Raw genomic sequence first — 92981 nt, 5'->3', positions numbered from 1 at the left:
CCATGGAGAGTAGCGGAGCGCCGCCCGAGTCATCGTCAGGCACTTATCCCAAAAACCCCGAGTGCGACAGCGCTCGGGGTTTTTTCATGGGGCATGGGTCGGCCCGCTCTTTATTTCGTGGGGCCGCTTCGCGGACCGGCCCCTCGCCGGCTCGGGGCGTTCGAGCGCCCTCGCGGCGATGCCGCGAAGGGCCGGGCGCTCTCACCCCCATGCGAGAGTAGCGGAGCGCCGCCCGAGTCATCGTCAGGCACTTATTCAGAAACCCAGCTTTGACAGAGGCTGGGTTTCGTCGTTTGGGGGCCTCCCATGGAGAGTAGCGGAGCGCCGCCCGAGTCATCGTCAGGCACTTATCCCAAAAACCCCGGGTTCGAAAGAGCTCGGGTTTTTTTCATGGGCATGGGCGGCCCGAACATCGACAGGCACTTATTCAGACACCCCAGCTTCCAACGAAGCGGGGAGAGCCGCTTACCGCCAACCGGACGGATACTTTTGTAATATAAGATTGCGTGTATTTTCTCGAAATTTTACCTTGAAGACATACCCATTCTTTAAAAGGCCATGAGGAATTGCATGTGATGCACGCAGGAAGGTCTATCTTGGTCGTTGACGACGATCCGCAAACCCGGAAACTGCTGCAGACTTACCTGAACAACGTCGGCTTCCGGGTGCAGGCTGTCGCCAACGGCAAGGATTTTCGTCGGGCACTGGAAAAGGCGGGGGCGGACTTGGCCATCCTGGATGTCACACTTCCCGATGAAAACGGGTTCAAGCTCTGCCAATGGATGCACGAGCACCCGGACTTCTTCCAGATACCCATCATCATGCTGACGGCTCGTGTTGATGAAGGCAACCGCGTCCTTGGACTGGAACTCGGCGCTGACGACTACCTGTGCAAGCCATTCAGCCTTCGCGAATTGCTGGCTCGAATCAATGCACTTTTACGACGTACAAGTATTAGCCCGAAGTCGGCAACTGTCGGCGGTCAGGTGCTGGCCTTCTCCGAATGGCACCTGGACACCGTGAGTCGCCGTCTGACTCACCTGAACGGTGACGAGGTGATACTCACTGGCACCGACTTTGCCTTGTTAAAACTTTTCCTTGATCACCCGCAACAGATTCTTGGTCGCGACACCATCGGCAATGCCATCCGTGGCCGCGATATGCTGCCGCATGAGCGCGGCATCGACACGGCCGTGTATCGACTACGTCAGCGTCTACGCGATACCGCCAAGCCTCCTCGGCTGATCCTCACCGTGCGGGGCGGAGGTTACCTGCTGGCGGCGGAGGTCACGTTACGCAACCGGACTTGAGCCGCCTTCAATCAGGTTCTCTGTAGCGCTCCCTGATGCGCTGGATGTCCTCCAGGCTGGCCAGAAACACCTCGATGACCTCGGGATCGAAATGCCAGCCGGATTGCTCCTGCACGAAGGCGACGGCCCGGTCAATGCTCCAGGCCGGTTTGTAGGGACGCGCGGAGGTCAGTGCATCGAAAACATCGGCCACGGCCGCGATCCTCGCTGACTGCGGGATGTCGGTGCCAGCCCGTCCGTAGGGGTAGCCGCTGCCGTCCCATTTCTCATGGTGGTTCAGTGCGATTTCCCTGGCCAGGTTGAGCAAGGGAAAATCGTCGCCGCCAAGCAGTTCGGCGCCGATCTCGACATGTCGTTTCATGATCTGCCATTCTTCGTCATCGAGTTTTCCCGGCTTGAGCAGGATGGCGTCGGGGATACCGATCTTGCCGATGTCGTGCATCGGACTGGCATGCAGCATCAGTTCGACGTCGGCCGGCGTCCAACCCAGTCGTTGCGCGAGCAGCGCAGCGATGTGGCTCATACGCATGACGTGCTGGCCGGTCTCGTTGTCTCGGTATTCGGCGGCACGCCCCAAACGCTGGACGATCTGCAGACGGGTGGCAACGACTTCTTCTGTGCGTAATCGAATCATTTCCTCAAGCACGACGTTCTGTTCGTGGGTAATACGGTGCGCGCGCCGGGCGTCGAGCAGGTTGCGCACGCGCATCAGCAGTTCGGTGCGATCGAACGGTTTGCTCAGGTAATCGCGAGCTCCCATGGTGAGTGCCTTGAGCAAAAAACCATGGCCATGTTCGACGGTCAGGACGAGGATCGGAGGCAGCAGCGGATCGTTGAGCGCGCGCAGTTGCTCCATTACCTGATAGCCGTCGAGGTGCGGCATCTTGAGGTCCAGCAGGATCAGGTCCGGGCGCAGCCGCTCATAGGCGGACAGCACCTTCCGTGGATCCTCTATGCAGGTGCGCCGACCATAGCCCTGGCTCCCCAGCAGTTTGTCCAGCAGCTTGAGGTTGGCCGGTTCGTCGTCAACGATCAGGATGTGCGAATCGCCCTGTGTGTTCATGAACGCTCCCCCTTGAGACGGTGGCGATCGATGCTTTCCAGGAAACGGCCGACATCGATCGGTTTGGTCAGATAGTCGGCGAATCCGGCCGCGATACCGCGTTCGATGTCCTTGGGCATGGCATTGGCCGACACCGCGATGACCGGGACATGCCGCAGCTTGAGATCGGCCTTGAGCACCTGCAATACCTCATAGCCGTCCATCCTGGGCATGTTGATGTCGAGCAGGATCAGGCAAGGCTCGCGAGACTGTGCCAGCTCGATACCCAACTCAGGCGTATGCGCCGTTACCAGGAGAATATTGCGCAGCTTGCCAAGCATCTGGGTGACCAGTTTCAGGTTGACGGGATTGTCGTCGATATACAGCACGTGTTCCTGCCCATAGGCTTCGCGTTTGATTTTCCGCGGCAGTTCCGGGAGCTGGAGAGTGGCCATTGCCGGGTCTGCTCGCGGCAGATCGATCCAGAACCGGCTCCCCTGGCCGAGCGTGCTGTCGACACCGATCGCGCCATCCATGGCCTCGACCAGGCGGCGGGAGATCACCAGGCCGATGCCGGTGCCTTCTATCTTGCTGTGTTCGGCATCGAGACGGTTGAAGGGTTGGAATAGCCGGGCTAGATCCTCGGGGGCGATTCCATTGCCCGTATCCGCGACAGCGATGCGGAAATGTCCGCCGCCCGCCTCCACTGTCAGCCGGACTTCGCCTTGCGGCCGGTTGTACTTGATGGCGTTGGAGAGCAGATTGAGCAAGACCTGCTTGAGCCGCACTCTATCGGCCCATACCGCTGCCGTGGAGGCGGCAGGCATGTGCAGCGAGATCTTCCGCTCGGACACCAGCGGTCGCAGCAGTTGCTCGCATTCGTCGAACACTGGAGCCAGCAGAACGGTCTCGATGGACAGGGTCATGTGGCCGGATTCGATCTTGGCCAGGTCGAGCACCTCATTGATGAGTCCCAGCAGATGGCCCGCCGCCTTGAGGATCTCCTGTGCGCTGTCCTGCTGGTCCCTGTCCAGCGACTCGTCGAATTCGAGGAGCTGGGCAAAACCGAAGATGGCATTCAGCGGCGTGCGCAGCTCATGGCTCATGCTCGAGAGGAACTCGGTTTTCGCCTGGTTGGCGCGCTCGGCTTCGAGTTTCGAGGCCTGCACGGCCTGCTCGTTCTCTTTCTGGCGCGAAATATCGAGCACCGTCGTCAAGCGCAGTTCTCGCTCGCCGACCATCTGATTGCGCCCCCGCACGATGGCCGGAAACGTCGTGCCGTCGTGACGCAACATGACGGACTCATACGGTTCGGCCCACTTCGACTCGATCAGTTGCAATGCCATTGGCACGACACGGTCAGCGGTGAAGGACATCACCGGCTGGCCGATGGCGTCCTCGCGTCGGCAGCGGAACAATTCGAACCAGCGCTCGCTGGCATCGACGATGATGCCCCGGTCGCACACCACGATGCCTTCCTCGACATTGTCGATGAAGAACTTGTAGCGCTGCGTGCTTTCCTGCAGCTTCTCCTGGGTCCGCTTGAACAAGGTGATGTCGGTGCGGATGGAGACGTAGCCGGCCGGGTTTCCAGCCTCATCCGTCATCGGCATGATAGTGGCGCTGACCCAGTAGATGTCGCCGGTCTTCTTGCGGTTGCAGACTTCGCCGTGCCATGTTCCGCCGCCAGTGATGGTACGCCACAGGTCGGCGTAGAACTCGCGGGAATGTCTGCCGGATTTGATGAGGCCGTGGGTCGCGCCAAGCAGCTCTTCGCGGCGGTATCCGCTCAGCGTGCAAAACTTGTCGTTGACATAGGTAATCCGGCCGGTAACGTCGGTCATGCTGATGATGGCGTGCCGGTCGGCCGCTTCGTGCAGCGCATCCCGTTGCCAGTGTTGCATGTCCCGTACCCTTTCCGAGGCCTCATTGCCTGACATCTTTTTTGCCCTTTTCTCTTTCAATCAATGAGCGAGTGCAGATGACGTATCCCTTGTCCTAGCGCGATCTCAATGTCAGTAAAATATGGTATATGTGCTATACATTCTGAAACAAAATTTCTCTTCGACATAGGAAGAGTACCGATGAACCCCCATCGAATTCTTCCGGAGGACCGCTTCTCGACCCTGCGCCTCGGCGATGCGCGGGTCCACACGGTACGGCACCGGCCTGTCATCAATCCCGCCCACGGCACCGTATTCGCCAGCGTCCCGCGAGCCGACCCGGAACATCTGGAGCGCGCTGTCACCGCGGCCCGGGATGCCTTCCTCGGTTGGCGCGCACTGTCCTGGGCGGAACGCCAGACCCGTATCGAGGCCCTGGCCGATCGCATGGCACGGGCGCGCGATGAGCTTGCCGACCTGATGACGCTGGAGCAGGGCAAACCGCGTCATTCGGCGGCGATCGGCGAGGTCGATTACGCCGTTGGCTGGCTCAGGGGCATCGCCGGGCAACGTCTGAGTGGCAGGATTCTCGAAGACGCACCGCATCATCATGTCGAGCAGTCCTACGCCCCGCTTGGCGTGGTCGGCTTGATCGTGCCCTGGAACTTCCCGCTGTGCCTGGCCGTCTGGAAACTGGCACCCGCCCTGATGACCGGCAACAGCGTCATTCTCAAACCGTCTCCGTACACGCCGCTGACCGCCCTCCGGCTGGCGGAACTGGCCGAGGACATCCTGCCGCCCGGTGTGCTCAGCGTGCTGACCGGAGACGATGCGCTGGGCCAGTGGATGGTGGATCATCCCGGCATCGCCAAGATCAGCTTCACCGGCTCGGCCGCCACCGGCCGCAAGGTCATGGCTGGCGCAGCCGCCCATCTCAAGCGGGTGACGCTGGAACTGGGTGGCAATGACCCGGCCATCGTACTGCCCGATGCCGATCTCGATGCCTGTGTTCCCCAGTTGTTCTGGGGCGCCTTCGGCAATTCCGGGCAGTGGTGTGTCGGTATCAAGCGGCTCTACGTGCATGACGACATTTATCCGCAACTGCTCGATGCCCTGGTTACCTATGCGCGCAGCGTGCCCATGGGCGATGGCATGGAGCCCGCCAACCTGCTCGGGCCGCTGCAAAACGCCAGGCAGTACGCGAAGGTGCTGGATATCCTCGACGATTGCCCCCGGCGGGGCCTGCGCTTCGCCCACGGCGGCAAGAGGCTCCTCGACCAGGCGGGCTATTTCGTGCCCGTCACGCTGGTCGACAACCCGCCGGACGCTAGCCGCGTCGTCGTGGAGGAAGCCTTTGGTCCCGTCCTTCCCGTGTTGCGCTACCGGGATTTCGATGACGTGGTGCGCCGCGCCAATGACACCGAGTACGGCCTCGGCGCATCCATCTGGGGCCGCGATACGGCATTCGCCCAAACGCTGGCCGACCGGCTCGAGGCCGGCACGGTGTGGATCAACGAGGTCTATGTCCACGGCGTGGATTTCCCCTTCGGCGGGCACAAGCTGTCGGGCCTGGGTGTCGAGCATGGTGCCGAGGGACTGGCGGCTTACGTCAACCTCAAGATCCGCATGACGGCGCGTTGAGGGCAACGGCGCCAATCAAATCCTGGATTTTCCGTGCGGCTTGCGCATATCGTCGCACCATCACCGGAGCATGGTTGTCGTTGGTCGATGCACTGTGGTCAGGGTTATCGCTGTTCATGGTTGCACTTCTTGCTGAGGCCACTGCGCACGGCGGCTTGCCGGCCCTTGGGCAACGGGTCGTGCGATGGGCTGTGTGATGCATCGCGCGCCGGAGCCGACGCGGCTGGCGTCCACATGGCGGCGCGAGGCCCAGCCGGCGTACCGACCGGCTCGCCGCGCATTGCGACCCATGGCGGGGCGAAGGCTCGGGCGCTATGCCCCAGCGAGGCGACTTCGTGACCCAGCTCGCGGGTGGAGGCTTGATAGGTCTGCATGGCGGAGGCGTTGGCCTGGATACCACGGTCGATCTCGGCCACGGCCTGGCTGATCTGCTGCACGCCGTCGTTCTGCTCCCGCGCCGCCGCGCTGATCTCGGCGATCAGATCGTTCAGCCGCTGGCTGGCCTCGCGGATGCGCTGCATGGCATCGTCCGCCTGACCGGCCTGGGCCTCGCTCTCACCGATGGCCTGGCGTGAGCGCTTGATCATCGTCTGCACACGATGGGCGGCGTCGGCGGATTGCTGGGCCAGCTTGCGCACTTCGCCCGCCACCACGGCGAAGCCGCGTCCGTGCTCGCCGGCCCGGGCCGCTTCCACCGAGGCGTTGAGCGCCAGAATGTTGGTCTGGAAGGCGATGCCATCGATGGTGCCGACCATGCTAGACATGTCCCTGGCTTGCTCGGCCAGGGCATGCATGGCGGCGCTCAGTTGCCGCATTACCTCACTGGCCCGGGTGACCTCGTCGCTGTTGCCCTGGGCCGCCAGGCTCGCCTGGGCGGCATGATCGGCGGTCTGCGCCACGGTGGAGGCGATCTGCTCGGTGGTGGCGGCGGTTTGCTGGGCCGCCGAGGCCTGGCGTTCGATGCGCTCGCCCATCTCCTGGTTGCTGCGCACCAGGCCGTTTACCGTGGGGGTGACGGCGCCGACGCGCTCCTCGAGTTCGTGGATCAGGAACTTCAGCGAGCGGCCCATGAAGCCCAGGGCGGCCATGGCCCGGCCCAGTTCGTCGCGCCCCTCCCTGGGCAGTCGCGCCTCGAGATTGCCCGCGGCCACCTGCAGGGCATAGTCCCGGGCCTCGGTCAGGCGCCGGACCAGACGCCGCTTCAAGCGCCACGCCAGCACAACCACCAGCAGGCCGCCCAGTATGCCCGCCAGTGGAATCCCCCAGCTTAGCGCCGACTCCACTCCGGCCTGGCGCAGCGCCCAACTGGCCCAGCCGCCGACCACCACCGGCACCGCCAGCCCCAGCACGGCGATGGCGCCCAGCGGGAAACCCAGGCTGTGGCGGTTGCGCCGCAGCAGCCGGCGCCACAGGGCGCGCCGCACCACCTGGCCGCCACGCACGGCATAGCGACCGCCACCTTCGCGGATGTCGGCGTAGACCTGCTCGGCGAAGCGCACTTCCTCCTCGCTCGGCTTGACGCGGATCGAGGCGTAGCCGATGACGCGATCTCCCTCGCGCAACGGCGTGACGTTGGCGCGCACCCAGTAGTGATCGCCGTTCTTGCGCCGGTTCTTGAGCACCCCGCTCCAGGGTCTGCCGCGCTTCAGCGTGGCCCACAGGTCGGCGAACACCGACTCGGGAATGTCGGGGTGACGCACCAGGTTGTGCGGTTCGCCATACAACTCTTCATAGTCGAAACCGCTGATCTCGATGAAGCGGTGGTTGGCGTAGGTGATGTAACTTTCGGTATCGGTCTTGGAGATGAGTACGTCGTCATCCGACAGTGGGTGGTTGACGTTGGTGACTGGCCCTGTGTCTCTCATTGCATGTTTCTCTCAAGTGACATTCGGTCACGGTCAAAAGGAATCCCACTCTGCGGCCTCGTCGGTCGTATCGCGGGTAGACGAGCGCGAGGCCGCGGATGGTACGGGTGCGGTATGGCGCGATGGCGTGTCGTCCCGCGCGACTTCACGCCCTTGTCGTTCTTGGGTTGCCAGGGTGTAGCCGGCCACCAGGTCGGTGAGCAGGTTGGCCTGCTCCTCCAGGCGGCCGGCGGCCCCGGTGGACTCCGCCACCAGCGCCACGTTCTGCTGGGTCATGCGGTCGAGGTCGGCCACGGCGATATTGACCTGGTTGATGCCGTCGCTCTGCTCGTGGGCCGCCAGGCTGATCTCGCCCAGTACTTCGGTGACGCGAGCGATGCTGGCGACGATCTCGTCCATGGTCTTGCCGGCGGCGCGGGCCAGTTGGGTGCCGGCATCGACCCGCGTGCCGGAATCCTCGATCAGCACCTTGATCTCGCGGGCGGCCTCGGCGCTGCGCCCGGCGAGGTTGCGCACCTCGCTGGCGACCACGGCGAAGCCGCGACCCTGCACGCCGGCCCGGGCCGCCTCGACGGAGGCGTTGAGTGCCAGCAGGTTGGTCTGGAAGGCGATGCCGTCCACCACTTCGACGATCTCGCCGATCTTCTTCGAGGAGGCGGCGATCTCGTCCATGGTCGCCACCACCTGCCCGACCACCTCGCCGCCGCGATTGGCGACCTGGGAGGCGGTCTTGGAGAGCTGATCCGCCTCCTGGGCGGAATCCGCCGTCTGCGCCACGGTGCTGGTGATCTGCTCCATGGCCGAGGAGGTCTGTTGCAGGCTGGCGGCGGTGGTGTCGGTACGCGCGGCGAGGTGCCCGCTGCCATCGGCGATCTCGCTGGAGGTGACGCGTATCTGGCCACTGCTGTCGCGCACCTTGCTCAGCACCTCCTCCATCTTGGCCACGCAGCGGTTGAAGGCCGAGGCGATGCGCGAGACTTCATCGCGGCCACGCTCCGGCAGCCGCCGGGTCAAGTCGCCGTTGCCGGCGGCGATGCCCTCGGCGATACCATCGATGGCGCCGCGCATGGCCAGCAGCGGGGCGAAGATGCGCTTGAGCAGCACGCCGATGACCAGGGCGGTGATCGCCCCCACCAGGGCCAGGGTGATCAGCGCGCTGATCAGGATGCCGCGCAGCTCGGCGGTGGCCTCGGTGTGGTCCAGCGCCACCACCAGCGTCCAGCCGGTGCCGGCGCCCACCTCGGCGGCCTCCAGAAGGCGGGTGCGGCCGTCGATCTCCAGCGCCTGGGGAGTGTCGGTGGCCAGCAATGCGGTGATGTAGGCGGCGTCCAGCTCCGGGGCCAGTTCGGTGGTGGGCTCCAGGCTCAGGCGCTGATCGGGGTGCGCCACCAGGGTGCCGTCGGCCATGGCCAGCAGGAAGGCGAAGCTCGCCGGCGTGGGCGCGATCTCGCCCACGCTCTCGGCCAGTTCGTCGATGACGATGTCGCCGCCCACCACCGCGACCAGCGTGTCGCCGTCGAACACGGGGGTGGCAATGGTGACCATCAGCGCGCCGGTGCTGGCGCTGGCGTAGGGTCGGGTGACGATGGTGCCGCGCTCCTCCACCGCGTGCAGGTACCAGGGCCGCTCGCGGGGGTCGTAGCCGTCCGGGCGGGTCCAGCCCGGCGTGGTGATGACGAAGCCGCCATCGGCCGGCTCGGCGATGTAGGTGGCATGGAAGCCGCCGGATTCCATCCACTGGCGCAGGAAGGGCAGCGGCTCTTCGGCATCGCGCAGCGCCTCGGCGGCGGCCTCGGTCATCTGCATGCGCGCCTCCACCCACTGGCCGATGGTGCGGGCATTGCTCTGCGAGGTGAAGGCGAGCTGCTGCTCGATCCCCTCGTCGCTGAACGACTTGACGGTGAAATAGCTGGCAAGGCTGTTGATCACCAGGGCGAGCGCCACCACCAGCAGGGTGGCACCCAGGATGCGGGTACGGAGTGAAGAAGCCATGAATGGAAGTTTCCCTGCGTTGTTCGTTTTTGATGTTGATGCTATGCCGCCATGGTCCGCGTATTGGCAGAATGCAACCGAAACTTTAATCCACTGAATAAATTAATAACTACTTATGTATGGGAGAAGGCCAGGAAGGTCTCCTCATGGGCCTCCTCGGCACCGATGACAGTGCGCAACATGCCGTACATGCTTCCGATGAACTCATCGCTAACAGCACTCTCGTGCCACTGCCGCTCCTGTAAATCTGTGGGCGTTATTATCGGGGAAAAGGGCAAGGCACGGGGCGTCGTGTGACACTGCGTGACAATTCGTGTTCCTCGGTGAAATATCGTGCATAGGTGAGCAACCGCTCGCCGTGTCGCCTGCTCGCAAAGGTCAACACAGGCTGCCGTCCGTTAAATTCCTCTCCGCGCTTCCAGAAGCGAATAGGCAGCGCCTCCCCTACGAGGTCAGGTCCTTGACTCCATGGCGTCTTCCAGCTTCTCAAGCGGGAGCGGATCAAGCGGCAGATCTATTCGGCGCGGAATAGGTGCCTGCTTAGTAATAGATGGGCACCTACTGTCACGGGGTTTCGACGTCAGAGAAAGATGGGTTCACCGACCGGATACGAGGGTGGTGCCTCGGGATGGCTTGGGGGTGATCCCCTGCACGCCCGGCAAGGGGAAGTGCTAACCAATGGCAAGGGCGTCGTCTTCCGCAGGGGGAAATGTGAAGAAAGCCCGGCTACATGGCTGGGCTGAAGAAGGGCGGGAGCGGTGCTTACACCACGCCTTGCTCGATCATGGCATCGGCTACCTTGCGGAAGCCGGCGATATTGGCACCGAGCACCAGGTTCGCAGGCTCGCCAAACTCCTCGGCGGTGTCGGCACACTGCTTGTGAATATCGGCCATGACGGCCTTCAGCTTGGTGTCGACCTCTTCCAATGTCCACTGCTGCATGCTGCTGTTCTGGGCCATCTCGAGCTGGCTGGTGGCGACACCGCCGGCATTGGCGGCCTTGCCGGGGCCATAGGCGATCCTGGCTTCCAGGAAGCGGTCCACGGCGTCGGCGGTAGAGGACATGTTGGAGCCTTCGCTGATGCAGTGGATTCCGTTCTCCAGCAATGCCCGGGCATCGGCTTCCGTTACCTCGTTCTGAGTCGCGCTGGGGAAGGCGATATCACCGCGAATGCGCCATACCGCATGGCCGTCCGCCGGATAATCCTGGGCATCGATATAGGTGGCGTCCGGATGGTGTTCGACATACTGGCGCAGTGAGGCCCGCTTGACCTCCTTGAGCAGCTTTAGTGTCCCGAGGTCGATGCCTTCCGGATGGTGGATGGTGCCGCGAGAATCGGAGCAGGTGACCGGCCGACCACCGAGTTGGTAGAGCTTCTCGATGGTGTAGATGGCCACGTTGCCGGCGCCCGACACCAGGCAGGTCTTGCCTTGGATGCTGTCGTCGCGGGCCTCGAGCATGTTCTGGGCGAAGTAGACCGAGCCATAGCCGGTGGCTTCCTTGCGGCCGAGAGAGCCACCCCAGTTAAGGCCCTTGCCGGTGAGTACCCCTTCGTAGCGTCCGGTGAGGCGTTTGTATTGACCATACAGGTAGCCGATCTCGCGGGCCCCTGCGCCGATGTCGCCGGCCGGAACGTCGGTGGTGGGGCCGATGTGGCGATAGAGCTCGGTCATGAAGGACTGGCAGAAGCGCATGATCTCGCCGTCGGACTTGCCCTTTGGGTCGAAGTTCGAGCCGCCCTTGCCGCCGCCAATGGGCAGGCCGGTCAAGGCGTTCTTGAATATCTGTTCGAAGCCGAGGAACTTGACGATGCTGGCATTGACGCTGGGATGGAAGCGCAGGCCGCCCTTGTAGGGACCCAGTGCCGAGTTGAACTGGATGCGATAGCCCTTGTTGACCTGTACCCGGCCGGCGTCATCGGTCCAGCTGACCCGAAACATGATTTGGCGCTCGGGTTCGACGATGCGCTCGATGATGCTGTGCTGATGATAGCGGGGCACCGTATCGAGTAATGGACGCAAACACTCGAGCACTTCCTCGGCAGCCTGATAGAACTCGCTCTGGGCCGGACTGCTCTTTCTGAGCCCCTCTAGGGTGTCGTGCACGTAGGTCATGATGGATTTCCTGAAAGAAAGCGTGTGGGCGCCACTATAATCAAATGCACCATTATGCAGCAAATGCATGGCCCATGTTTGGATTAGACATTGATATGAGGCGAAATTGCTTCAAAAGTGGCGAAAGTTGTGCACCAAATAAACGCATTTGTTTTATTTAATAAACGATAAAAAAACGATGTGTCATGAAAACACAGCCTGGCACGAGGCTGATATCATGAAAGTCTCTGCATCCTTGGAGCGATGGCACTTGACCCTGACGAGACCGGCCCTGTTGTTTCCTGCCATTTCATTGCTGTTGCTGGCATACACCAATCGCTTGGCCCTGGCCCAAACCGGGGCCGAGATAAAGCCAGGGGAGGCGCCATGACATCCACGAAAGCGGCGAAGGGCATCTCACAGCCCATGGACCGGCTGCTTTTCTACTGTCGTCCTGGCTTCGAAGCTGACCTGGCGGCGGAAATCGTCTCGCATGCAGAAGCACTGGACTGGCGAGGGGAAGCCGAGTTCACCCGTTTGGGTGGCCATGTCGGTCTTCGGGTGGACGATGATCGGCCTGTCAATCAATTGCATCGAGCCCTGCCGCTTGAGCGACTGGTCTTCGCCCGACAGAACCTGGTCGCGTTGCCGCCTTTGACGCTTTCCCGGGAGAACAGGTTGGCGGCGGTGGTCGAGCAGGTGGTGAGCAGTGGCTGGAGCTTTGACTCGATCTGGCATGAAACGCCGGACACCAACGATGGAAAAGCGCTGTCGGGGCTGATCAAGGCGCTGACGCGCCCGCTCGAGTCAAGCCTGAAGAAGAAGGGCGCGCTGCGCCGAAAGGCGGCGGGCAGGCGGTTGCATCTGCTCTGGAGCGACGGTGATCGCGTCCAGATGGGGATGAGCTTTCCCGGTAACCGCAGTGAGCTCCCCGGCGGTATTCGTCGATTGCGCTTTCCTCACGGTGCGCCGAGTCGCTCTACCCTCAAGCTGGAGGAGGCCTGGCATGAATTCGTTCCTCGGGAGGAATGGGATGACAGGTTGGCCGAGGGCATGCAGGCTGCCGACCTGGGGGCGGCGCCGGGCGGTTGGACCTGGCAGCTGGTCCAGCGTGGGATGCACGTATTCGCCATCGATAACGGCCCGATGGACAAGGGGCTGATGGCGACAGGGATGGTGGAGCATCTGCGCGAGGATGGCTTCGCCTGGAAACCACCGTGCCGGTTGGACTGGCTTGTGTGCGATATCGTCGACCAGCCGTCACGGGTCGCGTCGATGGTGCAGCGCTGGCTGGAGAGGCGTTGGTGTCGTGAAGCGGTATTCAACCTGAAGTTGCCCATGAAGCGACGCTGGGAAGAGGTGGAGCGTTGCCTCTCGGGATTGGAGAATGCCCTGGGCGGTGCCGGCGTGCGGGCCAGGATCCGCTGCCGACATCTCTACCATGACCGTGAGGAGGTCACGGTGCATGTCCGGCTGCTGGACTGATGTTGCCCAGTCGGGTCAGCCATGCCAACCGGCCTAATAGGAAGGCTCATAGACACGAATGCTTTCGTCCTCGGTCAGCAGTGGCCAGATACGCTGCATGACGCGAGTACGTTCCTCGCTGTTGTACCATTCCTTCCAGGCTCGTAGATCCCGCCACTTGGTGATCATCAACCGTCGGTCGCTATGGCCCAGCTCCATCAGCGTCTCGCCGGCCACGAATCCCCTGGCGCCCAGTGACCAGCGAATGGCCTCGCGGGCCGCCTCCTCGTATTCCTCCTCTAGCCCGGGCATGATACGACGTTCGATAATGATCTTGATCATCTAGCTGCTCCCCTACACCGAGGTCGATCGATGGTAAACACTGCCAACTCTCTACCCGACTACCAGGCTGAACTGGACACCACCGGGCTCTACTGTCCGGAGCCCATCATGCTCATGCACAACAAGGTCAGGGACATGCGAGCCGGGGACGTTCTCAAGGTGGTGGCCACCGATCCGGCCACCACCCGTGACGTGCCGAAGTTTTGCAGCTTTCTGGGTCATGAGCTGCTTTCCCAGCAGGAGTCGGATGGTCATTATCTCTACTTTATCCGCTTAGGCTGATGTACCGCCAGTCCCGGGGAGCCGGGCGGGCCTGACCGGATCGACGGTCAAGCCCGACACCATCAGTGGGACGTCGGGGAACCGCCGGGAATGACCATGAGCGCCAAGGCCTCCAGGGTGGCCGGGTCCTGTTCGCGGATGCGATTGGCGATGCTTCGCTGGAAGAAGTAGACCATGCGGTGCCGGCTGTGGCCGGGGTACAGGCAGGGATCCCCGGGAAGAACCGGTGTGGAGTCGATGAGGGTCTCGTCGACCAGTAAGGCTTCAATGGTGCCATCGCTGTAGAGGCGCCAGCCAAATACCTGCTTGAGCTGCCAGGGGCTCTGGTCATCGTCTATGCAAAGGGCGTGGGTGCCGAGTGTATCCGGGAGTTGCTGGATCAGTGTGATCTCGCGAGTCTCCTCGTAATCAAAATAGGCGGCGGCATGTTCCAGCTCGGATTCCTTGTGTGGTGGCGCCATGTCCATCAGCTCTTCCGTTTCCGGATCTCGGTAGCCGATGAAGCAACCATGTTCGGAATCGTCCAGCAGATGGCATGGGGTAAGCGCCTCCATCCAGGGAACCAGGCCGACGACTTCGCCATTCTCGCGAAGGCCCCAGGCCAGAATCGGCATGCCGTAGAGGGACTCGGGATCGGAAGCGAGGCTGTAGACCATTTCCAGGCCATCCAGCTCCGGTGAAAGGCGCACCAGGCGTCGCTTGGCCTGTTGCTTCTGGCGCATCGTTTCCAGGTCGATGACCCGGGCAGGGCGGGGTGACATACCCATGTTCTCCCTCCAGATTTCGCATGGGCCGAGCTGCATGGTCACGGCTGCGGCAAGGCTGACGGGATCGACACCTACCTTCTCGTTCCACCAATAGCACAGACATGCCACACAAGTTAAGCCTGAAGCGCGATTTCATGGGCAGCGTTGGGTCAACGCTTGCCAATGTCGCAGGTGCTCGTCGTGAGCGTCACGAAAAGAGGGCAGTGGCGCATCGGGGTTATCCAACGATAGCCAGCGGTTGCGATACTCCGCGAAGGCTTGGGGAGGACCGACATGGCTTTCCAGCAACTCTTCGATGGCAATCAGCCAGCGGCTGGCCATCCCGTCGAGACTGTCCAGCCACTCGATGGCGGGCCCTATGGCAAAGGCCGCCTGCAGTTCGGTGCCTGATGCCTCCAGTCTGTGGCAGATTTCCGGATCTGAGAGACTGGCTTCGAGTAGCGTATTGGCCTCGCCAAGGCGCTGCTCGGCCAGCAGGAGGGCTCGTAATATCTCCGCGGTCAGCGGCCGGCGACGCAGGTTGTCGAGATGTCCCTCGAGCGTTGACGAATCATGCCGCCACTCCTGACTGAACTGGTTGAGGGTGGCATCGCGCAGCCACTCGATGGCTTCGAGCTGGTTGCCAATGGGATCGGCTTCCGTGGGATCGAGGGGGGCGCTGGCCCGGGAAAAGCTGCCGGTCCACTCGTCGGAATCGAACAGACTGTTCCAGCTTACCAGGGGCAACTGCTCCGTCTTGGTCCTGGTGAGCCATTCGAGGCGTTCGCGGCTGGCGTCGGAGAGCGCGTCCGGTACCTCGCTGTGCCAGCAGGCATGCAGGCGTTTCCAGAGCTCCAGCTCATAGATCCAGCGCTGGCTGGGCTGTGCGACCCGGCCAAGCTGACTGTTGCGTTCGGCGACCAGGGAGGTGATCCGGCATTCGCGCAGCGCATAGATATTGAGCATGCCGTCACGGGTCTCGGGGATATCATGCAGGCGTTCACGTCGCTCGGGAAAGGCGCCGATATTGATGGGATCGGAGGGCTGTGGTTCTGACGTCCCCAGTGCTTCGGCAAGATCGTTCTGGTAGCGGATCAGCAGAGTGTCCCCTCCACCACGACCATCACAGCCAGCCAGCAGCGCCGCCAGCATGAGCGCACGGGCGGCTTCAACTGCTGGAAACCTCGTTCTCTCCATGCGCCACTCCGTTCGCCATGCGCCTCAATCGCTCGCCCAGCAGCAATGCCGCTACGGTGAGCCCGGCTATCAGGCCGATCCAGTAGCCATGCACTCCGAGGGGTTCGGTCCAGCCGAACAGGCCTTGCATGCCAAGCCAGTGTCCACCACCCAGGCCTACCAGCCAGTAGGCGACCAGGGTGATCATCATGATCACCCGGGTATCCTTGTAGCCGCGTAGAGCCCCGGCCAGGTTGACCTGCAGTGAGTCGGAAACCTGATAGATCATCGCCAGTATGACCAGCGAAAGCGCCAGGCGTTGCACCGATACGTCGTGGGTATAAAGAGCGATGACTGGCTCGGCAGTAAACCACAGCAGCAGGCTGTTGATACCGGCTATCAACAGGCAGATGGCGATGCCGTTCCAGGCCACCAGGCGCGCGAAGGCGGGGCGGCCCTGTCCCAGGGTATTTCCGACGCGGACCGTCAGCGCCATGCTGAGCGAAAGCGGCAGCATGAACAGGAGTGAGGTGTAGTTCAGTGCCACCTGATGGGCGGCTACCGTCACCTCACCCAGGCTGGCGATGAATAGCGAGATCAGCGTAAACAGAGTGACTTCGACGAATATCGCCACGCCGATGGGTACGCCGACGTAGAGCAACTCGGCGATCATCTTCCAGCGGGGAGGAGAGGGAGAATGCCACAGCTCGACGTCTCCGTAGGCCCGTGAACGGCGGGTGTAGGCAATCATCGCCAGGCTCATCACCCACATGGAGATCGCGGTGGCGATGCCGCACCCGAAGGCGCCTAGCGCAGGGAGCATCTGCACCCAGGCGGGCAGCCAATCCCCGAACAGGTTGGTGAGCCCTTCGCCGCCATAGATCAGCAGATAATTGCTGGGTATGTTCACGGCCAGCCCCACCAGGCTGATCCACAGGGAAGGGCGCGTATGATTCATGCCATCCGAGAAGGCGCGCAGAGCCTGAAACAAGGCCACGCCGGGCATGCCGAAGGCCACGGCGGAAAGGTAGGCGGCCGACCGCCTTGCCACTTCGTCGGGCACCTCCATCAGGCGGAAGATCGGCATTACCGAGTACCGCAGCAGCAGGGCGGCCACCAGGCCGAGGGCGAGGGCGACCCACAGTGCCTGGTGTACGTTGGGACGGATACGACCAGTGGTACCGCCGCCCAGCAGCTGGGCAACGATGGGGGTCAGCCCCATCAGGGTGCCGGTCATGAACAGCATCAGGGGCAGCCAAAGGCTGGCGCCCACGGAGACCGCGGCCAGGTCGGTGGCGCTGAGACGGCCTGTCATCATGACATCGGCGACGCTCATGCCGGCCTGGGCCAGTTGGGCGCCACAGATCGGTAGGGCCAGGGCGATCAGCGGCCGCGTTTCCTTGCGGCTGGCACTGACGAGATCGGTAAAGAAGGTTGCCAAAGGTGATGCTCCATGCAAGCAATACACAGGCCGTCATGACGTGGCGAAGCTGCGTCGCCACAACCGAGGGGATCGGTTATGTTAGCAACTGCCGGTGGTTTTCGCCCGGTGTGTCGCTTGCTTGCAATGGACCCTTCTCAATCACCCGGAGTCAACGTGACCCACCGACTCGATGACGTGATCGCGCTGTTCGATGGCCTCTTCCACGACACGTTCAATACTCGACTGGTGCGCGGGGGCGACGAGCCCCTGTATCGGCCGGCTGACGCTGGCTGCCCCTTTCACCGGGTGATCTTTGCCCGGGGTTTCTTTGCCAGCACCCTGCACGAGGTAAGCCATTGGTGCATAGCCGGTGAGTACCGCCGGACGCTGGTGGACTATGGCTACTGGTATCTGCCTGACGGTCGCGATGCCGATCAGCAGCGGGCCTTCGAAGCGGCAGAAATCTCCCCCCAGGCCCTCGAGATGCTGTTCTCGCAGGCCTGTGGACGACAGTTCCACGTCAGTGTCGACAACCTGGGTGGCGAGGTGGAGGTGGATCGTGATGCCTTCCGTGCACGGGTCGAGGCGAGGGCCGCACGCTACGACCGTGAAGGTCTGCCGGCCCGGGCGGAGGCGTTCCGGGTCGCGCTGGCGGCGTACTATCGTGAAGGCCTGAGCCTGGAAGAATCCATCGTGCTGGGGCGGCATCAACCGGTGGCGCCGAGCCCGGCCTGAGCCCAGGCCTCCCTTCCCAGCGCCAGGAGCGGAGCCAGCGCTGGAGAGGCGTGGCGTGCCGGATAGGCCACCCCGATGATCTGGTGGATCGGCAGGCCCTCCACGGGTCGGCACTGGACGTCCGGGCGGGCCAGGATGTCCGGCCAGGCCGGTACCAGGGAGGCCCCGACCCCGGCGGCAACCAGTCCCAGGGTATATTCGATGGTTCTCAGGCGTGCCCGCACCTGACAACGCAACCCCGCCTCGTTGAGCGCGAGGGCCAACTGCTCCATGGCGGCGCAGGGGTGACGCCAGATGAAGGGCAAGCCATCCAGTTCATTCAGTGAGACCGTCGCTTGCGACGCCAGGGGATGCCCTTCCGGCAATGCCAGGCGATAGCTGTCGTGCCAGATGGGCTGAAAGCATTCGGTGGTGACCAGGTCCTGCTCGCCGATGATGCGGGCGTCGCATCGTTCTTCGGGGTTGACCAGGGTCAGTGCCAGATTGTCGCCTCGGTTGATGTATTCCTTCAGCAGATCGGTCATGCGATGGGCGCCCAGCGAGCGCATCAGCCCCAGACGAATCGGTGTGGGCGGCGACGGGGTGTGAAACAGTCGGCCGATGGCATCCAGATCCTCGCTGACCTGGCGCGCCAGGGGATAGAGCCGTTGTCCCTCTTCGGTAGGCGTGATACCGCGACGATGTCGTTCGAACAGCGGCGTGCCCAGTCGCTCCTCGAGTTGAAGCAGCGCGGTGGAAATCGAAGGCTGTGCCACATGACAGCGGCGGGCGGCAGCGCTGATCGATCCGCTCTCATAGGCCGCGATAAAGTAGCGCAGGCTGCGCACATCCATAGGGCATTCCTATACCTGGTGCAGGATAACAATATTATCCCTTCGGCAGGCGGGCGCGCTAGGCTATGAGCATTCGCGGGACAGGCGCATGTCGTCCTTCGCGTCTCTTTTTGTCCTATCCGACTACTGCGACGGGAGCCATCTATCGTGGTCGAACCCCTGCCCCAGGAGAAACGCTTCTTCTCCGCCCTGCACTCCGGCGACTGGCCCGAGCCACGACAGGCCTGGACGCTCGACGACGTCGGGCTCGATCCTGGCGAGCTGGCCGAGTTGTTCGAGACCCAACTGATGAGCCGGCACCTCGACCTGCATGCCCGTCGATTGCAGGCCAGGGGCGAAGCCTTCTATACCATCGGCAGCGCCGGTCACGAGGGCAACGCCGCCATCGCCCGGGCGTTTCGTCCCACCGATCCCGCCTTCCTGCACTATCGCGATGCGGCCTTCCTGCTGCAGCGCAGCCGGAGCGTGCCGGGCCAGACGCCGCTCTGGGACCTGCTGCTGAGCTTTGCCGCCTCGGCGGACGATCCGGTTTCCGGTGGTCGCCACAAGGTACTGGGTTCGAAGGCGCTCCATGTTCCGCCCCAGACCAGTACCATCGCCTCGCATCTCCCCAAGGCGGTCGGAGCGGGCTACAGCCTCGGCCTCTGGCGGCGCCTGGGCGGTGGCGGGGAGTGGCCAGCCGACAGCGTGGCGGTCTGCAGCTTCGGCGATGCCTCCTTCAACCATTCAACCGCGCAGGGCGCCTTGAATGCCGCCGGCTGGGCCGCCTACCAGGGGGCGCCAATGCCGCTCGTCATGGTCTGCGAGGACAACGGCATCGGCATTTCCACTCCCACGCCCGATGGCTGGATAGCAGCCAGCATGCGTTCGCGCCCCGGCTTCCATTACCTGAGCTGCGACGGCCTCGACCTGCTTGATACCTGGCGTGCGGCCCGCGAGGCGGCACGCATTGCCCGCAGCCGCAAGCAGCCGGTATTCCTGCACATGCACTGTGTGCGATTGTTCGGCCATGCAGGCTCCGATGCCCAGCAGGCCTATATGACGCCGCAACGCATCAAGGCCGACGAGGCTCGCGATCCGCTACTGGTCAGCGCCGGACTGCTCCAGCGCCATGGCGTGCTCGACAATGCAGAGATCGGCGCCCTCTATCGGGCGGTGGGCGAGCGTGTGGCCCATGTCGCCGAAGAGGCGATACGGCGCCCCAAGCTGGAAACCGCCTCGCAGGTCATGGCCAGCATCGTGCCGCCGTCGCGTCCCGGGCGTCAGCGGACCTGGGAAGGGGAGGTCGAGTCATCGCCGGCGCCCATGGCGAAGCTGCTCAACCAGTCGCTGCAGCGGCTGATGAGCTGCTACCCCCATCTGGTGATGGCCGGCGAGGATATCGGGCGCAAGGGGGGCGTCTACGGTGTTACCCAGAAGCTTCAGGCACAGTTCGGACCTCATCGGGTGATCGACACCCTGCTCGACGAACAGAGCATTCTGGGGCTTGGCATCGGGCTTGGCCACAATGGACTGGTGCCGATACTGGAGATCCAGTTCCTCGCTTACCTGCACAACGCCGAAGACCAGTTGCGTGGCGAGGCCGCCACCCTGAGCTTCTTCTCCAACGGCCAATACACCAATCCCATGGTGGTTCGTATTGCCGGGCTGGGCTACCAGAAGGGCTTCGGCGGTCACTTCCACAACGATAATGCCATCGCCGTGCTGCGCGATATCCCGGGGTTGCTGGTCGCCTGTCCTTCCAACGCCGCCGATGCGGTGGGCCTGCTGCAGGAGGCGGTGCGCCTGGCCGACGAGGAACAACGTGTCGTGGTCATGCTGGAGCCCATCGCGCTCTATCATAACCGTGACCTGCTCGAAGAGGGCGACCAGCAGTGGTGCTTCGCCGATCCGGGACCGAATCATCGCCTGCCGGTAGGCGAGCTGGGCCAGTGGGGGGCAGGGCGTGAGCTCGCTATCATCACCTATGGCAACGGGGTCTATCTCTCCCGTCAGGCCGCCTTGCGCCTGGAGGCCGAGGGGATTGCCCTGCGTATCGTCGATTTGCGCTGGCTGACCGCCATCGACCATGACGCCGTGTATCGCCACATAGCAGGCTGCGACCAGGTTCTGGTGGTGGACGAATGCCGGCGCAGCGGCTCGCTCAGCGAGGAGTTGATCACCGCCCTGATCGAACGGGGCGTGGACGGGAGTCGTCTCCACCGGCTCACGGCCGAGGACAGCTTCATTCCGCTGGGCCGGGCCGCGACGGTGACCCTGCCCTCGGTAGACGCCATTGCCGAACGGGCGCGGCGTGCCGTCGCCAGGGCTGGCACCAATGGCCGGAATGTGGCCGATGACCCGGCAACGGTAGAGCCGGCCGGCAAGGTTTCGGCAGGGAGCGACAGCGAATGAGCCAGGCCAGTACCGCATCGAATGCCACATCGGCTCGGGAACGACTACTGATCGTCTGCCCCGGGCGCGGCACCTACAATGCGCCCGAGTGGGGCACCCTGGCGCGTCATGCGGCAGGTACCGAGTGGCTGGCACGCTTCGATGCGCAGCGTCGGAAGGCGGGCATGCCGAGCCTGAGCGAGCTGGACGGCGAAATACCCTTTCGCCAGAGCCTGCATGGAAGGGGCGAACATGCCTCGCCGCTGATCTATGCCTGCGCCCTGGCGGACATGCTGGCCATCGACCCAGAACGCTACGAGGTGGTCGCTGTCACCGGCAACTCCATGGGCTGGTACATCGCGCTCGCCGGCGGTGGCGCCCTGGGGTACGAGGATGCCCACCACCTGATCGGCACCATGGGCCAGATGATGCAGGAAACCCTTGTCGGAGGGCAGGTGCTCTACCCCTGGGTAGACGAGCAGTGGCGGCCGCAGTGGTCGCTTCGCCGTGACCTGCTGGCGCTGGTCGATCAACTGCACGGCGAGCAGGGAGCGCAGCTTTTCCTTTCCATCGACCTGGGCGGCATGCTGGTGTTTGGCGGCAACGAAGCCGGGCTGGCAAGGCTGGCCGAAGCCTTGCCGCCTCAGGAACGCTTTCCCATGCGCCTGCATCAGCATTCGGCCTTTCACACGCCGCTGCAGCAGGAAGTGAGGGAGGCTGCCCGCAAGCGACTCACCGATGGCCCCTTCCAGGCACCGAGGCTGCCTCTGATCGATGGGCGCGGACATATCTGGTCGCCATGGAGCAGTGATCCTCATGCGCTATGGGACTATACCCTCGGTGAACAGCTTGTCGCCCCCTATGATTTCACCACGGCGCTTCGGGTCGGGGTGAGGGAGTTTGCGCCGGATCGTATCGTCATTCCCGGCCCGGGCGCCACGCTGGGCGGCGCCACGGCCCAGGCGCTGATCCAACTGGGCTGGAAGGGACTGGACAGCAAGAAAACCTTCCAGGCTCGCCAGGCCGAAGATCCCTGCTTGATCAGCATGGGCATTCCGGCACAGCGGGAGTGGCTGTTGCGGTGAAGGATATTCCGCCGGCCGCTATTCCACGAGGCCCAGACGCTGGTGGAGCCGCAGCATGACTTCGACCTCGTGTTCGGGCCGCATCGGTTCGAGCCCCATCTCGCCGAACAGGTCGTTGCGTGCACGGCTCCACTCACCATTGGCCAGGCCGGGATAGAGGCTGTCGGCCGGTGCCAGTTCGACGAAGGGATCCAGGCCGTAGGTGTCGAACAGCCGGGCCAAGGCGGCCTCGTCATCGCTGATACCGGCGGTGAACAGCGTGGCATTGAAGTGGTCGTTCTCCAGCTCGCGGATCACATCCAGGGGGCTGGCACCGAAGCTGGTCAGCTCTTCCATGCTGTAGCCATTCAAGGCGTTCATCTCATCGCTGAGCCAGTCGTCATCGGGCTGGATCAGGGTGTGCTTGATGCGTCCGTCGGGAAGCACCCAGGCAATTGCCAGGGGCAGGTCGCTGTCGTCACCGGTTTCCACGGCGATGAATCCGGGAATGTCGGCCATATCAATCGTTCTCCTGCTGATGAGCGCCAGCGTCAGGTAGGCCGTCGGCGGCTGCCAGGCGGAAAAAGGCCCGAGCGGTATCGGTAGTGGCGCGGGCCAGCTCGGCTTCACCGATATTACGCCAGTGGGCGATCTCTCGTACGATCCAGGGCAGCAGGGCCGGCTCGTGTCGTCTGCCCTTGAGTTTGGCAGGTAAGTTGCGAGGTAGCAGGTAGGGGCAGTCGGTTTCCACCATCAGACGATCGAGGGGAATCTCGCCGACCAGCTCGCGCAGGTGGTGGCCGCGACGCTCGTCGCAGAGCCAGCCAGTCAGGCCGATGTGCAGGTCGAGGTCGAGGTAGCCATAGAGGGTGTCGCGATCGGCGGTGAAGCAGTGGATGACGGCATCACCGATGTCGTCACGCCAGGCATGGAGGATCTCCCGCATGCGCTTTCCCGCGTCGCGCTCATGCACGAAAAGCGGCTTGCCGCTCTCCACCGCCAGACCCAGCTGCGCCTCGAAGGCCCTTTCCTGCTCCGCGGGAGTCGAGAGGTTGCGGTTGAAATCCAGTCCGCACTCACCCACCGCCACGACTTCGGGCTGCTGGTGCAGGTCGCGCATGGCCCCTTGCAAGGCAGGGTCCCAGCGGCTGGCATCGTGAGGATGGACCCCGGCGGTGGCATAGAGGCCGGTATGGCGCCGCGCCAGTTCCACGGCCTGCTCGGCATGCTCGCGGTCGGTGCCGGTCAGGATCAGGTGGGTCACGCCGGCCATGCGGGCACGTGCCAGCACCGCGTCGAGATCACGGGCGAAGCTTTCATGGGTCAGATTGGCGCCGATATCCACCAGCGGGGCGGGGGAGCGAAAGCGCAGCGCCTCGGGCAGAAAATCATCGCAGGTCTCGGCCGGGTCAACCAAGGCAGAACTCCTCGTGTCATCGGGGCAACAGGCCCCTTTCCTCAGGGTGCGCCGTATTGTACAGGACCACGCCGAGCCGGCCATGCGTTACACTAGCCGCCTTGATGACTGGATGAGGTGATCGCGTGACCCTGCTACGTCTGGAAAGGCTGCAATTGGCCTATGGCAACCATGTCCTGCTCGATGGCGCCGATCTGGTACTGGAGAGGGGAGAACGACTGGCATTGGTGGGTCGCAACGGCACCGGCAAGTCGACGCTGCTCAAGCTGGTGGCCGGCGAGATCCTACCCGACGGAGGCAGCATATGGCGCGCGCCGGGGCTGAAGATCGGCGTGCTGGCCCAGGACCTGCCATCGGCTTCCGGCGAAACCATCTTCGACGTGGTGGCGGAAGGGTTGCCGCAGGCCGGCAAGCTGCTCGCCGAGTATCACCACCTGGTCCAGGATCCCGATCCCGACATGAACCGTATGGCCCAGCTCCAAACCCGGCTGGAGGCCATCGACGGCTGGTCCTTCCATCAGCGCATCGATGTGGTGCTGACCCGCCTCGGGTTGCCTGCCGACGATGAAATGGCGTCGCTTTCGGGTGGTTGGCGCCGTCGCGTGGCCCTGGCTCGCGCCCTGGTCGCGGACCCCGACCTGCTGCTGCTCGACGAGCCCACCAACCACCTGGACCTGGACACCATCGCCTGGCTGGAAGAGCAGCTTGCCGTCTTCAGCGGTTCAGTGCTGTTCATTACCCACGACCGGGCCTTTCTGTCGAAGTTGGCCACCGCGATTCTCGAACTCGACCGTGGCCACCTGGGCCGGTATCCCGGCGACTATGCGAAATATCAGGAGCAGAAGTCCCACGAGCTGGAAGTCGAAGCGAGGGAGCACGCCGAGTTCGACAAGAAACTTGCCCAGGAGGAAGCGTGGATTCGCCAGGGGATCAAGGCCCGACGGACCCGTAACGAAGGCCGGGTACGAGCCCTCGAGCAGTTGCGTCGGGATCGCAGCCAGCGCCGTGAGCGCCAGGGCAAGGCCAGCCTCAGCGTGGATAGCGGCGAGCGCAGTGGCAAGCGTGTCGTCGAACTCAAGAACGTCACCCATCGTTTCGACGACGAAGTGGTGATTCGCGATCTCAGCCTGGAGATCCAGCGCGGCGATCGCATCGGCCTGATCGGCCGCAACGGGGCCGGCAAGACCACCCTGCTCAAGATCCTGCTCGGCGAGCTCGAGCCGAGCGAGGGGGAAGTGCGTCTCGGCACCAACCTCCAGGTGGCCTATTTCGATCAGCTGCGCGCCGGGCTCGAGCCGGCCAAGAGCGTTTACGACAACGTGGCCCAGGGCAGCGATCGGGTCACCGTGGGTGGCAAGGACAAGCACGTCATCAGCTATCTGCAGGATTTCCTGTTCACCCCCGAGCGTGCCCGCCAGCCGGTCAAGGCGCTCTCCGGCGGGGAGTCCAACCGCCTGCTGCTGGCCAAGCTGTTCACCCAGCCTGCCAACGTACTGGTGCTCGACGAGCCGACCAATGACCTCGATGTCGAGACGCTGGAGCTACTGGAAGAACTGCTGCTCAACTTCGAGGGCACCCTGCTGCTGGTTTCCCACGACCGGGCCTTCATGGACAACGTGGTGACCGGGGTGCTGGCCTTCGAGGGGGAGGGCCGGGTGCGCGAATACGTGGGTGGCTACACCGACTGGGTGCGTCAGGGCGGCACGCTGCCGCCGGCCCCCTGGGAAGGGGCGGCTCGCCAGGGTATCGAACCCGTGAGCGAAGCCCCCGATCGGACCAGGGGCGTCGACAAGCCCCAGGCCGCGGCGGCGAAGAAGCCCGTCAAGCTTTCCTACAAGCTCCAGCGTGAGCTCGATGGCCTGCCGGCGCTGATCGAGACCCTCGAGGCCGACGTGGCCCGGCTCGAAGACCAGGTAGGCGACCCGGGTTTCTATCAGCAGGCTGCCGACAGCGTTGCTACCACCCTGCAGGCGCTCAGCGACAAGCAGGCCGAGCTGGAAACCGCCATGGAGCGATGGATGGAATTGGAGGCGATGGCGGCAGGGGAGTGAGAACGGTGTCGCCGACCTTGGCGGCGGCACCAGGATGTCCTTCGACGGTCACTCCTCGCTGCTTTCGCCCTTCCTGCCGACGCGTACGGCCAGCACGTCGCACTGGGCGCCATGCAGGACGCCGGTAGAGGTGGAGCCCAGCAGCAGGGCAAAGCCATGACGGCCATGGGAGCCGACGACGATCAGGTCCACGCTGTGCTCTTCGGCGAAGCGGTGGATCTCGGTGTCGGGCATGCCGACCACCACATGCTGGTTTTCCTTGGCGATATGGGAATCGGCGATTTCGGCCAGGCGCTGCTTGGCATGCTCGTCGAGCTGATCCTGGATACTGGTGAGATCCATGGGGATATCACCGCCATAGGCAAAGCCCAGCGGTTCCAGCGTATGCATGATCGACAGCTTCGCCTGGTTGCGCTCGGCGATCTGTATGGCACGCTCGAGCACCCTGTGCGAATCCTTGGTCAGATCGACGGCGACCAGGATATGACGATATTCATTGCTCATGGCAGGCTCCTGCGAAACGGCACGGTTGTGATGAACATGCCTTCACTCTAGGACGGCTGCCGAGCCAAGACAACGACTTGCGTCAAGATTTAGTCAGGAGGCACCGATGGTTTGGGCAATGATAGTGGCCGTGCTGCTGCTGATGGTCGCACCGGTGATGTGGCTCAAGCCGAGTACGCGACAGCGACGTATCGCGCCACTGCGCAATGCGGCCGCCAAGGCGGGGGTAAAGGTGAAGCTGGAGAAGCCGCCGCTGCACGGTATCGATACCGCCATGCCGGGTTATCGTTGGCACTATCCCCGCGAATGTCCCGGCCCGCATTTCCTGCTGGTAAGGGACAGCGACGCCAGCCAGGCCCTGAAGCCCTGTGTCGCTGGCTGGCGTTGGAGAGTCGAGCCGCTGCGGCCGCTGCCGGAGGAGGCCCGTGAGCCACTGGAAGCGTTGCTGATGCGGTTGCCTCAGGATGCGCTGGTGGTCGAGTCGAACGAGTACGGCATTACCCTCTGGTGGTGGGAATCGCAGGGCGCGGAGCGGTTCTTGACCTATGTGGAGGATTTCCGACAGGTCCGTGATGCTCTCGCCGGACGTGCCGACCGGCCTCCGGCCACTCGAGCCTTCGGTGGCGGCGAAAGGCCGGCGCCTGACTGAGGCTCGTCAGCGCCGCTTGTCATGTCCACCCTCAGCTATCGCTTTCGCGAGCCTGAATCGCCAGTCCATTGTCTTCGATATGGGCCAGCAGGGAGTCGAGGTGCTTGATGTCCTCGTCGCTCAGCCCTGACAGCATCTCGCGTCTCGCCTGGGTCACCACCTCATCGATCTGTTCCAGGAGCGGTGTGGCCTCTGGGGTCAGGAAGACCCGCTTGGTTCGACGATCCTGCTCGCTGGGACGCCTCTCGATCAGGCCCTGTTCGGAGAGTTGGTCCAGCGTACGCACCAGTGATGGCGCCTCGACACCGATAGCGCGAGCCAGGTCGCACTGGGGTTGGCCATCGCCGAGATGCCAGAGGTGGTAGAGCGTGACCCAGCGTGTCTGGGTCAGACCCAGGGGAGCCAGTCGCTGATCGATGATGGCCCGCCATAGTCGTGGCAGGCGGGACAGTCGGAAGCCGATGTTCTGGTGCATGGGACTCCGCAATTGCGTTGAATTTGCCGAATTGTCCGGAGGCCTGCCGTGTAATGCAACCCAAAAGGTTGGAAGACCGTTGGCTCGCTCTGTTACTGAGGTTCACTCGCAGGTATCTCTTCTGCTGCCGGATGTGACGTTTCCTCACTCGATTCCCGGCTTTCAGCCGGGGTCGGTTCCGGCTGTGGCTGTGTGCCCGGCAAGGGCTGTCCCGGTTCCGTGTCGCGCTGGCCAGGTCGGTTACCCGGCACCAGCCATCGCAGGTCCAGTCCGGCCAGCCCTGTCGGTGGAGCGACCCGTCCATCGGCCAGGGTGGCTTGCTCGGCATCATCCGATACCGTGAAGCGCAGTACTCCGATACGCTGTCCACTGTCTGTCATGACATCGATCCGCCAGTTGCCGGCGGGGTGCTGCGGAAAATTGAGCTTGTGCGACCAGGCACGATAGCCCTCCTGTCGACCGCCATGGATGGAAAGTGGCACCCGGTCGATCAATTCTCCTTCGTGGCGCCACTCATGCACGATTTCCTCGCGTAGCCCTCGGGGTGCACGGATGGCCGTATAGGCGTAAAGCCCCTGGGTACCGAGCGCATCCGGGGTCAGGCGGGCGCTACCCTGAGGGCTACGAGCCGAGGCATCGAAGCCTGGCGACAGTGCGCTGGCCGAAATCCACAGGTTGGCTGGCGGGACCCAGACGCGGCCTGCCCAGGCCAGGGCTGCCAGCAGTGGCAGTAACGTCAGAACGGCTGCACAGCGCCGTGCTGACATTGGCCGAAGCAGCTGCCACAGGCTAGGCAGGCTGAAGATCACCATGGCCGCCAACGCCAACTTCAGGCTTTGGCCGGTGGTCAATTGCAGCATCAGCGGAAGGGTGACCAGTACCACCAGGAAGACGCACTGGGCGTGAAAGGCGAAGTAGAGCCAGCGTGCTCGCTCGGCCAGCTTGTAGTAAAGCGGGTCGAGAATGGAAAACACCGCCATGCCCAATACCAGCAGGGCGAAGAGCCCCTGACCGCTGGCCCATACGGTGGTGGCGAGCACGAACGGGAGACAGAAGAACAGCGTCTCCTGGTGCACCATCTGGGCAATGAAGGTAGCCACCCCCCGCGGCAGGTCGGGATGGCCACGGCGGGCCAGTAACCGTCCAATCAAGCTCTCGGAGAGCAGCAGCACCCAGGCCAGCAGCATGCTCAGGGCGAGCACTGCCCCCAGCCATTGCTGACGCTCCACCAGGAAAAAACTGCCTACTCCCGCAGCAAAGGCAATGGGGGGCCACAGCCAGCTCCACGGGCGAACGCGCTCCACTATCCGTACGATACGGGTGTGGAAACGCTGGACTCGAAGCGAGGGGCTGGAAGCCGGCGGGGGAGCCGCGGCGGGCATGCGCATCAGCAATACCGTGGAGTCGAGAGGACCATGGAGACGGGAACGCCGTAAAACGGTACGGGGCTATCCTATCAGTACCTGCCGCCTCGAGCATCGATGCGCTGCCCATGCTAGACCATTGGTGTGGAAGCTGGGGCTTGACGTACCGGCTGGAGTGCACCAAGCTTCCAGAAATCAAACGGCCGTATGAAACCGGGCACTCCTCCAACGCCAACCTCTGTGTGGAGATTCGTGGATGATTTATCAAGGCAATGCCATCACGGTGGCACGCAACGGCGACGACATCGCCATGCTCACCTTCGACCTGAAGGATGAGTCCATCAACAAGCTGTCCAGCGCGGTAGTGGCCGAACTGGATGAAGCCGTCAAGGCGATCTCGGACCAGAGTGGCCTCAAGGGGCTGGTGATCGGTAGCGGAAAGGATGTCTTCATCGTAGGCGCCGATATCACCGAATTCCATGGTCTGTTCGACAAGGGCGAGGAATACCTGGTCGAAATGAATCTCAAGGTCCATGACATCTTCAATGTCATCGAGGATCTGCCGTTCCCCACGGTGACGGCCATCAACGGCCTCGCACTCGGCGGCGGCTGCGAAGTCGTGCTCACTACCGATTTCCGTGTCATGGGCGAGAAAGCGAAGATCGGCCTGCCCGAGACCAAGCTGGGCATTCTGCCGGGCTGGGGTGGCTGCGTGCGTCTGCCGCGCCTGATCGGCGCCGACAACGCCATCGAATGGATCGCCGGTGGCTCCGAGAACCGGGCCGATGCCGCCCTCAAGGTCGGTGCCGTGGATGCCGTCGTTCCAACGGACCAGCTCGAGGCGGCGGCGCTGGACATCCTGGCCCGCGCCAATCGCGGTGAACTGGATTACCAGGCGCGGCGTGACGAGAAGAAGGGGCCGCTGAAGCTCAACGCCATCGAACAGATGATGGCCTTCGAGACCGCCAAGGGCTACGTGGCCGGCAAGGCGGGACCGCACTACCCGGCACCCATCGATGCCATCAAGGTCATCCAGAAGGGCGCCGGAGAGGAGCGTGGCCGCGCCCAGGCCATCGAGGCCAAGGCGTTTGCCAAGCTGGCGCTGAGCAGCGTCGCCTTCAACCTGGTGGGCCTGTTCCTGAACGACCAGGTAGTCAAGAAGAAGGGCAGCAAGTACGAAAAGCAGGCGCAGCCGGTCAAGCAGACCGCCGTGCTGGGCGCCGGCATCATGGGTGGCGGCATCGCCTACCAGAGCGCTTCGAAGGGCATCCCGATCCTGATGAAGGACATCAAGGAAGAAGCCATCGAGCTCGGTCTCAAGGAAGCCCGCAAGCTGTTCGCCAAGCAGACCGAGCGCGGCAAGCTGACGACCGAGCAGATGGCCGAGAAGCTGGCCAACATTCGTCCGACCCTTTCCTATGGCGACTTCGGCCACGTCGACCTGGTGGTCGAAGCCGTCGTCGAGAACCCCAAGGTCAAGGACGCGGTGCTGGCCGAGGTGGAAGGCCTGATCGGCGAAAACACGATCCTGACCTCCAATACCTCCACCATCTCGATCAATCGCCTGGCCGAGAATCTCAAGCGCCCCGAGAATTTCTGCGGCATGCACTTCTTCAACCCGGTGCACCGCATGCCGTTGGTCGAAGTGATCCGCGGCGAGAAGAGCAGTGACGCCGCCGTGGCCGCCACCGTGGCCTACGCCCGCGCCATGGGCAAGACCCCCATCGTGGTCAACGACTGCCCGGGGTTCCTGGTCAACCGCGTGCTGTTCCCCTATTTCGGCGGCTTCAATTTCCTGGTCGAACAGGGAGCGGACTTCCAGCGCATCGACAAGGTCATGGAGACGTTCGGCTGGCCCATGGGCCCGGCCTACCTGCTCGACGTGGTGGGCATGGACACCGCAGTACACGCCGGCGAAGTGATGGCCGAAGGCTTTCCCGAGCGCATGGCGCAGATGGATGGCAAAGAGAGCAAGACGGCCATCCAGGTGATGGTCGAGAACGAGCGCCTGGGCCAGAAGAACGACAAGGGTTTCTACGCCTACGAGGAAGACAGGAAAGGCAAGCCGAAGAAGGTCAGCGACGATGCTGCCCATGACCTGGTCAAGCAGGTGGTCAAGGGGCAGAAGACATTCTCCGACGAGGATATCGTCGCCCGCATGATGGTGCCGCTGTGCCTGGAGACCGTGCGCTGTCTGGAGGACGGTATTGTCGAGACGCCGGCCGAAGCCGACATGGCATTGATCTACGGCATCGGCTTCCCGCCGTTCCGCGGCGGTGCCCTGCGTTACATCGATGCCATGGGTGTGGCTGAGTTCGTCAAGCTGGCCGAGGGCCTGGCCGAGGAGCTGGGGCCGCTCTACGCCCCCACCGACAAGCTGCGCAAGATGGCTGAAGCCGGCGAGCGCTTCTACAGCTGACCCACCACGAAAAGGAGTAGCGAGACATGAGTTTGAATCCGAGAGATATCGTGGTGGTCGACGGCGTCCGCACTGCCATGGCCAAGGCCAGGAATGGCGCTTTCCGCAACGTGCGTGCCGAGAATCTGTCCGCCGCGGTGATGCAGGCGCTGTTCGATCGCAGCCCTGGTCTGGACCCGTCCGAAGTCGACGATGTGATCTGGGGCTGCGTCAACCAGACCCTGGAACAGTCCATGAACATCGCCCGTAACGCGGCGATCATGACCGGCATTCCGCGCAGCGTACCGGCTCAGACCGTGAACCGCCTGTGCGGCTCCTCCATGACCGCGCTGCATATTGCGGCGGCCAACATCAAGGCCGGCATGGGCGACTTCTACGTCATCGGCGGCGTCGAACACATGGAGCATGTGCCCATGGCCCACGGCGTCGACGTCAACCCGGCAGCCAGCAAGTACGCCGCGAAGGCTGCCATGATGATGGGTCTCACCGCGGAGTTGCTGGGCAAGATGCACGGTATCAGCCGCGAGGAGCAGGACAAGTTCGGCGTGCGCTCCCACCAGCGTGCCCAGGCGGCGCTGGATGGCGGTCGCTTCGATAACGAGATCATTGGCGTCGAAGGGCACGATGCCAACGGCTTCCGGGTCCGGGTCGATCGCGACGAGGTGATCCGCGCCGATGCCAGCCTCGAATCGATGGCCGGCCTCAAGCCGGTGTTCGATCCGCGCAATGGCACCGTCACCGCCGGGACCTCCTCGGCGCTCTCGGTGGGCGCCTCGGCGATGGCGGTGATGAGCTACGAGAGGGCCAAGGCACTGGGACTCGAGCCGATCGCCAGGGTGCTGTCGACCGGCGTGGCCGGCTGCGACGCCTCGATCATGGGCTATGGCCCCGTACCGGCTTCCAAGAAGGCACTCAAGGCTGCCGGTCTCTCTGCTGCCGATATCCAGACCGTCGAACTCAACGAAGCCTTCGCCGCCCAGGGCCTGCCGGTGCTCAAGGACCTCGGTTTCCTCGATGCCATGGACGAGAAGGTCAATCTCAACGGTGGCGCCATCGCGCTGGGCCACCCGCTGGGCTGCTCCGGCTCGCGCATCTGCACCACGCTGCTCAACGTGATGCAGCAGCAGCAGACCAGTCTTGGCCTGGCCACCATGTGCATTGGCATGGGGCAGGGCGTGGCGACGGTCTTCGAGCGCCTGAAGTGAAACGCTGACTCCTGCGCGTAAGGGTAGAGAAACGTCTCTAACGGCACCTCTCGGGGTGCCGTTTTTCGGAGTGGCAGGAGATGCTCAGATGATGCCGCTGTCGAGTCCGGCTACCAGATAAAGCCCCAGTTCCTCCACCTGCTCGACGAAGCCCTCCTGCCACTCGCCACGCAGGATCAGCGGCTCCTGTGCCCAGCGCCAGCGTAGCCCGGTGACGATGCTCTCCACCGCCCGGCGCGTGCCGGTGCCGTCGTGCCCGGCCCGCACGTAGAGCGCGCAGGCCAGCCCTTGTTTCGCTTCCAGCACAGGATAGTAACTGCGGTCGAAGAAATCCTTCAGGGCACCGCTCATGTAGCCGAGGTTCTCGGTGGTGCCGAGCAGGAGCGCATCGCAGGCCATGACGTCATCGGGGCCTGCTTCCAAGGGTGGCCTGACCACTACCCCGACCCCTTCGATATCGGGATGGCGGGCACCTCGTTCGGCGGCGTCGCGGAGTGTCAGGGTGTTGGGAGAAGGCGCATGGGCCACTATCAGCAGCTGTTTCATGTTTGACAGTCTAACGGCTTTTTCCGACGCTGTTTCGGCACCCACCTTTTTTCGAACCCGAGGAGGATGACGGCTATGGCCTTCGCTCTTTCAAGCATACGGCTGGAAAGTTCCGCTTTCAGCGCGCATGACGCGATCCCCAAAACCTACACCGGCGAGGGGAGCGACCTTTCACCGGCATTGAGCTGGCACGATGCCCCGGAGGGAACCAAGGCGTATGCGGTGATCTGCCATGATCCCGATGCGCCACTGGTGCAGAACGGCAGCTACGGTTTCGCCCACTGGCTGCTCTACAACCTGCCTGGTTCCACCACCTCCCTGGCGGAAAACACCGGTGAAGGCACCCGGGGCAAGAATGATTTCGGTAACCTGGGCTATGGTGGACCCATGCCGCCGGAGGGCCATGGCCAGCATCACTACTATTTCTGGATCCTGGCTCTGGATAAGCCCACCGACCTGCCGGAAGGGCTCGATCTCCCCGAGTTGCTCAAGCAGGTCGAGCCATACCTTCTGGGCATGAACCGGCTGGTGGGTACCTACCGGCGAGGGTGAACCTGCCGCCTGGGTTCTACGCCATTGCGATCCACCGCTCTTGGCTGGAGCGGTGGATCGGCCACGAGCTTCAGCGGCCTGTTCTGGCGTTAGCGGCTTGGCTTCAGGTAACAGCTAACCAGCACCCGCCGGCCTCATGGCAGTCAAGGAGCGATTGCGATGTTTGAGTGGCTCTCTCGGTACGATGCTGAGATCACCGTGCTGACCAATGTCGGGACCCTGGTCATCTGGCTGGTCTATGCCCAGCTTCTCTATTTCAGTTTTCGCCGTCAGCGCCGACCGCGGCTGATTATCAATCGCGGCAAGAAGAAGGACATCCACGCGCTGTGCATCATCAGCAACATGAGCGCCGAACCCATCTTCATCCAGCACATCATTGCCGAACTGAAGACATCCGATGGCTCCATCATCATGGATGTCACGGATCGGCAGGAGGCATACGATGAGGATGACGCCCCGTCCCGCTCTACCCCCACGCTGAAGGACAGTACCTATCAGGGCCCGCTGAACCCGGGAAGTTTCGTGCATATCGATAGCTTCAGCGATCTGATTCAGCGTCTTGCCTGCGAGAAGGGAATCGAGCTGGAAGGCATCCGTCCCAAGGGGGAAGCGACTCTCCATTCGCTCACTGTACGCCTGATCTGCATCTATGGTTCGGAAGACCATCCGGTTGGTGCCGAGCGGTGCTTCGATATCCATGACCAGGAAGGCGAATGCGGCCTTGTCCCCTCTACCTGGGACACTCGGCGGCTGGCATCCAGGTGGCAGCGATACAAGCTGCGCAAGTACATACGGCAGTTAAGTGCGAACGCCTAGGGAACCGCTGAGCAATTCGTTTCTAGTCGGCTGAAACGTTCAGCGTGGCCAGATCATTGTCTCAGCGGCCATGACATGACCACTTCAGCTTGGTGCGGATGCTGGCCTTGGCCTTCTCGATCGCCAGCAGCAGCGTTTTCATGGGGCTGCCTTCCATCTTCTTGATGGCAATGCGCTCGGCGGCGACACAGCACCGGGAGTCCGGGGCATCTGCATCCTGTGAGCGGGGTGTCTCGACAGGCGCTATGACCTCGTGATATGCATCCAGTGTGCTTGCTACAGCAGGGTGACACTCATGGCCTTCCATAACCCGGATCCGAAAATCCGTGAAATCGAGCAGCGCAATGCCCGGTTGCGCGCCGGACTCTTTGCCAAGCTGTTTGGCGGTGCCTGGCGTGGATTTCGCAACGCCTTGTCGCGTCTTCGATTCCGGCGCCGTCAACTTCGGCGTCAACGTCGAGGCTGATCTCTGCGCTTCCCATGCGCCCACGTAGGTACCAACTGCTGAACGGCGGTTATCGCGGTGGAGCGATACGGCCTATCCACCTCAAGAACAGTGGGGAAACGATATCGGGTCCGCAACGCCATCTTCCGGAACCCGGCCATGAGACGGTGTCGGCGTGGTCATGTTCTGCCTTGCGTGCGAGTTTCGGTATGACTTTTTTCCAGGCCTCACAAAGTGCTTTCACAACCACAATATCGTGAAACAAAGTCGCTTTGCATGCGGAACCCTTGGGAACTAGGGTAAGAAACTACCAGTCTTGTGACTGGTGTTTCGAGTCGGTGCAAAGGAGCATGCAATGAATGACATCCAGGATCTTTTCCCTACACGGCTGGAGCGCAAACTGGGAATGTTCGAGCGCTTTGATCCTGTCGTTCACAGTGAGGGAGCGCAACGAAGCAATGGCCCGCTGAACGAGGACCAACTGCATGAGTATGAGCAGAAGGGGTTTCTCTCATTCGAGAACTTCTTCGAGAAGGAGGAGATGGAGGCCTTCTTGCAGGAGCTCAGCGATTACGAAGAGGACGAGGATCTGAAGCTTTCCGAAGGCACCGTGCTGGAGCCGGGCCGTCAGGAAATTCGCTCGATTTTCGGCATTCATGAAGTCTCCGGGCGATTCAGCCAGTTGACCCGTGACCCCCGCTTGCTGGAGATGGTTCAGCAGTTGCTGGGCAGCGATGTCTACATCCACCAGTCCCGGATCAACTACAAACCCGGCTTTACCGGCAAGGGCTTCAACTGGCATTCCGATTTCGAGACCTGGCACAGCGAGGATGGCATGCCACGAATGCGTTCGCTGAGCTGTTCGATCATCCTGACGGACAATGGCGAGTTCAACGGCCCCCTGATGCTGGTGCCGGGCTCCCACAGATACTTCGTACCCTGTGTCGGGCGCACCCCGGAGAATAACTACAAGGAATCCCTCAAGAGCCAGGAAGTGGGCGTGCCGGACAAGGTCAGTCTGCGCACGCTGATGCTCGAGGGCGATATCGAAGCCCCCAAGGGCGACGCCGGTACCCTGTTGCTGTTCGAGTGCAACACCCTGCATGGCTCGAACATGAACATGTCCTGCTGGCCGAGGAGCAACCTGTTCTTCGTCTACAACAGCGTCGAGAACGGTCTGGTCAACCCCTTCTGCGGTAACCGACCACGCCCCGATTTCCTGGCCAACCGCAAGGACTGGAGCCCGCTGACGCCTGTTACCTGACAGGATGCGTGCTGGCTGCCTGCAAGCATGAGTGTCATCCAGCGCTGGGCGCTGTGGCACTCATGGTCAGGTGTGAGCCTTGACCCGCAGGCGCACGTAATCCGCGGTCCAGTTTCCGTGACTGTCGCACAGGCTGGGCGCCAATAGGCCGATAGCGTCGTCCAGTATCACCTCGCGAATATCGTCCGACAGGCCGTGCAGGAAGGGATTGGCGAAGGTGGCTAGCCAGCCGCCCATGCCGGTTGGCAGTGGTGTGGGTCGAGGGATCAGCTGGATGGATGCGACCGTGAAGCCGGCCGACTCCAGACACTCACGGTATTCCTCCACGGTGGGGAAGAACCAGGGAAAGCGAGCCTTGCCGCTGATGCCACGGGCCCGCAGCGCCGCCAGCATGGCGGTACAGATCGCCGCTACATTGCCATGCCCCCCGAACTCGGCCACGAAGCGTCCACCCGGTTTCAAGGCCCGGTGTATGCTGGCGACCACGGCTTCGTGATTGAACATCCAGTGTAGGGCGGCATTGCTGAAAACCGCATCGAACTCATGGTCGAAGGGAAGATGGTGGGCATCCGCCACTCGGGCATCCAGGCCACGGGTCCGGGCGGCATCGACCATGTCGGTCGATGCATCCACCCCGACAAGCGTGGCGCCGGATTTGGCCAGCTCCGTGGTCAAGGTGCCGTCACCACAGCCCAGGTCGAGAATCCGTTCGCCGGGCCGGGGTGCCAGAAGGGTGGCGACATCCCTGCCCAGGGCCGGGACGAAGCCAGCATGGTGCGCATAACTGCTGGCGCGCCATGTCTGCCCGGGAGCATTGTACGGTGAGTGGGTCATCAGGCGGCTCCGAAGTCAACGTCGGTTTCTATTATCCATCTATTATCCATCATAGAGCGGTTTCCGGATGGCCTCCTCCCGCGGCCTCTCCTGGCTACGGGGGGCCTTCCCCCCGAGCCGCCATCTCCTGGGGCAGCAGGGCGGCATGGATCATCGCATGGGTCGGCGTTTCGATGCCGACGGCCCGGCCCAGCCGTACCACGGCGCCATTCTGCGACTCCAGTTCCGAGGGCTCTCCCGACATGATGTTGCGCTGCATGGAGGAGGTGCTCTCGGCCGGCATGGCATCGATGAATTGCATGGCCCGGGAAACGGCATCCCCCGGAAAGATCACGCCATGGGCCTTGGCGACCGCCTCGATTTCCTCCAGAAGCCGTTCCGTCAACGCCCGTGTTTCGGATAGCTGGCGTGTCACACCGATAGGAGCGCGCGTGACGCTGCCGATACCGCTCATGGCGCAGATGAACAGGAACTTGCTCCACTGCGCGACCTTGATGTCGTCGGGTATCTCGGCACTCACCCCCTTCACGTTGTCGAAGACGGACTTGAGCCGGGCAGTGCGTTCACTGTTGTGGTTGTCACGTTCCCCGAAGCGAATGAAGGGATCCACTCCGGCATGCTTGATATGTCCCGGCGCCTCGCGCCAGGCGAGAATACCGCACAGGCCATCCAGTACCGGGTCGCCCCCCAGCACATCGGTCAGCGTATCGGCGGCTTCCACTCCGTTCTCCAATGGCAGCACGAAGGTGTCGGGGCCAACCATGGGACGCATCGACTCCGCCGCTTCACGTACCTGCCACGCCTTCACTGCCACGATGATGCAGTCCACTACGCCGACGCTTGCCGGGTCGTCGGTGGCCTGGACAGGGTCGATGACGATGTCCCCCTTGATGCTCGAGACCTTGAGCCCGTCCCGGAGCATGGCGGCCAGGTGCTCCCCCCGCGCGATAAAGGTGACGTCCTCTCCGGCCTCGGCCAGTCGTCCACCGAAGTACCCGCCAACGCCACCACTGCCCACGATTGCAAATCTCATCCTGCCTCCTTCACATGGCTGTCCCTCTTTGGAGGATAGTGGCAAAGTCAACTGGTGTACCCCCGGATGTGTCCGGGGCTTGTTGCCATCAGGGTCGAGGTGACTTGTCCGAGATCACGCCAGCCAGGCATTGCGCTGCCCATACGGCAGGAATTGAGGCAGACTCGAGGAATGAACCCCGACTCGATTGAAACTGGCAGGTCTGGATGAACAAGAAGGTAAAAGAGGCGGTGGTTGACGCCATCGACGAGAGCATCGAAGACACCGGCCTGCCGCTGGCGTTGCGTCGTGTCGCCGTCGATACCTACCGGGAGAACGTCGCTTATCTGCATCGCGAGTGCGACCTCTACCGCGCCGAGGGCTTCCAGGCGCTCTCCAAGGTCGAAGTGCGTGCCAATGGCCGGCGCATCCTGGCCAGCCTCAATGTGGTGGATGACATCGCCATCGTCGGCCACGACCAGTTGGGTCTCTCCGAAGACGCCTTTGCCTCACTCGGGGTGGAGGAGGGGCATCCGGTCAGTGTTTCCCAGGCGGAGCCACCGCCCTCCATTCCGGCCCTGCATCGCAAGATTGCCGGTGAGCGTCTCACCCGTCAGGATTTCCGCGAGATCGTCCAGGACATCGCCGAGCTGCGCTACTCCAAGATCGAGCTGACCGCCTTCGTGGTCGCCTGTGACATCGGCGAGCTCGACCGCGAGGAGGTCTTCTACCTCAGCGATGCCATGAGCCGGGTAGGGCGCCGGCTCGACTGGCATGAGCATCCGGTAGTGGACAAGCACTGCATCGGTGGCATCCCCGGCAACCGCACCTCCATGCTGGTGGTACCCATCGTTGCCGCCCACGGCCTGCTCTGTCCCAAGACCTCCTCGCGGGCGATCACCTCGCCCTCGGGTACTGCCGATACCATGGAAGTGCTGGCCAAGGTGGAAGTCCCTTTTGATGAGCTGAGTGAGTTGGTGCGCACTCACCGGGGGTGCCTCGCCTGGGGCGGCACCAGTGAACTGTCTCCGGCGGATGATGTGCTGATCGCGGTGGAGCGGCCGCTCTCCATCGACTCGCCGGGCCAGATGATCGCCTCGATCCTGTCCAAGAAGGTCGCTGCCGGCTCGACTCACCTGGTGCTCGATATCCCCGTAGGCCGTCACGCCAAGGTGCGCTCCATGCCAGAGGCACGGCGGCTTCGCAAGATGTTCGAGTTCGTGGCCGGACGCATGGGGCTGACGCTGGATGTGGTGATCACCGACGGCAGCCAGCCGGTGGGGCGGGGCATCGGCCCCGTGCTGGAAGCCCGCGATGTGATGCAGGTGCTCACCAACCATCCCGATGCGCCGATGGACCTGCGCCAGAAGTCGCTGCGCCTGGCGGGACGCATGCTGGAGTTCGATCCCGATATTCGGGGTGGCGACGGCTTCAGCATCGCCCGGGACATCCTCGACTCCGGGCGCGCCCTGGAGAAAATGCAGGCGATCATCCAGGCCCAGGGGGCAAGGCCGTTCGATCTCGACAATCTAGAGCTGGCCCCCCATGGCTTCGATGTGCTGGCGCCAACCGATGGGGTGGTCACTGCCATCGACAACCTGCGATTGGCTCGCATCGCCCGCCTGGCGGGGGCGCCCAAGGCCAAGGGCGCCGGCGTCGATTTGTATGCCCAGATAGGCGATCGCGTCGAACGGGGGCAGCCGCTCTACCGGGTATATGCCGCCTTTCGCAGCGAAAGCGGCTTCGCTCACCAGTGCAGCGAGCGCAACAGAGGCTACAGTATCGGCAAGGCTGACGAGATCAACCGACTTAACGTGGAGTTCTGATGACCGCAGGGATGCTCTACTGCCAGGAAGAGGCCTCTTCCGCCGGGCGTCTCGCCGCCACCGTGGGTATCGCAGCCTACGAGATCGGCTGCCATCGCTTCCCCGATGACGAGCTGCGCCTTTCGCTTCCCTTCGCCCGTGCCGGTACCTTTCCCGACCCTCTGGTGGTCTACCGCAGCCTCGACCGGCCCAACGAGAAGCTGGTCGAACTGTTGTTGATTGCCCGGCATGCCCGCAAGCACGGTGTGAAGCGCCTGGTACTGGTGGCCCCCTACCTCGCCTACATGCGCCAGGATATCGCCTTCCATCCCGGCGAACTCGTCAGCCAGCAACTCATCGGCGAATTCCTTGCCGACCTGTTCGATGCCGTGATCACCGTCGACCCACACCTGCACCGCATCGACCGGCTCGACCAGGCGATACCCATCGACCACGCGATTGCACTCTCGGGCGCTCCGCGACTGGCCGAATTGATCCGGGAAAAGCACGGCGATGCCCTGCTGGTCGGCCCGGATGCCGAATCCTCCCAGTGGGTGGAAAGCGCCGCGAAGGTGACCGGCTTCGGCTACGGCATATGTCGCAAGATTCGCCATGGCGACCGGGAAGTGGACATTGCGCTGCCCGAACTCGATGTGGACGGCCGCCACGTGGTGCTGATGGACGACGTGGCCAGCTCCGGCCACACCATCGCCCTGGCCGCCAGGCTGCTGCTGGAAGCCGGTGCCGCCTCGGTGGATGTCGCCGTTACCCACGCACTATTCGCCAGCGATGCGATGGACGTGATCCAGGACGCGGGAGTAGGCAATATCTGGAGTACCGACTGCATCCCCCATGAAAGCAACGCCATCGCCATGGCGCCTGTCCTGGCCGATGCACTGGAACAGCTCTTGACCAAACTGGAATGAACCGAGCGGGTAACTGCAGCACCGGTTCCTGTAGACAGTGAGGGCAACCGCATACATCAGGGACAACCGAACCCTTGACAGGTCGATCCATGCCAGGAGGACGCTTCCGCCCACGACTGCGTCGTCAGGTGGCCGGGAAGGCATGGCTGGCGCTGATGCCGAAAATGAGCATGCTGGTATTGCCTGATGCCCAGACGAATTGGGAGGAGACTCATGTTCGATGCGAGCCTGATCGAAAAAAACGACGGCGGCCAGCAGGTGAGCCTGAAGAGGCCATCGGCGGCCCCGTCATCGGTGCGATGGCTGCGCACCTGTCTGATGACCTGTCTGCTTGTCGGGTTCCTGTTGCCCCAGGCCCATGCCGATGTTCCATCGGGAACGTTGGGGACGGTGGGCTCCGATACCCTGGCCGGGCTGATGCTGCGCTGGGGCGAACAGCTGACCCACCAGTACCCGGGCGTACGCCTCCAGTTGCAGGCCAGCGGTTCGGCCAGTGCGCCTCCGGCACTGACCGCCGGCACCACCCGTCTGGGCCCCATGTCGCGTCCCATGACCAACGAGGAACGCGAGGCGTTCATTGCGCGTCGCGGCTATCCACCACTGGAGGTCGAGGTGGCTCGCGACGCCCTGGCGGTGGTGGTGCATCGCCATCACCCGCTCGACACCATCACGCTCGAAGCGCTCGATGCGATCTTCTCGCGTACCCGTCGCTGTGGCGCCGAGCACGACATTACTCGCTGGGAGCAGTTGAACCTTGACGCACCCTCCCGGCGGATCGAGCTGCATGGCCGCAACCTGGCCTCGGGAAGCTACGGGCTGTTTCGCCAGCGGGCGCTGTGCGACGGCGAGTACCACCACCGGCTCAACGAGCATCCCGGTGCGGCGGCCGTGGTGGCGGCGGTGACCGAGAGTCTCGACGCCATCGGCTATGCGGGCCTGAACCACCTGGCTCCGGGGGTGAAGGCCCTGGCCCTGGTGGACGCGGAGGGCGTCGTGCATATGCCGGATGCCGACAGCGTGCGACGCGGTGATTATCCGCTGGGACGCTCGCTCTATCTCTACCTCAACCTACCCCCGGGCGAGGTGCTGCCGGCGCCCGAACGGGCCTTCCTCGACCTGGTGTTTTCGCCCCAGGGCCAGGGTACGGTCACGGAGTTGGGTTTCGTGGCCCTGCCCGAGGAGACACTGTCGCGCCAGCGGCGTGAGCTGGGCCTGGTGCCGTGATGCTGTCATCCAACTGTCATCAAGCTGTTATACGCTTCTGCTCATGATCAAGCTCTTTCCCGTTTCGTCCTCGACCCAGTCTCCACGGCGCCATCTGTTCGATCGCCTGGCGACCGGGCTGATCGCGGCGGGGGGCATCGGTGTGATCCTGGCGGTGCTGGCCATTGGTGCCTTCCTGGCGGTAGAAGTGATACCGGCGCTGTTCAGCGGTGTGCTGGACAAGGAGCGGATCACCCTGTCGCTGACGCCACTGGCCTGGGGCACGTTGAAGGCGGCCTTCTGGGCGCTGGTGTTCGCCATTCCGATGGCACTGGGCGCCGCCATTCACTCCGCTGTCTACATGTCGTCGCGGCTGCGCAGCCGGATCAAGCCTACCCTGGAACTGATGGAGGCCCTGCCCGGGGTGGTGATCGGCTTCGTGGCGGGCCTGGTGCTGGCGCCCTGGGTGGAACGGCACCTTGCCGGGGCTTTTGCCCTGCTGCTGGTCATGCCGCTGGGCATACTGCTTGCCGGCGGGCTGCGGTGGAGCCTGTCGTCGTCCATGCGAAAACGGCTGCCGTTGGCCTGGGCCGGGCTGTGGTTGGTGCCCTGGCTGGCCGTGCTGGGGCTGTTGGCGCTGGAAGTGTCGCCATGGCTCGAGGCGTGGCTGTTCGGTGGTGATCTGCGTGGTTGGCTGGATACCGAGCTGGGCATCGACTATGCCAGCCGCAACGCCCTCATCGTCGGACTGGCGATGGGGTTCGCGGTCATGCCCAGCGTCTATGCCCTGGCGGAGGATGCCCTGTCGGGTGTGCCGACCAGCTTGGGGGAAGGCGCCCAGGCCATGGGGGCGACCCGCTGGCAGAGCCTGTGGAAGGTGGTGCTGCCGGCGGCGGCGCCCGGCGTCTTTGCGGCCGTGATGATCGGCGCTGGCCGGGCCGTGGGCGAGACCATGATCGTGTTGATGGCCAGCGGCAACACCGCATTGATGAGCCTCAGTCCGCTGGAGGGGATGCGCTCCATGGCGGCGGGTATCGCCATCGAGATGCCCGAGGCGGTGCCGGGTAGCGACGCCTACCGACTACTGATATTGGCCGCGTTGCTGCTCTTCCTGTTCACTTTTCTGGTCAATACCCTGGCCGAACTGGTACGCAGCCGGCTGCGGCGTCGCTATCGTCGGCTGGGAGACCGGTCGTGAGCCTGGCCGAGGTGGCCGGTTTTCGGGCCCGGCTGCCACGGGGGGAGGGGCCCTGGGCCTGGCTGGCTGCCGGCAGCGTGGCGTTGTCGCTGCTGATGCTCGGGGGGCTGCTGACGCTGATCGCCGTGCGCGGTCTGGGCCATTTCTGGCCGGCGTCGGTGTCGCTGGTGGAACTCGATGACGGCCAACTGCTGGCGGGTCGTGCGGTGAGGGAACTGCCGCTGGCGACCGGCCAGGGCAGGGAGAGACTTTACTTCACCGGCAATCGGGATATCGACGGTCATGTCTGGCAGTGGGTGGCGGTGGATCGCATCGTTGCCAGCGAGCAGCCCCGTGAGCTGGTGGTGCTGGAGCGTGTCCGGTACGGCGATTTCATCGGCCGCCTCGTCGACGTGAGGCCGGCGGGGAGCCATGTCCAGGGGGTCGGTGGCGGCGAGGTCGCCTGGGCGGCGCTTCAGGCGCGCCTGGCCGCCGTCGATGCGCTGCGTGATGAACGCGATGACCTGCAACGCAACGTGATCCAGCCGCTGGTACGACAGCTCGAGAAAGACCCCGGGGATACGGCGGCACGACGTGGGCTGGCTGTCGCCAACGATCGGATTCGCGGCCTGCAGGACGCCATGCAGGCGGAGGTGGTGGTACTGCAGAGCGTCGATGGCCGGCGTCTGGTCCTGACCCTGGCCGAGGTGCTGCGCGCCTGGCGGCCCAATGCCATGTCGCTGCCGGAAAAGATGGGCGCCTGGGTGCAGGGGGTATGGCGCTTTCTTTCCGAAGGGCCGCGGGTGGCGAATACGGCAGGCGGCGTATGGCCGGCGATCTTCGGCACCGTGCTGATGGTGTTGCTGATGTCGGTGCTGGTCACCCCGTTCGGCGTGCTGGCGGCGGTCTACCTCAACGAGGTGGCTCACCAGGGCCACCTGACACACTGGGTGCGCATCGCGGTGCGCAACCTGGCGGGTGTGCCTTCCATCGTTTACGGTGTGTTCGGCCTCGGGGTCTTCGTCTACGGGATCGGCGGCTCCATCGACGAGTGGTTCTTCAGCGACCAGCTACCGTCGCCCACTTTTGGTACCGGGGGCCTTTTGTGGGCCTCGCTCACCCTGGCGCTGCTGACCCTGCCAGTGGTGATCGTCGCTACCGAGGAGGGGCTGGCGCGGATACCCGATCATCAACGAGAAGGGGCGCTGGCGCTGGGGGCCACACGCCTTGAAATGCTGACCCGGGTGGTGCTGCCCATGGCGGTGCCGGCCATGTTGACCGGTGTGATCCTGGCCATTGCGCGGGCCGCGGGCGAGGTGGCGCCGCTGATGCTGGTGGGTGTGGCCAAGCTGGCGCCCCAGGTACCGGTGGATGGCGAATTTCCCTTCCTGCATCTTGACCGGAAGTTCATGCACCTCGGCTATCATGTCTACGATACCGCCTTCCACGGCGATGACATCCAGGCGGCCATGCCGATGGTCTACGCCACGGCACTGTTGCTGGTGCTGGTAGTGCTGGTGCTTAACCTGACTGCCATATTTCTGCGCCACTATCTCAGGGCGCGTCACGGGGCACTGTCACGCCACTGATCGAGGATAGGACCACGCGATGCCCGAACTGCCGCCCTCTCTGCTGAGCCTGGATCGACCGGGTTCGGCCTTGTCGAATTCGACAGGACCGATCATCGACTTCGCGCCCGATGCCAGCTGCCTGGACGTCGAGGGGCTGAGCCTGGCCTACGGCGGCAAGCCGGCGCTTCGCGATCTGACCCTGCGTGTGCCGCGGCAACGGGTGACGGCCTTCATTGGCCCCTCGGGGTGCGGCAAGTCGACCCTGCTGCGCGCATTGAACCGGCTGCATGATCTCGATGAAACGGTCAGCCGCCAGGGCAGCATTCGTCTGGAGGGGCAGGAAATTCACGCTCCCGAGGTGGCGGTGGACGAGCTGCGGCGCCGGGTGGGCATGGTCTTCCAGGCGCCCAACCCGTTCCCCATGTCGATCTACGAGAACGTGGCATTCGGGTTGCGTCTGCAGGGCGGCATGTCACGACGGCGAATGAACGATATCGTCGAGTGGGCGCTGGAAGCGGCGGCGCTGTGGGGTGAGGTGAAGGATCGCCTGCGTGCCTCGGCCTGGTCGCTTTCCATCGGCCAGCAGCAACGTCTGGTGATCGCCCGTACCCTGGCGGTTCGCCCCGAGGTGCTGCTGCTCGACGAGCCGGCCTCGGCGCTGGATCCGATATCGACGCTGAAGATCGAGGAGTTGATCCGTAGCCTGAAATCGCAGCTGACCCTGGTGCTGGTCACTCATAACATGCAGCAGGCGGCGCGCGTGTCGGACTACACCGCTTTCCTGCACGACGGTGAGCTGGTGGAGTACGCCCCCACGGCCAGCCTCTTCACCAACCCGCGCCTGGCGCGCACCGAAAATTACATCACCGGCCGCATGGCCTGACCTAGGCGGCCCCCAGGAGAGTCACATGGACATCACCAGCGATACCCATAGCCAGCATATCTCCCGGCAGTTCAATCAAGAGCTGGAAGAGCTCAAGACCCACCTGATGACCATGGGTGGGCTGGTCGAGAACCAGATCCAGGAGGCGGTCAAGGCGTTGCTTGAAGGCGATAGCCGACTGGCCGAGAAGGTCCGTGACAACGACCGTCAGGTCAACGACATGCAGCTCAGGATAGATGACGAATGCACCCGGGTGCTGGCGCGGCGCCAGCCGGCGGCCTCGGACCTGCGCCTGGTGCTGGCGGTAATCCGCGCCACTGCCGACCTGGAGCGAATCGGCGATGAAGCCAGCAAGATCGCCCGCAACGCGCTGAGCCTGATCGAGAGCGGCACCGCCGTGCGTGGGCTGGTGGAAGTGCGCCATATCAGCGAACACGTGCGCAAGATGCTGCGCGATGCGCTGACCGCCTTTGCCCGCTTCGACACCGAGCTGGCGCTGCAGGTGGTGCGCGAGGACGAGGCGGTGGACGATGAGTACGGCAGTGCCATGCGCTCGCTGATGACCTTCATGATGGAGGACAACCGCGCCATTGGTCCGGTGCTCAGTGTGATGTGGATACTGCGTGCCCTGGAACGGGTTGGCGACCATGCCGACAACCTGGCCGAGTACGTGGTTTACCTGGTGAAGGGCCTGGATATCCGCCACATCGATCTCGATGAGTTGGACGAGGCCGCCCTCAAGGGCCGTGATTGACGTATTCCGGGACGGGGAGCATCCCAAACTTCGATACCACCTCGCTCCCTGTCATATTTCTGCAACCAAATACGCGCATCCTCAATCTCGCGATCGGCACATGGCCGACATGAGCTGGCCGGCATCACTGCCACGGCCAGTCCCCATACGCAGCGAGGAGAGTGAAGATGAGTTTCAGCAAGAGCACGCTTGGTATCACGGTTGCCGCCTCTTTGGCGGTCGGTTTTTCCACCTCGGCCATGGCCCGTGAAACCATCCAGATCGCCGGTTCTTCCACCGTGTTGCCGTTTGCCAGCATCGTCGCGGAAGAGTTCGGTGGCTCCTTCCCTCAGTTCAACACGCCGGTCGTGGGCTCTGGCGGCTCTGGTGGCGGCCTGCGCCAGTTTTGTCAGGGTGTCGGCGAGAACACCATCGATATCGCCAATGCCTCCCGCGCCATTCGCAGCGGCGAGGTCGAGAACTGCAAGGCCAACGGCGTTGAAGAAGTGCTCGAGGTGATGTTCGGCTACGATGGCATCGTGTTCGCCTCACGGGCCGATCGCGACTCCTTTGCCTTGACGCCGCGCCATCTCTTCGCCGCCGCCGCTGCCGAAGTGCCGGTCGATGGCGAGATGGTCGAAAACCCCTACACTCGTTGGTCCGACATCGATAGCGACCTGCCCGATCAAGAGATCGTGCTGGTTATCCCGGCATCCAATCACGGCACACGTGAAGTCTTCGAGGAAAGAGTGATTCATCCCGGCTGTGACACTTACGACGAGGTCCAGCAGCTCGACGACGACGCTAGGGGCGAGTTCTGCAACGCGTTGCGTGGCGATGGCCGTATCATCGAGATTGCCGGCGACTACACCGAGACACTGGCTCGCCTGGACGCCCAGGCCGATGCCGTGGGCGTCTTCGGGTTGAGCTTCTACGATCAGAACCGCGATCGCCTGCAGGTGGCCACCGTTGATGGCGTAACGCCTAGCCTCGATACCATCGGCTCCGGCGAGTATCCGGTATCACGCCCGCTGTTCTTCTATGTCAAGGGCGAGCACCTCGATGTGATCCCCGGCCTGGCAGAGTATACCGAGTTCTTCCTCAACGAGATGATCTCGGGCTATGGCAGTCCGCTGGAAGACGCCGGCCTGATACCGATGGACGATGACGAGCGTGCCAGCGCCCTGGAGCAGTTCCAGGCCCGTACCGTCGCCACCGGCGAATAAGAACGAATGTAGCGCGTGCCATGCGACGAGAGCCGGCATCTCTATCGGCTCTCGTCATTGGCTGTTGGGGAAGAAGCTGGAGACAGGATGAACAATCTTGCCTTGATCGCCACCGTACTGATCGTCATGGCCCTTGCCTATCAGCTGGGTCTGACACGCAGCAAAGCGGTGGCTGGCAGTGGGGAGCGGCTGCATTCTCGACCCGGTTATTATGGTGTGCTGGTCGCCCTCTGGTGCGGCTTGCCGGCACTGCTGTTGTTTATCCTGTGGAGTGTTTTCGAGCCGGGGATCATCGATCTGCTGGTTTTTCAGCAACTGCCACCGGAAGTGGCGGCGTTTTCCGAGCGTGAGCAGCAGCTAGTGATGCGCCGTATTGCGGCGCTTGCCGCAGGGCAGAATGTGGCTGATCCGCAGGATTTCGAACGCCTGGCAGCCAGCCAACAGGCGCGCCTCGAAATGCTTGGCCACCTCAGCATGTTGGCTACCATGTCAATCGTGGCGGTGGTTGGACTGGTCGTGGCCCGGCGTCATGTCACGCCCCGGCTGCGAGCCAGGAACCATGTCGAGAAAGCGATCACGGCTCTGCTGGCGACATGTTCAGGCGTCGCGATTCTCACCACGGTGGGTATCATATTGTCGATGATCGGCGAGGCGATGAATTTCTTCCGTTTCGTCAGCCCTGTCGAATTCTTCTTCGGCACCACCTGGAATCCCCGGTTCAGTTCCTCCGGGGCGGGGGGGCAGGGCGAGTATGGCCTGCTTCCACTGCTATGGGGCACGCTGATGGTCAGCATCATCGCCCTGCTGGTGGCGATCCCCCTGGGACTGATGACCGCCATCTACATGGCCGAGTACGCACCGGCTTGGCTACGCAGCGTCGCCAAGCCGGTGATCGAGGTGCTTGCCGGGATTCCCACCATCGTTTATGGCTTTTTCGCCCTCATCGTCATTGGTCCCTTCCTTTCCGGGTTTGGCGAACTGGTCGGTCTCAACATCCGTACCACCAGTGCCCTGACCGCCGGCTTGGTGATGGGTATCATGATCATCCCCTTTGTCTCATCGCTCTCCGACGACATCATCACCCAGGTGCCCAAGGCGTTGCGCGACGGCGCCCTCGGGCTGGGCGCGACCAAGTCGGAAACCATCCGCCAGGTGGTGTTGCCAGCGGCGCTTCCCGGCATCGTCGGCGCCTTTCTGCTGGCCGCGAGTCGCGCCATCGGGGAAACCATGATCGTGGTGCTGGCGGCGGGCAACAACCCGGTCCTCCACGCCAACCCCTTCGAGGCGGTGTCGACCATTACCGTGACCATCGTCAATCAGCTGACCGGTGACATGGACTTTGCCAGCCCGCAGTCGCTGGTTGCCTTTGCCCTGGGCTTGACACTGTTCGTGATCACTCTTGGCTTGAACGTCATTGCACTGGTCGTGGTGCGCCGATATCGCCAGCAATATGAGTAATGCCTCGTGACTACGCTGACCATTGAAGCTCGAGAAGTGCGCCGCCGCGAACGGTTGGAAACCATCGAGAAGTCGCTCGACAGGCGGCATGCCAAAGAGCGTCGCTTCCGGCGAATGGGGCTGGCCGCGGTGACCACCGGCATGGTACTGGTGGTGATCCTCTTCTCCAGTATCCTGATGCGTGGTTTGCCGGCCTTCTGGCAGGCAACCTTCTATCTCGATATCCATTTCGATCCCGAGGTGGTTCAAGTCGAGGCGCGACCGGTACAGGAAGCAGGAGAGAGGGCTGCGGATTTCCGTGATCGTGATCTGGCCTGGCAGAGTCAGGTAGGCCTGGTCAACTGGCAGCAGCTGATTGACGATGCCCTTGAAGCCGAGTTGGGTGAGGAGATCGAAGCGCGGCAGACCCGCGATCTCCGTGCGCTGGTCACTTCGGGTGAGCGGCGTGCGCTCCGTGACCGGTTCATCGACGACCCTTCCCTGCTGGGTGAAACGAAACGGCTCAAGCTGCTGGCGAGCGCCAATGTCGATGTCTGGATCAAGGGCAATATCGACCGCGACCTGCCCGATGCTCAGCAACAGTTGAGTGCTCAGACCCGGGAGTGGGCCGATGCACTCCATGAACGTGGAGTGATCCGCAATGCGTTCAGCACGGCGCTGTTCCTCAATCCCGACTCGCGCAGTTCGCTGGCCTCTGCTGGCCTGGCCGGCGCCTTCATGGGCTCACTGTTCATGATGTTGATCGTGATCGTGCTATCGGTACCGATCGGCGTGGCGAGTGCTGTCTATCTGGAGGAATTCGCGCCCAAGAACCGTCTCACCGATCTGATCGAAATCAACATCAACAACCTGGCGGCGGTGCCGTCCATCGTATTTGGCCTGCTCGGTGCCGCAATCTTCATCGGCTACCTGCGCCTGCCTTTATCGGCGCCGCTGGTGGGCGGGCTGGTGCTGACCTTGATGACGCTACCGACGATCATCATCGCCACTCGTGCCTCACTGCGTTCGATTCCGCCATCCATCCGTCAGGCGGCGCTGGGAATTGGTGCCTCGCGCATACAGACGGTGTTTCATCATGTGTTGCCGCTGGCACTGCCGGGTATTCTCACCGGGTCGATCCTCGGCGTCGCCCAGGCGCTGGGCGAGACCGCGCCACTGCTGCTGATCGGAATGAATGCCTTTGTATCCAATGTGCCTGGTTCCCCGCTGGACCAGGCCACTGCGCTGCCCGTGCAGATCTATCTATGGCAGGGCAACGAGCTACGCAACTTCTTCGAGGCGCGAACGTCAGCGGCCATCATCGTGCTGCTGGCCTTGATGCTGAGCCTTAATGCGCTGGCCATCTGGCTACGCAAGAAATTCGAGACGAGGTGGTAAATGACAACTGCAACCGTTGCCGTTCCCAAGGCCGCGCCGAAGCGCGAGACCCACAGCAGTCAAGTCAAGATGAGTACACGCGGCGTCAAGGTGTTCTACGGCGACAGCCAGGCGCTGTATGGCATCGACCTCGATATCATCGAGAATGAGGTCATCGCCTTCATCGGGCCATCTGGCTGCGGCAAGTCGACCTTTCTGCGTTGTCTCAACCGCATGAACGATACCATCACCGGCTGCCGGGTAGAGGGCGATGTGACCCTCGATGGCAACGATATCTATGCGCCATCGCTGGACGTGGTACTGCTGCGGGCCCAGGTGGGCATCGTGTTCCAGAAGCCCAATCCCTTTCCCAAGTCGATCTATGAAAACATCGCCTACGGACCGCGGCTGCACGGTTTGGCCAAGCGTCGCGCCGAGCTCGATGAGGTCGTGGAGAGTAGCCTGCAACGTGCGGGGCTGTGGGGCGAAGTCAAGGATCGCCTCGACCAGCCGGGTACCAGCTTGTCGGGGGGGCAGCAGCAGCGCCTGTGCATTGCCAGAACGATTGCGGTCAGCCCCGAAGTGATCCTGATGGATGAACCTTGCTCGGCACTCGATCCCATCGCCACCGCCAAGATCGAGCAGTTGATCGACGAACTGAGCGCCAGCTATACCATTGCCATGGTCACCCATAACATGCAGCAGGCGGCCCGGGTCGCGCACAAGACGGCCTTCTTCCACATGGGCGACATGGTCGAGGTGGGCGATACCGACAAGATATTCACCAACCCCAGGGACCAGCGAACCCACGACTATATCACCGGCCGCTTCGGATGAAAGTCTGGGAAATAATGCCCCCCCGGCCGCTTGCGGCGGCCGGGGGGCAGAGGTATCGATAGCTTAGTTATTGAACCGTAGATACTTGAAGTGAGGCGTGTTTTCGCTCTGCACGGGAAAGTCGATGTCGTCGCGCATCGACCAGGTCAGCATCTGATGGTGGATGGGAATGTAGAGGATTTCGTCGTGAACGATCTGCCAGGCCTCGGCGATCATCTCGTTACGCGCGTTCTCGTCCACTTCCTGGCTCATGGCCACGGTCAGCTCGTCGACCCGCGCGTCGCTGTAGCCGGTGAAGTTCCAGGTGCCACGGTTGTCTTCCTTGGTATGGTAGAGGAAGTTGAAGATGTATTCGGAGTCCATGGGAGGCACGCCCCAGCCGAGCATGTAGAAGTCGTATTCCTCGCGGGACATCTCGGCGGAATGCACCGACATGGGCTGGGCCACCAGGTCCACGGTGATGCCGATACGCGCCAGCATACTCACCACTGCCTGGCAGATCTGTTCGTCGTTGACGTAACGGTCGTTGGAGCAGTTGAGAGTGATGCGGAAGCCGTCACCATAGCCGGCTTCGTCCATCAGCGCCTGGGCACGCTCGACGTCCGCTGGCAGCACCTCGTCGAGTGCTTCGGAGTAGCCATTGACGAAGGGAGGCGCGATCATCCCGGCGGGTTCGGAGTTGCCGCGCATCACCGAGCGCTGGATGGTCGTGGCATCCACCGCCAGATTGATGGCTTCGCGCACGCGGCGGTCGGCGAACGGGTTGCTGTCGACATCGATGCTGTCCAGCGTATCGTGATCCCTGCGCATGCCGAGAAAGATGGTACGGTTCTCGGCGCCTTGCTCATTCTTGATGCCATCGGCACCGGCCAGGCGCTCGATGTCCTGTACCGGGGTCTCCTGAAGCAGGTCGACTTCGCCTGAGAGCAGTGCGGCGACGCGGGTCGAGGCCGATTCGATGGGCGTGTAGATCAACTGCGAGATCTCCATCGGATAGTGATCGATGCCCCAATGGTTGTCGTTACGTACGAGCACCGTGCGCACGTCGGGTTCACGACTCTCGAGGCGGAACGGCCCCGTGCCGTTGGCATTGCGCACCGCGTAGGTTTCCTCGCCGGCGGCATAGTCCTGCGGTTCCTCGACGCCGTGTTCCTCGGCCCATTCCTGGCTCATGATGAACAGATTGGTGAGGTTGTTGGGTACCAGCGGATTGGGGCCGTCGGTCTGTATTTCGACGGTATGCTCGTCCGTTGCGCGCACCTCGACGATGGCGGTCAGCAGGCCGCGCATGTCGGAGTTCGAGTGACGCGCACGGTTCAGGGAAAAGACCACGTCGTCGGCGGTTAGCGCCTGTCCTTCATGGAAGGTCACCCCCTCGCGGATGTCGAATACCCAGACCTCGGGATCGTCCTCCTTCACGTACCAGTCGGTGGCCAGACCGGGCTGCTGCTCGAGGTTCATATCCTGGTAGAGCAGGGTATCGAAGATCTGGTGACTGACCGAGTGCGTCGGTCCTTCATTCCTGGAATGCGGGTCCAGGGTCAGGCTATCGGCGGAGCGGGTCCAGCGCAGGGTCTCGGCATGGGCGGCGGATGCCACCATCGCGCCGATCATGGTGGTGACAAGTAGGGTCTTCTTGAACATCTTGTTATTCCTCTTTCAAGCGTTCGATGGGCTTTTGGCCCTGATGTCGTTCCTCCCCTAACCTAGTCGAGAATACGAACTTTCCCATGCCGGGCTTGTGCGGCGCTATTTTGGCCATGGGAACGGAAAACCTGCCGACACCTTTGCGGCGCTGGCTCAGCCCCTCGCTTTGACGATTGATCAGGCCCGCCGTACCCGGGAGCCCTGCTCATTCGCCGCGGCCAGCCGAGTGGCGGGAAACACGCAGCGGAACAGCGCGCCATGGCCGGGGCGGGTATCGATCTCAAGACGAGCGTCATGGCGCAGCAGCACATGCTTGACGATGGCCAGGCCCAGGCCGGTACCGCCGGTGGTGGTACTCCTGCCCTTGTCGACCCGGTAGAAGCGCTCGGTCAATCGCGGGACGTGCTCCGGGTCGATGCCGTCCCCATCGTCCTCCACTTCCACGCAGGCGCCGTGCTCATGGCGCTTCCAGCGCAGGGTGATATGGCTACCTTCCGGGGTGTAACGTACGGCATTGAAGGCCAGGTTCGACACGGCACTGCGAACTTCCTGTTCGCTGCCAAGAAGCGTTCGCTCCTCGGCGATCTCCACCGTCACCTGCTGGCGGCCCGCTGAGAGTGCGTCGGCGTCGCGGCAGACGTTCTCGAGCAGCGCCCCTATATCCAGAGGCAAATGGTCGTCGCCGCTCTGTTCGAGTTCCAGGCGTGACAGCAGCAACAGGTCATTGACCAGATTCTGCATGCGGGTGGTTTGTCCCTGCATCTGGGAGAGGCCACGGGCAAGGCGTGGCGGCAACTGGTCGGCGTTGTCGGCGTAGGTTTCGAGATATCCGGTCAGCACGGTCAGCGGTGTCCTCAGCTCATGAGAGACATTGGCGACGAAGTCGCGACGCATCTGTTCCAGCCGGTGCAGGCGCGTGATATCCCGCGCCATCAACAGGCGCTCGTCATTGCCGTACAGGGTGATCTGGGCTTGCAGGATGATCCGTTCGTCGATGGGGGAGGGTAGCGTCAGGGGTTCGCGGTAGTCGCGGGCAGTGAAGTAGGCCACGAAGCGCGGGTCCCGCACCAGGTTGGTGATGTGCTGACCCCGGTCCTGGCTGGTCCGCAGGCCGAGCATGCGTTCGGCGGCACCGTTCCACCACTCCAGGTCGCCGTGCTCATCGAGCATTACCACGCTGTCTCGCATGGCTTCGGAGGACTCCTGGATGCGCTTGAGGGTAGTACGAAGGCGCTCCTGGGTATGGCGCTGCCCCTTCTGGTAGCGATAGAGGCGGTCGAAGAGTTCTCCCCAGAGGCCGTTGGCGGCGGGTGGCTCGGCCTGGGGGCTGCGTGTCAGCCAGCGGTGAAGGGCACGGAGCTGGCGCAGGTGAAGAAAGATGAAGACACCCAGGCCGGCAGCGAGGCCCAGTTCGAAGGCCGAGAACAGCCAGCCGACCAGGCCACCGGCACAGGCCAATAGCCCCAGGCGCCAGAGTTCGCGGCTCCAGGGACGCATGTCAGACCTTGTTGGAGAATCGGTAACCGGTGCCACGCACTGTCTGGACCAGATGCTGATGATCATCGCCCAGCGCCTTGCGCAGGCGGCGGATATGCACGTCCACGGTACGTTCCTCGACATAGACATTGCCGCCCCACACCTGGTCGAGCAACTGGCTGCGCGTATAGGCGCGCTCCTGGTGGGTCATGAAGAACTGCAGCAGGCGGTACTCGGTGGGGCCTATCTCCAGGGACTTGCCATTGGCGCTGACCCGGTGACTGACCGGGTCGAGCTGCAGTCCCTCGATCTCGACCAGGTCTTCCACGCCTTTCGGGGTGGAGCGTCGCAGCACGGCCTTGAGCCGGGCCACCAGTTCCCGCGGCGAGAAGGGCTTGGTGATGTAGTCGTCGGCGCCTGCTTCGAGCCCCAGGATCTTGTTGTCCTCCTCGCCCTTGGCGGTGAGCAGGATGATCGGCAGTTCGCTGGTGGCGGTCTCTCGCTTGAGGCGTCGCGCCAGTTCGATGCCGCTGGTGCCGGGCATCATCCAGTCGAGCAACAACAGATCTGGTTGGTGATCGACGATCATGGCGTGGGCGGTCAGCGCGTTATCGGCCTCGAGCACGCGATAGTCGGCCATTTCCAGTGCCACGGCAATCATCTCGCGGATTGGCGCTTCATCATCGACGATCAGGACGGTCTTGGCTGTCATTGCGGGGCCTCTGGTTTATAGCGGGTCGATGACGATAACAGCACGATATCATGTCAGTTGAATGACAGTGCTATCGTACCCGAGCCTTACCCGGCTCGACGACCAGGTCGTTCATGGCGCCAGGTAGAGAGCAGGACAGATGCGCCATAACCGCTAAGCTGGAAGATACGTCGTTCACAGGAGTGCTCCAGGTGACAACACGAGTATTGCGTCTTTCCTCGGCCCTGCTGGTTACCTTGCTGCTCAGTGGCTGCGCGACGCGCTCGCCGGAGCCGCCCCTGGAGTCGCTACCTTCAGATATTCCGGTGGAATCCCCGGCTCCCGCCGTAGCGGAGGCACAGGCAACGCCGGAAGATCGCTATTGGCTGCCGCCCCTGTTCGTGACGGCGGAGGACCAGGCGCATTACTACGCCAGCCGATTGGCGGACCGACGCTTTGTCGATACCTATGGCGCGGCTGAGCATCCACGGGTCTGGTACACCGCGGCGGAGCAGCTCGGGCAGCTTGGCGAGCCGGCCATCCCGCTGCTGTTTGGCCTGATCGACACCACCAGTTCCCATGAACTGATGCTTGTACTTTATGCCCTGCAACTGGCCTCCCAGGACCCGGCGGTTCTGGCTCAGACCGGTGGGGAGTACATTCAGTTAGGCACGGTGCTGTCAGAGGAGACCAATCGAGAGAATCGAAGCATTGCGCTGACGTGGTGGGAACGTCATGGCCGGCACTGGCGCTAACCGCCCGTCGTTTGTCTGTCGATTGAATCACTGAGCTGTTCTCAAAGCGGCTTTTCTGGCTTTTATGCTCGACGTCATGATGTGTCGCGGATTAAGAGGGTATCGTGGAACGTGGTTGTCTAGCGCTTCCATCGGCCCTGCGGTAGTCTTTTCCCGAAGACGCGCGCTGGCATCATCAGCCGAAGCACAATGAATGTTTATGAATACGGATGACATTATCGATTCGTCAAGAGGCTAGACCAGAATGGATCCGGTAATCGGCTCTTTACTGCTTGCTGGCGTGACATTGTTTTTCGCCTTGGTGTGCCTGGCGTATTTCATCGTGCGTTACTCCAGAAACTCATCCCACCAGAAGACGAGGCTCGATGCGGCGGAAGGCGTGCCGGAAGCGCCATCGGATCCGCCCGAGAAGCCGTCCGGAGCGCCATTCCAACAGCCGGGTACGCCAGCGACACATCAGTTCAAGACGGTGACGGGCAAGGATGTTCAGCAGTGCATGTTCGTGGTGCTCGACTGGCCGGGTCTGGACACCAACCGCCGGTTGGCCAAGCTGTTGGCAGAAAACAATGCCCAATACGATTCCAGGCTGGGCGTGTATCGTGTCCGGGACCCTCAAGCTGGCTACAAACTCACCATCGCCAACTCGTCCCCGCCCGGCACCCTTCCACCTTTGCATGAGGGCGGCGACCAGCCCATTGTCAACGGCGTTTCCATACTGGTCCACTTCATCAGCAAGCGCCGCGTGGCCAGAAACCCCGATACCCTCATTCGCTTCACGGAGTCGGTGGCCTCCATCGGGGGGCAGATCCTGGATGCGGATCGTCAGGTGCTGTCGAAAGACGCCTTGGATGAGTTGAGGCAGAACGCGTTATAGGGCCCCGCCCGTGCCGTCAGCTCAGGCGGCGACCTGATTACGGCCATTGTGCCTGGCCTTCCCCAGATCGGCATCCGGCAGAATAATCGCAAACCCCTCACCACCGTAACGGGCCACCAGGTCGGCATTGCGGGCGACGGTTCTCTCGTCAGGGTCGCCTGTTTTGGTCAGCCCTTTTCGCGGGCAAGCAGGGGCGGGGTTTGCTATGGTCACGTCGGGGTCACCACGTATTTTTCCGCTATAGCGGATTCGGAGTCATCGCCAATGGACAAGTACATGCAGGCTGCCCTGGAGGAGGCCCGGCAGGGTCTCACGGAGGGAGGGATACCCATCGGCTCGGTTCTGGTTCACCGGGGGCGCATACTCGGCCGTGGACATAACCGCCGCGTACAGTCGGGCAGTACGGTCTTGCACGGCGAAATGGACGCCCTGGAAAATGCCGGACGTCAAGCCGCGTCGGTCTATCGCGACTGCGTTCTCTATACCACGCTTTCGCCATGTCCGATGTGTAGCGGGGCGATCCTGCTCTACGGCATTCCCAAGGTAGTGGTTGGCGAGAATCGGACCTTCATGGGGGAAGAAGAGCTGTTGCGCTCGCGTGGGGTCGAAGTGGAGATCATCCAGTCAGAGGAGTGTATCGAGCTGATGACCGGCTTCATCGAGGCATCCCCCGAGTTGTGGAACGAAGATATCGGCGAATAGCAGCGGTCTTGCCGGCTGTCATCAAACTGTCATCTGCAGCGGTTACCGTGCGCGGACTGAAACGTGGGTGTCACACGCCCGTCATCAAGTACGCTTATCCTCATAACGGCCTTTTTCATGTCGAAAATCGACCCCTCTACTTCCAACCTCACCCAGGCGGCACTCACGCGTGAGCAGAAACGTGAGGTTCCGGCCTGGCTGCGGGGCATCTATGCCGGCTTGTGCCTCTACCTGTTCCTTGCCGCACTCAACGTGCTCGGTTCCGGGTTGGGTACCTTCGGCGACGACAGTGACTTCCTGGTGCGCGCCTTCGCCTACGGGGCAAACCCTTTTATCGCCCTGCTCGCCGGTGTGCTGGTCACCATGGTGGTGCAGAGTTCGTCTTTCACGACGGCGCTGATCGTCACCCTGGTAGCCAGCGGTGAGATGACCCTGGGCACTGCCGTGTTCGCGATCATGGGCGCCAATATCGGCACCGCGGTGACCGGAGTCATCGTGGCCTTGGCCAACGTGCGCATCAAGAGTAACTTCCGCCGCTCCTTCACCGCGGCGCTGATGCACGACTTCTTCAATATTCTCACCGTGGCGGTGGTATTCCCCATCGAGTGGTTCAGCGGCATGCTCCATGATACTGGACGTGGCGTTTTCACTCTCCTGGCCGGCTGGGTGGCCGAACTGATCGGCCTTGAAGAGGTGGCCAGGCCCGATAGTCCGATCAAGGTCATCACCGCCCCGGTGGTGGACGCCGCCAACTGGCTGGGTGGCAGCCTGGGCACGAGCCTGGCCGCGCAGGGGCTGTTGGTCGCCGGGATGGGTATGCTGCTGATGTTCACCGCGCTGATCTTCATGGTGCAGAACCTGCGTGGCGCCCTGCTGCGTCATATGGATGGCCTGTTCAGTACCTACTTCTTTCGTACCGACCTGCGCGCCTATGGCATCGGCTTGGTCTCTACCGTATTGGTGCAGTCGAGTTCCATCACCAGCAGCCTGATGGTGCCATTGGCCGGAGCCGGTGTGGTGCGCATTCGCCGCGTATTGCCATTCATGATGGGTGCCAACCTTGGCACCACCTTCACCAGCGTGCTGGCTGCCACCGCCAATCCCGTCGCCGCCGCCATGACGGTCGCCTTGTTCCATGTCATCTTCAACCTGACCGGCACCGCCATCTGGTATCCACTGCGCCATATCCCGCTGCGAATGGCCAGTTGGTACGGCAATCTGGCGGCCAAGCGAACACGCTATGCCTTCCTGTTCCTGATTGGTGTATTCCTGGTGGTGCCCCTCGTCGGCATCACTGCCACCGAACTGTTCATGAGCCTGCGCTGAGCGCGGCGTATCCGGAGTTTTCTTCCCATGTTTCGACAGCTCTATAGCGCTCTGACCTCGGAAAATACCCTCGACAAGGCATTTGAGGATCTGACGGCCATGCTCGAGCATGGCGAGTGGATGTTCGCGCGTGCCAATGAGGTGCTCTACAGCACCGTGCCGGTCGACGAAGTTCGCCAGCCTCTCTACGACCGCGACCAGGCGATCAATGATCTCGAGCGCTCGATCCGCCGCAAGGTGCTGCGTCACCTTACCGTCAACCCGGGCCACGACGTCGCCGTCTGCCTGGCGCTGATGAGCGTGGCCAAGGACGCCGAGCGCATCGGCGACTACTGCAAGAACGTTTTCGAGGTTGGCAGCTTCTATAGCGAGGGCTTCCACGTGCCGCGCTACCAGGGACCGCTGGACGGCATGGCCGAGCAGATGAGCCGTATGTTCGGCATGATGGTCAGCGCTACCCGTGACTCCAATGAAGTCAAGGCCCGCCAGGTGCTGTCCATGGCGCGAGGCATCCGTGCCCAAAGTGATCACCTGATCGAGGAGCTGTTCAAGGATGATCAGCAGGTCGCCTTCCACGAGGCCGTGGCCTACTCGCTGCTCGCTCGCCACTACAAGCGCGTCGCCTCCCACCTGGCCAATATCGCCACTGCCGTGCTTGGGCGACTGGAGGATCTGGATTTCTACTCGGATGATGAGGCCACCAAGGATTAATCCCGGTCAGGGCCAAGGCACATCGGCAGGTTGTCACGCAGCGAGCGAGGCAGGATATCGAGGTCTTGCAGCGTGCCGACACCCTCGTTGGCGACGTTCTCCTGCGCCATCATGATGACCTGGTCACGGGTCAGCGGCGGATTGGGTAGTGGAGACGCCAGAAGGGCCATCAGGTGCCACAGCGGAAAAGGGATCGGCACCAGGGGGCGTTCGCGCTCCCGATAGGCCGCTATCAGCTTGACGATGTCACGGTAGCGCAGGATATCGGGGCCACCCAGTTCGAACAGTCGCCGCTCCGGAGGCGCATTGCCCATCAGCCTCAGGATGGCTCGTGCCACATCCAGCACATGCACCGGCTGCAGGCGGGTCTCGCCACGGCCAAACAGAGGAATGACGGGTAGTCGCGTCAATCGCGACAGGGCGCTCAGAAAGGCATCGTCGGGACCGAACATGACACTGGGGCGCAGGATGACGGCTTTGGAGAATTCGGCGATGACCGCCAACTCGCCCTCGGCACGTGCGCGCACATAGGCCGAGCGCGACCGCACATCGACTCCGATGCCGGAGATATGCACCAGTCGTTCGATACCTGCCCCATGTGCCAGGCGAGCCAGGCGACCAGCGGCTTCCACATGGATGTCGGCGAAGCGCTTCCCGCGACTTTCCACATACAGACTGACCGCATTCACCACCCCGGCGACTCCCGACAAGGCGTTGACGACAGAGGTCTCGTCGCGGATATCCACGCTGGCCAGTTCCAGTTTGTCTCCCGGCTCAGCCCATTCGGGCAGGGATGGCTTGCGAGCGGCAATGCGGACTGGCCGGCCAGCATCCACCAGCTCGTGAACGAGCATGCTGCCGAGGAAACCGGTACCGCCAAATACCGCAATGGGCCCAGACATGACGCATTCCCCCTGTGACTCGTAAGCAAGGTCATGGCATGCCATGCTCGCGAATAACGGCTACCGGTATCCAGTGCGGAAGGCGGGCGGGTCGTCAAGGTAGTGGAAAGAACGACCGCTTATTCCCCGGGTAGTGGCAGGGAGCCGTTTTCCTTGATGGTTCGTATGGCGAAGCTGCTGTCCACGATATTGACCATGGGCAACTTTTGCAGGCGACGCACCCATTGCTCATAATTTCCCAGGTCGGCGGTGATGACGTGAAGCAGGTAATCGAAGGCGCCGGAAACGGTATGGCAGTTGATCACCTCCGGCATGCTTCTGACCGTCTCCTCGAACTGTTCGACCAGGGTATCCTGATGTTGACTCAGGCGTACCTGTACAAAGATGGTGATATCCAGGCCGAGCTTCCCCTTGTCCAGCTCGGCTCGATAGCGGGTGATCAGGCCTTCGTGCTCGAGACGACGGATACGCCGAGCGCAGGGGGAGGGCGACAGGCTGACCCGCTCGGCCAGTTCGGCTGTCGTCAGACGAGCATCCAACTGCAGGGCTTCCAACAGCTTGTGGTCAATTCGGTCGAGCTTCATGGGGCGCATGGCTGTGCCTTGTCATGGTGACATTGCGTGACTTCTTGGTTTTTGCGGCTAACTTCAACTTGAAGTCTGGCAAATCATGCCCGTTTTAGCCAACTGAAGTAGCGCACTCTACTAGCTAAAGCTTCCCCGGGGCGGCGCCACTGGAGGCGGTAGGGCAAGCGGTGTAGGCTGACCGGCTTCGTTTCTTGTCACACGACGTCTTTATAAAGGACCCCTCCCATGAGTGCGTTACCCAACTGCCCAGCCTGTGCATCCGAATTTACCTACGATGACGGCATTCAGTTCGTCTGCCCGGAGTGTGGCCATGAGTGGTCGAAGGAAGAAGGGCCCGCCTCAGCCCCGGAGGAAACGGCGGTGCGCGATGCCAACGGCAACGTGCTGAATGACGGGGATACCGTCACCGTGATCAAGGATCTCAAGGTCAAGGGTTCTTCCTCCGTGGTCAAGGTCGGTACCAAGGTCAAGAACATCCGCCTGGTCGAAGGCGATCATGACATCGACTGCAAGATCGACGGCATCGGGCCGATGAAGCTGAAGTCGGACTTCGTCAAGAAGGCGTAAGTCGATCGATTCATTCTTTAGATGAGAATGATTGTATTTTTTGATGCCATCGGCATCGATCATGCCGGCAACGTGCCGTCTGACAGACGGAAACGGCTCCAGGGCTTCACATCGAATCCATACAGGACTAAAATGGTCCCCAATAGGGTGCGGGTGAATATGACACGGCTGCGAATCAGAGGAGTCAGGCATGCTCAAGCTTTCACGGCTGACCGATTATGCCGCGGTGGTGATGGCGCAGATTGCACGCCATCCGGAGCAATCGCATGCCGCAGCGGAGCTCGCCGAGGCGGTGCAACTGCCGCACCCCACCGTCAGCAAGACACTGAAGATGCTGGTGCGTGCAGGCCTGTTGGAGTCCAGGCGCGGTTCTCAGGGCGGCTACTCCCTGGCCAGGCCGGCTTCGCGCATCACGGCCATCGATATCATCACTGCCATCGAGGGGCCGGTCGCGATGACGGAGTGCAGCCATGCGGAAGGCGACTGTGACCTGCTTGCCACCTGCGGGGTTTCCGACAACTGGCAGCGGGTTTCACTGGCTGTCCGTACCCTGCTCGACAGCGTGACCCTGGCGCACCTGGCCGACACGTCGCCCATCAAGTTGCCGGTACAGCTGCCCATTCAGAGTGTCAGTCTGGCCATCGACATGGCCTGACGCGTTAAAGCGAACACGGTGTGTTCATCACGGCCCACCGGACTGCGCTTCTTCGAAACACCATTACCCAGGCGGACTCGCAGTTCGCCGACCCAACCGCCCGGGAGGGGATTGATCATGGCAAGTCAGGAAATGGAACAGCTTGTCCGTCGCGAATACACGCAAGGCTTCGTGACCGACATCGAGAGCGACACCGTACCACCGGGGCTCGACGAGAGTACCATCGCCTTCATTTCCCAGAAGAAGGGTGAACCCGAGTGGATGCTCGAATGGCGCCTGAAGGCCTACCATCAGTGGCTGAAAATGACGCCGCCTTCCTGGGCGCACCTGAAGTATCCGCCTATCGATTACCAGGCGATCTCCTACTACAGTGCACCCAAGCGGCCCGAAGATCGTCCGCAGAGCCTTGATGAGGTCGACCCCAAGCTCCTCGAGACCTACGAGAAGCTGGGCATCCCGTTGCATGAGCGTGCCGCTCTGGCCGGGGTGGCAGTGGACGCGGTGTTCGACTCCGTTTCGGTGACGACCACCTTCAAGGAGAAGCTGCACGAGGCGGGGGTGATCTTCTGCCCGATCTCGGAAGCCATCCGTGATTATCCGGAGCTGATCAAGCAGTACCTGGGCACCGTGGTGCCGGTGGCCGACAACTATTTCGCGGCTCTCAATTCGGCGGTCTTCACCGACGGCTCATTCGTCTTCGTGCCGGAAGGCGTGACCTGCCCGATGGAACTCTCCACCTACTTCCGCATCAATGCCGCCAACACGGGGCAGTTCGAACGCACCCTGATCATTTGCGAGAGCCGCGCCCAGGTCTCCTACCTGGAGGGCTGTACCGCGCCGATGCGCGACGAGAACCAGCTCCATGCGGCCGTGGTCGAGCTGGTGGCCCTCGAGGACGCCTACATCAAGTACTCGACGGTGCAGAACTGGTATCCGGGCGATGAGGAGGGCAGGGGCGGCATCTACAACTTCGTGACCAAGCGTGGCGACTGTCGTGGCGATCGTTCACGGATCAGCTGGACCCAGGTCGAGACCGGTTCCGCCATTACCTGGAAATACCCTTCCTGCGTGCTGCGCGGCAAGGACAGCATCGGTGAGTTCTATTCGGTGGCGGTGACCAACGGCCGCCAGCAGGCCGATACCGGTACCAAGATGATCCACATCGGCGAAGGGACACGCTCCTATATCGTCTCCAAGGGGATCTCCGCCGGAAAAAGCGACCAGTCCTATCGGGGCCTGGTGAAGATCGGACCGAGGGCCAAGGGGGCTCGCAACTTCACCCAGTGCGACTCGCTGCTGATCGGCGACAAGTGTGGCGCCCATACCTTCCCCTACCAGGAGATCGGCAACAGCACCGCCACGGTCGAGCACGAGGCGACCACGTCGAAGATCGGCGAGGACCAGTTGTTCTATTGCCAGAGCCGCGGTATCTCCGAAGAGGATGCCGTGAGCATGATCGTCAACGGCTTCTGCAAGGATGTGTTCCAGGAACTGCCGATGGAATTTGCGGTGGAGGCCGAGGCGCTCCTTAACGTCACCCTGGAAGGCGCCGTGGGTTAAAGCGCTATTGCGCTCGGTCACTCTGTGTTGGAAGCCCGACTCGGCATGCTCATTGAGCAACAGTCAACTCCGCTGCACTCGTCGGGCTTCCGCCTTGATTGACCTTCGCCCATGACGCGCTTGTTGGTTGGGTGGAAACAAATTTTTCGGGTCGCGTTGGCGGCTCGCCAGAATAGATAAGGTACTCAAGATGCTCGAAGTCAAGGATCTGCACGTCACGGTCGAAGGCAAGGAAATCCTCAAGGGCCTCAGCCTGACCGTCAACGCCGGTGAGGTTCACGCCATCATGGGCCCCAACGGGGCGGGCAAGTCGACGCTGTCGGCCGTGATCGCCGGCAAGGAAGGTTACGAAGTGACCTCCGGTTCGGTCACCTTCGAGGGCCAGGACGTGCTGGAAATGGAAATCGAGGAGCGTGCTCTGGCCGGCATGCTGCTTGGCTTCCAGTATCCGGTGGAGATCCCGGGGGTCAAGAATATCTACCTGCTCAAGGCGGCGCTCAACGCCCAGCGTGCGGCACACGGCGAGGGCGACATCCCGGCGCCGGAATTCATGAAGCTGATCAAGGCGAAGATCGCCGAGATGAAGATGGACGCCAGCTTCCTGCAACGGGCCGTCAACGAAGGTTTCTCCGGCGGCGAGAAGAAGCGTAACGAGATCCTGCAGATGCTGGTGCTTCAGCCCAAGCTGGCCATGCTCGACGAGATCGATTCCGGCCTGGATATCGACGCCATGCGCGTCGTCGCCGACGGTGTCAATAGCCTGCGTGCCGCCGACCGCGGCATCCTGCTGGTCACCCACTACCAGCGGCTGCTCGACTATATCATTCCCGACCACGTGCACGTGCTGGTCGATGGCCGCATCGCCAAGAGCGGCGACAAGGAACTGGCCAAGGAACTCGAGTCACGCGGTTACGACTGGGTCCTGGAGGAGTCCGCTGCATGAGTGACGTCCAGAGCGATGTTAAGCGCTTTATCGACCGGTTGACCGAGCGTACCGGGGTACGCCGACAGGCCAATGGCCCGGAGCCGACCTGGATCGCTGCGCGCCGCCAGGCGGGGGCTGCCCGTTTCGAGGCGCTGGGCTTTCCCGATCGACGCGTCGAGGCATGGAAATACACGGACGTGCGCGCCATTGCCAGGGGGGATTTTTCCCTTACCGATAGCGCCGAGTTTTCCCCGGCGTCCGCCGCGGCACTGACGCTGCCTCTGGATGCCCACCGGCTGACCTTTGTCGACGGCGTCTTCTCCGCGGCACTGTCCGACCTCGGTGAGCTGCCGGCTGGCGTGGCGATCTTGCCGCTCAGCCAGGCATTGGCTGACAACCACGAAGCCGTGGGTGGCCCGCTGGGGCGTTTGACCGGGGTGGAGTTCTCGCCTTTTTCCGCACTGAACACGGCCTTCACCGAAGAGGGGGCCATCGTTCGGCTGGCGCCGGGCAGCGTGGTGGAAAAGCCGGTCCTGCTGCAGTTCCTCTCCCGTGCCAATCCGCGGCCGATCATGTGTCACCCGCGGGTACTGATCGAAGCGGGAGCCCGTAGCCAGGCCACGGTGATCGAGCATCATGTCGGCGAGGCCGAGGCCGCCAATTTCACCAACCTGGTGGGCGAGATCATGCTCGACCGGGGGGCTGTCCTGACCCACTACAAGCTTCAGGAGGCTCCGCTGGGTGACCTGCACGTGGCCAGCATCCACGTGGATCAGGGTCGTGACAGCCGCTACACCTCGTTCAACCTGAACCTGGGTGGCAGCCTGGTGCGCAACGACCTGGTGACCGACCTCAACGGCCAGGGTGCCGAGGCCAACTTCAACGGCCTCTTCTACGCGCAGGGTCGCCAGCACGTGGACAACCACACCCTGGCCAACCATAACGCCCCGCACACGTTCTCCAACGAGAATTACAAGGGCATTCTCGATGACCGTGCCCGTGGCGTGTTCAATGGCAAGGTGGTGGTCAAGCGCGACAGCCAGAAGATCGAGGCGCATCAGAGCAACGCCAATCTGCTGCTTTCCGACCGGGCCGAGATCGACACCAAGCCCGAGCTCGAGATCTATGCCGACGATGTCAAGTGCTCCCATGGCGCCACTACCGGCCAGCTCGACGAGGAGGCGGTGTTCACCCTGCGCACCCGTGGCATCGATGAACAGACCGCCCGTGGCCTGCTGACGCTCGCCTTTGCCGGTGAAGTCATGGAGCGTGTCGAGCTGGAGGCCGTGGCCGAGCGTGTCGAGTTGGCGGTGGCCGGCAAGCTGCCGGAGCGTTTCAACCTGTCCGGGCTGGTGGAATCCGCCATGTCGCTGCATGACGACTGAGCCGAGGAGGCAACGATGAATGACCTGGCCACTGATCGCGTGTTTGACACCCCGCCCTTCGATGTGGCCGGGATTCGTGCCGACTTTCCCATCCTCGAGCGGCAGGTGCATGGCAGGTCGCTGGTCTATCTCGACAATGCCGCTACCAGCCAGACGCCGCTGCCGGTGATCGACACGTTCCGTGACTACTACAGTCGCTACAACGCCAACATTCACCGCGGACTGCACACGCTGGCCGACGAGGCGACGGCGGCGTACGAGGGCACGCGCGAAACGGTACGCGCCTTCCTCGGCGCGGCGGACAGGCGCGAAATCGTATTCACCCGCGGTACCACCGAGGCGATCAACCTGGTGGCCAACAGCTGGGGCCGGACCAACCTTGAGGCTGGGGACGAAGTCCTGGTGTCGCTGCTCGAGCATCACTCCAATATCGTGCCCTGGCAACTGCTGGCCGGTCAGCTCGGTATCGTGGTCAAGGTGATCCCGGTCGACGAGCGCGGGGTGCTGGACATGGCCGCCTATCGTGCGTTGTTCACCGAGCGTACGAAGCTGGTGGCCGTCAACCATGTCTCCAATGCCTTCGGTACCATCAACCCGGTACGCGAGATGGCGTCCATCGCACACCGCCACGGTGCACGAATCCTGGTGGACGGCGCCCAGGCCGCGCCCCACCAGACGGTGGACGTTCGCGACATCGATGCCGATTTTTACGCTTTCTCGGGTCACAAGGTCTACGGGCCCACCGGTGCCGGGGTTCTCTATGGCAAGGCCGAGCTGCTTGATGCCATGCCGCCCTGGCAGGGCGGTGGCGAGATGATCAAGAGCGTCTCGTTCGACGTGCCAACGATCTTTGCCGATATACCCCACAAGTTCGAGGCCGGCACGCCGGCCATCGCCGAAGTCATTGCCCTGGGCGTAGCGCTCGACTGGGTCAGTGGCGTGGGGCTGGCGCGTATAGGGGGCTGGGAGGCGGAACTGCTGGCGCGTGCCACGGCAGGAGTGTCGCGCATCGACGGGCTACACCTGCTGGGTACGGCGCCTGACAAGGCGGGAGTGCTATCGTTCGTGGTGGATGGGGCGCACTCCCAGGATATCGCGCTGCTGATCGACCAACTGGGGGTGGCCATTCGAACCGGCAATCACTGTGCCCAGCCGTTGTTGGCGCACTTCGGTGTGGAGGCGACCTGTCGTGCCTCGTTTGCCGCCTACAATACGCTGGAAGAAGTCGATGTCTTCGCCGCTGCCCTGGAGCGGGTCATCGGGATGGTGCGCTGAGCATGTCGGACATCGAACAGATCGCCAGTCTGGAAAGAGGACAGACGCTGCCACTGCAACGCGACGTGGCGGCGATTTCCATTCCCTTCGGCAAGACCGTGACCCTGGCCGAGGACAGTATCGTCAGCGTGATGCAGGCCAAGGGCAGCTCGATCAGCGTCGGCTTCGAGGGGCGGCTCTACCTGATCGAAGGAGCCAATCTCGATGCACTGGGCCTGGAGGCCCTGCCTCGGCCGACATTGCCTGACGATGCCTCGGACGAGGAGATCGAACAGTTCGTCTGGGATCAGCTTCGCACCTGCTTCGACCCCGAGATTCCGGTCAATATCGTCGACTTGGGGCTGGTCTACGGTTGCCGTATCGAGCGCCTGATCAGCGGTGAACGCATCGTCACCATCCGCATGACCCTGACGGCGCCAGGCTGCGGAATGGGGGATGTGATCGCCGCCGATGCCCGCAACAAGATTCTCGGCGCGCCGCAGATCAGCAAGGTCCATACCGAAATCGTCTTCGATCCACCCTGGAGCCGTGAGATGATGAGTGACGAGGCAAAGCTGGAACTCGGAATGTTCTGAGCGGAAGCCTCGACTCATGTCGCCTCCTGAGGGCCGGGGATATCGATGGTCGCGCTGCTGTGGAAGGTCTTCAAGGTATTGCTGATGACGCTGGGAGCTTCGTTGCTCCTGGCGTCACTGCTCTTTGTGGGGGCCAACCTCTGGGTGCTGAGCCAGACCCATGCGCGTATCGAGCACGACCTGCCTTTGTGTGGCCCCGAGCGGGTCGGTATCGTTTTCGGCACCTCGCACTGGACCCGTAGCGGCGTGCGCAACCCACACTTCGATGCGCGCATGAGTGCTTCGGCACGCCTGGTACGCCTGGGCAGGGTCGAGCATCTTCTGCTGTCAGGCGACAACAGGACTCGCTACTACAATGAGCCCGTCACCATGTGGCGAGACTTGCGTGGCCGCTTTGTTCGCGACGAGGACATGACACTGGATTACGCAGGCTTCAGCACCTTCGACACCCTGGTTCGTGCCCGGGACGTGTTCGGTGTGGAGCAGGCGCTATTGGTCACTCAGTCCTGGCACTTGCCTAGGGCGCTCTTCATTGCCGATTCGCTGGGACTCGACGTGACCGGCTGTGCGGCACCTGCAAGGCCGGTAGCCGGACTATGGCGACTGCAGGCCCGAGAATGGGTGGCGCGTGCGGCGACGCTGGGGGATCTCTATCTGTGGGGACGCGAGCCCTATTTCCTGGGCCCGCTGGAGCCATTGGAAATTGCGCCGCAGGTCTGGAACGCTGTCGTGATCGAAGCGGCGCTGGAGGCAGAACGGGACGAGCCGGGCAGGCAGCAGCGTCAGCGCTGACGCTGCTTCTGCAGGCGATAGAGTTCGCGTATCAACGCTCGGCACTGCTGCCAGCATTCTTCCACCACGGGTTCCAGGGGGTCGGGCAGGGGGTGCGTGAACAGAGTGGACAGCGCCTGCATCAGCACGCGCTCCTGTTCGAGCAGCTCGCCGATGACGACCTGGCTCTCGTTGCCCACGAAGCTCTTCAGGCGGCTCCATAGCCACAGGTAGTCATCACGCTCGACATCGGCATCCCGGGGAAGCAGGTTCAGGTGATGTCTGGCGAGTTCCTGCAGGCGGCGCATGGCCTTGGCCCTGGCCTCGTAGTGAGGCTTGAGGGTTTCGCGCAGCGACGGGCGCAGGCGCTCCAGGTTGTCCTGAAAATAATCGATACTGTCGGCCAGCGCTTCGAGTACGCTGTCCATCGCCACTTGGCGATTGTCGAGAAACATGAGCGGTCACCTCCTCCGGTGACGCAGATTGTGGGGGGCTCGCCGTTCTTTTGCCACCCCCATGGTGAATTTATTACACGCTCAACCCTTCGGCTTGGGTGGTACCTTGCGTGGCGTGCTGGCGTGCTTCTCCAGATGCTCGATGATCAAACCGGCGATGTCCTTGCCGGTTGCGGTTTCGATGCCCTGTAGCCCGGGCGACGAATTGACCTCCATGATTACCGGGCCGTGGTTGGCGCGCAACAGGTCGACGCCGGCAACGCGAAGCCCCATGGCCTTGGCCGCGCGAATGGCCGTGGAGCGCTCCTCCGGTGTGATCCGGATCAGGCTGGCAGTACCGCCGCGGTGAAGATTGGAGCGGAACTCGCCATCGGCAGCCTGACGCTTCATGGAAGCGACGACCTTGTCGCCGATCACGAAGCAGCGGATATCGGCCCCACGGGCCTCCTTGATGTACTCCTGCACCATGATATTCGCCTTCATGCCCATGAAGGCCTGGATCACCGACTCGGCAGCCTGGTTGGTCTCGGCCAGCACGACGCCAATGCCCTGGGTTCCCTCGAGCAGCTTGATGACCAGGGGCGCCCCCTTGACCATCGTGATCAGGTCGGGGATATCGTCTGGCGAGTGGGCGAAGCCGGTAATTGGCAGGCCCAGCCCCTTGCGCGACAGCAGCTGCAGCGAGCGCAGCTTATCCCGTGACCGGGTGATGCCGACCGAGTCGTTGACGACATAGGTGCCCATCATCTCGAACTGGCGAAGTACGGCACAGCCATAGAATGTCACCGAGGCGCCGATCCGGGGTATGACCGCATCGAAGTGTTCGAGCTCTTGCCCCTTGAGATGGATCGATGGGTGGTGAGCGGCAATACTCATGTAGCAGCGCAGGGTATCGATCACCCGGATGCTGTGGCCGCGACTCTCGGCGGCCTCCACCAGTCGACGCGTGGAGTAGAGATTACGATTGCGGGACAATATCGCGATATGCATCGAGGGCTCCGAAGTCGAATGGCAGAGATTGGCTCAGGGTTCGCCATGCAGAAACGTGACACCCGACGCCACCAGCAGGCGGCGCAGGGCGCGGCGGCCCAGAAGCATGGGGTGGCGCATGTTGCGGCGGTCGGTAAGGGTCAGTTCCACCATCATTTCGAGCTTGCCGAGTTGCACGGGTGTTCTAATCACGTAGCGCCATTCCGCCTGCCCGTTGGAGCTGGTTACCCGTCGCCTGTCGTGCAGGTGCATACGAATCATGTGGGGCGGTGTGACAGGTCCTCCGCTGCGCGTGGTGAAGCTGACCCAGAGGTGGCCATCCTCCTCGTAGAGTTCGATATCCTCTGCGTGCAGGGCCGACGTGCGCGCACCGGTATCGACCTTGGCGCACACCGTCATGCCTATCTCCGGCAGGGTCACCATCTCGCGGCGACCAATGACGGCCTTTGGGGTATAGGGCAGTTCCTTCATCGTATCACTTCCACATATCCATACTCAGTGGCCGAGTCCGGCGAGTCGTTGGCCGATGACGGTGTCCGGTCCGGCTTCCCGCAATGCCATCAAGACCGGTAGCCGCAAGCGCGGAATCAGGGCCAGGTCCCGGGCCACGGCGGCGAAGTCTGCACGCGGCTCCTCGGCAAGTCGAGCGAGAAAGCGCGGCAGGCGCTCGGCATCCTCCAGGTGTGCCCATCCACGGCCGGCGAGAGCCGCCAACAGATCGGGGCCACAGGCGTCCGGGTCGGCGAGCAGCGTGTCGAACCAGTCGCCTACCAAGGCCGGCGATCCTCCGCTCACGGCGCGCACACAGGCGCAGAAGCGTTCGATGTCACCCTCGGCCGCGGCCCGCTCACCCCTGTGACGCAACGCCCGGGTCAACGCATCAGGCACCTGCCTGTGCTCCAGACAGTAGCATAGCGAAGTGAGCACTTCGTTGGGCAGGTCGGTCAATCGAGCCGACAATAGCTGGCTGGTGTCGTCGTCCAGGCGCACCACGTAGTCGGCTAGGCCCTGGAGCCCCAGCGCTTGCCAGTCCAGTGCCTGTTGTCCGCTCAGGTAGGCTTCCACCGGCTCCAGGTGCGGGCTGGCCGGCATGTCCATGTCATGGCTTGCCCGGGCATGCAGCATTGCCTGAAAGGGCAGCGAGGGCGTATAGGCCAGGGGGTTGTCCTGCATCAGGTTATCGATCCTGCCATCGCCTTTGCCGCCAGCGTGCTGAACGCTGCGCCCCAGGGTTTCCAGCAGCCGCTGCAGGAAGGCGTCCCGGGGGGCGGGCACCAGTAGACCCTGCTCATCTATCGGAAGGGCAAGAAACCAGATCAGTGGATCGGGCGCATCGCCCAGGCGAAAGACCAGCCCCAGCCTGGCCTGTCCCTGCCATGGCTGGGGCCACGGCGTATTGCCGGCCTCGAAGCTTTCCAGGACCTCGAGGTTGCAGGGTTCGACGCGGCGCCCCAGGTGATAGGCCCGTACCTCGGCGCCAGTGCGCACGAAGAAATCGTGAAGCGTGTGGATCGGCTGCATGACGACTCCTCTCTTGGAGCGTGCACTCTACCTTGCAGGGCAAGGGCTTGTCAGCCAACTCCCGGGGGACGTCGACCCGGCCTGGCTGATCAAGAAGTGACCATTGCACCGAGGGCCGCGGCTCATCGGGGACGGGGGACGCTTTCCATAGTTTATCCACAGGCTCTTGCAGTGAATCTGTGAACAGGACCAGCCGGTGGGGATGGCCAGTGCTTCGCAGGAACGGGATACTATAGGCCAATGCAAGCGAGGTATTCGAGATGACCGTTCATGAGGAACTCGACGTGGCATTGCGCCGCCTCGAGGCTACCCTGAAGGCCGCCGATCTATGGCGAGTGCCAAGGCCTGAGCCGGAGGCCTTCGACAGTGGGCAGCCGTTCTGCGTCGATACCATGGAGATGCCGCAGTGGTTGCGCTTCGTCTTCATCGCCAGGCTCGACGCGATGGTGGAGAGCCGGGCCCCCTTGCCGGAAAGCTGCCAAGTCGCTCCGGCCGCGGAGGTCTATCTCAAGCAGGCCGGCATTCGGACCAGTAATTTCCTGCTGCTGGTCAAGTCCCTCGAGGAGGTGGATCGCATCATCAACGAGGCCTGAGACGTCGAGAGCTATCAATGCACAAGCCCACCAATCCGGTGGGCTTGCCTGTCTTGCGGAAACCGTCAGAAGCGGTAGCTGATACCCGCCATGAATACCCAGGGGTCGATGCTCACTTTCCCGGCGTCTTCGCCATTCAGGCTGGCATCGGTGTCGATGTCGATATACCAGGCGGCGGCGTTGATGGCCCAGTTGTCATCGAGCAGCACGTCCAGGCCCAGTTGGCCCGCGGCGCCCCAGGAGCTGCTGAGGTCGAGGTCGATGCCCTCGATGTCCAGCTTTTCGCTGAAGAAAGTGGTGTAGTTGAGGCCGACGCCTGCGTAGGGCTGGATCTGTGAACCGCTGCCGCCCAGCGGATAGTATTGCACGGTCACGGTCGGCGGCAGGTGCTTGGTGGACGCCAGGGTGTCGCCGTTGAGCCGGATGTCGTGCTCGAAGGGCAGGGCAGCCAGCAGCTCCACGCCCACTTTGTCGTGGAAGCGGTAACCCAGGGTGAAGCCGAGCGTGGTATCGCTGCGGACGTCGACGTCTAGGGCGCCGTCGACCAGGCTGCCGTTGTCGCTCTTGGGATTGACGTGGGCCATGCCGATGCGGGTGAAGAAGTCGCCTTCGCCATAGGCAAAGGCCTGGGTGCTGGTGGTGACGGCGGCGGCAGCCAGGCCGGCGGCGAGCAGTGTGGGCAGGGCGATCTTTTGCATGAGTGACTCCTGTTATAGGTGCTTGAGCAGCCTGGGCCGCATTGAGGCAACGTTGGTAGTCTACTCAGCACACCAGAAGCTTTTCTTGACTCAAGGCAATAGTTTTTATTGAAATCAATAAGAAATATTTAATATGGTGCTTTTAACGATGTCTGTCTGTGAAGCCTTGCAATACAAGAACGCCGGGCTCTGAGCCCGGCGTTCTTGGTATCGCGTCACAAGATTGAATGATCAGAAGCGGAAAGTCACACCGCCGCCAATGGTTACGGGATCCACCTTGGCGGTGCCAGCGCGATCGCCGTCCACCGAAATGCGGGAATCCACGTCGGCGTAATTGGCAAAGCCGTTGAGCATGAAGTTCTCGGTCACGGCCAGGTCGATACCCACCTGGCCTACGGCGCCATAGGAGCGGCGGGCATCGATTCCCTCCGGCTCGCCGGAGAAGCGAGTGTAGTTGAGGCCGGCACCGGCGTAGGGCTGGACCCGTGAGTCGAGTCCGCCCAGCGGATAGTAGTTGACCAGCAGGTTGACCGGCATGCGATCGACGGAGCCCAGTCCGCTGCCACCAAGGCTCAAGTCATGTTCAATCTTTTCGGAGGTATTGAGCTCAACGCCGATATTGTCATGGAACAGGTAACCAGCACCGACAGTGAAGCCGCGCTCGTTATTGCTGATATCCAGTTCCTGGTCAGACACGTTGCCGTTATCGGAGCGCGTATCGGATTGGGCGAAGCCACCGCGAACGAAGGTGTCGCCAGCGCTGTAGGCCACGGCGGCCTGGCTGACAAAGGCGAAGCTGGCGGCAATGGCTACTGCGGGGATCATGGGGATCGATTTCATCAGACAAGTCCTCACGGTTGAAAAACAGCAGAAGCTGAGTGCCGGGGGAGCCGGCTTTCTGACACTGATGCTAGTATAGGAACAGTGTTTCTAAAAGTCTTGTAAAAATTTATTATGGCGTCGATAGACAGGATGGAGGCAGGGAATCGCGAAATCATGCAGGAATTGTGCACGATGGAAATTTCGATCGAAACAGAAAGTATCTTTTGTTGTATAAGTTTTTCCGCGGCGCAATATTGGCGTATTCGCAAACGGGCCGCCTATCGTCTTCACTAAGGGTAGCGGGGAGAGCGAAAGGAGAAACGATGAGGACTGAGACACCTGTACAGCCTGCATGGCTCACACTGAGCGCCATGTTGTTGGCCGCAATGTTGGCGCTGTGGTTGCTGTTTCGGCCCGAGTTGGTCAGCGGCTTTCCGATGGCAGTCCGCCTGCCCGTGATCGCACTGGGCTGCTGGGCGCTGGGGGCCGGCTTCAGTCTGGGAGCTGGCCTGGTGCCTGATAGCGGCCGGTTGAAACGCTACCTAGGGCCGCCGCTATGCTGGTGGCTACTGGGGAGCTTCACGTTGTTGGTGGTGGCACGCGCGCTATGGGCATGATGGGATGACAAAGGAGCCGCCATTCGCAAGAGCGACGAAACATGCGACGGCACCCGATCAGGTGCCGCCGCGTTGGCGAGTGAGTCCGCCGTTAGAGGTGGGACTCCATCTCGGTGAATTCCGCCTGGACCTTGTCCTGGTGACGCACGGTGATCAGTGAAACCGTGATCACGGCGAGTGTGCAGGCGATGAAGCCAGGAACGATCTCGTACATCTGCGCCTGCAACGCATCGACATTGCCCCACACACCGACTACCGCGGCACCGACGATCATGCCCGACAGGGCACCCATGGCCGTGAGTTTGCGCCAGAACAGTGACAGCAGAATGACTGGGCCGAAGGCGGCGCCGAAGCCGGCCCAGGCGAATCCGACCAGCCCCAGGATGTTCGAGCGTGGGTCAATGGCCAGCAGGCCCGCGACGATCGCCACGACCAGCACGCCCATGCGGCCCATCATGACCTGCTTTTCGGTGGATGCCTTCTTGCCGAAGATCTTGTAGATGTCCTCGACCAGGGCCGATGAGCAAACGATCAGTTGAGAGGACACGGTGGACATGATGGCCGCGAGCACCGCGGCAAGCACCAGACCGGCCACGAACGGGTGGAACAGGATCTGGGACAGGCGCAGGAAGACGGTCTCCGGGTTGGCCAGTTCTTCGCCGCTTCCGTGGAAGTAGCCGACACCGATCAGGCCGGTGAAGACGGCACCGGCGGCGACCAGAACCATCCAGCTGATGCCGATCCGGCGACCGGCCTTGGCGTCGGCGGCCGAACGCAGTGCCATGAAGCGCACGATGATGTGGGGCTGGCCGAAGTAGCCCAGGCCCCAGGCCGCGGCGGAGATGACGGCCATCAGGCTGCCTCCGAACAGGAGCGAGGTGCGGCGCACTTCGTCACCCGGGTTGGCGGTATTGTGTGCGGCATCGGCGGCATGGATGGCGGCGGTGACCTCATCCAGGCCTCCCATGGTGGCGATGGTGATGATGGGCACCAAGATCAGGGCGGCGAGCATCAGCAGCCCCTGGGCGACATCGGTCAAGGAGGCGCCGAGAAAGCCGCCGAACAGGGTATAGGTCAGGGTGATACCGGCGACGAGTATCATGCCGAACAGGTAGTGGGTACCGAAGGAGGCCTCGAAGAACACACCGCCGGCCACCATGCCCGACGAGACGTAGAAGGTGAAGAAGATCAGGATGATGATGCCGGAGACAATACGCAGCAGGCGAGTGTTGTCCTTGAAACGATTCTCCAGAAAGCTTGGCAGGGTGATGGAATTGTTGGATACCTCGGTATAGGAACGCAGCCGTGGTGCCACGAATTTCCAGTTCAAGTAGGCACCGATGGTCAGGCCGATGGCAATCCAGGCTTCCACCAGACCTGCGGCGTAGATGGCGCCCGGCAGGCCCATCAGCAGCCAGCCGGACATGTCCGAGGCCCCGGCGGAAAGCGCGGCGACGCCTGGATGCAGCTTGCGGCCGGCCAGCATGTAATCGTCCAGGTCGCTGGTCTGGCGGTAGGCGTAAAAGCCGATGGCCAGCATCGATACGAAGTAGAGACCGATGGCGATCAACTGAAAAGTTTGATCTGACATGGGAGTTCCCTCAACTCAGGATGGTTGGCTCAGGTTCAGGCGCGGATGCCGGCGTGGCATTGGCAGGCTTGACAGGTTCGCGAAAGGCGCTGGTTCGACTGGGGGCGTTGCTATTATTCTTGCCATGAGCTCGTCCTTTGAAGGAGCATGTTGTGAGCGCTGAACGCTCGATTCAAGGCGGTGGCGCCATTCCCTGCGTAGGTACGGGCATCCCGCCATGCGTCACTCAGGCCGACGCCCCGTTGAGGTGGTCAGCCTGGGTGTGTCAGTCGTCGCCGAGGGCCAATAGCGAGGCGTTGCCGCCCAGCGCGGCGGTATTGACGGTCACGGTCTTTTCGGTGGCAAAGCGCAGCAGGTAGTGCGGTCCGCCAGCCTTGGGTCCGGTACCGGAAAGCCCCTGGCCGCCGAAGGGCTGCACACCCACGACGGCGCCGATGATATTCCGGTTTATATACACATTTCCAACACGTATCTTTTGTGCGATCAGCTCGGCGAAGGACTCGTTTCGGCTATGAACGCCGAAAGTCAGTCCATATCCCTTGTCATTTATGGTGTCGATCACCTTGTCGATCTCACTGGCCTTGTAACGGACGATATGGAGTACGGGGCCGAATTGCTCCCGCTCCAGGGCATCGATACCGTCGATGCGGAAGGCTGTCGGTGGCACGAAGGTGCCGTGAGCCGTGTGTGCCGGATCCAGCCTGGTTTCGGCCAGCAGGCGGCCCTCGGCCTTGAGCTTGTCGATGTGCGCCATGAGGCCCTGGCGGGCCTCCTCGTCGATGACGGGACCCACGTCGGTGCCCAGGTCGCGGGGATCGCCGACATGCAGCTCATCCATGGCTCCCTTGAGTATCTCGATGACGCGGTCGGCCACATCATCCTGCAGGTAGAGCACGCGTAGCGCCGAGCAGCGCTGGCCGGCGCTCTGGAAGGCCGACTGAATGACATCGGCGACCACCTGCTCGGGCAGGGCGGTGGAATCGACGATCAAGGCATTCATGCCACCGGTTTCGGCGATCAGCGTGGGGAGGGGAACGTTATCTCTGGCCGCAAGCGCGCGATTGATGATCTGGGCGGTATCCGTGCCGCCGGTGAAGACCACGCCGGTGATTCGAGGGTCCGATGTCAGCACGCTGCCTACGGTGGGGCCATCTCCGGGCAGTAATTGCACGACATCCCGCGGCATGCCGGCCTCGTGCAGCAGCTCGATTACCCGATGGGCGACGATGGAGGTCTGCTCGGCGGGCTTGGCCAGCACGGTATTGCCCGATACCGCTGCCGCGACGACCTGTCCGCAGAAGATTGCCACGGGGAAGTTCCACGGGCTGATGGCAGCGAAGACGCCCTTGCCGCCGAGCATCAGCTCGTTTGACTCACCGGTGGGGCCGGGCAGTTCGGTCGGTGCGTCGAACAGCTCTTCCGCCCGCATGGCGTAGTAATGGCAGAAGTCCACCGCTTCACGGATTTCATCGACGCCGTCGGTCAGTAGCTTCCCCCCTTCTCGGGAGCAGAGCGCCATCAGCTCGGCCAGGTTCTCCTCCATCAGGTCGGCCAGGCGCCGAATGATGGTGGCACGCTCTCCGACGGGGGTGGCTTCCCAGCGTGGGAAGGCGGCCCAGGCGGCATCCACGGCGCGTGAGGCCTGCTCCCTGGTCGTCCACTGCACGCTGCCCACGCGCTGATTGTGATCGTAAGGGCTGGTGACGACGTGGGTCGTGTCGACATCCTTCGACACCTCGAAGGCCAGAAGAGGGCCGGTGGTGTACGTCTTGTCCATGAAACGCGCCATGGCATCCATCAGAGGTTGGTAGTGGCTGCGTACGTTCAGGTTTACGCCTTTCGAGTTGCGGCGTTTCTCCCCGTAGATGTCCTTGGGAAGAGGGATGTGGGGGTTGGCATGGCTCCGGTATTGGCGGAGGCTTTCCACCGGGTGCACGCACAGCGACTCCACCGGCACCTTGGGATCGACCAACTGGTGCACGAATGAGGAGTTGGCGCCGTTCTCCAGCAGTCGGCGTACCAGGTAGGGAAGCAAATCCTTGTGGGCGCCCACGGGAGCGTAGATGCGACAGTAGGTGCCTTTCGGCGCTCGCTTCAGGGCGGCATCGTAGAGGGCCTCGCCCATGCCGTGCAGGCGCTGGAATTCGAACGCGCGCTGCGCATCGTTGGCAACTTCGAGGATGGCGCTGATGGTATGGGCGTTGTGCGTGGCAAATTGCGGAAAGATGCGTCCACGTGCCTGGGCCGAGAGCAGGAAACGTGCGCAGACCAGGTAGGCCACATCGGTGCTGGCCTTGCGTGTGAAGACGGGATAGCCCTCGACGCCGAGCTGCTGTGACTCCTTGATCTCGCTGTCCCAGTAGGCACCCTTGACCAGACGCACGGGGATCTCGTCGCCCTGGCGTTCGGCCAGTCGATTGAGATAATGCAACACCGGCAGTGCGCGCTTGGAGTAGGCCTGCACGACCAGGCCGAAGTGGCCCCAGCCCTTGCAGGTGTCGCTCTCGTAGATGGCTCGGAAGACCTCCAGCGATAGTTCGAGGCGGTCTACCTCCTCGGCGTCGATGGTCAGTGCCACGTCCCGCTCGCGGGCCATGGCCGCCAGCTTGCGTACGCTTTCCACCAGCTCGCGAAGGATCTGCTTGCGACGGCCGAATTCATAGCGGGGGTGCAGCGCCGACAGCTTGATCGATACCGAAGGGGAAGGCGTCCTGTCGGGCAGTGACTGGCTGGTCTTGCCAACCTGCTCGATGGCCAGGGCATAGTCGTCGAAGTAGCGCTTGGCATCGGCTCGGGTGCGTGCCGCTTCGCCCAGCATGTCATAGGAGTAGGTGTACCCCTTGTTGAAAAGCGGCCTGGAGCGCTTGAGGGCTTCGTCGATGTCACGGCCAAGCACGAACTGCTTGCCCATCACTTTCATCGCTTCGACCATGGCGCGGCGGATGACCGGCTCACCCATGCGGTTGACGAGCCTGTTGATGAAACTGCTGGGCTTGCCATCGCGGGGTTTGTCGAGGGTCACGACGCGGCCGGTCATCAGCAGGCCCCAGGTGGAGGCATTGACCAGCCAGGATTCGCTCTGGCCCATGTGGGCCTTCCAGTCGGCGGGGCCCAGCTTGTCCTCGATCAGGGCGTCGGCTGTGGCCTTGTCGGGTATCCGTAGCATGGCCTCGGCCAGGCACATCAACATCAAGCCTTCGTGGGTATCCAGGCTGTACTGTTGCAGCAGTTCGTCGATGGTATCCACGGCGGTGTCCATTTCACGAACCTCACGCACGAGCTCAGCGGTCTTGCCAGCGATGCGCCGGAAATCATCGGTATCGGCACTCAGCACATTCACTAGCTCATCGACGAAAGCGTTCTCGTCGATCGCATAGTGCTCGCTTATCCTCGCGAAAAGAGCGTCGAGATCCTGCTGCCAGGTGGCAGCGTCCAGCATGTTGTTGGCGTTGAGCATGGGAGGTCCTCCGGGGTTCACCCGTCTACGAACAGCGAGTCCACGGCCACGCACGGGCATCTCGCCCGTAGCCGGTGAATTACCTTGAGGGTAGGGCGCTCCGTGCCAGATCGCTTGTCGATTTCGCGGGAATGTTTGTGGATTTCGCGGCTAAAGGTTGCTGGCGGGCTGGAGTTTAGACTTAAGTAGCATGTTGGGTGCGGTGGATATGGCCAGTGAGTGCAGTTTGTCGAGACGCTGTCGAACTTGGCTGGGAGGGCAGCCGAACGTGTTGCGAAACGCGTGGGAGAGCGCGCTTTGGTGAGCAAAGCCGGTGTTGGCAGCGATTTCCGACAGGGGCAGGCGGCTCTCCTCGAGCAGGCGGCGTGCCGCTTCCAGACGGCGGCGGCGAACATATTGCCAGGGAGAGAGGCCGGTCTGGTCACGAAAACGGCTGCGGAAATGCGCTTCGCTCAGACAGGCTTGCTCGGCAAGATCACCAACGGTCAGCGAACAGGCGAGGTGCTGATCGATGAAGCGGTCAAGCGTGTTCAGGTCCAGACGCCGGGTTGTCGGCGGCGGTGTGTCACCGCCCAGGCGGGCATGAAGGCATCCAAGCAGGGTCGCAGCGAGGCGGTCGCTCTGAGCCGGGGCGTTCCAGCCATCGTGGGTGGCCGCCAGTTCATGCAGGAGGAAGTCGAGGTAGCGCTTCAAGGGATCGTCGAGCGCGAAGAAGCGGGGGGCGTCGAACAGCCGCGACAGCTCGTGATGATAGCCGGTGAGCGAGGGTGCATCGGCAGGCAGGTCGAGTATCAGCTGACGGTTCTCACCCTGCCCCATGTAGTAGTGAACGTGATTCGCCGGAACGATGCATCCGGACAGTGCCGAGATGGTGCCGCCCAATCCTTCGATTTCGAACTCTGCCTTTCCCTTCAGACCGATGACGATCTGATGGAAGTCGTGAGCATGGTGCTGGCTGGCGGTGTCGAGTGGAATCTGGCGAATGGCGCTAGGCATGGGCGACTCCCGGCCTGGATAACGTCTCGTTGCAGCCTATCATATTCGCGCCCCTACCCTTCCTTGGACGAGTCTTCAACGCTCGGTTCCATCGTGCTGCTGATTCCTCAGCCTGGTATGAGCGGCCAGGTGATCACGCAGTGCTGCCAGCTCCTCCTGTCCTGTGTGGTCGAGCAGGGGCTTGCCCTGTGCGACCTTCCAATGACGGCCATGGTCATCCATCAACCGCTGTGCCCGGCGTCTCACGCCATCCAGGTAGTCATCATGGCGAATCGGGTAGCCAATGACGGTGTTCCACTCAGTCTGGCTGATCCGACTCTCCAGTGCTTTATCGAAAAGTTCCAGCATATGTTCCGGCTCGGTGCGATAGCGTGGGGTGCGAGAGAACAGCAGGACCAGGAGCACACTGCCTATAATGAGGGTGCAGACAACGAAGATGAGCAGAAAAAGCGCCATGCGGAAGCCACGTCGGGGAGCCAGGGCTCGATGCAGGAGGGCGAGAGGTACCACCAACGCGGATGGAAGCCTGCAGCGAAATGGAGCGGGTGAAGGGAATCGAATCCGACCCATAACTTATTGACTATAAATGAATTCTTCTGGTCCGTGATATGCGAATGGACAGAATCATGGACTAGTTTAACCCGGCAGTCTGTGGCAGGCAATTTCAGGCATCCACTGCAAGCCGTTCTCAGCTACCGACAGCCATGCGGTGGCGAGTTCCTGCCCGTAGCTGCCATCAGCGCCATCATCCAGCGCCATCATCATGTCCGGTGACGTGCCATGGCCGGTCCAGGTGGCATCACGGCTCTCGCGGGTGATTTTCGCGCCGGAAAATAGAAAGATATGGATTGTTGGGCCTTCACTTCGCGATCGAAGGCCGAGTTCATATCCGTGGCAACGGCTTGGATCTGCTGCCGGGAATCACCCAGCCACGCAAAGAAGGAGCGGTTCGTCGAGCAGGAAGATGGCGTTCTCGTGCATCAAGGCGCGGCGGGTAAATAGAAGAACGGACCTGCCCGAGGTGGGCGAGGTCCGTGTGTGGCTTAGGCTTTCAGTTGGCGCATGCCTTCGGCGAGCATCCAGAGGGCGCGGTTTAGGCGCAGGTTCTGATCGATACCCTGTACAGGGCGGGTACGCTGAGGCCGGCCATTGGCGGTGCGTCCGGACAGCCCTCCCTTGACGAGGTTTTCCTGCACCCGATTGAAGGTCGACCACAGATCGGTCTTGCGGTCATCGAAGCGCCTGGGCATGAGCAACTGACTCTCAGTGACAGGCGCGGGCTTGCTGGGATCGTCATACTTGAGCGCCAGTGCGGAGTGAGCGAAAACATTCTCTTCTCCGGCCTTCAGCATGATCGCACGCATGGAATCGCGCGCTTCCTGCATCTGCTCGAAACCCTGCAGGACTTCGTAAGCGCCTTCGATGACCTGGCCAGTCACGTCACCCTTGTGGGGGACGCGGACATCGGCGAGCGTATCGCCGCAGACCAGGCCATTGTGGCAGACGAATCGGAACATGCCGGCCAACATCTGGTAGCTGCTTGTTCCGTCATGGGAGTTTAGCAGGATGATCTCGTTGGCTTCGTTGCCACTGATCTGGCTGGCGTGGCGAAGGCGGAGCAGATGCTTGGTGTAGTCGCGACGGTCGTCCTTGCGCACGCGGGTCTGGCACACCATGAAGGGCTGGAACCCTTCCTTACGAAGATTAGCCAGCACGGTGGCCGTGGGAATATAGCTGTACCGCTCGGACCGACTTTCGTGCGGGGCTTCCGCGAAAATGGACGGGGCCACGGCACGGATTTGATCATCCGACAAGGGAAGGTTCGCACGTAGTATCGGGGACTGAGATGCAAAACGAGAAGAGAGTTTCATGGTTGTCTCCTAGACGATTGCTGCAAGCGGCACACCGAGACGGAACACCCGGAGTAGCCGGTTGCATAGGATTAAAAAGGGCCCATGATGCTGGGCTGGTAGGCTTCAGAGGTTGAAATAAGGGCGATCACATGCTGTCAGCACCGAGGTGCCGGCAGTATGGATGCGTGAGATGAGTGACAAGGCTCTGGGGCCTTGTAGGTCAGGACGATTCCGCCAGGGCTGGCGCTTGCCCGTCGACGGCTTCGCCTTCAGAGGCACCGCCGTCGGTAGCCGGTGAGTCCTGGGTGGCTGCCGTATTGGGCGTGACAGGGGATGTCTCTTCACGCTCGGAAGGACGGGGCAAATTGGGCGCGGCTTTGTACACTAGCTTGCCATCGACCTTGATCCAGCTCACGAAGAGCAAGCGGGCCTTTAGGCTGACGCCCAATTCGCCGGCACGCTTTCCCTTGGAATAGGTGAAGATGTCGGTCCACATGTCGCCGAGGCGGAATCCGATCAGCACTTTACGTTCAGCGTTGACGGCTTCTTCGCAGCGGCGGACCAAGTGTTGCGCCTCGCTCCCTGCAACCTTCACATCGAAGCGGCGATACTCAGGTGCATCACTGGGACCATTGAGTGCGGCGATATCACAGGCGAGGAACGCTTCACCTTTCCTGGGCTTGACCTCGCGGATGCGATTGAGATAGCCCAGACCCGTGGTATGCAGGTCGAAAAACGATGTATCAGGGTATGAGGTAGCCATGATGAGTCTCCAGACTTGAGAAGCGGAAAGCGGAGGCACACCCGTCCTGCGGAGGGGGAGCCTCCGCATGGGCCGATTGGGTCGGATGACCCAGTGGGAACTATGGTGCATCCCTCATCAGCACGCTGATGAGCGTTCGCGCGGGGGATGCTTCGCGAACTGGATCGATCAACGCAGTCGCAACCGCGCCGTAGCCTCAAGGATTGTGGCTACCTGGGTATGTTGCCGACACTCAGTCGGCGGAACATGGTGGCAGCATGGCACCAGCCTAGCCGATCGGCCATCGGAAAACGGTACGCACGATCTCCCCTATTTTCACTCGTGGAAGAAACAAGCGACTGGGCTTCCCGTCGGCGTCGAACGTGTTGTGCTGGTTGGCGGCGAACCGGGTCTGGCTATCGTAGCAATCGACATTGAGCTGAGATGTATATGTGATCCAGCATGGGTGATGTTGGACGGTGCCCCGGTGCCAGGATGAGTGTCGGACTCAATGCTCCGAAATAGAGCCTGATCCGCCGGCTGCTCGTTGGCTGGTTTACGGGCCACGTGGGCCAAACTGTCCGATGCCATCAAAAGCTTGGTACAAGTCTTGCCCAGTATGGGATCAGATGTTTGAAATGTACGAGGAGGCACTGATGAAAATCGACGGAGGGTCAGGCTATCCGTTCGCCAGCCAGCACGCGAACGCAAACGCGACCCGCATGGACGCCAAGGCGTCGTTTGAAGCGCTGTTAGCCGAGAAAACCGAGCGCAGTGAGCGCACTGCAACCCAGGCGGGGTCAGCTAAGATCGAGCAGGCCGATTTCACGGATATGACCCGCCAAGAGCTGCGCGAGTGGATGGGTGACCAGCTTCGCAGTGGGCAAATGACTGTCGATGAATCGCAACCGTTCCTGGGCTGGGTTGCCGAAGTGCGGATTGATCAGCACGGTCGCGCCATTAGCGGCGGCGGTGACGGACTCTCAACTGAACGCCTTAACTTCTTCGAGTTGTTGCAGGGCAACAGGGACTTTTATCAGCAACGTGGCGACGCGCACGCCGCTAGCAAGATTCAGGATGCGTTGGACTTGATGGAGCGTTCCCAAGATCAGATAACGCGCTTCGATGCTCGCATATGATGAGAGGGCGGTCTCCAGGCTGTGTAAAAACAGCCAGCGGCCTCTCCAATTGCCCCGCCATGCGGGGCGACTTCGTTGAGCGGCAACGAATGCTGTACCGATAGGTGGGTTGGCCTCAGGCCAGTGCCATCGTCAGCCGCTGCATCAATACGTTGGCGCCAACATGCAGCATCGGCCGCTTCAGGTTGTACGCCAGCACCGTTAGGCTCAGTTTTCCTCGAGCTTTTTCGAGGTCGAGGGACTTGAGTTAGAGATCCATGACACGGACGAGGTGACCCTCGGAAATCGGCTCATCTAGGAAAGGCGACAGCAGGTCAAGCTGCTCGAGGGAGTCGCCAGTGGTAGCATGCCATGATGAAAACTGCCCATCAGGGAAAACCTGATGGGCAGTGTGCCAAAGCGGGCGGTGTTTTGACACGGCCCTTCACGGCAAAATGTTTATGCTCGTGCTGAGGGTGTTCCACGGCGAGTTGGTGGAGGTGTTTTGATAAGCGAAAATGCCAGAAACAGAGCTGCCGTCAAGATTGTAATACCGCAAGAAGGCAGCAACGGTTTGGCCTGGAGAGCAAGGGGCGAGAACACCGCCGCCTTGATCACACCACAGCTCAGTCTCATAGTTAGCGGAAGAAGGCAATTGGCCGCCTTGGTACCAGGCAATGGGATTGCTGCCGTAACCTACCTCCAGTACTGCTGCCCGAAGGCTTGCCCCGCCGTGGCCGCAGCTCGTTGACAACGTGCCTGGCGAGGGAAAGATTTCCCAGTCTCCGCAATCTGAGGAGTACACAGCGAAGACCCACATTTCGGTCAGCGGCGATGCTGGCTGTCGTGGAGCGGATTCATCCGTATCTGCCACTGCATCGAATTCCGCTTGTACGCCTTCGGATTCCAGCTCCTCAATTGCTACTATAGCCGGAACGACTGGCCGCCCCTCCTGTTCCTCATCACCGTCCTGAGCGAGCGCGCTGGCGCCAAAAATCAGCACCATGAACCCCACGATGAGACCTAGATAATTTTTCTTCATGATAGCAACTTTCCTTATATTCGTGCTCATTGGGTTTCCCCTTTGATTTCATGGTGTGTTATTCTAAATAGGAGTTTTACTTTAGTATTTTTTTACGTTTGTTGCCCTGCATTAAAGTACAGGTTGAATAATTTTTTGCATAAAATGGCTATAAGAGCACATGGCCATCTCGCGGGACAGCGCCATCGTGATCAAACGTGCCGATGTAATAACCAGCGGCACTGCGCAGTACCCAGACCGGCAGGCTTGTGCTGGCGTAAGTTTCGGCTAGCCAACCCGTGCGAATCTCGGGCTTGGCTGTTGGGAGTCGAACGAGTTGTGCTGATGTCGGTGAACCCGTAGCAATCCCCTGGGAGACAGCAGTCGTCATACCTCTCTACTGGAAGTCGCCCTCAACTCGTGGCAAGCTGGATCTCGACCACACCGCGCCCTAGAGCAGCGGGAAGAAAAATGAGAATTAGGTACGGGGAGTCATGTCACAGATCTGCGCGTCCCGCACGGCCTTCGTTGGCCTGCTTCAATACTACTTGTTTGGCAGGTCGCCATATGGCTGGATGTCGTCAATGACCCCGTATTTTAACGTCCAACAGTTGGGCTTCGCTGTGTGGCCTGATAGACGGCTCTCGACCCAGAGCGGGCATGATCATTAAACGGGCCGCTCGAAAAAATGCTATAACATTCCATCTAATTTCTTGTTGTTGAGGGAGGGGTATGGCTGATAAAGATGCTGACGGCGTGGAAGGAGTTTTAGCCTACTTGAAACCGGGCGCTACCAAATGGGCTCCATTAGATGAATCCTCATTTAATATTCTTTATGGTGAACATCAGGAGTTAGATCCGGAAGCTCCGCTTAACTCTGAACAGAAGAAATGGTTGGCTGAGAGCAAGCAGTCCCTAAATGATATGCTCTCTTCTGCATTGCAACTACCAAATCTAGCCTTTTTTGCGGGCAGTGGTACTTCTTTGGGAGAAGTGGCTGGCCCTAGCATGTGGGATTTGTGGTGTAGATCCATGTGGGTCAAACCCAGCGCTCACAAAGATGAGCCGGAATATGGACAATTGACGGAACTTGCTTCTGTCATATGTGATAAAGTCAATTACTCTGAAAGAAAAAATCCTAATATCGAGCATTTTCTTTCTCAGTGCGATGCCTTTTTACTATTCAGAGAAGATGAAGAGGTCAGAGATTTTTTGATAAAAGTTAAAGGGATAATACTAGAATCTTGTTCTGCATTTATCGGTCAGCAAGGTAGTGATATTTCTTCTTACAGTGGTTTGCTGCAAAAATTGGCTCGCCGCAGGGTTCGTGATCCTCGTCTAAAAGTATTTACAACAAACTATGACATGTGTTTTGAGACGGCTGGGTCTGATTTGGGGATGATGATAGTTGATGGCTTTTCTTATACCAGACATCGTCGATTTGACGGTCGTTATTTTAACTATGACGTGGTTCGTAGAGAAAACGATAATCATGAATTTGTGGAAGGCGTCTTGCAACTGTTCAAACTTCATGGATCGGTAAGCTGGGAGCGGTCTGGCAATGATATATTCGAGTGTTCTCTTCCGTCTCCTGAGAGCGCGGCACTTATATATCCGGCAAAGGGGAAATACCAGCAAGCATTTATTCAGCCTCACCTTGAGTTGCTCTCTCGATTCTTCGAGACATTGCGCACACCCAATAACTGTCTATTGATGTCCGGCTTTGGGTTTAACGATGATCATCTGTCCGAGCCTATCGTGTCCGCTATTAAATCAAACCCAAGCTTGAAGCTCATCGTTGCTGATTATAAGGCTAAAAATCATATAGATAATTTAGGAAAAAATGGCTCCAGCCAATACTGGGTAGAGCTATCCGAGTTGTCGTCTAGTGGATATGATATTCACTTTGTTAACTCTTCGTTCAGCGATTTTGTTAAGTATATTCCAAATCTTAGAGCGCTGAGCCCTGCTGAGCAATTAGCAAAAGCAATAAAAAAGGCGGGAAAATAATATGGAATTGGATGCTCTTTTTACGGGCTCTGGCATATTGCATAATGAGCTAAAAGTTGGTGTCGTATCGACCGTTACGGCTCAATTGGTAAAAATCAACCTTGCACATGCCGGTGATGTAAGCGGTAGTTATATAAAAGGGGCGAGATATGGCAGGGGTGAAGTGGGAGAGTTAGTTCTCATCGAGGGGCAGCAGGCAATAGTTCTTGGTCGGGTTACAGAGGTTCGATTGCCAGATCGAGATAGAACGGAACTCTCTCAAGATTATCAAGGTTCAAGCCAGCTTGATGCTATTGGGTATGTAAAGTTGCTGGGTTCTATAAATATAGAAAACCTCAGAATTCAAGCTGGAATATCTGCATACCCGCGACTAGGTGACCGCGTATTCTCTGCCCCTACTGAACTGTTGTCAGCATTGCCACAGTTGATGAATGATGGTGTTGATTCCGTGACAACGGCTAATGTCACTATTAATTTGGGTAAGGCTGCCGGAGGGGAAGGAAGTAGTATCTATGTTACTCCTGAGAAACTTTTTGGTAGACATTGTGCGATTCTTGGTTCAACTGGTGGCGGGAAGAGTTGGACTACAGCGAAAGTTATAGAGGAATGTGAAAAGTTTTCAGGCGCTAAGGTTATAATAATTGATGCAACAAGTGAATATCGCTCATTAAATAGTGCTTCGATAGTACATTATCATCTTGGGAGCCCACTACATAAAAGCTATAATTCTTCAGAAATAAAAATCCCTCCGACTGATTTTTTTGAGTCGGATTTTATTGCAATGTTTGACCCATCAGGTAAGGTGCAAGGTCCAAAGTTGAAGGAAGCGATTAAAAGCCTTCGGCTGGCTTCTCTAGCTCCAGACAAATTCCCGGAAGGTTTGATTCGTAAGATTGGGCAAACTAAGAGTTTGTATAGGCAGGCTATGAATGCAGGAGATAATTCAAAACTTGTCGATGATCCTTCACAGCCGTTTGATGTTAGCAAGCTAGCCCGTCAAATTGTAGAAGAGTGTTGCTGGGATAATGATGATAGATGGGGAGCGGCAAATAACGATCTTGGATATTGCTCTTCATTGCTAACTAGAATACAAGCTGTCACTTACACTCCGTCTCTGAAGGCTGTATTTCAAAGCGACGAACAGCTAAAAACTCTCACAGAGGCCCTAGAGGAGTTTTTTTCAAATGACATGAGAGTCTTTAGACTTTGCCTGAGTGATGTAAGCTACGAATTCTACGCGAGAGAAGTCTTGGCTAATGTAATTGGTCGAAAGCTGTTAATGTTTGCAAGGGAAGAACGGTTTCGTATTATGCCACTTTTGACCGTAGTAGACGAGGCGCATAACTTTCTTGGTAAGCGAGTAGGTGCAGAAGATCACTCTACAAAGTTGGATGCTTTCGAGCTTATCGCAAAGGAGGGCAGGAAGTACGGCCTGAATATATGCCTGACAACTCAACGCCCCCGAGATATAACGGAAGGTGTCCTTAGTCAAATGGGAACACTCCTAGTGCATCGATTAACCAATGATAGAGATCGCGAGGTAGTCGAACGAGCTTGCGGCGAAATCGATCGTTCAGCAGCATCTTTTTTGCCGAACTTAAAGCAGGGAGAGGTTGCTGTGATTGGTGTTGATTTCCCAATACCGATGACTATTCAAATAGATAAGCCAATTACTCCACCTTTGTCAGATGGACCAGATTTTCAAACAATTTGGAAATCCGAGGTTGCTTCATATTAATCTTTCCTAGAGGTTTTTGTAGCAGTCTTGTATTCTTCTGATTTGGTCTTCGATTGATGGAAGTCCGCTTCTGGCCGAGTGAGGAATTTTAGCTTATGCTGATGGGGCGGTTGACGACCCGCAGCGGAGAAGCCTGCAAATTCTGCATGCACGTCCATCCAATATCTGAGCGCACAGTCTAATCACTGTTCGGCTCCTTGGAGACTGACATGTCATCAATTGTAATTGAACTTCAGAGAGATGCCTTAGACAGGGCGGTTGCCATAACAGATCTACTACGAAAGGCGCTCGTGGTAGCTAGAAAGCTCAAACAGCAAGAGTTCCTGTCATGGATCGAAAGTGAGCTGTCCGGTTACCAAGGCGATATTGATATCCCGGAATATCGTGAGCTGGTCGGACAAGTAAAAGGCTGGAATCCTTATAATGGCTGGATTCCAGTTATCATAAATGACGCAGAAATTATGGAGACACTTTCAACTCAATACACGGGGCAGTCAATCTCCGAAATAGAAAATATTCTTGGCCAGGGTGGATCAGATTCAAGACTGCATATGCCATTTTCTCCAAGTCAACAACAGGCTCTGCGTAGTCTCGTCAATAACAATACAGAATTTACCCTTTTTGTCCCGTTGTCGCGCCTGTCAAGAATTGTGGACTCTGTGCGAAATGCAATCCTAAATTGGGCTCTTGAGCTAGAGGATAATGGGATTCTTGGAGACGGGTTAAGCTTTTCCGAGTCAGAAAAGGAGGCAGCAGCCAGCCATAGCTATAACATAAACAATTTCTTTGGAGATGTCTCTGGCTCGAATCTTCAGCAGGCTAGCGGTCACGCGAATCGCCAGTATATTGAAGCTGCTTTGAATATCGGGAAGATCCAAAATGTGGTTAGCATCATAAGGGACAATCTAAACAATCTTGGTATCGACGAGGAGAGGATATCCGAGATAGGGTCGGACCTTCAAACCATCGAAGCGCAACTAAATTCACCGAAGCCAAAGCCCCCTATAATAAAGGAATCATTGAAAAGTATACGTGCTGTGCTTGAAGGCGCAGGTGGTGGGGCCGCGGCCCAAGTACTTATGGAGATTGGGAAGGTTCTGCTATGAACCGAAAAAGCCGCTCCACACGGACAAATCTGCGCCTCGCTTCAATTTGCCGGTGAGCGGATCATTATATCAGCACATGATGAAGGACCGCTTCTGGCCGACAAAAGACCTCCTTGATGAAATTTTGAAGTGCAGGAATATATATGACATATGGCTACAGACTGAATGTTGAGCATCTCATGCTTAGGAGAGCAAACACTAAGTTTGATGAGGCAAAGAAGAGAATGGTTGAGGTTCCTGATTCTGTACCCGAGTCTGGAGAGACTTACTTCTTTAAAGGTCCAGGGTTTGAAGATGATGAAACCATAGCTCTTTGTATTGAGGCTTTCCTTGGCTGGGCTGTTTCATTTGAGGCGTTTGTAAACTTGGCGTGGAATTCTCACCCAATAGCTAAAGAAGAGGACGAGAGAAGCTATGGGAGTACAATAGCGAAGCTAAAGAAGCTATACAGGCTCAGCGGGCTGAATTATGGAAGTTCGAGTTGGAGAGCTGGTGTTCAATATCTTTTTGATATGCGAAACTATCTTGTGCATTACAAGGATGAAGTTGTTTACATCGGGTTCAGTTTTGCAGCTAAGTTTCAGCACGATTTCTCAGAAAAAAGCATGCAGAAAATTCAACATGATGTTCTCTCTGCGATAAAGGAAGTTGGTGAGCTATTTGGTGTTGAGGCTGGACTTATTGATGGCAATTATGATCACTTGGTGTATAAGTATTGATTGCATTTGGGAGTGAGAGTATTAGCGAGAAAGTTACTAGGAGTTTTAGTTGTGATTGTCATTAAGAAAGCTGCCTTCTTCCCGACCGAAGAACCTACTGGGAAGCCGAATTGCAAGGTGTTCTACAGGATCGAGAGGGACGGCTCGATTACCAGTAGGGCATTCCTTGACGTTCCTGATGTGTTCGAGCGAGAGCGCCTTATCTCCACTCATTACCTACGCCATATGGTAATGCATTTTTGGAACAAGGATGTCGGCGTAAGGGAGGTGGCTCGAGACAACCCTTGGGATTTTACCCTAGAGTTGAGTACTGGGCTGTGTCTCAATATAGAGGTGACATCCATAGCGGACAGTCCTGCTCACTTTGAGATCAATAAACGCGAGGAAAGACTGAGTGCCTGCGTTGCTTGCGAAACTCTCCCATTACATGAGCTACGTTGGTTGGCAAAGGTCTTCCCTGAGCCATACCTCGCAGCCCTCATTAAAGAGTACGAGGCCGAAGGCGTCCAAGCGGCGCAGATGGTGGACAACCCTTTGAAGGATGACCATCTTCGAATTTTTGTAAGTGCCCTGCACGATCCGCAAGAGCATCTTAAGGACCAGTTATATGCAGTCATCGACAAGAAAGTTAAGAAGCGGCATGGCGGTAAGCTCAACACCGTTATAATTATCGATAATAGAACCAGTGTTTACGATGCCCATGAGTATGTGGAAGCGGCCCAGGCGCTACAGCCATATTTGGATGCTGTCCCATTTCCTGAAGTGTGGTTTTACACCGGATATTTTTCTGATCATACTGGAAATTATGCTGAGTTTAGCTTTTCGCCCCTCAAGGTTACAGATGAGCAAGCTAGCGTACTTGAGAGCATGGCTAGGCAAGCCAAGGTCGGCAATGGCGGACGCATAGTTTGGTGAACGACGGAGACTTAGGCCTAACTTAAAGTTGCAGCAAACGGTTTCGCTCCGGCTGAATTACGTCTTATATCAGGCCATGCTGAACGACCGCTTCTGGCCGAATGTTGCCACTTATCTACGCATTTGGAAAGATAAATTATGTCTTTCTGAAACCCAGGGTAGGGTTAATGTAAGGCGCTCTATAAAGTGATACATTGGTGAAAATATTGGCCATGGCCGAATTAACCAATTCCTACTCTCTTGAGATATTCGAAATCCTCCAAGAGCATCGTAGCATCAGGCCCAGTTTTATCAACCCAAGCATCAATTATATTTCTTGCATTTCTCTGTAGCTCGATTTTTACATCATCAGCGACTATCAGTTGTACGGAAACACCATGTTCTTTCATGGATTGGTAATTTTCTTCCTGTCTCTTCTGCATAATATCCCAAAGCTTAGCCTCGGTATCTTCAGCAGCCCGGTCGACGGCGTCTCGCAATTGCCTGGGCAAGCTGTCATAGGCCAACTTATTTACTACAGAAAAGGAGAGTGGCGCCGCATAATTCAACGCCGTAAAGTATCTAAGGTGCTGCCATAACTGCCAGCCAGCACCACCATCGCCTGAAGACATGACGCCAGAAATTTCGCTGTTGGCGATGAGCGGCATGGCTTGACCAAATGGCATGTTCACTCCCGTGACTCCGGCTGATGCGAGCAATGCCGCGGAGGTGGTATCGTAGGTTCTGATACGGAGCTTTCTTAGATCATCCATGGATGCTACCGGAGAGGAGGACCACAAGCCAGTTGCCGGCCACGGTGCCGAATATAAGAGATGCAATCCATTTCTTTCGAATCGCTGTCCGTATACCTTCCGAGTTGCTGCCTGAAGGCACTTTGTATCGTCTATAGAGGATGTCAAAAAAGGCAGAGAGACCAGGTTGAAAACTGGCTCGATGGAGCCTAGAGGTCCCCCATGAATATCAGCAACTTGAACCCTGTCTTCTCTTACGTAGTCGAAAATTTCAATTGCACCAACAGGAAAATCGAATCGATTACTGATCAGTAGCTTCCCCCAAGAGTATTTACTTGCCATCTGGGAGAATGTCTCCAGGCCAATTCCCGGAATAGTCGTAGCGGGATATTCGGATGCTGCTAGCCAGTTAACTTTTTCGGGTACGGTCGCCTTGTACGATGCTGGTAAGCTTAATGTGGAGATGTTGTTTTTTGAAATAGAGGATTTCATAGTGTCAGTCTTTTGGTTCTGGTCGGGATTCAAGGCTTGTTGAGTCGGAGGTGTTCTTGTCACTTCCTCGCGACAGTATGCCTAGCAGAGCACCTGAAATGATCAGCACTGCCGAGATGATCAAGGCCAAATCTGGTGTTTCATATAAAAGAATCCATGAACAAGCAATGCCAAAGATAGGAACAAGCAGCAAGCCCACCGACGTCGCTGCCGAAGGTATGGCCCGATTCACGGTAGTCATGGCCCAATAGGCGACCGCTATGCCAAATACACCACCGTAAAGAAGGAGTAGTACCACACGAAGATTGAAGGTAATCGATGGCACGCCTTCAAAATAGACAGCGATGGGAAACAGCACAAATGTCGCAACCAATGCTTGCCAGAATGTCAGCTCGAAGGGCGGAGTAACCCATTTATGA

86 protein-coding genes and 1 pseudogene (1 of these 87 only partly in view) are annotated in these 92981 nt (G+C 60.9%); 46 read left to right on the top strand and 41 right to left on the bottom strand.

Annotated elements, in window-relative coordinates; genetic code table 11:
- The first annotated feature begins 596 nt into the window (after positions 1-596).
- A complete protein-coding gene (locus C1H69_RS10790; RefSeq protein WP_276308762.1) occupies positions 597-1310 on the top strand; it encodes a response regulator in 714 nt (237 codons plus the stop codon).
- A 7-nt stretch (positions 1311-1317) separates the two neighbouring features.
- Here the strand turns inward: C1H69_RS10790 and C1H69_RS10785 are convergent, their stop codons facing one another.
- Positions 1318-2373 (bottom strand): HD domain-containing phosphohydrolase, encoded by a 1056-nt coding sequence (locus tag C1H69_RS10785; protein WP_102653405.1) that lies wholly within the window; start codon positions 2371-2373, stop codon positions 1318-1320.
- Positions 2370-4256 (bottom strand): PAS domain-containing hybrid sensor histidine kinase/response regulator, encoded by a 1887-nt coding sequence (locus C1H69_RS10780; protein ID WP_165789461.1) that lies wholly within the window; start codon positions 4254-4256, stop codon positions 2370-2372. Before C1H69_RS10780 ends, C1H69_RS10785 begins: the two co-directional genes overlap by 4 nt.
- 180 nt (positions 4257-4436) lie before the next feature.
- Between C1H69_RS10780 and C1H69_RS10775 the strand changes: the two genes are divergently transcribed.
- Positions 4437-5876, top strand: coding sequence for an aldehyde dehydrogenase family protein (locus C1H69_RS10775; protein ID WP_102653403.1), 1440 nt, complete (start codon positions 4437-4439; stop codon positions 5874-5876).
- A gap of 104 nt (positions 5877-5980) precedes the next feature.
- Here the strand turns inward: C1H69_RS10775 and C1H69_RS10770 are convergent, their stop codons facing one another.
- The 3 genes from C1H69_RS10770 to gdhA form a co-directional block, all read right to left on the bottom strand.
- The gene (locus C1H69_RS10770; protein WP_102653402.1) at positions 5981-7741 is read right to left on the bottom strand and encodes a methyl-accepting chemotaxis protein; all 1761 of its coding nucleotides are present in this window, start codon (positions 7739-7741) and stop codon (positions 5981-5983) included.
- A gap of 33 nt (positions 7742-7774) precedes the next feature.
- Positions 7775-9733: a methyl-accepting chemotaxis protein gene (locus tag C1H69_RS10765; RefSeq protein ID WP_102653401.1), complete on the bottom strand. Its 1959-nt coding sequence runs from the start codon at positions 9731-9733 to the stop codon at positions 7775-7777.
- Positions 9734-10495: 762 nt separating this feature from the next.
- Positions 10496-11848: an NADP-specific glutamate dehydrogenase gene (gene gdhA, locus C1H69_RS10760; RefSeq protein ID WP_102653400.1), complete on the bottom strand. Its 1353-nt coding sequence runs from the start codon at positions 11846-11848 to the stop codon at positions 10496-10498.
- A 366-nt stretch (positions 11849-12214) separates the two neighbouring features.
- Here gdhA and rlmM point away from each other — a divergent pair, with 366 nt between their 5' ends.
- Positions 12215-13312, top strand: a complete 1098-nt coding sequence (rlmM, locus tag C1H69_RS10750) for a 23S rRNA (cytidine(2498)-2'-O)-methyltransferase RlmM (RefSeq protein ID WP_240609906.1) — start codon at positions 12215-12217, stop codon at positions 13310-13312.
- Between the two features lie 33 nt (positions 13313-13345).
- Here rlmM and C1H69_RS10745 read toward each other — a convergent pair whose 3' ends face one another.
- Complete coding sequence (locus tag C1H69_RS10745; RefSeq protein WP_102653398.1) at positions 13346-13633, bottom strand: antibiotic biosynthesis monooxygenase family protein; 288 nt, start codon at positions 13631-13633, stop codon at positions 13346-13348.
- Between the two features lie 30 nt (positions 13634-13663).
- On the opposite strand from C1H69_RS10745, the gene tusA reads away from it, so the two are divergent.
- Positions 13664-13915 (top strand): sulfurtransferase TusA, encoded by a 252-nt coding sequence (tusA, locus tag C1H69_RS10740; RefSeq protein ID WP_102653397.1) that lies wholly within the window; start codon positions 13664-13666, stop codon positions 13913-13915.
- Positions 13916-13977: 62 nt separating this feature from the next.
- On the opposite strand, the gene C1H69_RS10735 is transcribed toward tusA, so the two are convergent.
- The 3 genes from C1H69_RS10735 to C1H69_RS10725 all read right to left on the bottom strand — a co-directional run bounded on the left by C1H69_RS10735 (position 13978) and on the right by C1H69_RS10725 (position 17278).
- Positions 13978-14682 (bottom strand): hypothetical protein, encoded by a 705-nt coding sequence (locus tag C1H69_RS10735; RefSeq protein ID WP_102653396.1) that lies wholly within the window; start codon positions 14680-14682, stop codon positions 13978-13980.
- A gap of 132 nt (positions 14683-14814) precedes the next feature.
- The gene (locus C1H69_RS10730) at positions 14815-15858 is read right to left on the bottom strand and encodes a DUF3080 family protein (protein WP_240609905.1); all 1044 of its coding nucleotides are present in this window, start codon (positions 15856-15858) and stop codon (positions 14815-14817) included.
- Positions 15830-17278, bottom strand: a complete 1449-nt coding sequence (locus tag C1H69_RS10725) for an MATE family efflux transporter (protein ID WP_102653394.1) — start codon at positions 17276-17278, stop codon at positions 15830-15832. The genes C1H69_RS10730 and C1H69_RS10725 overlap by 29 nt, the downstream gene beginning before the upstream one ends.
- Before the next feature lie 156 nt (positions 17279-17434).
- Between C1H69_RS10725 and C1H69_RS10720 the strand changes: the two genes are divergently transcribed.
- Positions 17435-17995 carry an elongation factor P hydroxylase gene (locus C1H69_RS10720; RefSeq protein WP_102653393.1) on the top strand — a complete coding sequence of 187 codons (561 nt, stop codon included), beginning with the start codon at positions 17435-17437 and terminating at the stop codon, positions 17993-17995.
- On the opposite strand, the gene C1H69_RS10715 is transcribed toward C1H69_RS10720, so the two are convergent.
- Positions 17968-18828, bottom strand: coding sequence for a LysR family transcriptional regulator (locus tag C1H69_RS10715; RefSeq protein WP_102653392.1), 861 nt, complete (start codon positions 18826-18828; stop codon positions 17968-17970). The genes C1H69_RS10720 and C1H69_RS10715 overlap by 28 nt on opposite strands.
- 147 nt (positions 18829-18975) lie before the next feature.
- On the opposite strand from C1H69_RS10715, the gene C1H69_RS10710 reads away from it, so the two are divergent.
- Both C1H69_RS10710 and C1H69_RS10705 read left to right on the top strand, forming a co-directional pair.
- The gene (locus C1H69_RS10710; protein ID WP_338066169.1) at positions 18976-21222 is read left to right on the top strand and encodes a thiamine pyrophosphate-dependent enzyme; all 2247 of its coding nucleotides are present in this window, start codon (positions 18976-18978) and stop codon (positions 21220-21222) included.
- Entirely contained in the window at positions 21219-22286 is a 1068-nt protein-coding gene (locus C1H69_RS10705; RefSeq protein WP_102653391.1) for an ACP S-malonyltransferase, read from the top strand. Before C1H69_RS10710 ends, C1H69_RS10705 begins: the two co-directional genes overlap by 4 nt.
- Positions 22287-22304: 18 nt before the next feature.
- Here C1H69_RS10705 and C1H69_RS10700 read toward each other — a convergent pair whose 3' ends face one another.
- Positions 22305-22784: a hypothetical protein gene (locus C1H69_RS10700; RefSeq protein ID WP_102653390.1), complete on the bottom strand. Its 480-nt coding sequence runs from the start codon at positions 22782-22784 to the stop codon at positions 22305-22307.
- 1 nt (position 22785) lies between these two features.
- On the bottom strand, positions 22786-23682 hold the full coding sequence (locus C1H69_RS10695) for a TatD family hydrolase (RefSeq protein WP_240609904.1): 897 nt from the start codon (positions 23680-23682) through the stop codon (positions 22786-22788).
- Positions 23683-23807: 125 nt separating this feature from the next.
- Between C1H69_RS10695 and C1H69_RS10690 the strand changes: the two genes are divergently transcribed.
- Positions 23808-25733, top strand: coding sequence for an ATP-binding cassette domain-containing protein (locus C1H69_RS10690; RefSeq protein WP_102653388.1), 1926 nt, complete (start codon positions 23808-23810; stop codon positions 25731-25733).
- A gap of 48 nt (positions 25734-25781) precedes the next feature.
- Here C1H69_RS10690 and C1H69_RS10685 read toward each other — a convergent pair whose 3' ends face one another.
- Positions 25782-26237 carry a universal stress protein gene (locus tag C1H69_RS10685; RefSeq protein ID WP_102653387.1) on the bottom strand — a complete coding sequence of 152 codons (456 nt, stop codon included), beginning with the start codon at positions 26235-26237 and terminating at the stop codon, positions 25782-25784.
- Between the two features lie 106 nt (positions 26238-26343).
- Here C1H69_RS10685 and C1H69_RS10680 point away from each other — a divergent pair, with 106 nt between their 5' ends.
- Positions 26344-26886, top strand: coding sequence for a preprotein translocase subunit YajC (locus tag C1H69_RS10680; protein ID WP_102653386.1), 543 nt, complete (start codon positions 26344-26346; stop codon positions 26884-26886).
- 31 nt (positions 26887-26917) lie between these two features.
- On the opposite strand, the gene slyA is transcribed toward C1H69_RS10680, so the two are convergent.
- Positions 26918-27361 (bottom strand): transcriptional regulator SlyA, encoded by a 444-nt coding sequence (slyA, locus tag C1H69_RS10675; RefSeq protein ID WP_102653385.1) that lies wholly within the window; start codon positions 27359-27361, stop codon positions 26918-26920.
- A 92-nt stretch (positions 27362-27453) separates the two neighbouring features.
- Positions 27454-28749 carry a DUF5924 family protein gene (locus C1H69_RS10670; RefSeq protein WP_240609903.1) on the bottom strand — a complete coding sequence of 432 codons (1296 nt, stop codon included), beginning with the start codon at positions 28747-28749 and terminating at the stop codon, positions 27454-27456.
- Between the two features lie 232 nt (positions 28750-28981).
- On the opposite strand from C1H69_RS10670, the gene fadB reads away from it, so the two are divergent.
- The gene (fadB, locus tag C1H69_RS10665; protein ID WP_102653384.1) at positions 28982-31144 is read left to right on the top strand and encodes a fatty acid oxidation complex subunit alpha FadB; all 2163 of its coding nucleotides are present in this window, start codon (positions 28982-28984) and stop codon (positions 31142-31144) included.
- Between the two features lie 26 nt (positions 31145-31170).
- On the top strand, positions 31171-32349 hold the full coding sequence (gene fadA / locus C1H69_RS10660; protein ID WP_102653383.1) for an acetyl-CoA C-acyltransferase FadA: 1179 nt from the start codon (positions 31171-31173) through the stop codon (positions 32347-32349).
- Between the two features lie 84 nt (positions 32350-32433).
- Here fadA and C1H69_RS10655 read toward each other — a convergent pair whose 3' ends face one another.
- Complete coding sequence (locus C1H69_RS10655) at positions 32434-32895, bottom strand: flavodoxin family protein (RefSeq protein ID WP_205738458.1); 462 nt, start codon at positions 32893-32895, stop codon at positions 32434-32436.
- A gap of 75 nt (positions 32896-32970) precedes the next feature.
- Between C1H69_RS10655 and C1H69_RS10650 the strand changes: the two genes are divergently transcribed.
- Entirely contained in the window at positions 32971-33447 is a 477-nt protein-coding gene (locus C1H69_RS10650; protein WP_102653381.1) for a YbhB/YbcL family Raf kinase inhibitor-like protein, read from the top strand.
- A 159-nt stretch (positions 33448-33606) separates the two neighbouring features.
- Positions 33607-34263, top strand: coding sequence for a hypothetical protein (locus tag C1H69_RS10645; RefSeq protein ID WP_102653380.1), 657 nt, complete (start codon positions 33607-33609; stop codon positions 34261-34263).
- Between the two features lie 70 nt (positions 34264-34333).
- On the opposite strand, the pseudogene C1H69_RS10640 reads toward C1H69_RS10645, so the two are convergent.
- Positions 34334-34483: pseudogene (locus C1H69_RS10640) on the bottom strand (IS5/IS1182 family transposase); the annotation flags it as partial.
- Positions 34484-35063: 580 nt separating this feature from the next.
- Between C1H69_RS10640 and thpD the strand changes: the two are divergent.
- Positions 35064-35972, top strand: coding sequence for an ectoine hydroxylase (gene thpD / locus C1H69_RS10635; RefSeq protein WP_102653379.1), 909 nt, complete (start codon positions 35064-35066; stop codon positions 35970-35972).
- 66 nt (positions 35973-36038) lie between these two features.
- On the opposite strand, the gene C1H69_RS10630 is transcribed toward thpD, so the two are convergent.
- Together C1H69_RS10630 and C1H69_RS10625 are read right to left on the bottom strand one after the other, a co-directional pair.
- The gene (locus C1H69_RS10630) at positions 36039-36806 is read right to left on the bottom strand and encodes a class I SAM-dependent methyltransferase (RefSeq protein ID WP_102653378.1); all 768 of its coding nucleotides are present in this window, start codon (positions 36804-36806) and stop codon (positions 36039-36041) included.
- Between the two features lie 94 nt (positions 36807-36900).
- The gene (locus C1H69_RS10625) at positions 36901-37839 is read right to left on the bottom strand and encodes a 2-dehydropantoate 2-reductase (protein WP_102653377.1); all 939 of its coding nucleotides are present in this window, start codon (positions 37837-37839) and stop codon (positions 36901-36903) included.
- A gap of 206 nt (positions 37840-38045) precedes the next feature.
- Here C1H69_RS10625 and C1H69_RS10620 point away from each other — a divergent pair, with 206 nt between their 5' ends.
- From C1H69_RS10620 to pstB (C1H69_RS10570), 11 genes are all read left to right on the top strand, one after another.
- The gene (locus tag C1H69_RS10620; RefSeq protein ID WP_102653376.1) at positions 38046-39644 is read left to right on the top strand and encodes a thymidine phosphorylase family protein; all 1599 of its coding nucleotides are present in this window, start codon (positions 38046-38048) and stop codon (positions 39642-39644) included.
- Positions 39644-40549 carry a ribose-phosphate diphosphokinase gene (locus C1H69_RS10615; RefSeq protein WP_102653375.1) on the top strand — a complete coding sequence of 302 codons (906 nt, stop codon included), beginning with the start codon at positions 39644-39646 and terminating at the stop codon, positions 40547-40549. The genes C1H69_RS10620 and C1H69_RS10615 overlap by 1 nt, the downstream gene beginning before the upstream one ends.
- 318 nt (positions 40550-40867) lie before the next feature.
- Positions 40868-41773, top strand: a complete 906-nt coding sequence (locus C1H69_RS10610) for a PstS family phosphate ABC transporter substrate-binding protein (protein ID WP_102653414.1) — start codon at positions 40868-40870, stop codon at positions 41771-41773.
- Between the two features lie 43 nt (positions 41774-41816).
- Positions 41817-42950: an ABC transporter permease subunit gene (locus C1H69_RS10605; RefSeq protein WP_102653413.1), complete on the top strand. Its 1134-nt coding sequence runs from the start codon at positions 41817-41819 to the stop codon at positions 42948-42950.
- Positions 42951-43045: 95 nt separating this feature from the next.
- Positions 43046-44518, top strand: a complete 1473-nt coding sequence (gene pstA, locus C1H69_RS10600) for a phosphate ABC transporter permease PstA (protein WP_422666894.1) — start codon at positions 43046-43048, stop codon at positions 44516-44518.
- Between the two features lie 19 nt (positions 44519-44537).
- Positions 44538-45383 carry a phosphate ABC transporter ATP-binding protein PstB gene (pstB, locus tag C1H69_RS10595; RefSeq protein WP_102653374.1) on the top strand — a complete coding sequence of 282 codons (846 nt, stop codon included), beginning with the start codon at positions 44538-44540 and terminating at the stop codon, positions 45381-45383.
- 25 nt (positions 45384-45408) lie between these two features.
- Complete coding sequence (gene phoU / locus C1H69_RS10590) at positions 45409-46137, top strand: phosphate signaling complex protein PhoU (RefSeq protein ID WP_102653373.1); 729 nt, start codon at positions 45409-45411, stop codon at positions 46135-46137.
- Between the two features lie 167 nt (positions 46138-46304).
- Positions 46305-47342 (top strand): substrate-binding domain-containing protein, encoded by a 1038-nt coding sequence (locus tag C1H69_RS10585; protein ID WP_102653372.1) that lies wholly within the window; start codon positions 46305-46307, stop codon positions 47340-47342.
- Between the two features lie 87 nt (positions 47343-47429).
- Positions 47430-48800, top strand: a complete 1371-nt coding sequence (pstC, locus tag C1H69_RS10580; RefSeq protein ID WP_102653371.1) for a phosphate ABC transporter permease subunit PstC — start codon at positions 47430-47432, stop codon at positions 48798-48800.
- A gap of 6 nt (positions 48801-48806) precedes the next feature.
- The gene (gene pstA / locus C1H69_RS10575; RefSeq protein ID WP_422666892.1) at positions 48807-50177 is read left to right on the top strand and encodes a phosphate ABC transporter permease PstA; all 1371 of its coding nucleotides are present in this window, start codon (positions 48807-48809) and stop codon (positions 50175-50177) included.
- A gap of 69 nt (positions 50178-50246) precedes the next feature.
- Positions 50247-50993, top strand: a complete 747-nt coding sequence (pstB, locus tag C1H69_RS10570; RefSeq protein WP_240609907.1) for a phosphate ABC transporter ATP-binding protein PstB — start codon at positions 50247-50249, stop codon at positions 50991-50993.
- 63 nt (positions 50994-51056) lie between these two features.
- On the opposite strand, the gene C1H69_RS10565 is transcribed toward pstB (C1H69_RS10570), so the two are convergent.
- From C1H69_RS10565 to phoB, 3 genes are all read right to left on the bottom strand, one after another.
- Positions 51057-52637, bottom strand: a complete 1581-nt coding sequence (locus C1H69_RS10565) for an ABC transporter substrate-binding protein (RefSeq protein ID WP_102653369.1) — start codon at positions 52635-52637, stop codon at positions 51057-51059.
- Positions 52638-52817: 180 nt separating this feature from the next.
- Positions 52818-54137 (bottom strand): phosphate regulon sensor histidine kinase PhoR, encoded by a 1320-nt coding sequence (gene phoR, locus C1H69_RS10560; RefSeq protein WP_102653368.1) that lies wholly within the window; start codon positions 54135-54137, stop codon positions 52818-52820.
- Position 54138: 1 nt separating this feature from the next.
- Positions 54139-54828 carry a phosphate regulon transcriptional regulator PhoB gene (gene phoB / locus C1H69_RS10555; RefSeq protein WP_102653367.1) on the bottom strand — a complete coding sequence of 230 codons (690 nt, stop codon included), beginning with the start codon at positions 54826-54828 and terminating at the stop codon, positions 54139-54141.
- 191 nt (positions 54829-55019) lie between these two features.
- On the opposite strand from phoB, the gene C1H69_RS10550 reads away from it, so the two are divergent.
- Positions 55020-55562, top strand: coding sequence for a hypothetical protein (locus C1H69_RS10550; protein ID WP_102653366.1), 543 nt, complete (start codon positions 55020-55022; stop codon positions 55560-55562).
- Between the two features lie 244 nt (positions 55563-55806).
- Positions 55807-56436 carry a cell division protein ZipA C-terminal FtsZ-binding domain-containing protein gene (locus C1H69_RS10545; RefSeq protein ID WP_102653365.1) on the top strand — a complete coding sequence of 210 codons (630 nt, stop codon included), beginning with the start codon at positions 55807-55809 and terminating at the stop codon, positions 56434-56436.
- A gap of 21 nt (positions 56437-56457) precedes the next feature.
- Here the strand turns inward: C1H69_RS10545 and C1H69_RS24590 are convergent, their stop codons facing one another.
- Entirely contained in the window at positions 56458-56649 is a 192-nt protein-coding gene (locus C1H69_RS24590; protein WP_102653364.1) for a diguanylate cyclase domain-containing protein, read from the bottom strand.
- Positions 56650-56700: 51 nt separating this feature from the next.
- Between C1H69_RS24590 and C1H69_RS10535 the strand changes: the two genes are divergently transcribed.
- The 3 genes from C1H69_RS10535 to C1H69_RS10525 all read left to right on the top strand — a co-directional run bounded on the left by C1H69_RS10535 (position 56701) and on the right by C1H69_RS10525 (position 59175).
- Complete coding sequence (locus C1H69_RS10535; RefSeq protein ID WP_102653363.1) at positions 56701-57138, top strand: nucleoside deaminase; 438 nt, start codon at positions 56701-56703, stop codon at positions 57136-57138.
- A 117-nt stretch (positions 57139-57255) separates the two neighbouring features.
- Positions 57256-58464 (top strand): sodium:phosphate symporter, encoded by a 1209-nt coding sequence (locus tag C1H69_RS10530; RefSeq protein WP_102653362.1) that lies wholly within the window; start codon positions 57256-57258, stop codon positions 58462-58464.
- Positions 58465-58491: 27 nt separating this feature from the next.
- On the top strand, positions 58492-59175 hold the full coding sequence (locus C1H69_RS10525; RefSeq protein ID WP_102653361.1) for a phosphate signaling complex PhoU family protein: 684 nt from the start codon (positions 58492-58494) through the stop codon (positions 59173-59175).
- On the opposite strand, the gene C1H69_RS10520 is transcribed toward C1H69_RS10525, so the two are convergent.
- Complete coding sequence (locus tag C1H69_RS10520; protein WP_102653360.1) at positions 59172-60077, bottom strand: complex I NDUFA9 subunit family protein; 906 nt, start codon at positions 60075-60077, stop codon at positions 59172-59174. The genes C1H69_RS10525 and C1H69_RS10520 overlap by 4 nt on opposite strands.
- Positions 60078-60196: 119 nt before the next feature.
- Positions 60197-60670 (bottom strand): Lrp/AsnC family transcriptional regulator, encoded by a 474-nt coding sequence (locus C1H69_RS10515; RefSeq protein ID WP_102653359.1) that lies wholly within the window; start codon positions 60668-60670, stop codon positions 60197-60199.
- Positions 60671-60889: 219 nt separating this feature from the next.
- On the opposite strand from C1H69_RS10515, the gene C1H69_RS10510 reads away from it, so the two are divergent.
- The 8 genes from C1H69_RS10510 (at position 60890) to C1H69_RS10475 (ending at position 68398) form a co-directional block, all read left to right on the top strand.
- Positions 60890-61231, top strand: a complete 342-nt coding sequence (locus C1H69_RS10510) for a zinc ribbon domain-containing protein YjdM (RefSeq protein ID WP_102653358.1) — start codon at positions 60890-60892, stop codon at positions 61229-61231.
- A 190-nt stretch (positions 61232-61421) separates the two neighbouring features.
- The gene (locus tag C1H69_RS10505; RefSeq protein ID WP_102653357.1) at positions 61422-61886 is read left to right on the top strand and encodes an SUF system Fe-S cluster assembly regulator; all 465 of its coding nucleotides are present in this window, start codon (positions 61422-61424) and stop codon (positions 61884-61886) included.
- A 117-nt stretch (positions 61887-62003) separates the two neighbouring features.
- Positions 62004-63446: a Fe-S cluster assembly protein SufB gene (gene sufB / locus C1H69_RS10500; protein ID WP_102653356.1), complete on the top strand. Its 1443-nt coding sequence runs from the start codon at positions 62004-62006 to the stop codon at positions 63444-63446.
- Between the two features lie 190 nt (positions 63447-63636).
- Positions 63637-64389: a Fe-S cluster assembly ATPase SufC gene (gene sufC, locus C1H69_RS10495; protein ID WP_102653355.1), complete on the top strand. Its 753-nt coding sequence runs from the start codon at positions 63637-63639 to the stop codon at positions 64387-64389.
- Complete coding sequence (sufD, locus tag C1H69_RS10490; RefSeq protein ID WP_102653354.1) at positions 64386-65756, top strand: Fe-S cluster assembly protein SufD; 1371 nt, start codon at positions 64386-64388, stop codon at positions 65754-65756. Before sufC ends, sufD begins: the two co-directional genes overlap by 4 nt.
- Before the next feature lie 15 nt (positions 65757-65771).
- Complete coding sequence (locus tag C1H69_RS10485; protein ID WP_102653353.1) at positions 65772-67031, top strand: cysteine desulfurase; 1260 nt, start codon at positions 65772-65774, stop codon at positions 67029-67031.
- A gap of 2 nt (positions 67032-67033) precedes the next feature.
- Positions 67034-67606 (top strand): putative Fe-S cluster assembly protein SufT, encoded by a 573-nt coding sequence (gene sufT / locus C1H69_RS10480; protein ID WP_102653352.1) that lies wholly within the window; start codon positions 67034-67036, stop codon positions 67604-67606.
- 45 nt (positions 67607-67651) lie between these two features.
- On the top strand, positions 67652-68398 hold the full coding sequence (locus tag C1H69_RS10475; RefSeq protein WP_102653351.1) for a SanA/YdcF family protein: 747 nt from the start codon (positions 67652-67654) through the stop codon (positions 68396-68398).
- Here C1H69_RS10475 and C1H69_RS10470 read toward each other — a convergent pair.
- From C1H69_RS10470 to C1H69_RS10455, 4 genes are all read right to left on the bottom strand, one after another.
- The gene (locus C1H69_RS10470; protein WP_102653350.1) at positions 68389-68832 is read right to left on the bottom strand and encodes a hypothetical protein; all 444 of its coding nucleotides are present in this window, start codon (positions 68830-68832) and stop codon (positions 68389-68391) included. The two genes, C1H69_RS10475 and C1H69_RS10470, sit on opposite strands and share 10 nt — an antisense overlap.
- Before the next feature lie 81 nt (positions 68833-68913).
- Entirely contained in the window at positions 68914-69822 is a 909-nt protein-coding gene (gene rimK, locus C1H69_RS10465; RefSeq protein ID WP_102653349.1) for a 30S ribosomal protein S6--L-glutamate ligase, read from the bottom strand.
- Between the two features lie 33 nt (positions 69823-69855).
- The gene (locus tag C1H69_RS10460) at positions 69856-70293 is read right to left on the bottom strand and encodes an ATP-dependent zinc protease family protein (RefSeq protein ID WP_102653348.1); all 438 of its coding nucleotides are present in this window, start codon (positions 70291-70293) and stop codon (positions 69856-69858) included.
- Between the two features lie 24 nt (positions 70294-70317).
- Positions 70318-71343 (bottom strand): DUF3549 family protein, encoded by a 1026-nt coding sequence (locus C1H69_RS10455; protein WP_102653347.1) that lies wholly within the window; start codon positions 71341-71343, stop codon positions 70318-70320.
- A 260-nt stretch (positions 71344-71603) separates the two neighbouring features.
- Between C1H69_RS10455 and C1H69_RS10450 the strand changes: the two genes are divergently transcribed.
- Positions 71604-71936 (top strand): YqcC family protein, encoded by a 333-nt coding sequence (locus C1H69_RS10450; RefSeq protein ID WP_102653346.1) that lies wholly within the window; start codon positions 71604-71606, stop codon positions 71934-71936.
- A gap of 65 nt (positions 71937-72001) precedes the next feature.
- Here the strand turns inward: C1H69_RS10450 and C1H69_RS10445 are convergent, their stop codons facing one another.
- On the bottom strand, positions 72002-72634 hold the full coding sequence (locus C1H69_RS10445) for an OmpW/AlkL family protein (RefSeq protein WP_102653345.1): 633 nt from the start codon (positions 72632-72634) through the stop codon (positions 72002-72004).
- Between the two features lie 231 nt (positions 72635-72865).
- A complete protein-coding gene (locus C1H69_RS10440) occupies positions 72866-73474 on the bottom strand; it encodes an OmpW/AlkL family protein (RefSeq protein ID WP_102653344.1) in 609 nt (202 codons plus the stop codon).
- 305 nt (positions 73475-73779) lie between these two features.
- Between C1H69_RS10440 and C1H69_RS10435 the strand changes: the two genes are divergently transcribed.
- Positions 73780-74073 carry a hypothetical protein gene (locus tag C1H69_RS10435; protein ID WP_102653343.1) on the top strand — a complete coding sequence of 98 codons (294 nt, stop codon included), beginning with the start codon at positions 73780-73782 and terminating at the stop codon, positions 74071-74073.
- 91 nt (positions 74074-74164) lie between these two features.
- Here C1H69_RS10435 and putP read toward each other — a convergent pair whose 3' ends face one another.
- The 7 genes from putP to C1H69_RS10400 form a co-directional block, all read right to left on the bottom strand.
- Positions 74165-75664, bottom strand: a complete 1500-nt coding sequence (gene putP / locus C1H69_RS10430; protein WP_102653342.1) for a sodium/proline symporter PutP — start codon at positions 75662-75664, stop codon at positions 74165-74167.
- 265 nt (positions 75665-75929) lie between these two features.
- On the bottom strand, positions 75930-79121 hold the full coding sequence (putA, locus tag C1H69_RS10425) for a bifunctional proline dehydrogenase/L-glutamate gamma-semialdehyde dehydrogenase PutA (RefSeq protein ID WP_102653341.1): 3192 nt from the start codon (positions 79119-79121) through the stop codon (positions 75930-75932).
- A 150-nt stretch (positions 79122-79271) separates the two neighbouring features.
- Entirely contained in the window at positions 79272-80117 is an 846-nt protein-coding gene (locus tag C1H69_RS10420) for a helix-turn-helix transcriptional regulator (RefSeq protein WP_102653340.1), read from the bottom strand.
- 75 nt (positions 80118-80192) lie between these two features.
- The gene (locus tag C1H69_RS10415) at positions 80193-80573 is read right to left on the bottom strand and encodes a hypothetical protein (protein ID WP_102653339.1); all 381 of its coding nucleotides are present in this window, start codon (positions 80571-80573) and stop codon (positions 80193-80195) included.
- Positions 80574-80753: 180 nt separating this feature from the next.
- Positions 80754-80882: a hypothetical protein gene (locus tag C1H69_RS24405; protein WP_276308761.1), complete on the bottom strand. Its 129-nt coding sequence runs from the start codon at positions 80880-80882 to the stop codon at positions 80754-80756.
- 278 nt (positions 80883-81160) lie between these two features.
- Positions 81161-81988: a DUF932 domain-containing protein gene (locus tag C1H69_RS10405; protein ID WP_102653338.1), complete on the bottom strand. Its 828-nt coding sequence runs from the start codon at positions 81986-81988 to the stop codon at positions 81161-81163.
- 202 nt (positions 81989-82190) lie between these two features.
- Positions 82191-82733, bottom strand: a complete 543-nt coding sequence (locus tag C1H69_RS10400) for an STY4534 family ICE replication protein (protein WP_102653337.1) — start codon at positions 82731-82733, stop codon at positions 82191-82193.
- Positions 82734-83368: 635 nt separating this feature from the next.
- On the opposite strand from C1H69_RS10400, the gene C1H69_RS10395 reads away from it, so the two are divergent.
- On the top strand, positions 83369-83851 hold the full coding sequence (locus tag C1H69_RS10395; RefSeq protein ID WP_102653336.1) for a hypothetical protein: 483 nt from the start codon (positions 83369-83371) through the stop codon (positions 83849-83851).
- 424 nt (positions 83852-84275) lie between these two features.
- Here C1H69_RS10395 and C1H69_RS10390 read toward each other — a convergent pair whose 3' ends face one another.
- On the bottom strand, positions 84276-84872 hold the full coding sequence (locus C1H69_RS10390; protein WP_165789459.1) for a DUF4879 domain-containing protein: 597 nt from the start codon (positions 84870-84872) through the stop codon (positions 84276-84278).
- A gap of 711 nt (positions 84873-85583) precedes the next feature.
- Here C1H69_RS10390 and C1H69_RS10380 point away from each other — a divergent pair.
- The 5 genes from C1H69_RS10380 to C1H69_RS10360 all read left to right on the top strand — a co-directional run bounded on the left by C1H69_RS10380 (position 85584) and on the right by C1H69_RS10360 (position 91339).
- Complete coding sequence (locus C1H69_RS10380) at positions 85584-86861, top strand: SIR2 family protein (protein ID WP_102653333.1); 1278 nt, start codon at positions 85584-85586, stop codon at positions 86859-86861.
- Position 86862: 1 nt separating this feature from the next.
- Positions 86863-88599, top strand: a complete 1737-nt coding sequence (locus C1H69_RS10375; protein WP_102653332.1) for an ATP-binding protein — start codon at positions 86863-86865, stop codon at positions 88597-88599.
- Positions 88600-88808: 209 nt separating this feature from the next.
- Positions 88809-89705, top strand: coding sequence for an AbiTii domain-containing protein (locus C1H69_RS10370; protein WP_102653331.1), 897 nt, complete (start codon positions 88809-88811; stop codon positions 89703-89705).
- A 143-nt stretch (positions 89706-89848) separates the two neighbouring features.
- The gene (locus C1H69_RS10365) at positions 89849-90424 is read left to right on the top strand and encodes a hypothetical protein (RefSeq protein ID WP_102653330.1); all 576 of its coding nucleotides are present in this window, start codon (positions 89849-89851) and stop codon (positions 90422-90424) included.
- Positions 90425-90475: 51 nt separating this feature from the next.
- Positions 90476-91339 carry a hypothetical protein gene (locus tag C1H69_RS10360; protein ID WP_102653329.1) on the top strand — a complete coding sequence of 288 codons (864 nt, stop codon included), beginning with the start codon at positions 90476-90478 and terminating at the stop codon, positions 91337-91339.
- A 221-nt stretch (positions 91340-91560) separates the two neighbouring features.
- On the opposite strand, the gene C1H69_RS10355 is transcribed toward C1H69_RS10360, so the two are convergent.
- The gene (locus C1H69_RS10355; RefSeq protein WP_102653328.1) at positions 91561-92562 is read right to left on the bottom strand and encodes a TRAP transporter substrate-binding protein; all 1002 of its coding nucleotides are present in this window, start codon (positions 92560-92562) and stop codon (positions 91561-91563) included.
- A gap of 4 nt (positions 92563-92566) precedes the next feature.
- Positions 92567-92981, bottom strand: the end of a protein-coding gene (locus tag C1H69_RS10350) for a DMT family transporter (RefSeq protein WP_102653327.1). 518 nt of this gene lie beyond the right edge of the window; 415 of the gene's 933 nt are visible here — the last part of the coding sequence; the start codon falls outside the window, past its right edge; the stop codon is at positions 92567-92569.

The organism is Billgrantia endophytica (assembly GCF_002879615.1).
GTDB classification, from domain to species: domain Bacteria; phylum Pseudomonadota; class Gammaproteobacteria; order Pseudomonadales; family Halomonadaceae; genus Halomonas; species Halomonas endophytica.
Note: the sequence above shows the minus strand (reverse complement) of the source record. Positions and strands in the feature narration are given on the sequence as shown.

Excerpts from the sequence above, each read along its gene's own strand:
- C1H69_RS10525 (WP_102653361.1), top strand. The coding sequence starts at position 58,492 with ATGTTTCGACAGCTCTATAGCGCTCTGACCTCGGAAAATACCCTCGAC.
- C1H69_RS10405 (WP_102653338.1), bottom strand. The coding sequence starts at position 81,988 with ATGAAACTCTCTTCTCGTTTTGCATCTCAGTCCCCGATACTACGTGCG.
- C1H69_RS10730 (WP_240609905.1), bottom strand. The coding sequence starts at position 15,858 with ATGGAGAGAACGAGGTTTCCAGCAGTTGAAGCCGCCCGTGCGCTCATG.
- fadA (WP_102653383.1), top strand. The coding sequence starts at position 31,171 with ATGAGTTTGAATCCGAGAGATATCGTGGTGGTCGACGGCGTCCGCACT.
- C1H69_RS10705 (WP_102653391.1), top strand. The coding sequence starts at position 21,219 with ATGAGCCAGGCCAGTACCGCATCGAATGCCACATCGGCTCGGGAACGA.
- C1H69_RS10455 (WP_102653347.1), bottom strand. The coding sequence starts at position 71,343 with ATGCAGCCGATCCACACGCTTCACGATTTCTTCGTGCGCACTGGCGCC.
- C1H69_RS10610 (WP_102653414.1), top strand. The coding sequence starts at position 40,868 with ATGACCTGTCTGCTTGTCGGGTTCCTGTTGCCCCAGGCCCATGCCGAT.
- C1H69_RS10530 (WP_102653362.1), top strand. The coding sequence starts at position 57,256 with ATGTCGAAAATCGACCCCTCTACTTCCAACCTCACCCAGGCGGCACTC.
- C1H69_RS10620 (WP_102653376.1), top strand. The coding sequence starts at position 38,046 with ATGAACAAGAAGGTAAAAGAGGCGGTGGTTGACGCCATCGACGAGAGC.
- C1H69_RS10780 (WP_165789461.1), bottom strand. The coding sequence starts at position 4,256 with ATGCAACACTGGCAACGGGATGCGCTGCACGAAGCGGCCGACCGGCAC.
- pstA (WP_422666894.1), top strand. The coding sequence starts at position 43,046 with ATGCTCGGGGGGCTGCTGACGCTGATCGCCGTGCGCGGTCTGGGCCAT.
- gdhA (WP_102653400.1), bottom strand. The coding sequence starts at position 11,848 with ATGACCTACGTGCACGACACCCTAGAGGGGCTCAGAAAGAGCAGTCCG.
- C1H69_RS10445 (WP_102653345.1), bottom strand. The coding sequence starts at position 72,634 with ATGCAAAAGATCGCCCTGCCCACACTGCTCGCCGCCGGCCTGGCTGCC.
- putA (WP_102653341.1), bottom strand. The coding sequence starts at position 79,121 with ATGCTCAACGCCAACAACATGCTGGACGCTGCCACCTGGCAGCAGGAT.
- sufT (WP_102653352.1), top strand. The coding sequence starts at position 67,034 with ATGTCGGACATCGAACAGATCGCCAGTCTGGAAAGAGGACAGACGCTG.
- C1H69_RS10370 (WP_102653331.1), top strand. The coding sequence starts at position 88,809 with ATGTCATCAATTGTAATTGAACTTCAGAGAGATGCCTTAGACAGGGCG.
- C1H69_RS10460 (WP_102653348.1), bottom strand. The coding sequence starts at position 70,293 with ATGAAGGAACTGCCCTATACCCCAAAGGCCGTCATTGGTCGCCGCGAG.
- C1H69_RS10745 (WP_102653398.1), bottom strand. The coding sequence starts at position 13,633 with ATGATCAAGATCATTATCGAACGTCGTATCATGCCCGGGCTAGAGGAG.
- rlmM (WP_240609906.1), top strand. The coding sequence starts at position 12,215 with ATGACATCCACGAAAGCGGCGAAGGGCATCTCACAGCCCATGGACCGG.
- sufB (WP_102653356.1), top strand. The coding sequence starts at position 62,004 with ATGGCAAGTCAGGAAATGGAACAGCTTGTCCGTCGCGAATACACGCAA.
- C1H69_RS10645 (WP_102653380.1), top strand. The coding sequence starts at position 33,607 with ATGTTTGAGTGGCTCTCTCGGTACGATGCTGAGATCACCGTGCTGACC.
- pstC (WP_102653371.1), top strand. The coding sequence starts at position 47,430 with ATGAACAATCTTGCCTTGATCGCCACCGTACTGATCGTCATGGCCCTT.
- C1H69_RS10605 (WP_102653413.1), top strand. The coding sequence starts at position 41,817 with ATGATCAAGCTCTTTCCCGTTTCGTCCTCGACCCAGTCTCCACGGCGC.
- C1H69_RS10735 (WP_102653396.1), bottom strand. The coding sequence starts at position 14,682 with ATGGGTATGTCACCCCGCCCTGCCCGGGTCATCGACCTGGAAACGATG.
- C1H69_RS10785 (WP_102653405.1), bottom strand. The coding sequence starts at position 2,373 with ATGAACACACAGGGCGATTCGCACATCCTGATCGTTGACGACGAACCG.
- C1H69_RS10520 (WP_102653360.1), bottom strand. The coding sequence starts at position 60,077 with ATGTCTGGGCCCATTGCGGTATTTGGCGGTACCGGTTTCCTCGGCAGC.
- putP (WP_102653342.1), bottom strand. The coding sequence starts at position 75,664 with ATGTCAGATCAAACTTTTCAGTTGATCGCCATCGGTCTCTACTTCGTA.
- thpD (WP_102653379.1), top strand. The coding sequence starts at position 35,064 with ATGAATGACATCCAGGATCTTTTCCCTACACGGCTGGAGCGCAAACTG.
- phoR (WP_102653368.1), bottom strand. The coding sequence starts at position 54,137 with ATGCGTCCCTGGAGCCGCGAACTCTGGCGCCTGGGGCTATTGGCCTGT.
- pstB (WP_240609907.1), top strand. The coding sequence starts at position 50,247 with ATGAGTACACGCGGCGTCAAGGTGTTCTACGGCGACAGCCAGGCGCTG.
- C1H69_RS10655 (WP_205738458.1), bottom strand. The coding sequence starts at position 32,895 with ATGAAACAGCTGCTGATAGTGGCCCATGCGCCTTCTCCCAACACCCTG.
- tusA (WP_102653397.1), top strand. The coding sequence starts at position 13,664 with ATGGTAAACACTGCCAACTCTCTACCCGACTACCAGGCTGAACTGGAC.
- C1H69_RS10700 (WP_102653390.1), bottom strand. The coding sequence starts at position 22,784 with ATGGCCGACATTCCCGGATTCATCGCCGTGGAAACCGGTGACGACAGC.
- C1H69_RS10770 (WP_102653402.1), bottom strand. The coding sequence starts at position 7,741 with ATGAGAGACACAGGGCCAGTCACCAACGTCAACCACCCACTGTCGGAT.
- C1H69_RS10585 (WP_102653372.1), top strand. The coding sequence starts at position 46,305 with ATGAGTTTCAGCAAGAGCACGCTTGGTATCACGGTTGCCGCCTCTTTG.
- pstB (WP_102653374.1), top strand. The coding sequence starts at position 44,538 with ATGCCCGAACTGCCGCCCTCTCTGCTGAGCCTGGATCGACCGGGTTCG.
- phoB (WP_102653367.1), bottom strand. The coding sequence starts at position 54,828 with ATGACAGCCAAGACCGTCCTGATCGTCGATGATGAAGCGCCAATCCGC.
- C1H69_RS10625 (WP_102653377.1), bottom strand. The coding sequence starts at position 37,839 with ATGAGATTTGCAATCGTGGGCAGTGGTGGCGTTGGCGGGTACTTCGGT.
- C1H69_RS10650 (WP_102653381.1), top strand. The coding sequence starts at position 32,971 with ATGGCCTTCGCTCTTTCAAGCATACGGCTGGAAAGTTCCGCTTTCAGC.
- C1H69_RS10420 (WP_102653340.1), bottom strand. The coding sequence starts at position 80,117 with ATGCCTAGCGCCATTCGCCAGATTCCACTCGACACCGCCAGCCAGCAC.
- C1H69_RS10365 (WP_102653330.1), top strand. The coding sequence starts at position 89,849 with ATGACATATGGCTACAGACTGAATGTTGAGCATCTCATGCTTAGGAGA.
- C1H69_RS10390 (WP_165789459.1), bottom strand. The coding sequence starts at position 84,872 with ATGAAGAAAAATTATCTAGGTCTCATCGTGGGGTTCATGGTGCTGATT.
- C1H69_RS10515 (WP_102653359.1), bottom strand. The coding sequence starts at position 60,670 with ATGCGCCCCATGAAGCTCGACCGAATTGACCACAAGCTGTTGGAAGCC.
- C1H69_RS10615 (WP_102653375.1), top strand. The coding sequence starts at position 39,644 with ATGACCGCAGGGATGCTCTACTGCCAGGAAGAGGCCTCTTCCGCCGGG.
- C1H69_RS10565 (WP_102653369.1), bottom strand. The coding sequence starts at position 52,637 with ATGTTCAAGAAGACCCTACTTGTCACCACCATGATCGGCGCGATGGTG.
- C1H69_RS10375 (WP_102653332.1), top strand. The coding sequence starts at position 86,863 with ATGGAATTGGATGCTCTTTTTACGGGCTCTGGCATATTGCATAATGAG.
- C1H69_RS10510 (WP_102653358.1), top strand. The coding sequence starts at position 60,890 with ATGAGTGCGTTACCCAACTGCCCAGCCTGTGCATCCGAATTTACCTAC.
- sufC (WP_102653355.1), top strand. The coding sequence starts at position 63,637 with ATGCTCGAAGTCAAGGATCTGCACGTCACGGTCGAAGGCAAGGAAATC.
- C1H69_RS10475 (WP_102653351.1), top strand. The coding sequence starts at position 67,652 with ATGGTCGCGCTGCTGTGGAAGGTCTTCAAGGTATTGCTGATGACGCTG.
- C1H69_RS10470 (WP_102653350.1), bottom strand. The coding sequence starts at position 68,832 with ATGTTTCTCGACAATCGCCAAGTGGCGATGGACAGCGTACTCGAAGCG.
- C1H69_RS10380 (WP_102653333.1), top strand. The coding sequence starts at position 85,584 with ATGGCTGATAAAGATGCTGACGGCGTGGAAGGAGTTTTAGCCTACTTG.
- fadB (WP_102653384.1), top strand. The coding sequence starts at position 28,982 with ATGATTTATCAAGGCAATGCCATCACGGTGGCACGCAACGGCGACGAC.
- C1H69_RS10630 (WP_102653378.1), bottom strand. The coding sequence starts at position 36,806 with ATGACCCACTCACCGTACAATGCTCCCGGGCAGACATGGCGCGCCAGC.
- C1H69_RS10765 (WP_102653401.1), bottom strand. The coding sequence starts at position 9,733 with ATGGCTTCTTCACTCCGTACCCGCATCCTGGGTGCCACCCTGCTGGTG.
- C1H69_RS10680 (WP_102653386.1), top strand. The coding sequence starts at position 26,344 with ATGGTTTGGGCAATGATAGTGGCCGTGCTGCTGCTGATGGTCGCACCG.
- C1H69_RS10400 (WP_102653337.1), bottom strand. The coding sequence starts at position 82,733 with ATGGCTACCTCATACCCTGATACATCGTTTTTCGACCTGCATACCACG.
- C1H69_RS10415 (WP_102653339.1), bottom strand. The coding sequence starts at position 80,573 with ATGGCGCTTTTTCTGCTCATCTTCGTTGTCTGCACCCTCATTATAGGC.
- sufD (WP_102653354.1), top strand. The coding sequence starts at position 64,386 with ATGAGTGACGTCCAGAGCGATGTTAAGCGCTTTATCGACCGGTTGACC.
- C1H69_RS10355 (WP_102653328.1), bottom strand. The coding sequence starts at position 92,562 with ATGAAATCCTCTATTTCAAAAAACAACATCTCCACATTAAGCTTACCA.
- phoU (WP_102653373.1), top strand. The coding sequence starts at position 45,409 with ATGGACATCACCAGCGATACCCATAGCCAGCATATCTCCCGGCAGTTC.
- C1H69_RS10450 (WP_102653346.1), top strand. The coding sequence starts at position 71,604 with ATGACCGTTCATGAGGAACTCGACGTGGCATTGCGCCGCCTCGAGGCT.
- C1H69_RS10395 (WP_102653336.1), top strand. The coding sequence starts at position 83,369 with ATGAAAATCGACGGAGGGTCAGGCTATCCGTTCGCCAGCCAGCACGCG.
- C1H69_RS24405 (WP_276308761.1), bottom strand. The coding sequence starts at position 80,882 with ATGATGATGGCGCTGGATGATGGCGCTGATGGCAGCTACGGGCAGGAA.
- C1H69_RS10485 (WP_102653353.1), top strand. The coding sequence starts at position 65,772 with ATGAATGACCTGGCCACTGATCGCGTGTTTGACACCCCGCCCTTCGAT.
- C1H69_RS10670 (WP_240609903.1), bottom strand. The coding sequence starts at position 28,749 with ATGCGCATGCCCGCCGCGGCTCCCCCGCCGGCTTCCAGCCCCTCGCTT.
- C1H69_RS10440 (WP_102653344.1), bottom strand. The coding sequence starts at position 73,474 with ATGAAATCGATCCCCATGATCCCCGCAGTAGCCATTGCCGCCAGCTTC.
- C1H69_RS10685 (WP_102653387.1), bottom strand. The coding sequence starts at position 26,237 with ATGAGCAATGAATATCGTCATATCCTGGTCGCCGTCGATCTGACCAAG.
- slyA (WP_102653385.1), bottom strand. The coding sequence starts at position 27,361 with ATGCACCAGAACATCGGCTTCCGACTGTCCCGCCTGCCACGACTATGG.
- rimK (WP_102653349.1), bottom strand. The coding sequence starts at position 69,822 with ATGCATATCGCGATATTGTCCCGCAATCGTAATCTCTACTCCACGCGT.
- C1H69_RS10715 (WP_102653392.1), bottom strand. The coding sequence starts at position 18,828 with ATGGATGTGCGCAGCCTGCGCTACTTTATCGCGGCCTATGAGAGCGGA.
- C1H69_RS10505 (WP_102653357.1), top strand. The coding sequence starts at position 61,422 with ATGCTCAAGCTTTCACGGCTGACCGATTATGCCGCGGTGGTGATGGCG.
- C1H69_RS10775 (WP_102653403.1), top strand. The coding sequence starts at position 4,437 with ATGAACCCCCATCGAATTCTTCCGGAGGACCGCTTCTCGACCCTGCGC.
- C1H69_RS10435 (WP_102653343.1), top strand. The coding sequence starts at position 73,780 with ATGAGGACTGAGACACCTGTACAGCCTGCATGGCTCACACTGAGCGCC.
- C1H69_RS10545 (WP_102653365.1), top strand. The coding sequence starts at position 55,807 with ATGGATCCGGTAATCGGCTCTTTACTGCTTGCTGGCGTGACATTGTTT.
- C1H69_RS10535 (WP_102653363.1), top strand. The coding sequence starts at position 56,701 with ATGGACAAGTACATGCAGGCTGCCCTGGAGGAGGCCCGGCAGGGTCTC.